This is a genomic window from Acidilobus saccharovorans 345-15 (assembly GCF_000144915.1).
GTDB lineage: Archaea > Thermoproteota > Thermoprotei_A > Sulfolobales > Acidilobaceae > Acidilobus > Acidilobus saccharovorans.
In genome coordinates this window covers 1,086,076-1,199,264 of sequence record NC_014374.1, presented here as the reverse complement: position 1 = coordinate 1,199,264, position 113,189 = coordinate 1,086,076, and the positions used below count along the sequence as shown (strand labels likewise).

General features: G+C 50.8%; 127 protein-coding genes and 8 tRNA genes (1 of these 135 running past the window's edge). 81 read left to right on the top strand and 54 right to left on the bottom strand.

The window, feature by feature from the left end; translation table 11 throughout:
* The first annotated feature begins 95 nt into the window (after window positions 1-95).
* The 4 genes from ASAC_RS06135 (at window position 96) to ASAC_RS06120 (ending at window position 6,156) form a co-directional block, all read left to right on the top strand.
* Window positions 96-2,234: an acetate--CoA ligase family protein gene (locus tag ASAC_RS06135; RefSeq protein ID WP_013267127.1), complete on the top strand. Its 2,139-nt coding sequence runs from the start codon at window positions 96-98 to the stop codon at window positions 2,232-2,234.
* A gap of 5 nt (window positions 2,235-2,239) precedes the next feature.
* On the top strand, window positions 2,240-3,328 hold the full coding sequence (locus ASAC_RS06130) for a coiled-coil protein (protein ID WP_238523601.1): 1,089 nt from the start codon (window positions 2,240-2,242) through the stop codon (window positions 3,326-3,328).
* A 285-nt stretch (window positions 3,329-3,613) separates the two neighbouring features.
* Complete coding sequence (locus ASAC_RS06125; RefSeq protein WP_238523600.1) at window positions 3,614-4,498, top strand: SIS domain-containing protein; 885 nt, start codon at window positions 3,614-3,616, stop codon at window positions 4,496-4,498.
* Between the two features lie 71 nt (window positions 4,499-4,569).
* Window positions 4,570-6,156 (top strand): HD domain-containing protein, encoded by a 1,587-nt coding sequence (locus tag ASAC_RS06120; RefSeq protein WP_013267123.1) that lies wholly within the window; start codon window positions 4,570-4,572, stop codon window positions 6,154-6,156.
* On the opposite strand, the gene ASAC_RS06115 is transcribed toward ASAC_RS06120, so the two are convergent.
* Window positions 6,146-6,433, bottom strand: coding sequence for a hypothetical protein (locus tag ASAC_RS06115; protein WP_048812863.1), 288 nt, complete (start codon window positions 6,431-6,433; stop codon window positions 6,146-6,148). The genes ASAC_RS06120 and ASAC_RS06115 overlap by 11 nt on opposite strands.
* Before the next feature lie 189 nt (window positions 6,434-6,622).
* Between ASAC_RS06115 and hemL the strand changes: the two genes are divergently transcribed.
* From hemL to ASAC_RS07975, 6 genes are read left to right on the top strand one after another with little or no spacing between them, the layout of a single operon-like run.
* Complete coding sequence (gene hemL, locus ASAC_RS06110) at window positions 6,623-7,882, top strand: glutamate-1-semialdehyde 2,1-aminomutase (RefSeq protein ID WP_048813026.1); 1,260 nt, start codon at window positions 6,623-6,625, stop codon at window positions 7,880-7,882.
* Window positions 7,879-8,775, top strand: coding sequence for a hydroxymethylbilane synthase (hemC, locus tag ASAC_RS06105; protein ID WP_013267120.1), 897 nt, complete (start codon window positions 7,879-7,881; stop codon window positions 8,773-8,775). The genes hemL and hemC overlap by 4 nt, the downstream gene beginning before the upstream one ends.
* Before the next feature lies 1 nt (window position 8,776).
* A complete protein-coding gene (gene cobA / locus ASAC_RS06100; protein ID WP_148217189.1) occupies window positions 8,777-9,562 on the top strand; it encodes a uroporphyrinogen-III C-methyltransferase in 786 nt (261 codons plus the stop codon).
* Window positions 9,535-10,209 (top strand): uroporphyrinogen-III synthase, encoded by a 675-nt coding sequence (locus ASAC_RS06095; RefSeq protein ID WP_013267118.1) that lies wholly within the window; start codon window positions 9,535-9,537, stop codon window positions 10,207-10,209. The genes cobA and ASAC_RS06095 overlap by 28 nt, the downstream gene beginning before the upstream one ends.
* A 12-nt stretch (window positions 10,210-10,221) precedes the next feature.
* Window positions 10,222-11,892 carry a molybdopterin biosynthesis protein gene (locus ASAC_RS06090; protein ID WP_274376800.1) on the top strand — a complete coding sequence of 557 codons (1,671 nt, stop codon included), beginning with the start codon at window positions 10,222-10,224 and terminating at the stop codon, window positions 11,890-11,892.
* Window positions 11,893-11,930: 38 nt separating this feature from the next.
* Entirely contained in the window at window positions 11,931-12,173 is a 243-nt protein-coding gene (locus ASAC_RS07975) for a substrate-binding domain-containing protein (RefSeq protein ID WP_083774085.1), read from the top strand.
* Window positions 12,174-12,181: 8 nt separating this feature from the next.
* On the opposite strand, the gene ASAC_RS06080 is transcribed toward ASAC_RS07975, so the two are convergent.
* From ASAC_RS06080 to ASAC_RS06040, 9 genes are all read right to left on the bottom strand, one after another.
* Window positions 12,182-12,266 (bottom strand) — tRNA-Leu (locus tag ASAC_RS06080).
* A 34-nt stretch (window positions 12,267-12,300) separates the two neighbouring features.
* The gene (locus ASAC_RS06075; protein ID WP_013267115.1) at window positions 12,301-12,534 is read right to left on the bottom strand and encodes a hypothetical protein; all 234 of its coding nucleotides are present in this window, start codon (window positions 12,532-12,534) and stop codon (window positions 12,301-12,303) included.
* A gap of 56 nt (window positions 12,535-12,590) precedes the next feature.
* The gene (locus ASAC_RS06070) at window positions 12,591-12,896 is read right to left on the bottom strand and encodes an RpoL/Rpb11 RNA polymerase subunit family protein (RefSeq protein WP_013267114.1); all 306 of its coding nucleotides are present in this window, start codon (window positions 12,894-12,896) and stop codon (window positions 12,591-12,593) included.
* The gene (locus ASAC_RS06065; protein WP_013267113.1) at window positions 12,886-13,497 is read right to left on the bottom strand and encodes a DUF2067 family protein; all 612 of its coding nucleotides are present in this window, start codon (window positions 13,495-13,497) and stop codon (window positions 12,886-12,888) included. Before ASAC_RS06065 ends, ASAC_RS06070 begins: the two co-directional genes overlap by 11 nt.
* Window positions 13,497-14,126, bottom strand: coding sequence for an exosome complex RNA-binding protein Csl4 (locus tag ASAC_RS06060; protein ID WP_148217188.1), 630 nt, complete (start codon window positions 14,124-14,126; stop codon window positions 13,497-13,499). Before ASAC_RS06060 ends, ASAC_RS06065 begins: the two co-directional genes overlap by 1 nt.
* A complete protein-coding gene (locus ASAC_RS06055; RefSeq protein ID WP_148217187.1) occupies window positions 14,107-14,694 on the bottom strand; it encodes an METTL5 family protein in 588 nt (195 codons plus the stop codon). The genes ASAC_RS06060 and ASAC_RS06055 overlap by 20 nt, the downstream gene beginning before the upstream one ends.
* A gap of 162 nt (window positions 14,695-14,856) precedes the next feature.
* Window positions 14,857-15,900, bottom strand: a complete 1,044-nt coding sequence (gene dph2, locus ASAC_RS06050; protein ID WP_013267110.1) for a diphthamide biosynthesis enzyme Dph2 — start codon at window positions 15,898-15,900, stop codon at window positions 14,857-14,859.
* Between the two features lie 80 nt (window positions 15,901-15,980).
* A complete protein-coding gene (locus tag ASAC_RS06045; RefSeq protein ID WP_013267109.1) occupies window positions 15,981-16,214 on the bottom strand; it encodes a hypothetical protein in 234 nt (77 codons plus the stop codon).
* Window positions 16,215-16,328: 114 nt separating this feature from the next.
* On the bottom strand, window positions 16,329-16,718 hold the full coding sequence (locus ASAC_RS06040; protein ID WP_048813024.1) for a PadR family transcriptional regulator: 390 nt from the start codon (window positions 16,716-16,718) through the stop codon (window positions 16,329-16,331).
* Between the two features lie 84 nt (window positions 16,719-16,802).
* Here ASAC_RS06040 and ASAC_RS06035 point away from each other — a divergent pair.
* Window positions 16,803-16,890: transfer RNA gene (locus tag ASAC_RS06035), tRNA-Leu, on the top strand.
* A 93-nt stretch (window positions 16,891-16,983) separates the two neighbouring features.
* Here ASAC_RS06035 and prpB read toward each other — a convergent pair.
* Entirely contained in the window at window positions 16,984-17,928 is a 945-nt protein-coding gene (prpB, locus tag ASAC_RS06030; protein ID WP_013267107.1) for a methylisocitrate lyase, read from the bottom strand.
* A 230-nt stretch (window positions 17,929-18,158) separates the two neighbouring features.
* Between prpB and ASAC_RS06025 the strand changes: the two genes are divergently transcribed.
* Together ASAC_RS06025 and ASAC_RS06020 are read left to right on the top strand one after the other, a co-directional pair.
* Window positions 18,159-18,992: a putative RNA uridine N3 methyltransferase gene (locus ASAC_RS06025; RefSeq protein ID WP_013267105.1), complete on the top strand. Its 834-nt coding sequence runs from the start codon at window positions 18,159-18,161 to the stop codon at window positions 18,990-18,992.
* A gap of 101 nt (window positions 18,993-19,093) precedes the next feature.
* Window positions 19,094-19,897 (top strand): SDR family NAD(P)-dependent oxidoreductase, encoded by an 804-nt coding sequence (locus ASAC_RS06020; RefSeq protein ID WP_013267104.1) that lies wholly within the window; start codon window positions 19,094-19,096, stop codon window positions 19,895-19,897.
* Here ASAC_RS06020 and ASAC_RS06015 read toward each other — a convergent pair.
* The 6 genes from ASAC_RS06015 to ASAC_RS05990 all read right to left on the bottom strand — a co-directional run bounded on the left by ASAC_RS06015 (window position 19,894) and on the right by ASAC_RS05990 (window position 24,727).
* Window positions 19,894-20,190: a ribonuclease P protein component 4 gene (locus ASAC_RS06015; RefSeq protein WP_158303797.1), complete on the bottom strand. Its 297-nt coding sequence runs from the start codon at window positions 20,188-20,190 to the stop codon at window positions 19,894-19,896. The genes ASAC_RS06020 and ASAC_RS06015 overlap by 4 nt on opposite strands.
* Window positions 20,191-20,218: 28 nt before the next feature.
* Entirely contained in the window at window positions 20,219-22,042 is a 1,824-nt protein-coding gene (locus ASAC_RS06010; protein ID WP_013267102.1) for an ATP-dependent DNA ligase, read from the bottom strand.
* Between the two features lie 82 nt (window positions 22,043-22,124).
* A tRNA-Ser gene (locus ASAC_RS06005) sits at window positions 22,125-22,210 on the bottom strand.
* A gap of 161 nt (window positions 22,211-22,371) precedes the next feature.
* On the bottom strand, window positions 22,372-22,683 hold the full coding sequence (gene rpsJ, locus ASAC_RS06000; protein ID WP_013267101.1) for a 30S ribosomal protein S10: 312 nt from the start codon (window positions 22,681-22,683) through the stop codon (window positions 22,372-22,374).
* A 27-nt stretch (window positions 22,684-22,710) separates the two neighbouring features.
* On the bottom strand, window positions 22,711-24,024 hold the full coding sequence (tuf, locus tag ASAC_RS05995) for a translation elongation factor EF-1 subunit alpha (protein ID WP_148217186.1): 1,314 nt from the start codon (window positions 24,022-24,024) through the stop codon (window positions 22,711-22,713).
* Window positions 24,025-24,115: 91 nt separating this feature from the next.
* The gene (locus ASAC_RS05990) at window positions 24,116-24,727 is read right to left on the bottom strand and encodes a 30S ribosomal protein S7 (protein ID WP_013267099.1); all 612 of its coding nucleotides are present in this window, start codon (window positions 24,725-24,727) and stop codon (window positions 24,116-24,118) included.
* Window positions 24,728-24,853: 126 nt separating this feature from the next.
* On the opposite strand from ASAC_RS05990, the gene ASAC_RS05985 reads away from it, so the two are divergent.
* Window positions 24,854-25,345, top strand: coding sequence for a bifunctional nuclease family protein (locus ASAC_RS05985; protein WP_013267098.1), 492 nt, complete (start codon window positions 24,854-24,856; stop codon window positions 25,343-25,345).
* 230 nt (window positions 25,346-25,575) lie between these two features.
* On the opposite strand, the gene ASAC_RS05980 is transcribed toward ASAC_RS05985, so the two are convergent.
* The 9 genes from ASAC_RS05980 to ASAC_RS05940 form a co-directional block, all read right to left on the bottom strand.
* On the bottom strand, window positions 25,576-26,013 hold the full coding sequence (locus tag ASAC_RS05980; protein WP_013267097.1) for a 30S ribosomal protein S12: 438 nt from the start codon (window positions 26,011-26,013) through the stop codon (window positions 25,576-25,578).
* A 52-nt stretch (window positions 26,014-26,065) separates the two neighbouring features.
* A complete protein-coding gene (locus tag ASAC_RS05975) occupies window positions 26,066-26,518 on the bottom strand; it encodes a NusA-like transcription termination signal-binding factor (protein WP_013267096.1) in 453 nt (150 codons plus the stop codon).
* A gap of 22 nt (window positions 26,519-26,540) precedes the next feature.
* The gene (locus ASAC_RS05970; protein WP_013267095.1) at window positions 26,541-26,855 is read right to left on the bottom strand and encodes a 50S ribosomal protein L30e; all 315 of its coding nucleotides are present in this window, start codon (window positions 26,853-26,855) and stop codon (window positions 26,541-26,543) included.
* Between the two features lie 10 nt (window positions 26,856-26,865).
* Complete coding sequence (gene rpoA2, locus ASAC_RS05965) at window positions 26,866-28,125, bottom strand: DNA-directed RNA polymerase subunit A'' (protein ID WP_052296733.1); 1,260 nt, start codon at window positions 28,123-28,125, stop codon at window positions 26,866-26,868.
* A 77-nt stretch (window positions 28,126-28,202) separates the two neighbouring features.
* The gene (gene rpoA1, locus ASAC_RS05960; protein ID WP_013267093.1) at window positions 28,203-30,872 is read right to left on the bottom strand and encodes a DNA-directed RNA polymerase subunit A'; all 2,670 of its coding nucleotides are present in this window, start codon (window positions 30,870-30,872) and stop codon (window positions 28,203-28,205) included.
* Window positions 30,873-30,883: 11 nt separating this feature from the next.
* A complete protein-coding gene (locus ASAC_RS05955) occupies window positions 30,884-34,414 on the bottom strand; it encodes a DNA-directed RNA polymerase subunit B (RefSeq protein ID WP_048813021.1) in 3,531 nt (1,176 codons plus the stop codon).
* A gap of 13 nt (window positions 34,415-34,427) precedes the next feature.
* Window positions 34,428-34,679 carry a DNA-directed RNA polymerase subunit H gene (locus ASAC_RS05950; RefSeq protein WP_048812859.1) on the bottom strand — a complete coding sequence of 84 codons (252 nt, stop codon included), beginning with the start codon at window positions 34,677-34,679 and terminating at the stop codon, window positions 34,428-34,430.
* 164 nt (window positions 34,680-34,843) lie between these two features.
* A tRNA-Lys gene (locus ASAC_RS05945) sits at window positions 34,844-34,947 on the bottom strand.
* Between the two features lie 166 nt (window positions 34,948-35,113).
* Window positions 35,114-35,539, bottom strand: a complete 426-nt coding sequence (locus tag ASAC_RS05940) for an AAA-associated domain-containing protein (protein WP_048812858.1) — start codon at window positions 35,537-35,539, stop codon at window positions 35,114-35,116.
* Window positions 35,540-35,691: 152 nt separating this feature from the next.
* Between ASAC_RS05940 and ASAC_RS05935 the strand changes: the two genes are divergently transcribed.
* The 8 genes from ASAC_RS05935 (at window position 35,692) to ASAC_RS05900 (ending at window position 43,207) form a co-directional block, all read left to right on the top strand.
* Complete coding sequence (locus ASAC_RS05935) at window positions 35,692-36,105, top strand: DsrE/DsrF/DrsH-like family protein (protein WP_013267089.1); 414 nt, start codon at window positions 35,692-35,694, stop codon at window positions 36,103-36,105.
* Between the two features lie 14 nt (window positions 36,106-36,119).
* Window positions 36,120-37,319: an NAD(P)/FAD-dependent oxidoreductase gene (locus ASAC_RS05930; protein WP_148217185.1), complete on the top strand. Its 1,200-nt coding sequence runs from the start codon at window positions 36,120-36,122 to the stop codon at window positions 37,317-37,319.
* An 11-nt stretch (window positions 37,320-37,330) separates the two neighbouring features.
* Window positions 37,331-37,738: a DUF1641 domain-containing protein gene (locus ASAC_RS05925; RefSeq protein WP_013267087.1), complete on the top strand. Its 408-nt coding sequence runs from the start codon at window positions 37,331-37,333 to the stop codon at window positions 37,736-37,738.
* A 101-nt stretch (window positions 37,739-37,839) separates the two neighbouring features.
* On the top strand, window positions 37,840-39,009 hold the full coding sequence (locus ASAC_RS05920) for an NAD(P)/FAD-dependent oxidoreductase (protein ID WP_013267086.1): 1,170 nt from the start codon (window positions 37,840-37,842) through the stop codon (window positions 39,007-39,009).
* Window positions 39,010-39,023: 14 nt separating this feature from the next.
* Window positions 39,024-39,485, top strand: coding sequence for a helical membrane plugin domain-containing protein (locus ASAC_RS05915; RefSeq protein WP_013267085.1), 462 nt, complete (start codon window positions 39,024-39,026; stop codon window positions 39,483-39,485).
* A 214-nt stretch (window positions 39,486-39,699) separates the two neighbouring features.
* Entirely contained in the window at window positions 39,700-41,058 is a 1,359-nt protein-coding gene (locus ASAC_RS05910; protein WP_148217184.1) for a COG1361 S-layer family protein, read from the top strand.
* 9 nt (window positions 41,059-41,067) lie between these two features.
* Complete coding sequence (locus ASAC_RS05905; protein WP_013267083.1) at window positions 41,068-42,498, top strand: MFS transporter; 1,431 nt, start codon at window positions 41,068-41,070, stop codon at window positions 42,496-42,498.
* 256 nt (window positions 42,499-42,754) lie between these two features.
* Window positions 42,755-43,207, top strand: a complete 453-nt coding sequence (locus ASAC_RS05900; RefSeq protein ID WP_013267082.1) for a hypothetical protein — start codon at window positions 42,755-42,757, stop codon at window positions 43,205-43,207.
* A 101-nt stretch (window positions 43,208-43,308) separates the two neighbouring features.
* Here ASAC_RS05900 and ASAC_RS05895 read toward each other — a convergent pair whose 3' ends face one another.
* Window positions 43,309-43,671 (bottom strand): ArsR/SmtB family transcription factor, encoded by a 363-nt coding sequence (locus ASAC_RS05895; protein WP_013267081.1) that lies wholly within the window; start codon window positions 43,669-43,671, stop codon window positions 43,309-43,311.
* Window positions 43,672-43,897: 226 nt separating this feature from the next.
* Here ASAC_RS05895 and ASAC_RS05890 point away from each other — a divergent pair, with 226 nt between their 5' ends.
* Window positions 43,898-44,845 carry an RIO1 family regulatory kinase/ATPase domain-containing protein gene (locus tag ASAC_RS05890; RefSeq protein ID WP_013267080.1) on the top strand — a complete coding sequence of 316 codons (948 nt, stop codon included), beginning with the start codon at window positions 43,898-43,900 and terminating at the stop codon, window positions 44,843-44,845.
* Between the two features lies 1 nt (window position 44,846).
* Window positions 44,847-46,859 (top strand): DUF460 domain-containing protein, encoded by a 2,013-nt coding sequence (locus tag ASAC_RS05885; RefSeq protein ID WP_013267079.1) that lies wholly within the window; start codon window positions 44,847-44,849, stop codon window positions 46,857-46,859.
* A 72-nt stretch (window positions 46,860-46,931) separates the two neighbouring features.
* On the opposite strand, the gene ASAC_RS05880 is transcribed toward ASAC_RS05885, so the two are convergent.
* The 4 genes from ASAC_RS05880 to ASAC_RS05865 all read right to left on the bottom strand — a co-directional run bounded on the left by ASAC_RS05880 (window position 46,932) and on the right by ASAC_RS05865 (window position 51,845).
* Window positions 46,932-48,152 (bottom strand): methionine adenosyltransferase, encoded by a 1,221-nt coding sequence (locus ASAC_RS05880; RefSeq protein ID WP_013267078.1) that lies wholly within the window; start codon window positions 48,150-48,152, stop codon window positions 46,932-46,934.
* Between the two features lie 99 nt (window positions 48,153-48,251).
* Window positions 48,252-49,043 carry a KaiC domain-containing protein gene (locus tag ASAC_RS05875; protein ID WP_013267077.1) on the bottom strand — a complete coding sequence of 264 codons (792 nt, stop codon included), beginning with the start codon at window positions 49,041-49,043 and terminating at the stop codon, window positions 48,252-48,254.
* A gap of 93 nt (window positions 49,044-49,136) precedes the next feature.
* Window positions 49,137-50,621 (bottom strand): hypothetical protein, encoded by a 1,485-nt coding sequence (locus ASAC_RS05870; protein ID WP_013267076.1) that lies wholly within the window; start codon window positions 50,619-50,621, stop codon window positions 49,137-49,139.
* 15 nt (window positions 50,622-50,636) lie between these two features.
* Window positions 50,637-51,845, bottom strand: coding sequence for a nicotinate phosphoribosyltransferase (locus tag ASAC_RS05865; RefSeq protein WP_013267075.1), 1,209 nt, complete (start codon window positions 51,843-51,845; stop codon window positions 50,637-50,639).
* Window positions 51,846-52,022: 177 nt separating this feature from the next.
* Here ASAC_RS05865 and ASAC_RS05860 point away from each other — a divergent pair, with 177 nt between their 5' ends.
* The 4 genes from ASAC_RS05860 to tes all read left to right on the top strand — a co-directional run bounded on the left by ASAC_RS05860 (window position 52,023) and on the right by tes (window position 56,431).
* Window positions 52,023-52,274 (top strand): hypothetical protein, encoded by a 252-nt coding sequence (locus ASAC_RS05860; RefSeq protein WP_048813020.1) that lies wholly within the window; start codon window positions 52,023-52,025, stop codon window positions 52,272-52,274.
* Window positions 52,275-52,565: 291 nt separating this feature from the next.
* Complete coding sequence (locus ASAC_RS05855; RefSeq protein ID WP_013267073.1) at window positions 52,566-53,978, top strand: phosphohexomutase domain-containing protein; 1,413 nt, start codon at window positions 52,566-52,568, stop codon at window positions 53,976-53,978.
* A gap of 51 nt (window positions 53,979-54,029) precedes the next feature.
* A complete protein-coding gene (locus ASAC_RS05850; protein WP_013267072.1) occupies window positions 54,030-54,455 on the top strand; it encodes a thioredoxin family protein in 426 nt (141 codons plus the stop codon).
* A 200-nt stretch (window positions 54,456-54,655) separates the two neighbouring features.
* Window positions 54,656-56,431: a tetraether lipid synthase Tes gene (gene tes, locus ASAC_RS05845; RefSeq protein ID WP_013267071.1), complete on the top strand. Its 1,776-nt coding sequence runs from the start codon at window positions 54,656-54,658 to the stop codon at window positions 56,429-56,431.
* 91 nt (window positions 56,432-56,522) lie between these two features.
* Here the strand turns inward: tes and ASAC_RS05840 are convergent, their stop codons facing one another.
* Complete coding sequence (locus ASAC_RS05840) at window positions 56,523-57,170, bottom strand: dihydrofolate reductase family protein (protein WP_013267070.1); 648 nt, start codon at window positions 57,168-57,170, stop codon at window positions 56,523-56,525.
* Window positions 57,171-57,241: 71 nt separating this feature from the next.
* Between ASAC_RS05840 and ASAC_RS05835 the strand changes: the two genes are divergently transcribed.
* Window positions 57,242-57,652 carry a secondary thiamine-phosphate synthase enzyme YjbQ gene (locus ASAC_RS05835; protein WP_013267069.1) on the top strand — a complete coding sequence of 137 codons (411 nt, stop codon included), beginning with the start codon at window positions 57,242-57,244 and terminating at the stop codon, window positions 57,650-57,652.
* Between the two features lie 5 nt (window positions 57,653-57,657).
* Here ASAC_RS05835 and ASAC_RS05830 read toward each other — a convergent pair whose 3' ends face one another.
* The 4 genes from ASAC_RS05830 to leuS all read right to left on the bottom strand — a co-directional run bounded on the left by ASAC_RS05830 (window position 57,658) and on the right by leuS (window position 63,002).
* Window positions 57,658-58,251 (bottom strand): metallophosphoesterase family protein, encoded by a 594-nt coding sequence (locus ASAC_RS05830; RefSeq protein ID WP_013267068.1) that lies wholly within the window; start codon window positions 58,249-58,251, stop codon window positions 57,658-57,660.
* A complete protein-coding gene (locus tag ASAC_RS05825) occupies window positions 58,248-59,378 on the bottom strand; it encodes a DUF763 domain-containing protein (protein WP_083774081.1) in 1,131 nt (376 codons plus the stop codon). The genes ASAC_RS05830 and ASAC_RS05825 overlap by 4 nt, the downstream gene beginning before the upstream one ends.
* Window positions 59,379-59,500: 122 nt before the next feature.
* Complete coding sequence (locus ASAC_RS05820) at window positions 59,501-60,034, bottom strand: HD domain-containing protein (protein ID WP_013267066.1); 534 nt, start codon at window positions 60,032-60,034, stop codon at window positions 59,501-59,503.
* A 70-nt stretch (window positions 60,035-60,104) separates the two neighbouring features.
* On the bottom strand, window positions 60,105-63,002 hold the full coding sequence (gene leuS / locus ASAC_RS05815) for a leucine--tRNA ligase (protein ID WP_420805099.1): 2,898 nt from the start codon (window positions 63,000-63,002) through the stop codon (window positions 60,105-60,107).
* A 149-nt stretch (window positions 63,003-63,151) separates the two neighbouring features.
* On the opposite strand from leuS, the gene ASAC_RS05810 reads away from it, so the two are divergent.
* Window positions 63,152-63,484: a hypothetical protein gene (locus tag ASAC_RS05810; RefSeq protein ID WP_013267064.1), complete on the top strand. Its 333-nt coding sequence runs from the start codon at window positions 63,152-63,154 to the stop codon at window positions 63,482-63,484.
* Between the two features lie 57 nt (window positions 63,485-63,541).
* Here the strand turns inward: ASAC_RS05810 and ASAC_RS05805 are convergent, their stop codons facing one another.
* Window positions 63,542-64,024, bottom strand: coding sequence for a hypothetical protein (locus ASAC_RS05805; RefSeq protein WP_013267063.1), 483 nt, complete (start codon window positions 64,022-64,024; stop codon window positions 63,542-63,544).
* A gap of 480 nt (window positions 64,025-64,504) precedes the next feature.
* Between ASAC_RS05805 and ASAC_RS05800 the strand changes: the two genes are divergently transcribed.
* The 12 genes from ASAC_RS05800 (at window position 64,505) to ASAC_RS08000 (ending at window position 73,817) form a co-directional block, all read left to right on the top strand.
* Complete coding sequence (locus ASAC_RS05800; protein ID WP_238523597.1) at window positions 64,505-66,193, top strand: cytochrome ubiquinol oxidase subunit I; 1,689 nt, start codon at window positions 64,505-64,507, stop codon at window positions 66,191-66,193.
* A gap of 8 nt (window positions 66,194-66,201) precedes the next feature.
* Window positions 66,202-67,401 carry a cytochrome ubiquinol oxidase subunit I gene (locus tag ASAC_RS05795; RefSeq protein ID WP_013267061.1) on the top strand — a complete coding sequence of 400 codons (1,200 nt, stop codon included), beginning with the start codon at window positions 66,202-66,204 and terminating at the stop codon, window positions 67,399-67,401.
* A gap of 124 nt (window positions 67,402-67,525) precedes the next feature.
* A complete protein-coding gene (locus ASAC_RS05790) occupies window positions 67,526-68,347 on the top strand; it encodes a cation diffusion facilitator family transporter (RefSeq protein WP_013267060.1) in 822 nt (273 codons plus the stop codon).
* Window positions 68,348-68,388: 41 nt separating this feature from the next.
* Window positions 68,389-68,580 carry a 50S ribosomal protein L24e gene (locus ASAC_RS07735; RefSeq protein ID WP_013267059.1) on the top strand — a complete coding sequence of 64 codons (192 nt, stop codon included), beginning with the start codon at window positions 68,389-68,391 and terminating at the stop codon, window positions 68,578-68,580.
* A 213-nt stretch (window positions 68,581-68,793) separates the two neighbouring features.
* On the top strand, window positions 68,794-69,567 hold the full coding sequence (gene psmA, locus ASAC_RS05785) for an archaeal proteasome endopeptidase complex subunit alpha (protein ID WP_013267058.1): 774 nt from the start codon (window positions 68,794-68,796) through the stop codon (window positions 69,565-69,567).
* 100 nt (window positions 69,568-69,667) lie between these two features.
* A complete protein-coding gene (locus ASAC_RS05780) occupies window positions 69,668-70,372 on the top strand; it encodes a ribosome assembly factor SBDS (protein ID WP_013267057.1) in 705 nt (234 codons plus the stop codon).
* Window positions 70,369-71,073, top strand: coding sequence for an exosome complex RNA-binding protein Rrp4 (rrp4, locus tag ASAC_RS05775; protein ID WP_013267056.1), 705 nt, complete (start codon window positions 70,369-70,371; stop codon window positions 71,071-71,073). Before ASAC_RS05780 ends, rrp4 begins: the two co-directional genes overlap by 4 nt.
* A gap of 4 nt (window positions 71,074-71,077) precedes the next feature.
* Window positions 71,078-71,806, top strand: a complete 729-nt coding sequence (gene rrp41 / locus ASAC_RS05770) for an exosome complex exonuclease Rrp41 (RefSeq protein ID WP_013267055.1) — start codon at window positions 71,078-71,080, stop codon at window positions 71,804-71,806.
* Window positions 71,803-72,645 (top strand): exosome complex protein Rrp42, encoded by an 843-nt coding sequence (rrp42, locus tag ASAC_RS05765; protein WP_013267054.1) that lies wholly within the window; start codon window positions 71,803-71,805, stop codon window positions 72,643-72,645. The genes rrp41 and rrp42 overlap by 4 nt, the downstream gene beginning before the upstream one ends.
* Window positions 72,646-72,651: 6 nt before the next feature.
* On the top strand, window positions 72,652-72,924 hold the full coding sequence (locus ASAC_RS05760; RefSeq protein WP_048812851.1) for a 50S ribosomal protein L37ae: 273 nt from the start codon (window positions 72,652-72,654) through the stop codon (window positions 72,922-72,924).
* A 7-nt stretch (window positions 72,925-72,931) separates the two neighbouring features.
* Window positions 72,932-73,519, top strand: coding sequence for a Brix domain-containing protein (locus tag ASAC_RS05755; protein WP_013267052.1), 588 nt, complete (start codon window positions 72,932-72,934; stop codon window positions 73,517-73,519).
* A 22-nt stretch (window positions 73,520-73,541) separates the two neighbouring features.
* Entirely contained in the window at window positions 73,542-73,817 is a 276-nt protein-coding gene (locus tag ASAC_RS08000) for a KEOPS complex subunit Pcc1 (protein ID WP_420805109.1), read from the top strand.
* Here ASAC_RS08000 and ASAC_RS05750 read toward each other — a convergent pair whose 3' ends face one another.
* On the bottom strand, window positions 73,818-74,108 hold the full coding sequence (locus ASAC_RS05750; protein WP_048812850.1) for a hypothetical protein: 291 nt from the start codon (window positions 74,106-74,108) through the stop codon (window positions 73,818-73,820).
* Between the two features lie 199 nt (window positions 74,109-74,307).
* Here ASAC_RS05750 and ASAC_RS05745 point away from each other — a divergent pair, with 199 nt between their 5' ends.
* The 3 genes from ASAC_RS05745 (at window position 74,308) to ASAC_RS05735 (ending at window position 76,132) form a co-directional block, all read left to right on the top strand.
* Complete coding sequence (locus tag ASAC_RS05745; RefSeq protein WP_048813019.1) at window positions 74,308-74,970, top strand: 50S ribosomal protein L15e; 663 nt, start codon at window positions 74,308-74,310, stop codon at window positions 74,968-74,970.
* Window positions 74,971-75,038: 68 nt separating this feature from the next.
* The gene (locus ASAC_RS05740; RefSeq protein WP_083774077.1) at window positions 75,039-75,467 is read left to right on the top strand and encodes an RNA-binding domain-containing protein; all 429 of its coding nucleotides are present in this window, start codon (window positions 75,039-75,041) and stop codon (window positions 75,465-75,467) included.
* A complete protein-coding gene (locus ASAC_RS05735; RefSeq protein ID WP_048812849.1) occupies window positions 75,464-76,132 on the top strand; it encodes an RNase P subunit p30 family protein in 669 nt (222 codons plus the stop codon). The genes ASAC_RS05740 and ASAC_RS05735 overlap by 4 nt, the downstream gene beginning before the upstream one ends.
* On the opposite strand, the gene thyX is transcribed toward ASAC_RS05735, so the two are convergent.
* Window positions 76,043-77,044, bottom strand: coding sequence for an FAD-dependent thymidylate synthase (gene thyX, locus ASAC_RS05730; RefSeq protein ID WP_013267048.1), 1,002 nt, complete (start codon window positions 77,042-77,044; stop codon window positions 76,043-76,045). The genes ASAC_RS05735 and thyX overlap by 90 nt on opposite strands.
* Before the next feature lie 512 nt (window positions 77,045-77,556).
* On the opposite strand from thyX, the gene priX reads away from it, so the two are divergent.
* From priX to ASAC_RS05715, 3 genes are all read left to right on the top strand, one after another.
* Window positions 77,557-78,039, top strand: a complete 483-nt coding sequence (gene priX, locus ASAC_RS05725; protein WP_013267047.1) for a DNA primase noncatalytic subunit PriX — start codon at window positions 77,557-77,559, stop codon at window positions 78,037-78,039.
* A gap of 154 nt (window positions 78,040-78,193) precedes the next feature.
* Window positions 78,194-78,304: transfer RNA gene (locus ASAC_RS05720), tRNA-Gln, on the top strand.
* Window positions 78,305-78,380: 76 nt separating this feature from the next.
* Complete coding sequence (locus ASAC_RS05715; protein WP_013267046.1) at window positions 78,381-79,061, top strand: translation initiation factor IF-6; 681 nt, start codon at window positions 78,381-78,383, stop codon at window positions 79,059-79,061.
* A gap of 59 nt (window positions 79,062-79,120) precedes the next feature.
* Here ASAC_RS05715 and ASAC_RS05710 read toward each other — a convergent pair whose 3' ends face one another.
* From ASAC_RS05710 to ASAC_RS05705, 3 genes are read right to left on the bottom strand one after another with little or no spacing between them, the layout of a single operon-like run.
* Window positions 79,121-79,441: a 50S ribosomal protein L31e gene (locus tag ASAC_RS05710; protein WP_048813018.1), complete on the bottom strand. Its 321-nt coding sequence runs from the start codon at window positions 79,439-79,441 to the stop codon at window positions 79,121-79,123.
* 11 nt (window positions 79,442-79,452) lie between these two features.
* Entirely contained in the window at window positions 79,453-79,608 is a 156-nt protein-coding gene (locus tag ASAC_RS07730) for a 50S ribosomal protein L39e (protein WP_013267044.1), read from the bottom strand.
* Between the two features lie 10 nt (window positions 79,609-79,618).
* On the bottom strand, window positions 79,619-79,993 hold the full coding sequence (locus ASAC_RS05705; RefSeq protein ID WP_013267043.1) for a DNA-binding protein: 375 nt from the start codon (window positions 79,991-79,993) through the stop codon (window positions 79,619-79,621).
* 56 nt (window positions 79,994-80,049) lie between these two features.
* Here ASAC_RS05705 and thpR point away from each other — a divergent pair, with 56 nt between their 5' ends.
* From thpR to ASAC_RS05690, 3 genes are read left to right on the top strand one after another with little or no spacing between them, the layout of a single operon-like run.
* Window positions 80,050-80,631: an RNA 2',3'-cyclic phosphodiesterase gene (thpR, locus tag ASAC_RS05700; RefSeq protein WP_202965444.1), complete on the top strand. Its 582-nt coding sequence runs from the start codon at window positions 80,050-80,052 to the stop codon at window positions 80,629-80,631.
* A complete protein-coding gene (gene cca / locus ASAC_RS05695) occupies window positions 80,628-82,001 on the top strand; it encodes a CCA tRNA nucleotidyltransferase (protein WP_013267041.1) in 1,374 nt (457 codons plus the stop codon). Before thpR ends, cca begins: the two co-directional genes overlap by 4 nt.
* Before the next feature lie 47 nt (window positions 82,002-82,048).
* On the top strand, window positions 82,049-82,753 hold the full coding sequence (locus tag ASAC_RS05690) for a serine/threonine protein kinase (RefSeq protein ID WP_013267040.1): 705 nt from the start codon (window positions 82,049-82,051) through the stop codon (window positions 82,751-82,753).
* A 13-nt stretch (window positions 82,754-82,766) separates the two neighbouring features.
* On the opposite strand, the gene ASAC_RS07810 is transcribed toward ASAC_RS05690, so the two are convergent.
* The gene (locus ASAC_RS07810; protein WP_013267039.1) at window positions 82,767-83,108 is read right to left on the bottom strand and encodes a hypothetical protein; all 342 of its coding nucleotides are present in this window, start codon (window positions 83,106-83,108) and stop codon (window positions 82,767-82,769) included.
* 377 nt (window positions 83,109-83,485) lie between these two features.
* On the opposite strand from ASAC_RS07810, the gene ASAC_RS05685 reads away from it, so the two are divergent.
* Together ASAC_RS05685 and ASAC_RS05680 are read left to right on the top strand one after the other, a co-directional pair.
* Window positions 83,486-83,591: transfer RNA gene (locus tag ASAC_RS05685), tRNA-Pro, on the top strand.
* A gap of 218 nt (window positions 83,592-83,809) precedes the next feature.
* On the top strand, window positions 83,810-84,007 hold the full coding sequence (locus ASAC_RS05680; protein ID WP_048813017.1) for a hypothetical protein: 198 nt from the start codon (window positions 83,810-83,812) through the stop codon (window positions 84,005-84,007).
* 53 nt (window positions 84,008-84,060) lie between these two features.
* Here ASAC_RS05680 and ASAC_RS05675 read toward each other — a convergent pair whose 3' ends face one another.
* Both ASAC_RS05675 and spt4 read right to left on the bottom strand, forming a co-directional pair.
* The gene (locus tag ASAC_RS05675) at window positions 84,061-84,531 is read right to left on the bottom strand and encodes a GTP-dependent dephospho-CoA kinase family protein (protein WP_013267037.1); all 471 of its coding nucleotides are present in this window, start codon (window positions 84,529-84,531) and stop codon (window positions 84,061-84,063) included.
* A 79-nt stretch (window positions 84,532-84,610) separates the two neighbouring features.
* Window positions 84,611-84,841: a transcription elongation factor subunit Spt4 gene (gene spt4 / locus ASAC_RS05670; protein WP_202965443.1), complete on the bottom strand. Its 231-nt coding sequence runs from the start codon at window positions 84,839-84,841 to the stop codon at window positions 84,611-84,613.
* Between the two features lie 216 nt (window positions 84,842-85,057).
* On the opposite strand from spt4, the gene ASAC_RS07865 reads away from it, so the two are divergent.
* The 5 genes from ASAC_RS07865 (at window position 85,058) to ASAC_RS05645 (ending at window position 89,033) form a co-directional block, all read left to right on the top strand.
* A complete protein-coding gene (locus tag ASAC_RS07865) occupies window positions 85,058-85,258 on the top strand; it encodes a hypothetical protein (protein WP_158303796.1) in 201 nt (66 codons plus the stop codon).
* 80 nt (window positions 85,259-85,338) lie between these two features.
* Complete coding sequence (locus ASAC_RS05660; RefSeq protein WP_013267034.1) at window positions 85,339-86,184, top strand: hypothetical protein; 846 nt, start codon at window positions 85,339-85,341, stop codon at window positions 86,182-86,184.
* A gap of 143 nt (window positions 86,185-86,327) precedes the next feature.
* Entirely contained in the window at window positions 86,328-87,176 is an 849-nt protein-coding gene (locus tag ASAC_RS05655) for a CBS domain-containing protein (protein ID WP_013267033.1), read from the top strand.
* Between the two features lie 7 nt (window positions 87,177-87,183).
* Window positions 87,184-88,164 carry a CBS domain-containing protein gene (locus tag ASAC_RS05650; RefSeq protein WP_238523595.1) on the top strand — a complete coding sequence of 327 codons (981 nt, stop codon included), beginning with the start codon at window positions 87,184-87,186 and terminating at the stop codon, window positions 88,162-88,164.
* A 29-nt stretch (window positions 88,165-88,193) separates the two neighbouring features.
* Window positions 88,194-89,033 carry a CBS domain-containing protein gene (locus ASAC_RS05645; RefSeq protein ID WP_048812847.1) on the top strand — a complete coding sequence of 280 codons (840 nt, stop codon included), beginning with the start codon at window positions 88,194-88,196 and terminating at the stop codon, window positions 89,031-89,033.
* Here the strand turns inward: ASAC_RS05645 and ftsY are convergent.
* The 3 genes from ftsY to rpl18a are packed head-to-tail and all read right to left on the bottom strand — an operon-like array spanning window position 89,030 to window position 90,676.
* Window positions 89,030-89,944, bottom strand: a complete 915-nt coding sequence (ftsY, locus tag ASAC_RS05640; protein ID WP_013267030.1) for a signal recognition particle-docking protein FtsY — start codon at window positions 89,942-89,944, stop codon at window positions 89,030-89,032. The genes ASAC_RS05645 and ftsY overlap by 4 nt on opposite strands.
* A gap of 6 nt (window positions 89,945-89,950) precedes the next feature.
* Window positions 89,951-90,406 carry a prefoldin subunit alpha gene (gene pfdA / locus ASAC_RS05635; RefSeq protein ID WP_083774072.1) on the bottom strand — a complete coding sequence of 152 codons (456 nt, stop codon included), beginning with the start codon at window positions 90,404-90,406 and terminating at the stop codon, window positions 89,951-89,953.
* A gap of 3 nt (window positions 90,407-90,409) precedes the next feature.
* Window positions 90,410-90,676: a 50S ribosomal protein L18Ae gene (gene rpl18a / locus ASAC_RS05630; RefSeq protein ID WP_013267028.1), complete on the bottom strand. Its 267-nt coding sequence runs from the start codon at window positions 90,674-90,676 to the stop codon at window positions 90,410-90,412.
* 232 nt (window positions 90,677-90,908) lie between these two features.
* Here rpl18a and ASAC_RS05625 point away from each other — a divergent pair, with 232 nt between their 5' ends.
* Window positions 90,909-91,196, top strand: a complete 288-nt coding sequence (locus ASAC_RS05625) for a 30S ribosomal protein S26e (RefSeq protein ID WP_013267027.1) — start codon at window positions 90,909-90,911, stop codon at window positions 91,194-91,196.
* A 177-nt stretch (window positions 91,197-91,373) separates the two neighbouring features.
* On the opposite strand, the gene ASAC_RS05620 is transcribed toward ASAC_RS05625, so the two are convergent.
* Complete coding sequence (locus ASAC_RS05620; protein WP_013267026.1) at window positions 91,374-91,547, bottom strand: 50S ribosomal protein L40e; 174 nt, start codon at window positions 91,545-91,547, stop codon at window positions 91,374-91,376.
* A gap of 119 nt (window positions 91,548-91,666) precedes the next feature.
* Between ASAC_RS05620 and ASAC_RS05615 the strand changes: the two genes are divergently transcribed.
* The 6 genes from ASAC_RS05615 to ASAC_RS05590 all read left to right on the top strand — a co-directional run bounded on the left by ASAC_RS05615 (window position 91,667) and on the right by ASAC_RS05590 (window position 95,617).
* The gene (locus ASAC_RS05615) at window positions 91,667-92,287 is read left to right on the top strand and encodes a hypothetical protein (protein ID WP_013267025.1); all 621 of its coding nucleotides are present in this window, start codon (window positions 91,667-91,669) and stop codon (window positions 92,285-92,287) included.
* 44 nt (window positions 92,288-92,331) lie between these two features.
* Window positions 92,332-92,424 (top strand) — tRNA-Ile (locus tag ASAC_RS05610).
* Between the two features lie 33 nt (window positions 92,425-92,457).
* Window positions 92,458-93,099 carry a translin family protein gene (locus tag ASAC_RS05605; RefSeq protein WP_238523647.1) on the top strand — a complete coding sequence of 214 codons (642 nt, stop codon included), beginning with the start codon at window positions 92,458-92,460 and terminating at the stop codon, window positions 93,097-93,099.
* A 231-nt stretch (window positions 93,100-93,330) separates the two neighbouring features.
* Window positions 93,331-94,122, top strand: coding sequence for a hypothetical protein (locus ASAC_RS05600; protein WP_148217181.1), 792 nt, complete (start codon window positions 93,331-93,333; stop codon window positions 94,120-94,122).
* Window positions 94,122-95,210: an AmmeMemoRadiSam system radical SAM enzyme gene (gene amrS, locus ASAC_RS05595; RefSeq protein ID WP_013267022.1), complete on the top strand. Its 1,089-nt coding sequence runs from the start codon at window positions 94,122-94,124 to the stop codon at window positions 95,208-95,210. Before ASAC_RS05600 ends, amrS begins: the two co-directional genes overlap by 1 nt.
* A 116-nt stretch (window positions 95,211-95,326) precedes the next feature.
* The gene (locus tag ASAC_RS05590; RefSeq protein ID WP_013267021.1) at window positions 95,327-95,617 is read left to right on the top strand and encodes a transcription elongation factor, S-II like-protein; all 291 of its coding nucleotides are present in this window, start codon (window positions 95,327-95,329) and stop codon (window positions 95,615-95,617) included.
* A 91-nt stretch (window positions 95,618-95,708) separates the two neighbouring features.
* Here ASAC_RS05590 and ASAC_RS05585 read toward each other — a convergent pair whose 3' ends face one another.
* Complete coding sequence (locus ASAC_RS05585; RefSeq protein ID WP_013267020.1) at window positions 95,709-96,380, bottom strand: 30S ribosomal protein S3ae; 672 nt, start codon at window positions 96,378-96,380, stop codon at window positions 95,709-95,711.
* Between the two features lie 115 nt (window positions 96,381-96,495).
* Here ASAC_RS05585 and ASAC_RS05580 point away from each other — a divergent pair, with 115 nt between their 5' ends.
* The 10 genes from ASAC_RS05580 to infB all read left to right on the top strand — a co-directional run bounded on the left by ASAC_RS05580 (window position 96,496) and on the right by infB (window position 105,452).
* Window positions 96,496-96,954, top strand: a complete 459-nt coding sequence (locus tag ASAC_RS05580) for a 30S ribosomal protein S15 (RefSeq protein ID WP_013267019.1) — start codon at window positions 96,496-96,498, stop codon at window positions 96,952-96,954.
* A 120-nt stretch (window positions 96,955-97,074) separates the two neighbouring features.
* The gene (locus tag ASAC_RS05575) at window positions 97,075-98,328 is read left to right on the top strand and encodes a hypothetical protein (RefSeq protein ID WP_148217180.1); all 1,254 of its coding nucleotides are present in this window, start codon (window positions 97,075-97,077) and stop codon (window positions 98,326-98,328) included.
* Window positions 98,304-98,591, top strand: a complete 288-nt coding sequence (locus tag ASAC_RS05570; protein WP_083774070.1) for a KEOPS complex subunit Pcc1 — start codon at window positions 98,304-98,306, stop codon at window positions 98,589-98,591. Before ASAC_RS05575 ends, ASAC_RS05570 begins: the two co-directional genes overlap by 25 nt.
* 105 nt (window positions 98,592-98,696) lie before the next feature.
* Window positions 98,697-99,980 (top strand): BPG-independent phosphoglycerate mutase family protein, encoded by a 1,284-nt coding sequence (locus tag ASAC_RS05565; protein WP_013267016.1) that lies wholly within the window; start codon window positions 98,697-98,699, stop codon window positions 99,978-99,980.
* 80 nt (window positions 99,981-100,060) lie between these two features.
* Entirely contained in the window at window positions 100,061-100,792 is a 732-nt protein-coding gene (locus ASAC_RS05560) for a 30S ribosomal protein S6e (RefSeq protein WP_148217179.1), read from the top strand.
* 107 nt (window positions 100,793-100,899) lie between these two features.
* On the top strand, window positions 100,900-102,174 hold the full coding sequence (locus ASAC_RS05555; protein ID WP_013267014.1) for a translation initiation factor IF-2 subunit gamma: 1,275 nt from the start codon (window positions 100,900-100,902) through the stop codon (window positions 102,172-102,174).
* Window positions 102,171-102,587, top strand: coding sequence for a PIN domain-containing protein (locus ASAC_RS05550; protein WP_013267013.1), 417 nt, complete (start codon window positions 102,171-102,173; stop codon window positions 102,585-102,587). The genes ASAC_RS05555 and ASAC_RS05550 overlap by 4 nt, the downstream gene beginning before the upstream one ends.
* 93 nt (window positions 102,588-102,680) lie before the next feature.
* Window positions 102,681-102,752: transfer RNA gene (locus ASAC_RS05545), tRNA-Phe, on the top strand.
* Between the two features lie 31 nt (window positions 102,753-102,783).
* Window positions 102,784-103,494, top strand: coding sequence for a nucleotidyltransferase family protein (locus ASAC_RS05540; RefSeq protein WP_013267012.1), 711 nt, complete (start codon window positions 102,784-102,786; stop codon window positions 103,492-103,494).
* Between the two features lie 128 nt (window positions 103,495-103,622).
* Entirely contained in the window at window positions 103,623-105,452 is a 1,830-nt protein-coding gene (infB, locus tag ASAC_RS05535; RefSeq protein WP_013267011.1) for a translation initiation factor IF-2, read from the top strand.
* Between the two features lie 127 nt (window positions 105,453-105,579).
* Here the strand turns inward: infB and ndk are convergent, their stop codons facing one another.
* Window positions 105,580-106,005, bottom strand: coding sequence for a nucleoside-diphosphate kinase (gene ndk, locus ASAC_RS05530; protein WP_013267010.1), 426 nt, complete (start codon window positions 106,003-106,005; stop codon window positions 105,580-105,582).
* Window positions 106,006-106,153: 148 nt separating this feature from the next.
* On the opposite strand from ndk, the gene ASAC_RS05525 reads away from it, so the two are divergent.
* Genes ASAC_RS05525 through ASAC_RS05510 form a run of 4 tightly spaced genes read left to right on the top strand, consistent with a single transcriptional unit; the run spans window position 106,154 to window position 108,854 of the window.
* Window positions 106,154-107,050 carry an MBL fold metallo-hydrolase gene (locus tag ASAC_RS05525; protein ID WP_013267009.1) on the top strand — a complete coding sequence of 299 codons (897 nt, stop codon included), beginning with the start codon at window positions 106,154-106,156 and terminating at the stop codon, window positions 107,048-107,050.
* Window positions 107,051-107,056: 6 nt separating this feature from the next.
* On the top strand, window positions 107,057-108,295 hold the full coding sequence (gene glmU / locus ASAC_RS05520; protein ID WP_013267008.1) for a bifunctional sugar-1-phosphate nucleotidylyltransferase/acetyltransferase: 1,239 nt from the start codon (window positions 107,057-107,059) through the stop codon (window positions 108,293-108,295).
* Window positions 108,296-108,325: 30 nt separating this feature from the next.
* Window positions 108,326-108,550, top strand: coding sequence for a hypothetical protein (locus tag ASAC_RS05515; RefSeq protein WP_013267007.1), 225 nt, complete (start codon window positions 108,326-108,328; stop codon window positions 108,548-108,550).
* Window positions 108,516-108,854, top strand: coding sequence for a hypothetical protein (locus tag ASAC_RS05510; protein WP_148217178.1), 339 nt, complete (start codon window positions 108,516-108,518; stop codon window positions 108,852-108,854). The genes ASAC_RS05515 and ASAC_RS05510 overlap by 35 nt, the downstream gene beginning before the upstream one ends.
* Here the strand turns inward: ASAC_RS05510 and ASAC_RS05505 are convergent.
* The 3 genes from ASAC_RS05505 to ASAC_RS05495 all read right to left on the bottom strand — a co-directional run bounded on the left by ASAC_RS05505 (window position 108,840) and on the right by ASAC_RS05495 (window position 111,748).
* A complete protein-coding gene (locus tag ASAC_RS05505; RefSeq protein ID WP_013267005.1) occupies window positions 108,840-109,373 on the bottom strand; it encodes a hypothetical protein in 534 nt (177 codons plus the stop codon). The genes ASAC_RS05510 and ASAC_RS05505 overlap by 15 nt on opposite strands.
* Before the next feature lie 703 nt (window positions 109,374-110,076).
* Window positions 110,077-110,493, bottom strand: a complete 417-nt coding sequence (locus tag ASAC_RS05500) for a hypothetical protein (protein ID WP_048812843.1) — start codon at window positions 110,491-110,493, stop codon at window positions 110,077-110,079.
* A 73-nt stretch (window positions 110,494-110,566) separates the two neighbouring features.
* Window positions 110,567-111,748 carry a glycosyltransferase family 39 protein gene (locus ASAC_RS05495; RefSeq protein ID WP_013267002.1) on the bottom strand — a complete coding sequence of 394 codons (1,182 nt, stop codon included), beginning with the start codon at window positions 111,746-111,748 and terminating at the stop codon, window positions 110,567-110,569.
* 227 nt (window positions 111,749-111,975) lie between these two features.
* Here ASAC_RS05495 and ASAC_RS05490 point away from each other — a divergent pair, with 227 nt between their 5' ends.
* Together ASAC_RS05490 and ASAC_RS05485 are read left to right on the top strand one after the other, a co-directional pair.
* Window positions 111,976-112,458, top strand: a complete 483-nt coding sequence (locus ASAC_RS05490; protein WP_013267001.1) for a hypothetical protein — start codon at window positions 111,976-111,978, stop codon at window positions 112,456-112,458.
* A gap of 126 nt (window positions 112,459-112,584) precedes the next feature.
* Window positions 112,585-113,189, top strand: partial view of a redox-regulated ATPase YchF gene (locus ASAC_RS05485; protein WP_013267000.1) — the 5' portion only. Its footprint extends 619 nt past the window's final position; the window shows 605 of its 1,224 coding nt (coding positions 1-605); it begins with the start codon at window positions 112,585-112,587; its stop codon lies beyond the right edge, outside the window.

Here is a 113,189-nt window from a genome sequence, read left to right as displayed (position 1 = left end):
ACTCTTATTTAAACGTGTAGGGCCTCGGCTTCCTTGACCTTCAAATCTTAAGCCTTATTAAACTCGATATGCAGGGTAGCAAGTGATGGTGTAAAATGTATACAGCTGACGCCAAAGTATTCTTCGAGCCAAAGAGCATAGCTATAGTAGGCGCCTCGCCGAGAGCTGACAACATGGGCCGAGTAATACTTTCTAACCTGAAGTCCAAATATAAGGGCGAGCTATTCGTAGTAAACCCTAAATATGATTATATTGAAGGCCTGAGGAGCTATCGCTCCCTTAACGAGATAGATAAAGATGTGGACCTGGTTGTAGTTGCAGTTAACGCTGCACTGACGCCTTCAGTGCTAGAGGACGCTGGCAAGAAGGGCGTCAGGGGGGCCATAATATTTAGCGGGGGCTTCGCCGAGACGGGCACCGAGGAGGGCATAAGGCTTCAGGAGGAGGTAGTCTCGATAGCCAAGAGGTACTCCATGAGAATCCTTGGGCCCAACTGCATAGGGGTCTATAACTCTGCAAACGGCGTTGACACCTTCTTCCTGCCAGAGGAGAGAATGAGGAGACCCAGGCCTGGACCCATAGCAATAATAAGTCAGAGCGGGGCTCTGCTGGCAACTCTCATGGACTGGGCAGCCGCTAACAACGTAGGTATATCTAAAGCCATAAACTTTGGCAACAAGGTAGATATTGACGAGATTGACAGCCTAAACTACCTTGCCGGCGCGTCTGACGTGAAGGTCATACTAATGTATCTGGAAGGGGTCACAAAAGGCAGGGAGCTGGTTGACGCTATTAGGAAGGTAACCTACGGCAGCAGGAAGCCAGTGCTCGTGCTCAAGGGGGGCAGGACTGCCGAAGGCTCCAGGGCCACGCTTAGCCACACGGCATCAATAGCGGGCTCCTACGACGTTTTCAAGGAGGCTATGAGCGAGGCTAACGCAATAGTCGTTGAGGACCTCCAGGAGATGTTCGACGCTGCGAAGGTCCTCAGCTCAGGCGCCCTGCCAAGGAGCCCCAGGGTGGCAGTTATAACCAACTCGGGGGGCCACGGCGTTATAGCCACCGATAACCTGGTATCCAGGGGACTGCAAGTACCTCAGCCATCGCAGGCCACGTTGGATGCGCTCAAGGGCCTCTTCCCTCAGCGGGTGTCGCTGCGCAACCCATTTGACCTGACGGGCGACGCGAGGCCTGAGCAGGTAGAACTTGTAGCAGAAACGCTCCTCTCCAATAACGACGCTGACGCCCTTCTGCTTGTGGCTCTCGTACAGCCGCCAACCATGGACCTTAACAAGACCTTTGACACCATAATAAACGTCAGGAAGCGTCACCCTGACCTGCCCCTAGCTGTAGTTACAATAGGCGCCAGCTATGGCGAGAAGCTGGCGGAGATGCTCGAGGCCGCGGGGATACCAACGTTCGAGTTCCCTGACCGCGCTGCCAGGGCCCTGTCCGACCTATGGAAGTGCAGGCTCTGCGTCGAGGCTGAAAGTAATAGTAATGACACTATGCCGACCGTTAATAGCAGCGCTGCCGAGCTGGTAAATAATATAATAGCCCGCGCCATCAAGGAGGGCCGTAACAAGCTGCTTGAAGATGAGTCGCTGGAGGTCCTGAGGGCCTATGGGATCCCTGTTGCCGATTATTGCACTGCCGTTGATGAGGATGATGTAAAGTCGTGCGCGCAGGGGCTTGGCTTTCCCCTTGTAATGAAAGTCATAAGCCCTGACATCATCCACAAGAGCGACGTGGGGGGCGTTGTGCTTAACATAAATAGCGTTGATGAGGCGACCTCTGCCTACATGTCAATACTTTCCAACGTTAGGCTTCGCGCGCCTCACGCCGATGTCAGGGGAGTTCTACTTCAGAAAATGGTCAGGGATGGATATGAGGTTATGGTAGGAGGTGCGCGCGACCCCCAGTTTGGTCCCATAGTTACCTTCGGCTTAGGAGGCCTCCTGGTGGAGCTCGTCTCTGACATTGCCATGAGGCTGGCTCCTGTTGGCCTGAAGCAAGCCTTACAGATGATCTCAACCACTAGGGCGTACACGCTGCTCAAGGGCTACAGAGGCATGCAGCGGGCCAACCTAGAAAGCGTGGCAGAGATAATCTCTAGGTTAAGTATCCTACTTTACAACCACTTACCTATAAAAGAGGTAGATATAAATCCCGTTCTGGCACGCATAGAACAAGCGACAGCTGTTGACGCACGCATAATAGTTGGAGGTGGATAAAAAGCTTGGAGGGAAGTGACCGCCTGGCTGCTGAGAAGGCCCAGAACGTTGACACAAACAGCAACGAGCCTAAGAACACTCAACCTCAAACTCCCCCTGAGGCTGCGCAGGCTCAGCAGACAGGAAGTCAACAAGAAGTCAGGAGGCCTAGGAGAGCTCCCGAGCCTCTGCCGCCAGAGGCCCTCCCTGAAGATATAAGGCAGTTGGTAACTACGGACACGTCTAACATGAAAGAGGAGGACCTTTACAAGCTTGTAGATGCGATAAGGGATAAGATTATTGAGGTCAAAAACAACAGAATGCAGCTCATTAATGAGGTTAAGGGGCTGCGTGACCAGAGGGTCAAGTTAATTGAGCAAAAGAAGGAGCTTGTGAGCCAACTGCTTAAGCTGAGGTCCGACCGTAAGGAAGTACTTGACCAGCTGGCCAAACTTAACCAGGACAGGAGTTCAACACTCAATGACCTTAAGGCTAAGATAGAGCAGCTTAGGGAGGCCAGACAGCTGCTTGATAAGGAGGGCAACGTAGCTAAGCTCAGCCTCAAGAGGGTCCAGAAGAGGATAGAGGAACTCGAGTGGAGGCAGCAGACCTCCGTCCTGCCTCCGCAGGAGGAAAGGAGACTTGTAGAGGAAATTGAAAGACTTGAGGAGCTTGCAGAGAGGATAAGGAAGGCGCGCCAGGAGGAGATCTCAATAATGGAGATAGAGGCTGAGGTTAAGGCGCTCAAGATGAAGCTTAATGACTTCAATACGAAGATAAATGAGCTCAGGCAGAAGGCGGGGAACCTCAAGGCCCAGATAGCATCATTAACGCCTAAGATTGACGAGCTTAACAAGCAGATAAACTCGCTCAAGCAGACCATCGATGAGAAGAGCAAGAACATAGATATCCTGTCCGGGGAGCTTGACGCGCTCTACAACAAGTACAGGGAGCTGATGGTGAAGTTAAAGGAGCTTAAGGTATCAAGGCAGCGCGGCATCGAGCTCAAAGCCCTTGAGGAGAGGCGCAAGGAGATAGAGGAGAAGGCCAAGAGAGGAGAGGCCCTAAGCCTTGATGAAATGAGGATACTGTATGGAGAGTTCGACCTAACGTAAGAGCTCGCTGACCCAGAGATTAAGGACTACCGTTAAGGCCCCACAGGACTTTTAATTAATTCGTGCTGCGCTTCAGGCACAAATGGGCCAAGCCTTTTACTATTTCTGCAACGTTGTAAGTCCTTATTAATTGGTTTTTGAACTCAGGTTACTCGCGTGAAAGGCTTGAGCGCACAGGCGGCTGCTGAGGAAATGTTGAAGCTTTACGATACGTGGCCTTCTCAGCTCCTCTCGTCATACAACAGCGCAGTTACGATTAAATCGCCTCAGGTGAGCCCCCGTGCGTTGTTGTTATGCGGCATGGGGGGCAGCGGGGTCACAGGGGACTACATCTGGGCACTTGCCGCAGCCAAGGCCCTAAGGTTCCCAGTCATAGTTCACAAGGCCGAGGGCGTTCCCTCTTGGGTAACGGCAGAGGACCTGGTTGTTGCAATAAGCTACAGCGGGAACACCTATGAGACCGTGAGCTGCGCAAGGGAAGCTAAGGCCAGAGGGGCCACAGTACTGTCTGTAACAAGCGGCGGCAAGCTGGCATCATGGGCTAAAGAGAACGGGCTCCCGCTCGCGCTTATAGAGCCGGGCTACTACCCAAGGACAGCGCTCGGAATGCTGGCTGGGGCTACTATAGGTATCATCAACTCCTCCGGAATTAAGATAGCCGCTGATAAGGAGGTTGAGGATGCAGCTGACGCCCTTAGGTCAACCTCAAGGGGTGAGGGCGAAACCATAGCGAGGGCCCTCGCCGGCAAGGACATATACATAGTCGCGGGGTGCGGCCTCTTTGACATAGTGGCCCACAGGTGGAGGCAGGAGTTCAGCGAGAACGCTAAGGCTATAACTAAGACTGAGTTCTACCCTGAGTCAGCCCATAATGATATGGTTGTGTGGCAGCTGCTGCACAACGTGAGGAAGGGCTTTGTGCTCATAGAGGGTGATGGCAGGGTATGCGCGGTCCTTGAAGACCTCCTAAGGCAGATCTATAACGACCAGAGGGACACTGTTGTTAGAGTGACGCCCAGAGGCAACGGAGTTTTGGCCCAGCTGCTCCAGGGCTCTCTGCTTGGAGGCTACACCTCAACCTATCTAGCTATGTTTAATGGCGTGGACCCGCGCGACACCTCAATAACGGGAAGGTATAAGGAGGCCCTCGAGAAGGCAGGACTTTCCTAACTAAGAATTTAGCAATGCATTTTAAGGTTCCGTAAGGTACCGGCAAGCGGAAGAGCGTTTAGGTGCAGTTAATGCAGGGCGAGCTGGTAGGCGCATATCAGCAGAAGGGCGTAGTGCAGGACTCCGTGCACGGCTTTATACCGATAAATGAAGCCGAATACTGGCTCCTTCAGACGGCGTTCATGAGGAGGCTTCACAACATAAAGCAGCTCGGCATGGCGTTCCTGGTGTTCCCATCGGCCCGCCACAGCAGGCTTGAGCACTCGCTGGGGGTCATGCATATAGCTTCACGTATGGCCCAGAGGATAGCCGGCTCGCTGTCGCGTAACGATAAGCTTTGCTCTGAAGTTCTCTACGATTGCGACTATGAACATCTTAACAACTTCGTGCAAACAGCTAGGTTCAGCGGTCTACTTCATGACGTAGGGCACCTGGCCTATAGCCACATGAGCGAGGAGGCCATAGAGTACATGGCCAAGTATATCGAAGATCAGCATTCGCAGGGACTATTCAAGGAGTTAACCGAGCTCTCAGGCAGTACACTTAAAGTACACGAAGCTTATGGAGTCTCCTTCCTCTCGAAGCTAAAGGGCCTCTCGTCCTCATTTGAAGGACCCTTGCTTGAGGTCTACCTGTCCGCCGTTGCAGAGCTCCTAAAGCCTGGAGGGCCTACTGTGAGGGAGCCCCTGGAGGAGCTCGGCATAAGGCCTGAGGCCTACGACATTATTCACGATATCATATCCAATGAAATAGCGGACGCTGACAGGCTCGACTATCTCCAGAGGGACGCACAGGCCACAGGGATAGTATATGGCAACATAGACCTGGACAGGCTGGTGGAGGGAATAGGCGTCTCGCTACTCGACGATGGAAGGCCGTCCCTATCGCTTGACATAAAGAGCCTTCAACCTCTCGAGGACGTCTTTGACGCAAGGTACAAGATGTACCGCTCGGTATATTATCACCATAAGGTCATAGCTATATCTAAATCAGTCTCCAGATTCATAAGGGAGCTACCCCAGTCACACATACAGCTGCCCGAGGCCTACGGCGGGAACCTAAGAGAAGCTATAAAGCCCAGCTCCCTGGCTAAAGCCATAGCTGATGACCTCTATTACTTTGACGACTCGGAGCTGGACGTTATAGCCAGAACGGCGGCGCACGGCGAGGAGAGGCTGATCAAGCGGTGGGCGCTGAGCCTCCTAGAGAGGCGCGACCTCCTTCCGCTTTCGTTAATAAAGAGGAGCGAAGAAGTAATGGTATTGGCCACGGAGATCCTAAGGAAGCGCGGTTTAGAGCCGTCGCCTTCTAATCTATCCCACTTACTAAACTACGTTAGTAACAGAGTTTCTGCCATTCAGGACGACCTTAGGAAGGCCATAGGTAACTCCAATATAATGGTAGACTGCTTTTCCAGTTCCATAATAAATTTGGACAGGCTACGGAGGGGCTCCAACATGTTCAACTGGAGCGAGTCTTCCTACCTAAGAGCTATCGTAGATCAGAGCTCCATCCCCGTGCTTCTGCTCTACGCATACTCCGACTACATGGATGACCATCTAAGCCTAATCAGGGCAAGAGCTAAAGACGTAAGGGAAACCGCCAAGAAGATCTTACAGGACGTGTTAAATGAAGGCGTTAAAGATATCAGATCTTAGGCTTAGTGACCCCTTTAACCTTGCCGAGGACCTCCCTTACGAGCTCCTCCCTAGGCCTAAGACCATGCTTCATGTCCTTTACTAGAGCGCTCAGCTCCTGCACATTACTGGAAAGCTCGGCCGCCACTCTCGAAACCCAAGAGTCCCCCGAGTCGGCCATTGATTTGAGCACAGTCACCAAGTTTGGCAAATCATCGGATCCCGCTATTCTCATCGCTGCCTCAATGACGGCCGCCGGGGCCTCCTTCGAGAGCTCCCAGTCAGTTCGACTCAACATAAGGGTTGCACCCTCTTACATTTACTACCTAACTTCCCCACAAGGTGTAGGCTGGCCTGTAATACCACTAGAGACCTCATGAACACGAAGGCTATGGTCAATTACAAGGGCTGAAATAGGCTTCATACAAGGCGCCTTTTAGGTTCCTCCTATTAAAGCCCTAGAAGCGCATTCCCTGGGGTGCTGGGGATGAGTAAGGAGCTCTACGAAGAGGCCTCAAAGTTCCTCGTAGGTGGCGTTGATAGCCCAGTGCGCGCCGCCGTCAGGCCCTACCCCTTTTTCGTCAAGGAGGGCGTTGGGCCCTACATAATTACCGAGGACAACGAGAAGCTTGTAGATTATGTTCTGGGATACGGGCCCCTCATACTTGGCCATGCAAATGAGGCCGTCAAGAGGAGAGTCATAGAGCAGATAGAGAGGGGCTGGCTTTATGGAACGCCAACTAGAGTTGAGCTTGAGCTGGCTAAGAAGGTCGTCAGCTATGTGATGCCTGGAGGCAAGGTAAGGTTTGTAAACTCTGGCACGGAGGCCACAATGACGGCCATAAGGCTTGCCAGGGGGTTCACTGGAAGGAACAAGATAATGAAGTTTGACGGCTGCTATCACGGCGCGCATGATTATGTTCTAGTTCAGGCCGGCAGCGCGGCCAGCGAGTATGGGGTGCCCAACAGCAGAGGGGTGCCCCCTCAGGTGGCAGCGCTTACTGTGGTGGCCAAGTATAACGACCTCGAGTCCGCGGATAGGGCCGCCAAGGCGGCGGGCGACGACCTGGCCGCTATCATAGTGGAGCCCGTAATAGGTAACATGGGCGTCATACCTCCAGATAGGGAGTTCCTCAGAGGTCTCAGGGAGATAGCTGACAGGTATGGCTCGTTGTTAATATTTGACGAAGTTATTACCGGGTTCAGGCTTTCCATGGGGGGCGCCCAGCAGTACTTTGGTGTCAAGGCTGACATAGTGACGCTAGGCAAGATCATAGGCGGCGGCTTCCCCATAGGCGCTGTAACTGCCAGGTCTGAAATTATGGACCTCCTGTCACCCAGAGGGCCGGTGTTCAACGCCGGCACCTTCAACGCTAACCCAGTAACTATGAGCGCAGGATTAGCAACAATAGAGACCATTGAGGCAACGGACGCCCTCTCAAAGGCCTCAAAGGCTGCAAAGGAGATCGCTGAGTATGCGGAAGCTGCCTTCAACGGCGCTGCTAGCGTTAACAGGGTAGAGAGCATGTTCCAACTGTTCTTCACGCAGCGCAGTGTTGTAAGCCCCGATGATGCCAGGGCAAGCGACCGCGAAAAGTACGCCAAGTTCCATGAACTTATGAGAAAATACGGGGTGTTTGTCCCTCCAAGCCAATTTGAGTCCCAGTTCACCAGCGCAGTTCACGATGATGAGGTCATTTTGACCACGGAGGAGGCCCTCAGGAAGGCAGCGAGTGAACTGAAATGATAAAGCTCAAGGTGGCCACTAGGGGCAGCAAGCTAAGCCTTGAACAGGTAGTCATAGCTATGAGGTTCCTTGAGCAGAGGCTCGGAGAACGAGTAGAATATGAGCCGGTGATAGTTAAGACCAGGGGCGACGTGATGCAGGATAGGCCCCTTTTTAGCATAGGCGTTAAGGGCGTCTTTGAGAAGGAGGTCAACAGGGCGGTTCTTAACGGTGAGGCCGACGTAGCGGTCCACAGCATGAAGGACCTGCCCTCGCAACTTGAGGAGGACCTAGAGATAGCAATGGTGCCTCCCCGGGAGGTCCCTAACGACTCCTTAGTAATAGGCGCAGGATCCCCTGAGGTCACCGGCGTGGAGGACGTGCCCTCAGGCCTCAGCGTCGGCACATCAAGCGTGAGGAGAATAGCGTTTCTGAGACATTATAACAGAAACGTCATTACGAAGGTCGTGAGGGGCAACGTAGATACACGGATAGCTAAACTTAACAGGGGGGAAGTTAACTACTTACTAATGGCCGAGGCAGGCCTGAGGAGGCTCAACATACCCCAGAAAAGGGTTATGCTGCCCCTCGACAAGTTCCCGCCCGAGCCAGGCCAGGGGATAATAGCGGTCGTGGCCCCTTCCTCATCACCGCTTTTCGATCTTTTACGCAGGGCCTCGGACGAGGTGACCTACGCCATGGCTATGGCCGAGAGGAAATTCGTGGAGCTCATAGGTGCTGGGTGCCACACGCCCATAGGAGCCGTCTCCATACTGGAAGGCGGCAGGCTAGCGATGATAGCGGCCGCGGCCTCGCCTGACGGCGAAGTTATGAACTTTGCCCGGGCCTCCGGCAGCCTAGGGGAACCTGAAAGGATAGCCAGGGAGCTGGTCGAGAACCTGAAGGTGCCATGACTTGCGTGGTAAGGTTGTGATAGTGGGGGCCGGCCCGGGCGACCCAACCCTGATCACTGTTAAGGCCCTTGAGACCATCAAGGCTGCTGACGTGATAGTGTATGACAGGCTAATTCCGACCGAGCTCCTGAGTCATGCAAAACCTGGGGCAATCAAGATCTATGTTGGCAAGGAACCTCAGAGACATGAAATGAGCCAGGAGGAGATAAACGAGCTCCTAATGAGGCTGGCCAGGGAGGATAAACTTGTAGTGAGACTGAAGGGAGGGGACCCCTACACTTTTGGGAGGGGCGAGGAGGAGTGCGAGTTCTTACTCTCAAATAATGTGGAGTGCGAGGTGGTGCCAGGGATACCAAGCTTTGTAGGAGCTTCAGCGTATGCAGGCATTCCTCTGGCCGGCAGGAGCTTTGCCTCGTCGTTTGCAGTGATAACTGGCCACCTGGCCGAAGGCAAGGACATGAAGGAGTACCTGGGGAGGGTAAGAAGCCTAGCGCAGGCCGCAGACATGCTAGTAATACTTATGGGAGTTAAGAACCTTGACCTAATACTCAGCGAAATCGCTAAGGTGAGAGGCTGGGACGAACCAGCAGCTGCCGTGATGTGGGCCACCACAGAGAGACAGCTAACCGTTGCCGGCACTATGTCCTCATTGCTGGACGCCTGGAGAAGGGGAGTAATAATTAATCCGGCGGTCATATATGTTGGCAGGGGCGTCAACAAGAGGGTAAAACTTTGGAGAAGAGGTGCAGAGTACTCTACTTGGGGCCAGAGCTCCCAACAGCGCTGAGCGGCTTCAGCTGCATCAAGTGGATAAAGTCTGTTGAGATATTGCCTCTTCCCGAGGCCCTGAGGGCTGCAGCTGAATATGTAGTCAGAGGTGATTATGATTGTGTTGCCTTCCTGAGCCCAAGGTCCCCGAGGTTTCTAAGGCAATTTATGAGCTCCTGGCCGCCTAATGTCAGGGCGTTCGCAGTTGGCGCTTCCACGGCGGCGTCCGTCAGGGAAGCTTTTGGCATAGATGCCCCGTACCCTGAGACCTACAGCAGCGGCGGACTTGCTGAGCTCATTAAGTTGTCCCACTGCAGGAGGGTCCTGAGCCTAAGGTCCGAGGCCGGGGACCACGAGCTTGAGGAAAAGCTTAGGGAGGCGGGGATTGAGGTAAACAGGGTTGATGTATATCGTGAGGTTCCAGCAGACATAGACATAAATGAGCTGGCCTCTCGCTTTGACCTAATAATAGTGTCCTCTGCCGAGATAGCCAGAATTTCATGTAATCATGTAAGACCTTACCTGGGCGATGCCATAGTTATAGCGATGGGACCTAAGGCGGCCTCGGCTGTTAGCTCCATGTGCCCTGAGGCCAGGCTTCTTGTCCCGTCCCGGTATACGTTTAATGCCATTGGAGAGCTACTGAAAGCGCTCGGGTGCAGGTGAACCTTGGCGCTAGTGTTTCATAAGCTGGTCTCTGTAAACGAGGCCCTCAAGCTGCTCGAAGAGAAACTAGGAGGCATAAGACCTCTTGGAGTTATTGAGGTTCCCCTGCTAGAGTCGCTCAACAAGGTTTTAGCTGAGGATATACGGGCCCCCATAGACTACCCGCCCTTTGACCGCTCTATGGTGGACGGCTACGCTATAAGGAGCTTCGATGTGGCCGGCGCGAGCGACGTGACGCCTGTTCAGCTTAAAATAGTAGGCAAGGCGTCCATAGGCTCTGTTCCAGAGAGCCATGTAGGTCCTGGCGAGGCTGTTGAGATAGCGACAGGGGCCATGATACCTAGAGGAGCGGACTCCGTTGTTATGGAGGAGTACGTAGTTAGAAAGGGTGACACGCTAACAGTCTACAGGCCAACGGCCCCTGGCGAGAACATAAACCAGGCCGGGTCGGACATCTCGGCTGGTGACTATGTCCTCAGAGCTGGCACCTTAATAACTTCAAGGGAGATAGCGGTCCTGGCGGGCCTAGGGATAAGCAGAGTCAAAGTGTATAGGCCCCCTAAGGTCACCGTGTTCTCAACTGGCGTGGAGCTAGTTCCGCCCGGGGAGCTGTTGGCCACGGCCAAACTTTATGACGTGGATGGATACGTTATAACTTCCATGCTTAACGAGCTGGGAGCGGAGGCCACGTTCAAAGGCATACTGCCAGACAGCTATGACGCGATGAAGTCCGCCATAGCTGACGCCCTTGAAAAGTCTGACATTGTTATCACGACGGGGAGCACCTCAGCAGGCTACGGCGACATGATATATAAGGTGTTTAGGGACCTAGGCGCGGAGCTGATAGTACATGGCCTTAAGGCCAGGCCGGGGAAGCCCACAGCTATAGCTGTGAAGGACCGTAAGATACTCTTTGGCCTTCCTGGGTTCCCACTGTCAGCCATGATGAACATGTATACCATAGTCGCCCCTGTTATAATGATTATGAGGGGCCTAGAGCCTAACGTTGAGCTGCCTAAGGTTAAGGCCAGGTTACCTTTCAGGTTCCCAGCCGGGAGGGGCTTCATGGAGCTGATACCTGTCCAGCTGGTGCAAAACGTCGACGGCAGCCTCTCCGCTTACCCGCTGATGACAGGCTCTGGATCAGTCGCAGGTATAGGCCTCTCCGACGGCTTCATCGCAGCAGAGGAGAACAGGGAGTACTTCGATGAAAATGAGGAGGTAACAGTCAATCTGTTCTCGCCCAGCCTCAGGATACCTGAGCTTAACATAATAGGCAGCAACTGCCCTGGCATTGAGGTAGTTCTTAGGGTTGCCGGCCTGACAAAGAGCTCCAGAGTAATAAGCGTTGGCTCCATGGGTGGGTGGATAGCGATCAAGAGAGGGGATGCAGACATAGCCGGAACCCACATACTTGATGAGAACACCATGCAGTATAACGTGCACATGCCTAAGATAATGGGCCTCGAGAACGAAGTTTACATATACAGAGGTTATGCCAGGAGGATAGGTCTCCTGGTGAAGAAGGGTAACCCAAAGAACATCAAGGGCTTTGAGGACCTCCTGAGGCCTGACGTAGTCATAGTGAACAGGAACAAGGGCTCAGGCACGAGGGTACTTCTTGACATGAAGCTCAGGCCTCTGCTCAAGGGCGAGAGGCCAGAGAAGGCGATAAATGGGTAACCTACGAGGTCAAGACCCACACGGCCGTCGCAACAGCTATAGTACAGGGAAGGGCTGACGTAGGCCTCTCACTTGAGGCCGTGGCGAGAATGTTTAACCTTGACTTCATACCTGTGGGTGAGGAGATATATGACTTCGTGGTAAGGAAAGACAGAATTAATAAGCCAAGCGTGAGGGCGTTTCTAGAGACCCTAAAGAGTCCTGAGTTCTCAGAGGCCTTGAGTAGGGCGCTTCCAGGATATAGGACCCTACCAGAAAGCGGCAAAGCCATTTATCCTTAATAGGGCGGTGCGGGGGGTGGGCTTCGAACCCACGCAGGCCTACGCCAACGGGTCTTAGGCCCGTCCCCTTTGGCCAGGCTCGGGCACCCCCGCACCAGGCTTACAAAATATTTTGGCTCCCTTTAAATTATTCGCCTAGAAGGTCCCTCGCCCTAGCTAAGGAGTTGACTATATCTTCTGCAAAGGCAATTGCCCAGCCAAGCTTCTCCTGAGGGCCTGGCATTAACGCTAAGCCACAGTTACAATCACCAATGTAATACCTTATCTCATCGAGGAACCCCTTATGGCCAAGCCTCCTGCAGAGCCCCTCACAGCTCTCAAATGAGATAGCTAAACCGTCTACTGAGTTTAGCCTGACCACTATACCGACACATAACTGCCCACGGCATTTGCTCACTAGAACTCTGGCCTCACGCTTCAAGAGAGGTCCTCTACGCCCAGGGACTTCGCCTGCTCGATGAACTCCTTCCTAAAGGCTTCGTTCATATCCTTTATCCTGTTTAATGCCTCCCTCAAAACCTCCTTTATGTCATAACCGTCCTCTAACCTTACGTAGACCTTGATTCTCCTGAACAGGGGGTGCTCCAACTCGTAGTACGCATCTACTACCCCCTTAACTCCAGCCAAAGTAGAGGAGAGCAAGTTGCCCAAAGTATGATCTTCGTTTTCTATCTCTATTACGTAGCTGTTGCCCGATCTGTAGATCTTAAGGTCATCCGTCAACTCCTAACGACCCCCTTATCAGGTCAGCCGCTTCCCTCCACTCAGTTACCGAGAGTATTTTATTATTTCTATCCCTGGCCAGGACGCCCTTTGATAAACCTACAGAAATAACCCTTTCCACATCTGTTGAGGCCCCAGAAAGGGCTAGCACGGCCATCACAGCTTTCCTGGCGGACTCGCTGAGATTGAGGCCGCTTACCAGTTTCAGCGCATCAGAAAGTTTCTGAGCCACCTGTCTTATGACACTTACCTGTGCATTGCTTCTGAGCACCGGAGGTTCCCACTCAGTGTCAAACCCCATCTTCTTTAGTGTAAAGGAAAGCACATCCATGGGCCCCTTATACCCCATATCTCTAATTCTGTCTTCCGTGATTACAGACCTAAAGCTCCTAGATGTTTGATCCCTTAATATATCGTGAACCGTCCTCTTAATATCCTTGGAGGCCCTTACGGAGCCCTGTATTTCAATTACAAGTCTATTGTTCCTGATCTCGGTTGAAATTATGCTGGCCGACGCCTTCTCGCTTATCTTCTCCAGTAAGGCCTCAATATCAGCGGTGTTACGCGGCAACTTAATTATGATCCTCTGCCCGGAGGCCACTACTGGAACCTCCTGAGAATTAACCGCCTTATGTCAAGCCTTATTAGCTTTGAGCCGGCGAAGGTTGAGAGCTTCCTATTCTCCACGTTTCCGCAGGCCGGGCACTTGAGGCTACCACCTTCTAAGGTTAGAACTTCGCCACACCTTGAACATAGGGCATAAATTACGCCGAGCTGGGGGCCTTTTAAGCTAAGTAGGTAGGGACTTATAGTGCTCATTACTCTCGCCAATATGATGTCATTAGGCCTTACAAAGTTCATAACATCATCTACCCTGTCAGCGCCTACGCTGTCTGGAGTTATAACACCGTCTAGAACGCCAGAATACTCTATGAAGCGGCCTGGCCTAGGTTCAAGTGCAACCTCGCCGTAGATATCAACGAAGGCCAGGTTCTCCCTTACCTGTGTCACCAAGCCAAGGACTGTGGCCCCTTTCTTTGGGCTCTTGAGCCTCCTTGCAGGTATGACCTCGGCTACCTTGTTAATGTTATCAAGCTTAAGCTTTCCTACTGATGCCACTCTGAGAACGCCTGTGTCGTAATCAACGTACACATTCTGGCCCTCGGAGTACTCCTCTTCAACGGCAACCACGTCGCCTGGGACCACGTAGCTAACTCCTTGAGAGCTCAACCAGGTCCACCTTTATTCTCCTTATTCTGCTTCTGTGGTGCGGCATAGCCGCAGGTATAGGGAACTCGTGAGTACCTAAAAAGTTGAATGAGTACCCTCTAGCCTTAGCTAACCTGGCGTGAAACTCGAGGTTTCCTGATTTCACGAGGGCCACTATCTCCCTAGCATTAAGGCTCATGGCATACTCAAGGAATTCCCTGTCGGCCCCCTTTCTCCATACCCCGAAGGGTGGGTTCATTATCACGATGTCTATAAGGCCCTGCCTGAGGGGGCCGGAGCGCTCCGTTATCCATGCAGATATGAAAGCCAACCCTTCGCTGACACCTAATTTCTCTGCCGAAAGCTTACAGATGCTGCCGAACCTATAATCGTAGTCAACGGCTATGGCCCTTCTCGCCCCTAAAAGAAGGGATGCTATAGCTATCCTGCAAGTGCCTGAGCCAAGATCAGCCACCGTAGCGCCATCAATAAGACCCCTAAACAGGGGGACCTTTAACATAGCGAGCACTAGCTCTGCAGGCGTTGTATACTGCTCCAATTTGACCGAGGGGAACTCTATTTTTGGCACATACTTCTCAAGCACTACCTTAAGTCTGCTTAGCTGCGCTGGCAGCCAGCGCCCTTGTTCCTTAAATACGACTCGAAGTTAAGAATACATGCGTTCCCGCTTCTAAATCAGGGCTAAGTCTAATGGGGTCTAGTTATCGTGCTCTAACGGTTAGGCCTCTTATCACCATGGAAACCTGTAAGGACTCAGCTTCCCCTCTATTGCCATAAAGGCTTCACCTGGGGTCAGCACAGGTTTAGGGTACTCGTTAAAGTCATCTATTGGAAGCCTGGGGCAACTAGTTATAACAAAGGCCTGATACCAGTCGCTGTCGAAGTTCGCAAGGATTTGAGGAGTTAGCATACCAACATAAAGCTCCTTATAATGCAGACCGCGCCTGGATAGCATGGCCTCCAACGCTGAGACCACCCAAGGTCTATGCTGGCCTGTCTTAGTACCCACTATTATCCCCCACCTGCTCGAATTCATCGCCATGGACACTTTGAAAAGCCTCGAGGCGTAAAGTTTTTCCCCAGCCCCAGTCATATCATAAGCCTTGTCCTTATACACGTCCAACTGCATCACAGGCCTAAAGGTTGCCAAGTAAAGGCCTAAAGCGTGAAACTCGCCCCCACTTATGATTACATAACCCTCCACTCCTCTTGGGACAAAGCTGTAGTCACAACCTATAACTTGGCCCTCTTCGTAGTAGCTGGCTGGGCCACGAAATGTAACAACCTCAAGACCCCTTTCTCTGAGGTAGTTCACGGCAAATTTGTAAGCGTACAGATACTGGGTTGTAGTAGCAACCGCTATCCTTCTAAGTGACCTAGCCCTCAATAAACTTAGCAGGGACTCCATGGCCTGCTCGCTCGGGAGCCCTACATACCTTGCAGCTATGAAGAACACTCTAACTCTGCCCTTAGGGTTCACATTAACCCTATCGCCTAGATAATCAGGATATGGCGTGTGGCCCACGTGAAGTATTGCGTCCACATAGCCCAGCGATGAGACCTCTCCATAATGTAGATCACAGGCGCCGAAAACGCTGTCCCCCTGTATGAGGATCCTGGCCTTTATAGCATCGGAGAGGCAGTCAGCTATTTCTCTGGAGTACTGCTTTAAACCGTCAGGCAGCTGAAGCATGGCGGTGGCACCAGCTAGCCCTTTATCTAGGTCGTCAGGCAGCTCTAACACGTATGGTATCTCTCGGCACTTCAGCTTCACTGTTTTCACGCTACACGTCGCTGCTGCAGAGGGAAGTTTAATTTGAAGGTAAATGTCTCCAAAGCTTCATAAAGGCCTTGTCACTCCTCAGAAGAGCTCTCAGAAGTAACGTGGGCCCTCTGGGGAGGCTCCCTCCTCTTATCGAGGCTCTTCATCGCATGAGCTAGTATGTGAGCTACTAGGTCTTCTGGCGATGTTACTCTGGTCCTCCTGCAGATGGGGCACACCAGGAGGCCTGAGCTGGTATCTATAAATGCCCTGAACCTGGAGCCCGAAAACTCTACCGTGACCTCCTTCAAGTTACCCTGCTCCATGTCAGGTCCCAGACCAGTTTGCACCAATGGACTTTTTAGCGCTCCTAGCCTTAAATAACTGGGCCGATGATTAGGCTGACCTGCACTGACTGCTCGGTATGAGGAGCACCGATCTCACTGAGGCCTTCTAATTTCCTCGGAGCTTTCCGTAGTCCTCTCTACAATGGCAGGGCTCTCCACGCTGCTTATCTTTTGAGCTATCTCCATGAGTAGTTTAGATGCCTCGCTAAGGGCCTTTAGACCGTCGCCAGTTATCTTATACATGCCGTCTGGAGTCTTCTCTATCAAACCATCCCTCTCTAACTTGTAGACGACCGTGTAGAGAGTTACCGTGGGTGGGTTAAATGAAAACTTCTCTCTTATTATCTTCTTTAGCTGGTATGGATACGTGGGGCTCTCCTTTAAGGTTGCCAACACGTATATCCAAAGAGTTCTAACGGTTATGTTTACCAGAAGCCTGTTTATTGCCTTATTGAAACCGTCATTCGTCTTCTCCCTTTCCATGCTTACCACGCTTTACTTGTTTCCCTGAGAAGTTAAAATAAGCAAACTACTTAAATAGCCTTCCGTACGCCAGAGAACATTGGTGCGGGGGTGCCCGAGCCTGGTCAAAGGGGTCGGGCTGAGGGCCCGATGGCGTAGGCCTGCGTGGGTTCGAAGCCCACCCCCCGCACCACGGGTATACTAATTGTTACTTTCCTTACTATTAATTGTGTTTCCAAGAATTTACCAAAAACTGATCATATGATGAATCGAGATAAATAGAACCTCATTTTTGTGTCGATCCCTGGGTCCTGCGCTTTAGCTCACTCATCAGAGCTTCAGCCTTTTCTGCTATCTGTGAATCCCTCTTTTCGTACTCATAATAACCTATGAGCTCATAGAACTCCTGCCTTGTCATTAGTTTGTCTAGTATGTACTTCTGCGTGCCCTTCTCCTTAAGTTCTAACAGGACGTCTTTCATGGCCTTCATGGCTGCCCTAAATGTGGTCACTGGGAAAATTACGAACTTATAGCCTGCCTCCTCGAACTCCTTAGCTGTTATATAGGGGGTCTTACCAAACTCTGTCATGTTAGCCAAAAGCGGCGCTTTCACCTTACGTGAGAACTCCTTAAACTCCTCTAGATTATGGAGGGCCTCTGGGAATATAACGTCCGCCCCGGCCTCCACATACATCTGAGCTCTCTCTATGGCAGCGTCCAGGCCCTCCACTTCGCGCGCATCGGTCCTGGCAACTATAACCATGTCATTACGTCTGGCCTCGACGGCGCTCATTATCTTCTTAACCATCTCGTCAGCCGGAACTACATGTTTACCAGAGAGGTGACCGCACTTTTTAGGAAGCACCTGGTCCTCTATCTGAACAGCAGCCGCCCCTGCCTCCTCGAGCTCTTTAACGGTCCTGTAGACATTTATCGCCTCACCGAAGCCCGTGTCTGTGTCAACTATCATAGGCAGGTCAACCACTTCCATTATTCTTCTCGTGGCGTCAAGGACCTCAGAGAAGGTTATTATGCTGAGGTCGGGCATCGCAAGGCTTCCAGTTAGTGCGGCGCCTGATAAGTAAATTGCCTTGAAGCCAACGCTCTCTGCCAGGAGGGCTGATGCTGGATCAAAGACCCCTGGAACTATAATTATGCCGCTGCCCTTCATGAGCTCCCTTAGCCTGACCGCTGGATGAACATCGCCTTTTCTCCTGTAAAGGTATGCCAACTTCCCAGCCCGTCAGCTATGTGCTTGTGAAATTAATTAGATTTCACGTAATCCTTGCATGTGCAGCTGAGGGCGCAACGCCCTGAAATAACGGCTTTAAGCCTCAAGTTCAGAGATACTGCGCAGGTGAACCACATGGGAGGAAGGCAGAGGACGACCCTCTTCATGACTAAAGAGCAGAGGGGCTCGGAAAGGAAAGGCGGTAAGAGCAAGGAGGAAGGCAGTTCAGCTTGATAAGTCCCCCGTGGCCATCGCCTAGAAGGCAGCACAAGCTCATAGTTTTGTTGCCTGCTAGCGTGCTTAGCGTTGAACAGGACCTAAGGGACAAAACTTACAAGGCCGGGCTAATATCTAGGGCCCTGGCCATATTCAGGGTTGACGAGGTCAGAATATTCCTGGATGAGGACTCAACACATGATGATCAGGAGACGCTCTCAGAGCTACTTAATTATCAGGTGGTTCCGCCGCATCTTAAGAAGCGAGTTGTTGGCTTAAGCGAAAAGCTTAAGTACGCTGGCATTATGCCGCCGTTAAACCTCCCCAACCATTTACCTCCAAGAGACCTCAATGAGGGGGACCTTATAGACGTCTTAATAATTACAAGGAAGGGCTCTCAGTGCAGCGTCTACATGGGAGAGGCTGGCGAGGGCCTGTTAAAGCCCTGCCACTTCGATGTCAACGACATAGTCACTGCGCGCGTTATAAGGAGGTCTGGGAGGCAGTTTGAACTAGAGCCCTCCTCATGGGGCAATATATACACTGGGTACAAGGTCTTACGCTCTGGTAAGCTCCTAACGGAACTTCAAGAGCTTAAGGAACAGGGAGTGGCTCTGGTCGGCACTAGCAAGTATGGATCTACCGACTACTGGCTCCTCAGAGGGCTCCTAGGAAGACCCATAGCCTTGGTATTAGGTGGCCCGAAGAGCGGCCTACTTCAGTACACCTCACGTAAGGCCTTTGACCTGTTGATTAACGCTGCGCCCTTACAGGGCACCGAGACCTTAAGGAGCGAGGAGGCCCTCCTGGCATCCTTAACGCTGCTTAACACATTCCTTACCGACTGAGAGCGCTCGGGCTAGCAGCGTTTATAATCTCAAAGGCGCTCCCTTGGATTAGGGATGATCTGGAACTCGGGAACAGACCCCTAACGGGGGATGGTGAGTGCATGGCTTCTGACCGCCCTGCTCAGCTCAAAGGCAAGGTAGCCCTTGTCACTGGAGGCGATAGGGGCATAGGAAAGGCCATAGCTATTAGGCTGGCCTCCATGGGCGCCAGCGTGGCTATAACTTACAGGAAGGCCGCCGATGAAGCTGAGAAGACGCTGGAAGAGATTAGGCAGATGGGCGTTCCCTCCATTGCAATAAGGATGAACCTGGGCTCTCCGGATGACATAAAATCTGCTGTGGAGCAGGCGAGAAGGGAGCTTGGCGGCATAGACATCCTGGTTAATAACGCAGGCGTAGGGTATGCCTCTGAATTCCTTGACATGAACCCCGAGTCATGGCATGCACAGATAAACTACGACTTAACAGGCCCATACCTTATAACTAGGGAGGTCCTGAAAGATATGATATCTAAGGAATGGGGGAGGGTCGTCTTCATATCAAGCGTGGCCGGCATTTATGGCCTGGACTTTTTAACAGCCTACTCGGCTGCCAAGGCAGGGCTCATAGGGTTAGCCAAGTCCCTCGCAATAGAGCTCATAAAGTATAACATAACTGTCAACGTAGTCGCTCCAGGCTTTGTGAACACTAGGCTGGGACTTAGTTACTTCGAGTGGCTGGACAAGAAAACCGGGAGGGCCGGAAGCCTAGACAGATACCTGAGCAGGATACCCCCTCACAGGCTGGTGACTCCTGAAGAAGTGGCCTCCGTAGTGGCCTTCTTAGCAAGCCCTGAGGCCAGCGGGGTCACGGGCCAAGTTATAGTAGTTGACGCAGGGGCGTCCCTCGGCGTTGGGATGACTTAGGCCGCAGGCTCCTTGCCGCCGCTCTGGCGGCCCAGGGGCATCCTATGTATATAGCCGCACACCAGGCACCTTCTTACTACATACTTTTGCCTTCCCTGCGACCTTACTCTCACTGAGAGGGTCACGCCCGGTATGAGCGACACCTTACACCTCTTGCAGTAGGTCCTCTTTATCTCAGGCGGCAGCCTAACCCTTGTCATCTGGGATATCCTAATTATGAGCTCATTAACTCTCGACGATAGATCGAAGTCACCTTCTTGGGCGGCGCTAAAGGAGAACTGAGACAGCCTCATAATATCCTCTAACACCAGCTCAGCCCTATTAGGCCTCGCCCTCCGGCTGTGGCTTCTCTTCAATTTTCTTCAACTGCCTCTTGTACATCTCCAATAGCTCTTGCTCGGTCGTGGCGTCCTCTGGACCTTTGTCGTCCCTCCACCTTATAAACCTTGGGAACCTTATTGAGATGCCAGCTCCTTTCCTCACGGCGTCCATACAGCACGTGTGAGCTGGGGAGAGGGTGAGCTCAGCGCCTATTACCTCTGCAACCTTAACCGGCTCGAACCAGACGTCAGCGTCAAGGTTTGACACTACCCTGGGATGCCTGTGGTCTATTATATATGGCTTGAACAGGTCGTACATGTTATTTATATCCTCATCGGTAAAGCCGCTTCCTACCTTGCACACTGTCTTAAAGACGTCATTGTTAGGATCATAAGCGGCTAACAGCAGCGTGCCAAGCTTGCCGCCGCGCTTGCCCTTACCATAGAAGGCTCCAACAGCGACTAGGTCCACAGTGTCCGACATCTCGCTCCTGTAGTCGCGCTTCAGCTTAACCCAAAGCCAGCCTCTCACGCCCGCCCTGTAGACGCTCTCATCATGTATAGCCTTTATCATAACTCCCTCAGCGCCGTCAGCTATTGCCTGAAGGAAGAAGTTCATTATCTCGTCAGGGTCGGAGCTCGCTATGTAATTGCTCATGACAACCCGGTCGTTCGGTTCAAGTATTGACTCGAGGACCTTCCTCCTGTAGGGCAGGGGCCTGGTAGTTAGATCCTCATCGTCCTTCATTATTATGTCAAAGAGGAACAACCTAGTCGGTATTTCTTTCATCATCTTCTCTATATCATACTTTCTTCTCCTCTGCATCAGCTCCTGGAATGGCCTGAGCTCACCCGTGTCTGGATCTATGGCTACTATCTCTCCTTCAACTATCGCCTTCTTGGCCTTGATGGCCTCCCTCACGCCATCAGCTATATCAGGGTACATAGGAGTTATGTCCTCAAGCCTTCTGGAGAATATCTTTATCTTATCACCATCCTTATGTATCTGGCCCCTTTCACCATCGTATTTATACTCAACATAGGCCTTACCGCCTACCTTAGCCAGTATCTCCTTAACATCGTTAGCCCTCTCAGCCAACATAGGCCTTATAGGCGTGCCAACCTCTGGCTTGAGGCCCTTGAGGGCCTCAACGCCCTGCGTCGCCACTATCTTGGCTATTTCCCCCAGGTCAGCCCTTAGGTTGTACGCCCTTTCTATTAAGTCCCTCACGGCCGAGGAGCCTCCGTATGCCACTGCAAGGGCGTCCAGTATTGTCGCGTCACCTATGCCAAGCCTTAGCCTGCCCTCAACGAACCTGACTATATATCTTGCCTCTATCGGTTTGGCGTCCTTCAGGAGACCCGCCAGCGTCTTCAGTTTAAGGTCTCTGCTGCTCTCCCCCGTAGCGTAGGCTATTTTCATGAATGAGTCGAAGACTCTGCTGACGGTCAGCTGCGAGGAGCCGCCCCCCATAAAGGTCAGCAGGTTGCTCTTCAGGTGACCGCCGGTCTGGGCCAGCTGCTCGGCCACCTTCCCTGGGTCCCCAAGCTTGTCCACAAGCTTCTGGACGTCGCCCTCGCTCTTGCCATAAGCCAAAGCTATGGCCTGCACCAGGAGCTTATCGCCTACCCCTAGCTCGGGTATGCCCTTCCAGTCAGGGCCCAGTTTGCTCTGTATCATGTAAACGACCTTATCTATAACGTCAGCGGGAGTTCTCTTCAGCAGGCCTGCCAAGAGCTGGGTGAGCTGAATCCTTGAAGTTATGCCCTCCATTGAGCTGAACGTGTTAGCTATGTCCTCGAACATCATGTCTGAGGGCAACATTTATCCCAATATAGTATAAGCCGCTCGGAGTTAAAACGCAGAGAAGCGAGCACCTAAACGTGTCATGTAATAACTAAGGGAACGCCGGGGGTGGGATTTGAACCCACGCGCCCCTTGTGGAGCAACGGGTCTCAAGCCCGTCCCCTTGGGCCGCTCGGGCACCCCGGCGCCAGATAGCTTAATGAAGAAGGGGTTCTAAAAAGCTATTTGCATCCGGGCAGAGGCTCGCGACGCAAAATCGCGCACAGCTAATGAAATGGCTTATGGAGCTCCGAATGCCTTAACTCTAAAAAGGAACTTCATATATCACTACTTGAAAAGATAATAAATCATCTGCCGGACTTTATCTCTATGTAGACGTCACTCGGTACCTGTATCCTCATGAGCTTCTTTAAGACCCTCTCGTCAGCTTCTATGTCAATGAGTCTCTTGTGTATTCTCATCTCCCAGTGCTCCCAGTGCTTGCTGCCCTCGCCGTGTGGGAGCCTGAAGATAGGAACCTCTAGTCTCTTAGTAGGCAGCGGTATGGGTCCTCTCATGGGAACTCCTGTCTTCTGAGCTATGTCCTTTATTTGCGCCACTACTTGCTCTAGGCTCTTTGCATTAGTGCTCCATAGCCATATTCTGACGTTAAATGCCATTGTGAGGCACCGCTTGAGCCGTTAGCTTCACTTCTTAACCTCTATCTTGGCAGGCTTTATATCTGTAACTATTCCGATGCCTATGGTCCTACCCATATCTCTCATAGCGAAGCGGCCGAGCTGTGGGAATTCACCGAACTTCTCGATGACCAGCGGCTTTATTGGCTTGAACTTAACTATGGCGGTGTCACCAGCCTTTATGAACTGTGGGTTCTGCTCTATCGGGTTTCCAGTCCTTGGGTCTAGCTTAGCGACTATCTCGGTTATCCTGCAGGCCACCGAAGCCGTGTGGACGTGAATCACTGGAGTGTAGCCAACTGCTATAGCGCTTGGGTGCCAGACCACCACTACCCTTGCCGTGAACTCCTCAGCCACGGTGGGTGGGTTGTCAGTCTTGCCTATCACGTCACCTCTCTTGACCTGGTTCTTCTCAACGCCCCTCAGCGCAACTCCCACGTTGTCTCCAGGCTCCGCCTGCTGCAGGTCCTGGTAGTGCATCTGTATGCTCTTGACGTCGGCCACTACGCCCTCAGGCATCACTATTACCTTGTCTCCTGGCTTGAGCACGCCCGTCTCAACCCTGCCCGTCACTACGGTGCCTGCGCCGGGGATGCTTAGCACGCTCTGCACTGGCAGCCTCAGAGGCTTGTCAACGGGCTTTGGTGGAACCTTTAAGTTATCGAGGGCCTCCACGAGCGTTGGTCCCTTGTACCACGGCATGTTGGGGCTTCTCTCTATTAGGTTCTCGCCAGTCCACGCACTGACAGGCACGAACGGTATGGCGTCAACGTTGTAGCCAAGCCCCTTCAGGAACTTCTTCATGGTATTTACTATCTCCTCGTACCTCTGCTGGCTGTAGTTGACGTCAGGGGCATCCATCTTGTTTACGACTACTATCAGCTGTTCGATGCCCAAGGTCTTGGCCAGGAGGGCGTGCTCCCTGGTCTGGCCCTCTGCGCTCATTCCCGCCTCAAACTCTCCCTTTCTAGATGAGATCACCAGCAGCGCTGCGTCCGCCTGGCTGGCGCCGGTTATCATGTTCTTCACGAAGTCCCTGTGGCCTGGGGCGTCGATAATTGTGAAGTAGTACTTCTTAGTCTCGAACTTCATGAAGGAGAGGTCTATTGTTATACCCCTCTCCCTCTCCTCCTTCATCTTATCCAGCAGCCAGGCAAACTTGAACGACTCCTTTCCAGCGGCCTTGGCCTGCTCCTCAAGCTGCTGCATTATCTTGGGGTCTATGACCCCAAGCCTGTAAAGCAGGCTACCGGTGAGCGTGCTCTTACCGTGATCTATGTGCCCTATCACGACTAGGTTAAGGTGTGGCTTCTCGGGCACTATGGTTCACCTCTTCATTCCGCCTGCAATTAGTGAAGTGTGAGGGATTTAAAAATGCAGCTGAAGGTCTTGATGTGGAACGAAGGAGAGGAGTTTACCTTGAGCTGAGGGCTATCCTCTCTATCTCCTCCTTCTGCTTTATGGCGTAGCTTGAGGGGTCTCCCTTCGACGCAGCTATTATTTCAGCGGCTAGGCACTCCTCTATAGTCTTGGAGGACCCAAAGGCGCAAAGCCTGGCCCCCTCAGCCATGAACCTGAGGGCCAGGTCCACCCTCCTCTGGGCTGAGACGTCCACTGAGACCCTATAGACTATTCCACCGTACATTATCCTCGTGGTCTCCTCCCTCGGCGCGGCATTCTCTATAGCACGGACAAGCACCTGAATGGGGTTCTCCCCCGTCTCCAGGTTTATGATTTCAAAGGCAGCCTTAACTATGTTGTAGGCCAGAGCCTTCTTGCCGCCGTTCCTGCCCGGCTGCATCAGCCTGTTTATGAGCCTTTCTACTATGGGCACCTCAGCCTTGCCAAACCTCCTGTGCTCGTGCCTCCCTCCTGTGTGGGGGAGCACGACGGGCCTTAGGCTTATGTACTTTTTGAGGCTTGGATCCCTTACCTCAACTCCCTCCCAGCTCCACTTGCCGAAGAGCCTTATTGCACCTAGATTGCCCACCTCAGAGAGCTCTGGGAGCTTCACCTGCTCTGCCATGGCTGCACCCCTTACACCTTTACGGCTGTAGTTTTTAAGCGAACTTCAAGACTATAAATGCTTGTCAAGTCAGTGAAGATGGACTTAAGAGCCTTAGAGGCTAGTAGTGTAAGGGGCGCTTAAGCATTGCCAGAGGACGAGCTGCTAAAAGTCAAGTACGTCCAACCATTCTACAAGCTTCTGCGGGACGTCAACAGCGGAGCCGGGGCCTACGTGGTGGGACTCTCGTTGCTGCTTGAGAATGACGAGGAGTTTACGATGGTTAACATACCCATGGATGTAGCTGAAGCTATAAAGCTCATAAATGACAGTGACGTGCCGCCCAGGAGACAGAGTATATACACTTTCCTATCGTCCCACGAGGACTTTAAGGAGATGCTGAGAAAGACCTTAAAGAGAGTCGTAATAGATGAATTTGAGGTTGACACCGGAGTTTACACAGCAACAGTGGAATTCGAGGACGGAGGCATAAGCATAAGCGTTAAAATGATACCCAGCCATGCAGTATATCTAGCACTTATAAGTGATAAACCCATATTTGTTAGTAAAAAGCTTGTCGATATGGAAAAGTGGTGGAGCAGCGAGAGTGGTGAGGGCGAGGAAGGGGATCAGCCTTAGCTGTCTGCGCGTTAGCCCTTAGTGCGGCGCTCTCCTTCTATACGAGTGAAAACCGTAAACATAGGCTAATAAGAGCTCTAGCCAAGGGGACTAGGTTAACGCGTGAACTAAAGAGTGCCAGGCCACATTATATAAAAGGCCATGAACTTAGATGGCGACCATATAATTAACTTATATCATAGATAATCTTAGAACCATAAACCATAAGGCAGTTAAGAAGCGGCGACTGCTCATCTCTTAACCTTCTGCTTCTTACCTTTCCACAGAGCGTCCAGGGAAACTCCGTTAACAGCTATTACCTTATACTTCACTCCAGGTATGTCGCCCATAGCCCTGCCCTTAGGGCCTCCTATACCCTCAATTATAACTTCGTCATGCTCGTCTATATATAGTATGCCTCCGTCCTTAGGCACGAATGCCGTCACTACCTTCTTGTTCTTGACCAGCTGAACCCTAACGCACTTACGCAGCGCGGCGTTGGGCTGCCTTGAGGGTATACCTACCTTCTCAAGCACTATTCCTCTAGCCATGGGTGAGCCCTCGAGCGGATCATACTTTTCCTTGAGCTTCAGCATCCTTATCTTGAACTCGCTCTTGGCCCACTTGAACTTGAGCCTGCTCTTCCTGAGCTTGCGCGCCGCGAACAGCCCATTCGGCCCCTCTGGCATTCCGTTAATCCCCTCACTCTGCTCCAGGCATGAATTTAAAAACTTCCATCAGTTACCTGATGACCACCTTGTCCACATTAAAGAGCTTGGTCAGAATTATCCTTGCTCTCTTGACGTTTCTGCCGTCCCTTCCGATGGCCTTGCCTTTCTCGTCATCCTTAACCTTAACGTAAACAACCTTGCCATCGTTCTTATCAACTACGTCCACCTTAAGTACCGTTACACCGGGAAAGAGGTTTCTAACCATTGATTCGAGATCCGCAGAATACTCGACAACTTCAACGTTCTTGTTCAATATTCTAGACAAGGTCTTCACGTTTCTTCCATCCTTTCCTATGGCTTTCCCTATGTCATTCTTATCGACTAAATAGAATATCCTGTTGCCCTCGGCGTCCTCTATCGCCCTGTAAACCATGGCCCCTGTGATATCCTGAAAGAGCGATATGAAGCGCAGTTCCTCAAGTCCTATCCTGTCTCCCTTAGAGTTAGCGTCGGACTGCGCCACCCCAACCTCCCCTTACCTGCCTTTACCTGCCCTCTGAGAGAACGTCAAGGATCCTCGAGTCGCCAGGGTTTAGAACTGCTATTACTGAGACCTTGAATGGCTTTCCTATGAGTGAGCCCAGGTCCGCTGACGTTCCCTTGTAGACGTACAATGGAACACCATTTATATTGGCCAAGGACTCTATATTCTTTCTGACGTCTGGCGGAGCGTTATCAGCAACTATGATGCCTTTAGCCTGATTCTTAAGAAGCAGCTTCAGCGCCCTGCGAGCTCCTAAGCTTAGCTTCCCGCTCTTGGCCGCCGCCTTAAGTTCCCTCTCAAACAGCGCCTCTGACACCTAGGTCACCTCACTCCTGCCCTGTCTTACTTGGCTCTTCCTGCTGGCTTACCTTAGGTTGCAGAGATTTAAGAGCGTTGATGCCTACCGATAACATCACTATGCCGGTGCCAACCCTGGGAGGTAGCCCTGCCACTATGCTCTCCGTGACGCCGCTGAACTTCTCCTCCTCGCCTTTGACCGCCGCGTTATAAAGCTGGTTAACCGTCACTTCAAATGCTGCGCGAGCTATGACGCTGGGCTTCTCACCTACAACTCCCAACCTGCCTATCTGCCTTATCTTGCCTGTCCACGTCATTATGTCGGCCACTAGCATGACGTGCCTGATGTCAACGTCTAGGCCTGAGCTCTGCAGCACGTCCATTATTTCTTTTATTATAGAGTTCCTGGCGGCCTCAATGCCTAAAACATCCGCTATTTCGTATATGTTGTTAGTCTCCACTCTTGTGGCGTCCACTCCGTCCACCCTCATGACTTCGGCTAAGTTGCTGCCCTCGGCTATTATGACGTACTCATGCTTACCAGTCTTTTCATCTGTATGCTCCTGTATTATTGTCCTTTTGATGCCTTTTATCCCTCTCACGTAGCCCTTCTTTATCTTTGATACTATCTCAGAGTAACTACGAAGGTCATAAAGCGCGTCGTCAGGTAACACGCTCTCGCTGACATTAAGCACTACTGTATACTCATCTTCGCCCTTGCCCACGTCGCCCAGTTTAAGCCGCTCGAAGGCCTCCATTATCTCGTCTTCGGTGAGCCCCCTGTCGGTTACCATGTCTGGATCTAACTTAACTATGAAGGTCCTGTCGCCCAATGTGTAGCTTATTTCATCAACTATGTTGCCTATCGTGGTATACTCTATCTCCCTCGCTATCTTACGCGCCATCTCCAGGTTGTCAGCATACTTTTCTTCAAGGTAAATCTTCATCATAGGTGTCGAGGGCTCGTGCCTGGCGTCAACTATCTCTATGAGCCTTGGAAGTCCTAAGGTAACGTCGAACTCCATGAGGCCCGCATAGTGGAAGGTTCTCAGCGTCATCTGAGTTCCTGGCTCCCCTATGGACTGGGCTGTTACCACGCCGACAGCTTCACCTGGCTGAACCATTGACGAGATATAGGCTCTCACGGCATCCTCTATAACCTTAATCTTTTGTTCGGCGCTCAGCTCCTGGCTCTCGACCACTTTGCTGTAGAGCTCATCATATAAGCTTGGAGGCAGCAGCGACTTAGCAGCGTCAAGCTTTCTCTTAAGCGTCTCTCCAAGCTCCATCTCGGAGGCCTCCGCTTCCTTCTTGGTCTTCCTAGACCTCACCCTTCTCCCCTCGTCCGATGTTCTCTTGGCCACCTTCATGCACCCCCTTGCTTAACCTTTTCAATAAGCCTGTCCACATTTACTGCCTTGCCATGATAGGTCTTCTGTGGATCCACGCCGTCCTCGCCGTATCTGAACTGAATTATATTATCCTGCGAGTCCCTCACGGTGCCGTCATATGCAACGTGGAGGTCCTGCAGGGCGTTTATCAGCCTCCTCTGCATATAGCCGCTCTGTGAGGTCTTCAGCGCTGTGTCCACCAGGCCCTCCCTGCCGCCTGCCGCGTGGAAGAACACCTCGTGTGGTTTCAGCCCGTCCCTGAAGTTGCTAACAACGAAGCCCCTCGCCTCTGGCGAGAGGTCGCCTGGCCTGAAGTGCGGCAGCGTGCGGGTCCTGAAGCCCCTTACTATTCTTCTCCCTCTCACCGTCTGCTGGCCCAGCATAGCGGCCATCTGTGTTATGTTAATGTCACTTCCCCTGGCCCCTGTCCTGGCCATTATGAAGGCGTTGTTGAATGGGTTCATATAGCCTATAGCTGTCTTACCAGCGTCGTCCCTCAGCTTCTGGAGCCTCTGGATTATCTTGAGCTCCAGGCTCTCCTCGAGGGTCCTGCCAGGTATTATCTCAAGAGTTCCGTTCCTATACTGCTCTATTAACTTCATGACGTCCTCCTTAGCCTCCTCGGTCATCTTAGCTATCTTGTCTCTGGCCTCCTTAGGTATCTCTATGTCGCTTATCGATATGCTGAAGCCCCTGAGCTCCAGCATTCTTATGAACATCCTATACATGGTGTCAAGCAACTGCCTTGCGGCTGCGTTGCCATACTCCAACGCTATGTAGTGGAGCACGCTCTCCGGCTGCTCAGCACCTATGGTGTTCTTGTCGAACACGCCCTCCAGGAGCCTCCCTCTCCTTATCACTACATATGAGTCGAAGAAGCAGTCTTCTCCGTCACACTTGAGGTCCCCAGCGTTTATCTTCGCCCGGCCGCTGAAGTTGAAGTCGCTTGGCAGGAAGAGGCTGACCAGCTGCTTGCCAGTCCACAGAGGCCTTGGCTTAAGTATTGCTGGCTCCGGCAGCTCGCCGCTGTAACTCGCCGCTGCTAACAGCCTGCCCACGGCTTCTCTATCAAACAATGTAGTTTTAACGGTGAGCAGATACGCGCCGCTTATGTAGTCCTGCCTTCCGCCTATTATAGGCCCGCCGTATCTCGGGGTCAGTATGTGGTTCTCCACCAGCAGCAGGTTCAAGGCCTCCGCGCGGGCCTCCTCGAGCCTTGGCACGTGCAGGTTCATCTCGTCACCGTCAAAGTCGGCGTTGTAAGGCGCGCACACCAGTAGGTTGAGCCTAAACGTCCTACCGGGCATAACCCTTACCTTATGACCCATTATTGACATCCTGTGAAGGCTGGGCTGCCTGTTGAAGAGCACTATGTCGCCATCTATCAGGTGCCTTTCAACAATATCACCTACCTCGAGGCTCTCCGCTAACTGCCTCAGGTTGCGCTGGTACCTCAGGTCCAGCTTAACCCCCTCCCTCTTCTTGTACACTATGGTGGCGCCTGGCCACTGGTAGGGGCCGTTCAGGACGTACTTCCTGGCCTCCTCTATGTTGAACTTCGTAACTACCATAGGCACTGTCAGTATCTTTGCTACCTCTATTGGGACGCCTACCTCGTTAATACTTATCAGTGGGTCTGGAGATATCACAGTCCTTGAAGAGAAGTTAACCCTCTTGCCGTTTAAGTTGCCCCTCAGCCTGCCCTCCTTGCCCTTGAGCCTCTGTGCCAACGTCTTGAGCTGTTTTCTGCCCCTGTGCGAGAGCTGGTAGATGTTCGGCAGTTCGTTGTCTATATATGCCGCTATCACGTTCTGAAGCGCCTGCCAGGCCTCCTCTATCATCGACTCCGGAGCGCTGGATGAGATGAAGTTCTTGAGCCTCTCGTTCTGTCTAACTATCTCCGCAAGCGCGTGAGTCAGGTCGTCCTCAGCCCTTGAACCGCTCTCCATAGTTATTGAGGGCCTCACCGAGAGCGGTGGCACGGGCAGCACAGTGAGGACGGCCCACTCGGGCCTGGCCGACTTGGGGTCCCAGCCCAACAGCTCCACATCATCATCTGGTATTTTCTCCAGCCTCTCCCTGACGTCGCTTGGCGTTAGCCTTACCTCGCCCTCAGGTCTAACCTCATAGAAGTTATACGGTTTGATGAACTTTATCTTGTACTGCTTGGCGCCGCAGTGCGGGCACTCGGTGGCAGAGGACGCCTCCTTTATCACCTCCTCTACAAATATGTCAGCGAGCAGTGGCCACTTCTCCCTGAGCCTCCTATATATGCCTAGCATGTACGCCGCCTTCTGGGGCGGGATAAGTATCCTTCCGCAGCTCCTGCACGTTGACTGCAGCAGCTGGTAGATCTTGTCTCCAAGGTGCGGGAGCACCACAGGCCTGGCAAGGTCTATTTTACCGAAGTGCCCAGGGCAGTCCTGCCTAGTGTTGCCGCAGACGGGGCACCTCTCACCAGGCTCTATAGCGCCGAAGTGCGGGTCCCTGAGCCCTCCCATTACTGGGGAGCCGTCAACCTCGTATATCTCTGGTCTTATCACAGTTACCTTGGCCATCTCCCTGATCTCGCGAGGGCTCAGGAGGCTGAACCTTATGCCGCTAATTGTGTACCTCTCGCGCTCCTCGCCCGGGCTGTACGACATGGCCTGTCACCTCACGAAGAGCTTCCATTGCCGTTACTCTTGTCATTGTTACCCTGGTTTCCATTAGTGGCGGCGCTTAGCTTAGACATGCCAGCCTGCGAGATCCTGTCCAGGAGCGAGATCCTGTCAGAGACTTCAATCCTGGGCTTAATTCCCATGCTCATGATCTCCTGCAGGAACAGCTTAAACGCGTAAGGCACCTTCACGGGCTTTATGTCACCGTTCTCACCGTGTATCGGGCACTCATATACGTTCTTCCTGCTGTTGTACCAAGCTACGTGACCGCACAGCGTGCAGACATACATTGTGTAGGCGTCGCTGCCGTCGAGCATCCTGTCCCTTAGCAGCATGGTTGCTCCGTGACCTACGAGGCAGTCCCTCTCCATCTCTCCGAACCTTAGACCTCCCTGCCTGGCCTTGCCCTCTGTAGGCTGCCTTGTGAGGAGCTGCACCTTACCTGTAGCCCTGGCGTGCATCTTGTCGGCTACCATGTGGTACAGCCTCTGATAGAAGACTACACCTATGGAAATCGGCGTCTCAAGCAGCTGGCCTGTACGGCCGTCATACATAACTTCTGTTCCGTCAGGGCTGTAACCATGTTTAATTAGTATGATCTTATACTGATCAACGTCATCCTTATAGAACGGTGTGCCATCAACATACCTAGCTTCCATGGCTGCAGCCTTACCCGTTATGAGCTCAAGTATCTGTCCCACGGTCATACGTGAAGGTATTCCGTGCGGGTTAATTATAATGTCAGGGACTATGCCGTCTTCGGTGTAAGGCATGTCGTACTTGGGGTAAAGCATGCCAACGACTCCCTTCTGTCCATGTCTGCTTGCGAACTTATCGCCAAGTTCAGGTATCCTCAGGTCCCTGACCTTTACCTTCACCAGCAGGTTCCTGTCGGTGGTCTGAGTTATGAGCACTGTATCTACTACGCCGTGCTCCCCATACCTCAGCTGCACGCTCGTGTCCCTCTTGGTTAAGGTTCCTAGGCTCATAACGCGCTCCTCGCCGAGGAACCTTGGCGGGCTCTCCCTGCCTACAAGCACGTCTCCGCCATCAACCTCAACCTCAGGCTCTATGATTCCATCTGGACCTAGCTTGGTGTAATACTGATCTCCCTTATGATCATAAAGCTTTGGTGAGGGGACAGTTATGGTGTCCTTAAGGCCACCAGCATAGGTGTTTTCCATGACTGTATATACCCTAAAGAAGTGAGCCCTTCCAAGGCCATAATCGACGCTTGTCTTATTCATTATTATTGCGTCCTCCATGTTGTAGCCCATGTAGGGCATTATTGCAACAATGAAGTTCTGCCCCGAGGGCCTATCATTATAGCCTATCTCCTCAAGCGACCTCGTCTGAACTATAGGCTTCTGCGGGTAGTGAAGCAGGTAGGCGTGGCTGTCCATGCGGTACTGGTAGTTCAGCGCATAAAGGCCTAGGGCCTGCTTTGCCATGGCCGCCTGGTAGGTGTTCCTCGGGCTCTGGTTGTGCTCCAAGAACGGGGTTATTGACGTGACCACGCTGAATATGCCTGGCGTCCACATCTCCAGGTGGGTGTGCTCAGGGGTCACCTCCTCGGGGGACTCGGCAACATAGGCGTTCTCCTCCTCGTCAGGGTCCAGGAACTCTATAACGCCGTTTCTCACCAGGTCCCAGAAGGACATCTCGCCGCGCTTAACCTTCTCGACCATCTCTTTCGTCAGCTTTGGCTTGCCGTTCTCGACAACTATGACGGGCCTCATCAACCTACCTTCATCGGTGTTTATGTAAACCTCCTTGATGCCGCCCTGCTCTATGTAGGCGACGCTCACCTCATAGCTTAAGCTTCCTGACCTCCTCATAGCTATAAGCTTTCTGCGCAGCTCCGCGCCGTCCTGAACGTAGCCTATGGGCTTACCGTTGAGGAACACCTTGGCCATGTTAGTGTACTTCTCTATGGCTTCAGGCTCACCGCTTGCTATCTCCTTAATTGCATCGTCCAGAGGTATCAAGTCCATGCTCATTAGTATGTTCTTCACATGCTGCTCGTTAACGCCAACCGATATATAGGCCGTCATGGCCAAATTCTTGACCAGGCCACAGTTTATGCCCTCCGGCGTCTCGAACGGGCAAAGCCTTCCCCAGTGAGTTCCATGCAGGTCCCTGGCCTCAAAGTTCGACTCCCCTCTGCTCAGCGGTGATATGACCCTCCTCAGGTGGCTGAGCAGGCTCATCCAGTTGGTCCTGTCAAGCGCCTGGCTCACTCCAGTCCTGTTGCCGGTCCAGTTGCCTGTCGCCAGGGCAGCCCTCACCCTCTCAGTTATGATATCAGGCCTCACCAGGCTTCTCAGGTCCCTCACCTTCCTGTGCTGGCTTATGTACTCCTCGAGCTCGCTTGCTATCAGGGTCGCAAGCTGTTGGAATGCGTCCCTAAAGATCTCTGCTATGAGATCACCCGCGAGCCTTAGGCGCTTGTTAGCCAGGTGATCCTTGTCATCCTCCTGCCTCTTGCCTAAGTAAAGCTGCAGGACCCTGTTCGCCATCTCACCGAGGAAGTATGCCTTAGCGAGCCTGTCGGCGGGCGTCAGACCTATGTGGGGTAAGAACTGGGTGTCTATGAACTCCTCCGCGCGCTGTATCCTTATCTCCCTGGGCTGCCCAGTCGCTATCCTGTTGCCAAGGAACTCCAGGGCATCCTCCTTAGTCCTTATGGCAGCGCTAACCTTCTCAAAGCTCGGCAGCAGCTCCCTCTGCACGTCGGGGTCTGGCGAAACTGCGGCCGCTATCTCCGCGTCCTTCTCAAGCCCGAGGGCCTTCATCATCACTATGAATGGTATTCTATAGTTAAGCCTGCTCATGCTTACCTCAAGGGATCCGTCGCTCATCCTGTCTACTATAACTTGCCTTCTCAGGCCAAGTATTGTTGAAACGGTCTTAGCGCTGTGCGTTATCTTTGCGGTGTTAGCCGTTGAGACCCCCACTATTATCCTGTTTACTGCCAGGTCCTCCTGAGCCACCACTACCCTCTCGCTGCCATTTATAATGAAGTAGCCTCCGGGATCGTTAGGGTCCTCGCCGGCCTCCAGGAGCTCCCTGTAGCTGGCCTTAGAGAGCGGGTCGATGACAGACTTAACCATTATGGGGAAGTCTCCCACCTTTACCTCGTCGCTGTAGACCTCGGTGCCATTTTCTACAAGCTTCATCTGAAGGAAGAGAGGAGCAGAGTACGTGAAGTTCCTGAGCCTTGCCTCTAGGGGCGTTACGTCCTTGCGTCTCAGGTTGCCGTCAGCTTCCTTTACCTGGGGCTCGCCTATGCGTATTTTCCCAAGCACTATCTTTATATCAGGACCTTCCTCTGGGGCTGCCTCCCTCCTCCTGCTGACCTGCTTATAAAGAGGCCTTATTTCCCCAAAGGAATCAACTATCTCTTGCATGCGCTCCGTCACAAAGGCATTATACGAGTCCAGGTGCTGTCTGGCAAGCCCTGTCTCGCGTATGTACTGCCTGAATACGATCCATAGGTCATCCTTGGTTAGTTGCTCAGACGTCATTAAGCTCACCCACTCAATAGGACACGACTACCCTATAAACTACGTGTTTCCCTGCGGTGGGCGAGTTGCGCTCTATTTCAACAATATCTCCTGGCTTGCCTCCCAGCAGCTTAATAATGGGGTCGTTGGCGCTGATCCTCGGAAGCTGCCACGGCTTAACGCCAAGCTTATTAAGCACTTCAACCGCCTCCTCTATGCTCAGTATACGATGCTTTGGCACAAGTACGTGATTAAGTATCCTTTCATCTGGTCTAGCAGATGGCAAACTACCTAGCACCCCTCCTACAGCCTCTGGTTGGACCCCGAGGTTATCTAGTTAACTGAAGCGCTAACGTCTCTCAGGAGATTTGCGCCTAACTATGGATCGTCCAATGAGGATAAGCCCTCGGACCGCTGCACAGTAGAACATGGAGGAGCCCTTCAGGGCTGTGGCGGGCCCGCCGGGATTCGAACCCGGGACTTCCGCCCGCGGCTAGGCGTCGCGGCCTACGGGTTAAAAGCCCGCCGCTCTATCCTGGCTGAGCTACGGGCCCACCAAAGCCCGTAGTCCCTAAGAAGTTTTTTAAATCTGATCAATTTCGTCAGCGATTCTAATGATGATGTTGATGCTATACCTGATCATAGTAGAGTAGATAAATGCACGGCCTATGCATTGCAATTAGATCCTCCTAACAGGACTAGAACAACATTAATAACGCCTTAATCCTCTATGGTCGTTATCCCCATGTAGGCCAGCCACTCCACAAATACTGGGAGTGCGGCCTCTATGTCTGTATAGCCTGAGTGCCTTAGGATGCTCTCTAACTGGGACCTCCTTATCGAATCAGAATCCCCTATTACATCAAATATATCCTTAAATGGTTCTACATCATCGCTCAGTGACTTTATCAGCAGCCTGAGTTCCCTGCCCTGCAGTTCCACAGCCCTCTTGCCCTCGCTGGTTATTACAAGGTTTCCCTTGTCCTCCCTCAGGAGGCCCAAGGAGACCGCTGCGTCGACGACGTGAGGCAATAAGTCCATATCAACGTTAAGGAGCTCGTCTAACCTGGACGAGTCAACGACTCCTCCTGAGGTGGCTATATACCTCACTAGCCCTAGCACCTGGTCAAGAGTTACGGGGGGCAAAGTTTTCACTTCATGATTCACCAATTCCTAATGTGTAAGTTACTGAGCGCAAACTTATAGCCTTTTAGCAGTAGGAAGGCCACGTTTTCCTATGTATAGATCTTCGTCCTGCATAACTTTTTAAATCTCAGGGACCCTTTCTCTATATAGAGGTGAACAGGTTGAGTAAGCTCTCGATTATTGTGTTCTCGGGAACGGAGGATAAGCTTATACCCCTTGGGGTCATATCACAGGGGGCCGCTGCCCTAGGTTATGAAGTCAGGGTTTTTGTGACGGGCTGGGCGCTGCTGAGGTTCCTCAAGAAGCCAGCTCAGCCCACCTGGCCCAAGGAGTTCGAAGCTATGGTGCCAGAGTTGGCTAAAGGCATGCAGATGAATAACGTGCCAAGCTGGCTTGACATGCTTAAGGAGGCCAAGAACATGGGCGCCAAGATCTATGCATGCAGCATGATGTCGCAAGTGATGGGCCTTAAGAAGGAGGACTTTGACCCAAGCCTTATTGATGACGTGGTTGGCGTGGCAACCTTCCTGCAGGAGGCCGAGGGCGGGCAGGTTATCTTCATATGAGCTGGTGGGGCCTTATGCAGCCCCAGAAAAGGCAAAAGGTTGTAATAGTGGGCGGCGGCGCTGGAGGCCTAATACTTGCAAACTCGCTTGCAAGGAGGGAGGGGTTTTCCGTAACCCTAATAAATGACACCCCGTACCATTACTACCTGCCCCAGCTGCTTCAGATAGCCTTCAGGGGCGATGACTCGCAGCTGAAAAGGGAGCTTGTAGGGCTAGTAAAGAAAAATGTGGACCTTCTCATAGATTCCGTTGAAACCGTGGACCTTAATAACAGGACAGTCCTTACAAGGTCAGGCAGGTCCATCAACTACGATATAGTTGTCTTAGCTCCAGGACTATCCATAGATCACACGGCAATTAAAGGAAATGACAAGTTGGTCTCCCTCTATGGCGACTTCCACTCCACGCCCGACAACGCCTGGAGGACGTTTAACGTGATAAACAGCCTTAAGAAGGGCAAGCTTGTAATAGCGGTGGCCGACCCTGGCCACAGGTGCCCTCCGTCCCCTTACGAGGGCGCCCTGCTGGCTGATGAGGCCTTGAGGGCCAGGGGCGTGAGAGGCCAGGTCGAGATAACCTTAGCGGTCCCATACCCAAGGGCTTACCCTGCCGAGACGTTTAACGAAGTCTTAGAGCCCATACTTAAGGAGAGGGGAATTAATATAGAGACTTTCTTTACAGTTGATACTGTGGACGTTGATAACAGGAAGATGACCTCGCTTGAGGGAGGGGAGCTCTCATTTGATGCAGCTATAGTTGTCCCTATTCACAGGGGTCCAAAGGTAAAGGTGGTCCCGGAAGACCTAAAAACGGAAGACGGATTCGTAAAGGCGGACAAGCTGACCAACCGCATAGGGGACTTTGACGACGCGTTTGCAATAGGCGACTCCTCCACGTCAACCACTGTTAGAACTGGGGTGACAGCGCACCTGGAGGCCAAGGTCGTCGAGAAGAGGCTGCTTGGCCTCAGCGCCCAGAACACTGGAAGAACCAACTGCCCCACAGAGATAGGGTTTGAAATGGGCACCTTCGTCATAAGCGACTTCAATCACCCCTCCGTCAAGCTGCCGCCTAAGGGGGTGTTCTTCATAATGAAGAGGCTTTTCGCGGACACCTACTGGGACGTCCTAAAGCACCCAGAGTTCTGGGACCCCATATTTGACGTCTATTTTGAGGCCACGTCGCCTGAGAAGCTATGGAAGATGTTCCCGTGAGGTGAGGCCCCATGGCGCAGGTCGACAGGCAGGCGGAGGCCCTTGAGAGGCTTCTTGACATAGCCTCCACGCTGAACGAGCTGCTCTCAGACGAGGAGCTGCTGAGGGCCGTTGCTAGGTTGTTGGTGACGCCTGAGACCCTGCTCATAATAGATAGGTTACCTCAGATAATGCAGCTCCTTGAGAGGCTTACTAGACCTGAAACCCTGGAGAAGCTCAACGCTGTAGCCGACGCTATAGATAGCCTTGACGTGGGCGTTCTAAGGTCATTAGCTTCGTCCCTGTCCGCTGAGGCTCAGGCTAACAACTTAAGTGACCTAATGAGGCTGCTGGGCGACAGGGACGTCATAAAGGGACTGGCCATAGTGCTTAACGTTGCAAAGGCGATTGGGGCGGCACGCCCAGCGAACCCGAAGTAGCCTCTCCGCGTTTACTTAAAACGTCAAGAAAGTCCGTGATGTATTATTTTTATACGCCTTTGTACGCCTGTTTCCTGGCCACCTAAAAGAAAGGTGGGATTTTGACCAAGAGGATAGTAATAGCTGGAGGAGGCATTGGTGGTTACGTCGCCGCAAAGAGGATTGTTGACGGCATTAAGCAGAGCGGCGCTGATGCAGAAGTCACCGTTATAAATAAGGACCCATATCACTTTATGCCACCACTCTTCTTCGATGTGGCGCTCGGCTACGCTACTTCTGACGATACAAGGGCGCCTATACAGAACATGGAAAAGTATGGAATTAAGGCTGCTGTAGATGAAATACAGTCCATAGACGCCGCTAATAGGACCGTCGTGGGCGCTAGAGGCAAGTACCAGTACGACTATCTAGTGGTAGCCTTAGGCATAGATTACGGGTGGAGTGCCTACCCAGGCTTAGACAAGGATGGCGTTCACAACTACGACCTTGATGGTGCCATTAAGATGAAGGAGGCCCTGAACCAAGTTAAAGACGGCCAGAACATAACTATATTGATACCAGAGCTGCCATTCAGGTGTGGCATCTATCCATACGAGGCTGCCACCGCGCTTTCAGCCTTCTTTAGGGCAAGAAACAAGAAGGTCAGCATAAGGCTAATAGATCCGATGCCAGCTCCCATAGCGCCGCTGGGACCCTCCATATCTAGGTTCCTTGCTGACCAGCTGGAGCAGTACGGAGTGGAATATGTGCCTAACTCGAAGCTCAGGGAGGTGGACCCGAGCAAGAAGGAAGTAATAACTGCCAGCGGCGAGTTCAAGTATGACCTGCTTGTTAAAGTGCCCCCGCCTAGGCTCCCAAAGGCCCTTGCCAACAGCGGCGAGGACTTCGTCTTTAAGCAGGACCCAAGGTGGGCCCCTGCCCTGCCTAACGCAAGGCATCCCAAGTATGACGACATTTATATGGTCAGCGAGCACTCGCTGCCCCCCATGGGCATAGGGCTGGCCGGCGTCTTTGTAGAGTCAGTGGCGATAACCGCCGCAACCAATATAGTCAGCGACCTCATTGGAGGCTTCGGACCATCGTTTGTCCCAAGCCCAGTGTCGTGCGTTGGCTACGCCGGCGACAAGGGCTGGGCTGGCACCTGCGAGCTGCCATTCGACCCCAACAAGGGAACGTACGCCTTCAAGTGCTACTTCACCGGCGTCTACTCGATTGGAAGGCTGCTCAAGCAGTCCTTCTACCACGGCTGGATAGACGGGCTTAAGTTCTGAGGAGGTGAGAGGATATGGCAGAGGCCAAGAAGCAGGAGACCCCTGCAGAGTCCGTCCCGCCTGAGGTTCAGGCCCAAGCCCTTGCCGAGCTCCTCGACGCCATAGTAAATCTGAAGAGGAGCGGCCTGCTGGGCATGATCTCCTACCTCGCGGACAAGGCGGAGGACTCGTTCCTCTCGGCAGCCACCGACCCAGCCCTGATGAGGCTCATGGCCCTACTGGCCTCAGTAAGCAACGGCATAACCAAGGTTGACGCCATGGACCTGGCAAACGCCCAGAACACCCTGACAGACCTGACGTCATGTACCATAGAGTCCCTGGCGAAGCTCGACCTAAGTCATCCAAGGAAGGTCGGCCTCCTAGGCTTGATGAGCGCGCTGAGCGACCCAGACATATCCCAGGGCCTTGGGATACTGCTAGATATAGCAAAACAGCTAGGTGCCTGCGCAAGAAGTAAAGGTCAATCTAAATCGTAGACGCTCATAGCAAGCTGTAACCCCAACCAGAGCTTTTTGATAAGCTAGGATGCCATGTTGACAACCATTTTCTTAATAGCATGGTAATTATTAGCGCGGATGACGTTAGATAGGACTCTTATGATGTCCTCACGCCCTAAGTTTAACAACAGCGACCACTATCTAAGAGTAATACTTTTATATATTGAGCTTCGTAATATTAGCGGTGAACGCAGTGCCGAGAAATTTAAGGGTGATCCTCATAGCAATCATGTTTTTCTTAGCGATGTCGACGCTGATGATGGTCAGCGGCGGCCAGCTTAATGCCTCTGCACAGAGCCTAAAGCCTACTTTTACAGCTATAAGTTACTGGGGTCTTAACTCTTCACAGCCTCTTCAGGCATCCCCTGGAAGCTCGTTCCTGCCGCTCACCGTCATGATCTACTACCTGGGTCCGGTGGAGCTGTTTAACGTCACTGCCTACGTGAAGTACTCTTACCCATTAACTTTGGTGAAGGGCGAGCCTGCCCCTGAGGCATTTGTGCCGCTGCTTGAACCTGGGGGCAGCCTGAGGCTGGTGTCCCTCTACAACGTCTCAAGTAATGCCACGCCGGGGGTTTACAATGTAACCGTTAACCTGACTTACTACGTTGAGGAACGGCTGCCTACGGGCGAAACAGTGACTGTGAAGGGGACGAGCTCGCTTCCTGTTGAGGTGGCAATAACTGGGTACTCGAAGGTTGTAGTGGTGAGCTACAGCACCTACCCAGAGGTCCTCTACGCCGGCGAAAGCGCTGCTGTCCTCAAGATATATCTTGAAAATGAGGGCAATAGCTTGGCCTCCAACGTAACGGTTAAAGTGGAGCCTCAGAGCCCCCTGAGCATGCTGTACCCTAACATGTCAACAATAAAGCTGGGCTACCTGCCGCCAGGCCACATAGTTAACCTTAGCGTGCCGCTGGCTATAGCTAACGTTACACAGGTAACAAGTTACCCCTTCGGCTACTTTAGTGCACCAAAGCCTCTCAACACCACAGTTTACATTAATGTAACTTACTCCGGGGGATACTACCTAGTGCCAATAAGCCTATATCTAAGACCTTCGGCATACTTTGCAGCCATAAATGCATACCACAGCCCAATATCCGTTGGCGCCTCAAACGCCTATGTAACTGTGGAGCTGGCCAACGTAGGTTATGGTAAGGCTGAGTACGTCACCGCAACACTGCTGCCCAACCCTATCTTCACGCCATACGTGCCCTCCAGCGAGAACCCCCTGTTGGCAGTTGACTTCATGAATGAAAGCGTTGGAGATCTCAGCAGTGGCGAGGCCCAAAACGTTACATTCGTCATCTCCGTGAGCTCTGGTATAAGGCCTGGGACTTATTACTTGCCGTTGATGATAACCTGGTATCAGCCTCCAACTATGCAGGTGATGCATCAAATTATACTGGTCCCGGTAAAGGTTGGCGCTGGCTTCCAGCTTAGCATGTCGTCGCTTAGCGGCTCGTCTAACACTATACTATATGTAATAGCAGCTGTCGTAATCATAATATTGGTGGCCATGGCTGTGGTGGGCGCAAGAAGAAGGTGATGCCGCTTAATGGAAAGGGCCTCTAGAAGCCCCTATGTCATACTGGCTGACCTGACGCTAGTAACTATGCTAACGATGTACGTTGAAGCCATGGTCATACCGTCATTGCCTCACATTCAGTCAGCGCTTGCAGCAACCAATGAGGAGGCCGCGTGGGTCGTCTCAGCGTACCTGGTGGTTGGCGCTGCGGTGGCGCCCCTCTTTGGAAAGATGGGCGACGTTTATGGCAAGAAGAAGCTCTACATGATTGCCTTGTCTTTCTACTCTATAGCAGTTCTCACCGCTGGCTTCGCGCCTAACATATTCGCGCTCATAGCCGCCAGAGCCGTTCAGGGATTCGGCTTCACGCTGTTCCCGCTGGGGCTTTCCATAATAACCGACACGTTCCCGCGTCGCTTAGTTGCCGTGGCGCAGGGAATACTGAGCGCTATGGTTGCCATAGGCATGACCATAGGCATGATAGCAGGCGCCTACATAGAGGAGTACCTGGGGTGGCGTGCCATGTTTCACATAGCTTTTGGGCTTTCAATAGTGATGCTCATGGCTTCATTGATAGTGTTGGAGTCCTACCCCCCTGTAAGCCATGAACGCATAGACTATGTCAGCACGGTGCTCCTTTCCTTGGGCACAGCGCTAATCCTTCTGTACCTAACCGAGGCTCCCTACAGAGGATGGACTACGATAGCCCAGCTGCCGCTTTTAATTACGGGAGCAGCGCTTTACTTCAGCTTCTTTATATATGAGACCAGGTCTACAAGGACGTTGATAAGGCTTGACCTACTTAGACAGAGAAATGTGATGGTAGCTAACATAGCAGGCCTCATATCAGGCGTTGCCATGTTTATGCTTTACCTTGGAGTTATATACTTCGCGGAGGAGTCTCCGCCTTATGGTCTGGGCCTTTCGGTCATCGATGCTGCCATGTCCTTGCTCCCAGCGACGCTCGCAATGATAGTCATTTCTCCCCTTGTTGGCCACGCCACCTCAACGCTGGGACCCAAGCCGGTCCTCATATATGGCTCACTGGTCTCAACAGTTGGTTTCATGCTCTTCGTTATAAACAGGTCAGGGCCCCTTCAGCTTGCCATAGACTCCTTCGTGACGGGGGTAGGCATAGTGTCCATAATGGTGCCCATAGTTAACATGATAGCTGTCTCAGTGCCCGCTGACAGCGTGACTGTGAGCCTAGGGTTCAACACCATGGTTAGGTTCCTGGGCTCTTCAGTTGGCCCTGTCCTAGCTGCTACGCTATTGACAACCTACAGGGCTTACCTGCCCTTCGAGTTCTCTGGAAGGCTTTTCATGTTTTCAGAGGGCAGCAGCACTGCCTTTAACTACATCTTCTATATTGGAGCTTTAGCGTCACTTGCTACACTAGTGGTTTCACTCTTCACTAAGAACTATGTCCTCAGACAGAAGCGTCACGTTACAGCTTTTTAGAGCTTAGCCTGCAACGGCCATCTTGGTCATTCCATGTTAATTAAATTTTTGAGATGTAGGTATTCTCAATTGCGTCGTGGCCATAATAACGGTATGAGTGGCGACTTTAGCATTTACATTGTTCTGATGCAATTTATAGAAGTTGTAATGTAAAGCTTTAGCTATCTTTCTAAGAGACGGGGGCGCCTCGAGGCAAAGGACCTCTGAGGTCATCGAAAGAGAGAGGCTCTCTAAGGTTTCAAGGTTTCACGCTACCGTGCAGCTGATAGTCGCTGAGAAGCTAAGGGAGCTGGGGTTTGACGTGTCAATCGAACACCAGATAGACGATGTCCATATTGCTGATGTTTATGCTCAGGGCTATGATAGAAGTCTAATTGTAGAGGTTGAGACCGGCTACCTGCCTCCCATATTCATTGACAGAGCAGAAGAATACATGGAAGCCAAGATAGCAGTGAAGGCTCTTAAATACTCCTGCGCGGCCGACGAATTCTACGTGGCAACCCCCTCTTATTTGAGGCTCCCCATACCCCGAGCGCTCTTAACTGGCGCGACTAATTTAAACGAGCTTAAGGTACTTGGCTCCAAGGTAAGGGATTTCTTCGGCGATAAGTGGGAAGCCTTGCTACTAAATAAAGGTTCCGACTGCAAGATCTCAGGAGCCATGTATGTTAACATATCAAAGAGAGACATTTACATTGTAAAATTCTAATGGCCAAACTAACATGTGGACCTCATGCTATGACGTGCGCGTAACGGAAGAAACTCCATCTGCGAGGTCCTAATTAACTTCGGCCCTTGAACCTATCCCTTTCAGCTCTTGGGGCCTGTCTGGCTCATACCGTGCTCCTGCTCAGGCGTTATCATAAATACTATCTTGTTTATCATAAGTTCCACTACCTTCTTGATACCCCTCTGTCCCGGCACGTAATGAGACCTGACTATGCCTGCCTCCTCAAGCTTCCTTATCTGGCTGCTCACGTTGGCCTTGCTTTGGTTTATAAGCGTGGCTATGTCCTCAAGGTCTGTAGGCCCTTTCTGGAGTATGGCCAGAATTTTTGCCCTGCTCTCGCTTGCCAGTGCAGATGAGACCTTTGCTATTGCGCGTGAGCCAACAACGTAAAGGGTACCATCTCTCGGATAAATTCCCTCTTTTGTTGGTATGCTCTCCTCCATATGCCCCCTCACCTTTTCTTTAGCAGTCATATGTTACTATATTTGTACTGAGTTAATATTTTTTTGTATTCAAGCTTAGTATGTGCGGTACACATACTTAAACAGGCTTCATGCATACATATAAAACCTCATCATGAGGTAGTAAAGAACATCCTTGTAACCTTATGATAAAAGCTCTACTTAATAAAATCCAAATTAAAAGGACGTAGGGGTTTAAAAAGCCCATGTGCTTAAGCTTTTTCGCCTCCCAATTAAAGCTGAGGCGGTGCTCCCAACGCTGACATTAAACGATAGAATACGGGCTATTGATGATGTCTCACGCGAGCTACTCATATCCATCTATAGGATGCACAGGAAGTTTTCGTTTGTACCGATTAGCGTTATAGAGGCCGTATCCAAGGTACCTCACGAGTTGACTGTCAAGGCCCTTTCCGGGTTAACGGACTCGGGCCTCCTGAGATCAAAAATAGTGTCTGGGGAGCACGCCTATCAGCTCACCTTCGCTGGCCTTGACGTCCTCTCAGTAGTTAGACTTATCAGAAGGGGCGTTATTGAAAGAGTTGGCGATAAAGTAGGTGTCGGCAAGGAAAGCGATGTGTACTTGGCCTGGACCCCTTCGGGCAGCCCTGTCTCGCTGAAGTTCCACAAGGAGGGGGCCAGATCTTTCAGAACGCTAGCCAAGAAAAGAAGCTATGGAAGGGTCCTCGAGAGAGCGCAATGGATAGACGTAGCTATAGAAAGCGCTGGGAGAGAGCTGAGAGCCCTAGTTATGGTAAGCAGGATGGGAGGCCTGGTGCCTAAACCTATAACCTCTGAGCTACACTGTGTTGTTACAGAATATTTAGATGGAACCGAACTTATATCGTATAGGGCTCTCAGCAGGGAGCAGGCTCTCAAGGTGCTCGATGACGTCATAAACACCGTCACTATAGCGTTCAAGGAAGTAGGCATTGTGCACGGCGATTTAAGCCCTTATAACATAATGGTTGTGCAGAAAAATGATGATATAAACGGTTACATAATAGACTGGCCTCAATACATAGATGCCTCAGACCCGCGAGCTAGGGAGGCCCTCATGGAGGATCTAAGAAGGCTTGCCTCATATTTTAATAAAAGCTTTGGCCTGGAACTTTCAGCTGAGGACCTAATCAGGAGAGTTGTGGGGAACGGCTGACATGTCCTCAGAGGGGGCACCCCAGGAACTTTACATGGGCGTAGACATAGAGTCCGGGAGCCCTCTCTCGTCTACCAATAGAGCTAAGTACTCGGTAGTTATCATAGACCAGTCCCTTAAGCTTATTGCAAAGCATCAGTCCGTGCCCCTAGCAACAATTATAAGGCTAGCGTGGGAATATAGGCCCAGATCCATAGCTTCAGATAATGTCATGGAGCTCTCCCTTGACGGTTCGACAGAGAGCATAGCCAGGCTTCTTTCCCTGCTGCCACCTGGCACTAAGCTCGTTCAGGCGACCGCCACTGAGGATGGCCTAGTTGACGTTCTGGAAGCTGCTAGGAGGGCTGGCATTGACGTCGCTTCCTCCAAGCTTTCGCCAATGAGGACGGCGTTCATAGTGGCTGCCGTAGTGGCTAAAGGAGGAGGCCAAAGTGTAGGCTTCAGCAGGGAGAAGACGTACATAGTAGTAAGCAGGGGACGAAACACTAAAAGTGGGGGATGGAGCCAGGCAAGATATCAGAGAAGGATAAGGGCCTCTGTCAAAATAGCGGCAGACAAAGTGAAGGAGGCCCTAGATAATGCCAACATAGACTATGACGTCTTCTACAAGACGAGCGAAGGAGGGCTTGATTCAGCCATATTCATTGTATACGCGCCTCGCGAGAAGCTGATAGGAATAGTCAGGCCGCACCGCGGCATAGATTATTCCATAAGGATAGAGACCAAATACGAAGGCGAGCTTGTTTTTGGCGGCGCGACGTCGAAGCCGTCAAGGCCCCTTATAGTTGGCGTCGACGCTGGCATGACTACAGGCCTTGCCGTGCTTGACCTTGAAGGCAGGGTACTGCACCTGGGCAGCTATAAAGAGCTTGACAGAGGTAAGATAGTCAGCATAGTCTCAAGCCTTGGAAAGCCCGTTATTGTGACTACAGATGTCGCAGACCCGCCTGAGCTCATTAGAAAGCTCGCCGCCCAGTTAGGCGCTCAGCTTTACCTGCCTAATTATAACATGTCCGTGGCTGAGAAGGAGTACCTCGCTTCAAGAGCCACCGCGAATTCAGAGCTTAAACCAAAGACCCCACATGAAAGGGATTCCCTTGCAGCAGCATATAGGGCGTTCATAGAATATCACAACAAGCTCTCACAGGTGGAGGCCTACGCTTCAAAGCTAGAGTTTGACATAGATATAGATGAGCTTAAAGCCGATGTGGTGAAGGGGGCCACCCTGGCTGAGGCTGTAGAGAAACAGATAGCAAAGCTTTTAGGCAATATTGATGAGAAATACGAAAGCATGAACGTTATTAATAGGCAACAAGTGCAACAGCCATGCGCAGATAGTTCAAAGGTTGAACTCCTCGAAGCTCAGAAGATGTCGCTCGAGAAGCAGCTTGAAGACCTGCGCCAGAGGCTGTTCTATGAGGAAAGGGAGCTCTATCTTGCCAAGAAGCAGCTCAAAGCCGAACTACTTAAGGATGATGAGATAAGGGCTCTCAAGGGAAGGGTCTCAGAGCTTGAATCCTCGCTTGCTAAGCTTCAGGGAGAGCAGGAACACCTTCAAGAGGAAATTCAGAGCCTCAGAAGGGTACTCGTTGATGTGGCCTCGGGAAGACTGGTTGTCGCCCGGAGAGTAAGTGAGCTGAGAAGCTCGCAGCTCAAAAGGTCTGAGGAGCAACTCGGCCCCATAAGCGCTAACGAAGTAGTTATAGTAGACAATGTTACAGCATTTGACAGTAACGCAGTAGAGTACCTTTCTAAAGCTGGAGTGAAGGCCATACTTGTCAACGATGCTGACTCGCCGCTGGCTAACGCGGCCAAGAATCGCAGAATAGCCCCCCTCAGAGTTAACGAATACGCTATAATACAGGTAGCAGGGCTATACTTCGTTAGCTCTAAAGTAATAAGTGATGCCATGGAATTCATAGCAAAACTCAAGTCCCAGGAAAGCTCTGACGCCGCTCTGTTAAGCCTGCTTAACGAGTACAGAGCCATGAGAGGCAAAGGCTCCACGCCTTAAAGATCTTAGTTGCGGATATGCGGCCCTAATAGAACTCCGTGCGGGCTGGCAAAGAAAATGAACGCGCTAACTCTAATAGAGCTGTACCTCCCCCTTAAGGAACCTGTCCGAGAGCGTTAGCAGTCTGGACATGTACTCGTCGATGAGGCTGGCGATTTCTTGCCTGGAGTCAGAGGTGAGCTGAGCGCCCTTGTCCGGTATTACAGACACGTCGGCTATTAGCGGGTCGTCTATGGGCCTCCCTATCTGTCCGAGGAGCCTTACATAGACCTCCCTTATGTTGGGCACCTTAGCGTATATCAGCTGTGCGATCTCCATAGCTGCCACATTGTAAATCTTGCCTACGTGGGTTACAGGGTTCTTGCCAGCCGCTGCCTCGAGGCTCATAGGTCTCATGGGAGTTATCAGCCCGTTAACTCTGTTGCCTCTTCCTGTGGCTCCGTCGTCCCCATGCTCAGCGCTGGTTCCCGTGACTGTAAGGTAGAAGACCTCCTCTTCAGGTATATCGCCGCTGTTTATGTAAACCTTCACGTCATAGCCCGGTGCCAGCTTGCTTGCTAGATTAAGCACGGCGTCCTTTATCTCCTCCTTCACGCTCATGTACTCTTCCGGACCATTCACAAAACGGCTGACTATGGCATCAGCTACTGTCAGCTCTATGCTCTTGCCCCTCCTGAGACCCATTACTTTGACGTCCTCGCCTGAGGCTGGAACCCTTGACTTGAACTCCTTGCTGTTGAGCAATCTCTCGGTCTCAAAGACCAGCCTCTCAAGCGTGCTGAGGGGCGCGAAGCCCGCTCCGAAGCTGGTATCGTTCGCCCTGTAAGATGCGGTTCTCGACTCGAATATTCCCCTGAGGTCCGCGCTGCCTTTCCCTACCTTATAATCAACCACTACATGGACCTCGGGGTCAAGGAACCTGAGATTTCTTGATATCCAGTCCTTCACTGCCTTTATTATAATCCTTCCCACTGGAACCTCCTCTATTCCCGACGAAGTTCTGACCTCCGTCGTGGCTCTTCCGGACACTATGATGTATATAGGAGTTATAACATCACCTCCTCCCCACTTGGGTGAGGCCTGACCTCCTACCAGCAGCACCTTGTCCAGATTATGATGCATTATGGTGCCGAAGTGCTCCTTATAGTAAGCGCTAAGCTGCCTGCTGGCCTCTTCAGCCACAGCGTCACTTATATAATCGGGATGACCAAGGCCTTTCCTCTCAACTAGCTCTACTTCTGTGTCCTCTATGGGCTGTTGACTTAACTGCCTAACCACTATGTTCCTTGTCACTTATACGCTCACCTGCGGGGTTTCAGACCCCCCACAAATTTAAATTATACCCTAATTCAACGGGACGCTCAAGGAAGTTAACCTGATGTCGACATTTGTTCATGGGCCTAAATCTTTGTTTGCAGACCTTATCCTTCTCTTGACATCCTCAGGTAGCGCCAGATCCTCCTTACTGAAGTTGGCGGGCCCTAGTATTACAAGCCCTTCGCCATCCTTTATGTCAATATAATTAACCCTAAGATCGTGAGGGGTCTGCCTCATCTTTTCAACTAAGATGTACCTTTTAAGCTCCCCACCTACAACTTTCCTTCCAAACCTTATTATGCCATCGGCCACATGTTCAAGCCCCCACCCAAAGGCGCTGGACGTTGTTATAGCGTACTGGCTTGTCATGAGCACGGTAAAATCCCACCTGTAGAGGACCCTCTTTACGGCATAGCTGTACTTCCTCGCCATAGCAGGCTTGTCAAGCCAGAACGTGCTCATACTGTCAATTATCAGCCTTGATCTGCCATACCCCAGCTTCCTCTTAGCCTCTATTACTTTGTTTACAAGAGCCTCAACGTCAACCTCTTCCAGGGACCACTCGTCGTTCTGGGACTTAAGGAGGGCGTCAATTATTATAGCCTTGCCTTCGTCAACAGCCTTATCCAGATCCATGTTAAACATTTTGGCCTGCTTTATTATGCTTTCCCGGCTCTCCTCCGTGGTTACATAAATCACCTTGTCGTTATCCTTTATACCCTGCCATGCATAATGAAGCGCAAAAACGGTCTTCCCTGTGCCTGGCTCTCCAACAACTGCTACAAAGAAGCCCCTAGGTATACCGCCTGCCAACATCCTGTCTATACCAAGAACCCCTGTTGAAAGCCTCTCTATGTGCACGGTCATCCTCCGCGCTTCCTAGTACTTTGTAGGGCTCAAAGCTAATATTTTGACTTTAGGCCTAAGATCTCTTTCTTGCTTCTTGAAAACCTTCCTGCGTCAGCTGGACGCCGCCTCCCACTGCCTTAAGCTAGACCTAAGAAGCCTGACAGCCGTGGCCCTTAGGCTCTTGTCTATCAATATTATAACCCCATAATAAGCTGCAAGGTATGGCACGCCCATCTCCGCAAGAACATATATTGATTTCAAGAGACTCTTGCTGGGGGGTTCCAGCGGCTTAAAGAGGAGCGAAAACAGAACGGCTAAAGCCGCATAAGCTAGAAGTCTCCCAGCGTAACTTCTTATAACCGACTTCCCGTAGTCGGGGACAAATTTGGAGTAGTAAATTGCAACTGATATCATAAACCTGGCCATGTATATCAGGGACCATGCCGTTATCAGCACGGTCGCGGCCTCTCCTTTAAGCACAGCTAGCGCGGCTGTCAGCACAACAACATAAATTAGAGAGGGCACCGAAGCCATAATGTTAAGCCTCTCAAACTTGGGTAAGCTTTCCTCTCCAACCTCACTTATTGATCCCATAACAATGTTAGACAGTCCAGCGTTGACTATTTCAATGATGGCCGTTATCATAAAAATAGCTAAGGCCATGGAGGCCCACGAATACTTATAGTTAAACACGTAAATGATGTATAGAGGGTGAACAGCAGCATATATCAAGAGCGGAGCTGCGAGCATGGTAACCAAGAATGCCATTCTCAGGCCGCCGGCCACATCACTAGTTGTAAGTACGTATGCATGAAGATACCTTAGTCCGGTGTTTGACGACTCTCTCACCAAAGTGGCCACTGCAGCCGCTATGAAGAAGGCTGCAACCACGTTGGGGCCCGCAAGTGGATATGCTATTGTTGCATCTAATGATGCCACAAACCCTGTGACGTAGGCTATTATCAGAGGCCTTGAGGTCCTAGCCCATTCATTTAAAGTGTTCCAAGGTGATTCAAGGGCCTCCCTTCCCAGAGCCTCGTAAAGCCACCTGAACCCAAGAGCCGTAGCTATCGATATCGATATTGATGTGGCTATAAAGACTTGAAGAAGCGAGGGAACCTCAACGTAGAGGGCCAAAATTATCAGCAACGAGTAAAGCAATCTATAGATCAGCAGGAGGAGGCCCAGCCTGAGGGGCCTCACCGCATCCATCATGGTAGTTATACCGCCCATCACAGATTGCATCATTACAGCGACTCCGGCAGCCACAGCTACTAGAAAGCCCACCTTTGCCTCTACATACTCTAACGCGAAGCCCAGAACTATGCCCATGAGGCCGCTCAGAAGAGAGAGCGCAAGTCCTGCCGCAAAGGACCCCCTTCTCCTGGTAACCAGGTACCTATACATCCAAACTCCAAAGAGGCCTATAGGTATCGTTGCATAGGTTATTATTCTCTTCGTCGCATATTGATATGCGGCGTAGTCTACGTCGCTTAACCTTCTGGCCAGCAGTATGCTTACAGCGATATTTAGAACAAGGGCTGCGCCATAAAGTACTATCCTTCCAAATATCAGCCTTGTTGGAGTGCGGCTCAAGGCGTTAAAGCACCGTCATTGGAGCAGCTTAAGCTCCTTAAGCTGAGATATAACGTAAGACCTTATTTCGTCAAGTGATGGCAGATCGCGCACGAGCTTTCCATTGTCTAAGTACTTAACCAGCAGGGGAGCCGCCCTCCTGCTATCATCGCATGTAGGGGGCTCTGCACTCCACGGTACCACGTGGTGTTTCAATGCGCCGCAGGAGTAAACCATCTTAGCCCCTGGCATCTTGCCCCTCTTCGAAATAGGCTCCCATCCGTTACCCCTGTCAACCTCAACGATATCCATACTAAGGTCGACGCTCTTAGGCATGGCTACGCTTGTTCCTACTCCAAAGCCGTCTGCCACGTCGCGGAGTCCCGTTATCTCTTGCTCATCAAGCCCCCCACTGACAATAACCTTAACATTGTCGTAGCCGTGCAGCCTAAGCGTCCACTTGACCTCCTCTACAATGTCATGCATGTTACCCCTCCTGCTGGAGGGCGTGTCTAGCCTTACGCCCCACAGCTTTTCCTTAAGCAGCTCGGCCGCCGTGAGGGCCTCCATTCTCTCGTCATCAAAGGTGTCTGCCAGCGCCACTATGTTTATCTTATCGCCGTAAAGCTCTGCAAAGAGCTGCCACGCCTTCTTCTGGTCCCCCACAGTTATTATTAAGGCGTGAGGCATGGTGCCCTGGGGCGTGAGCCCTAGGTACTTCTCTGAGAGTATGCCGCTCACCGAATCTGCCCCGCCTATGAAGGCGGCCCTGTCGGCAGCCGGAAACACCGCAGGGTGTAAGGCTCTTAACCCAAAGAACAGGTATAGCTTGTCGCCGGCCGCAACGCGTATTCTGGCTGACTTAGTAGCTATGCTGCTCTCAAATCTTAGAACCCCAAGGACTGGCGCCTCAAAGGGGGCAAAGGCCTCATATGGAGCCTCTATGAGCATAAGCGGCGTCTTTCTCCTGAAAACTGTTCCCTCGGGAACGGAGTAAACAGTGAAAGGCTTGCCCTTAAGTATTGCTAGAGCCTCCTCCAACCCCGCGTAAACCGCCCAGTCACCCTCAGGAGGGTTGCTATACAAGTGAACCTCCATTCTGACCTTCACATCGCTCAGGTTAGCGAATCTTAGGACTTCCTGAGTGCGCTTGAAATATATGTCGCTTGCCTCACCGCTTGTTATCTCCTCCTTGGTGGCAACAAATATGCTTGGCTCCCTGGGCACTACGCTTCGCCCCCTCATTTAGATCATGTTAGCGATTTTAAAGTTCCCTAGGACAATGCTTAAGGAATCTTTGACCAGCTCAAAACTTAATCGCCATAATCCATTAAAATAGCAAGGCCAAGGCTAGCTACTGCGCGTTTTAACAAAAGCTTATCTAGGTCAGTTCTCCTAATGAAGAAAATAGAGGCGAGCAAAATGAAGGTTAGGGCTGTTGAAGCGAGAAAGATAAAAGGCAAGAAAGAGGTTGACGGTAAAGTCTATGAGTACGAGTACTACACACTGCCCCTGAACCTTTACATTAAGAAGTACGTTATTGAGAGGTGGGGCAGGGATTTTGTTGTAGAAGTTGATGAGGATACCGGAGTAGTGTGCATTAAGCCTAAGCAGATAGGTGACCTCCTAGGCCTTGCCAAGTGCCCTGCCATACCTCTCAGGGGAGGAAGCTGAGTTCATGGCCTGATTATTAAAGAATATCATTAGTAAAGATGTCGTTAGAAGAACTTTTGTGCCAAGGCTCTGGCAGCTAAGAGACCCTGGCATCACGTTGGCTTGCGCCTGTATTAAGGCATAAGCGATCCAGGACAGCTATTATTGTGATTGCTCAATGAGTCTCCTCTTCTGACAGAACGCGCCACATCACAGCACCAGTGTTGCGTAATAGGGGCTTCCCCGTGAAGCACCTTGTTATAAAATATTAATATTAACCATCGTAGCAGTAGAGCGCTGAAGGTGAACTAGTTGCCGCTGTTCGGGACAGCTGGAGCCAGGGGGCCGTTCCCAGAGAAGGTGAATCCTAGGCTCATATACGACATCTCGCTGACCGCCGCTAAAATAATAGCCGGCTCTAAGGGAAGCGCTGTGGTTGGCCATGACTCAAGACTGACGAGCCCTTTGCTCTCGCTGGCTGCCGCCTCAGGCTTTATGGCTGGGGGGCTTGATACCATCCTTATAGGCATAGCGCCATTACCAGTAATAGCCCATGAGGTCAAGCGCTCCCGATCCTCCCTTGGCGCGTCAATATCTGCTAGCCATAATCCTCCCATTGATAACGGTATAAAGCTGCTGAAAAAGGATGGCATGGAGCTCTTTAGGAGTGAGGAGGAGTCCATTGAAAATAACCTTGGATCCGTTCACGAGATCTCTTGGGACAAGGTAGGATCCTTTACCATGGAAACCTACGCCGTCGATTCGTACATAAACGATGCCTTAGAATTTATAGATGCTAATAGCTGGAAAAGGCTTGAGAAGCCCAAGGTGCTAGTCGACTGCGCCAACGGGGCTGCAAGCATAGTGACCCCAAAGCTGTTGAGGGAAGCTGGCATTGAAAAGATTGTAAGCATAAACTGTAACCTGGATGGGACGTTTCCTGGCAGGCTTCCAGAGCCCAGGCCTGACGTGATGGCTTCTATCCAGCCAATGCTTGAAAGCTCAGGGGCCGAGATGCTGCTTGCCCATGATGGTGATGCTGACAGGCTGGCGCTGCTGGTGAGGGGGCTCGGCTTTGTCAAACAGGACCTCGTAATTGCCATGCTAGCCCGCCGTAAGTTAATGGATAAGAAGGGCGACATAGTCGTCTCAGTAGATGTTGGTTACGAGGTTCAGCAGGTGGTGGAAAAAATGGGAGGCAGAATCGTCAGGGCCCCGCTCGGGAGGTTGCACGAGTATATGACAAGCAACACCCTGATGGCCGCCGAACCTTGGAAGCTTATAGATCCGGCCTGGGGGCCCTGGCCTGATGGCATCTACCAGGCGCTCCTGATAGTTGACGAAACGATGAGAAGCGGCGCCTCAATAAATGAACTGGTGTTATCCCTGCCCTCATACCCTAGTGCGAGGCTCTCCTTTGTAGTGAGGGAGGAACGCGACAAAGATCTCCTATACACGGGCCTCTCGCACCACATAGAAGAGGCCATTGGAGCCAAGGTAGTTAACCTGCTCACGCTGGACGGCGTTAGAGTTGAGGGTGAGGACGGAAGCTGGATACTTGTTAGAAAAAGCGGCACTGAGAGCAAGGTAAGAGTTTATGCCCAGGCGACGAGGCCTGCAAGACTTAAAGAAATAGTTGACAAAATTAAATCCATAGCTTTAAGTTCAGCGCAAGAGCTTAACATAGGTTTAGCCAACATCGAGGAGGCAATAAGCATGATATAGCTGCTTTCACTTTTAAAGGGGCCCTGCTCAGCAGACGACTAGGTGCAAGCGTTGAACGGCGAAGAAAAGGAGGCTAACCCCTGGATTGACCTCTCAGAAAAGCTGGAGGAAAGGGCCCTTTACCTGGAGAAGGTATTGAAGGAGTTCATAATAGATGTCAGCTCCACAAACCTTGACTCGCTACTTAAGGAGAACAGGATAGTGTTCCTTTATTTTACAGCTGAGTGGTGCGGCCCCTGCATAAACTTTTATAAGACCTTCAAGGACGTGGCGACAGAGCTGCTGGTGCCCGGAGTCGCCTTCGGCAAAGTTGACGTGGACGCCGCTTATTCCGTTGCAGATAAGTACCAGGTAAGGCACATACCTTCAATACTAATAATAGCTGACGGCAAAGTAGTTGATACCATAGTAGGCCAGGTAGGTAAAGACGAGCTCAAGAGAAGGATGAGCACGTACGTTGGAAGAGCCTCCAAATAGTTCCTGAGGACTGGTCTTAACTGTCCCTGAAACGGGTCTCGCAAAGCCGCTGTCGCTGCGCGTTAGCCATCGATTTGAGAGATTGCCAACTATACTCCAACTATACCGATACTTAGGCTACATTAGGCGTGGCCCTACGGATACTTATACAGGCTTAAATAACTGACGTCCCCGTAAAATAATCTCAGGAGGTAACATAATTGGCTGTAACTGAAGTATCAAGAGCCCGCGTAGAGGGGCCGCCTACCCTGCCTGCCCCTGGCAGGCTTGTTAAGGAAGGTAATGAAGTATTTGTAGAAATAGCTGATAAGAGGATTCCGATAGGTGGGCCTCTCCCTGAGTTGAGGGAAGGTGAAAAGCATGTAAACTACACTACGAGCCTCTGCCCAGTCTGCATGAGGCTCCTGCCAGCAAGGGTCATAGAGAGGGGCGGCAAGATCTACATAAGGAAGGTCTGTCCAGAGCACGGCGAGTTTGAGGAGCTTTACTACGGAGATGCCAAGATCTACTACAAAATGATGAAGTACGAGGAGAGCGGCAAAGGAGCGGGCCATGTGAAGGCTTATGTTGCCCTTACGTCGCCATGCCCGTATAACTGTGGCCTGTGTTCAATGCACGAGAACCACTCAGCACTCGTAAACCTGGTAGTGACGAACAGGTGCAACCTGAGCTGCTACTACTGCTTTTTCTATGCAGAGAAGGCAGGTTATGTTTACGAGCCATCCATAGAGCTGCTGAGGTACCAGGTTAGGCAGATAAAGAAGCAGGGCTTCACCATGGCAATCCAGATAACTGGCGGCGAGCCAACCCTGAGGGAGGATTTACCAGAAATCATAAAGATGCTGAGGGAGGAGGGGGTAAGGCACATACAGCTTAACACAGCAGGAATTAAGTTCGCCGAGATGTACTTCAACGACCCAGAGGCGGCCATAAACTACGCGAGGACGCTCAGGGAGGCGGGCGTAAACACCGTCTACATGAGCTTTGACGGCGTAACCCCGAAGGCTAACCCCAAGAACCACTGGGAGGTGCCCTTCATATTTGAGGTCTTCAGGAAGTCAGGCATGACAAGCGTGGTCCTAGTCCCGACGCTTATCAAGAACGCCAACTTTAACGAGATGGGCCTCATACTTAAGTTTGCAGGCAAGCACATGGACATCGTAAGGGCCGTCAACTTCCAGCCCGTGAGCCTAAGCGGGCAGCTAAAGAGAAGCGAAAGGGAAAGGATGAGGGTAACCATAGCTGACGCCATAAATGGCATAGAGGAGCAGACCGACGGCCAGATACCCGCAGATACCTGGTACCCAATACCCGTGGCCGCCAAGTTTGCTAAGTTCGTAGAGGCATCAGTTGGCAGCGAGCAGTTCTGCATGGCCAATCACCCCATGTGCGGCGCCGCTAACTACGTCTTCGTTGAGAGAGGACCTGATGGCGTGCCAACCAAGTTCGTTCCGCTAGGGAACTTCTTCGACATAGAGGGCTTCATAGAGTTCCTTGATGAGGAGAGGTTTAACATAGAGGACTCGAAGTTCAAGAAGTTGGCGTTGCTTAAGGGAGTCATAGATCTCAGGAAGTTCACCGACAAGGAGAGGATGCCGAAGGAGCTCAGCTTCTCCAAGCTGCTTACTAGTGTCCTGATAAGGAGGAACTATGACGCCCTGGGAGAGCTGCACTACAGGATGCTGTTCATAGGCATGATGCACTTCATGGACCTCTACAACTACGATGTGGAGAGGGTCAGGAGGTGCAACATACACTACACCATGCCTGACGGCAGGGTGGTGCCCTTCTGCACTTTCAATGTGATGGAGAGCCTCTACAGGGACTATATACAGGCTAAGTACAAGAAGATGGACCTACAGGTAAACAAGATGGAGGGCTTCAACCCAGGAGAGAAGTACAACAGATCCAAATACATACTAAGGATAAAGAAGGACCCGCTCTACTATGAAACATATAAAGGCCTAATTTATTAAAACCTACCCAAAGGCCTCTCATGATAAAGTTTACTCTTTTGGCTACCTACGTTGGCGCGGCCGTCACGTGCTTCGTTTATTTATACCTGGCCTAGACCTCTTTCTCCCTTTTAATGACCTTGTACCTTAAGTGAACCCAGCCACCACATAGTACCTTGAGTTCCCTCAAGTAGAGGTCCTGAAGCAGGCTCCTCTCGCCATTAATTATACTTGTGCCAGAGCCGAACACTATAGGTGAAAGCGTGATCCAGAGCTCGTCTACAAGGCCCTCCTTCAGAAACCTGTAACTAGTAGTTCCTCCGCCCTCTATCATTAACCTTCTTACGCCCATTTCAAACAGGGCGCGCACAGCGGTTCTCAGATCAACCTCAGGCCCTACGCCAGCCCTTATTATTACTATGCCTCTCTCCTTATACTTAGCCAGCTCCTCACCATTGTGATCTTCCGTGGTTATTATAACGCCTTTTCCAGGAATCGAAAACATGTCAAGAGTGGGGGGCACCTTAAGTGATGCGTCCACCACGACCCTTAATGGGTTTTTACCAACGGCCTTCCTGACCGTCAGGGAAGGATTGTCCTTTATCGCCGTATTGGCGCCCACTAAAACTGCGTCTGACCATGCCCTTAGTTCATGTTGAATTTTGAAATCTTCGTCACAACTAAGCCTTGAAAAGCCTTCCTCTGTGGCTATACGCCCGTCAACGCTCATAGTTGAAAATATTATGGTATAGGGCCTCACCTGATCCCCTAACGGTTCATGTGCCCTAGCTTTTAATAAAATCGAAGGCCATATATGGTACGGGGTGAGCATTGAAATTCATTAACGAGACGCTGGATGTTAGAACCAGAGACAGGTTTGATGTAATAGACGTAACTGATAGGGTCAGGGAATTTCTTTATAGGAACAACGTAACAAACGGCCTTCTCATGATATCGGTGCCTCACACGACGGCAGCCGTCACTATAAATGAGGCCGAGACGGGACTCATGGATGATATACTTACCGCCGTAAAGAGGCTCTTTGAACCAGGAGGGCCATGGAAGCATAACCTAATAGATAACAACGCTCATGCGCACATAGCAGCCTCATTCATAGGCAACTCCAGGTGCCTCGCTGTAATAAATGGCAGCCCTAAGCTAGGTCGTTGGCAAAGGGTGCTCCTCGTCGAAATGGATGGCCCAAGGACGAGGCATCTAGAGCTGACGTTTATCGGGGAGTGACGCGACTAAAGAGCCTTCAGCTCAACCCGTGGTGGTCCTTCACCTAGAGTGATGATTGCGTATTTACCCATGCTCAGAGGCCCTGGATTTACTGAGAGCGTTGCATCGTTAAACTCTGCTCCCGGGGACTCATGCACATGACCGAAGAGGTGTATCTTCGGCTTCAGCTCCTTTACCAGAAGTCCTATCTCCGGCAGTCCTATATGAGCCCCTATATATGCCAGGTCCAGTACGCCCTTAGGTGGGTAATGAGTTACTAGCACGTCTATAGCCTCGCCCTCGCTTACTGTCCTCCTCAGCTTCATTATATCGCTCCTAAAGTCTATGCCTCCTACTCCCGCTATATTGAGGCCCTGCACCCTAACGAGCCTGCCGTCCACTAGAACGCCCCCTCTGTCCAAAGTTCTCCTTATGGAGGGGTCGTCCAGGTTACCAGTCACAGCCAGCGCCTTCCCTGGACAGCAGGACGCCAGGAGCTCGGCGGTCTCCACGCACTCGAAGTCCCCAGAGGCCACCAGGAGGTCAAACTTCTCAGAGGACAAAAAATTCTTAAAGATCTCATGGTTGCAATGTATGTCGGAGACATGAGCAATTATCATAGTACCACACCGTATCTGGCCAGGTACTGCCTTAGCCTAGCCATGGCCCTTAGCCTTTGCGCGTTCCCCAACGCTGACTCCTCTATGGCCCTTGCCAGGTACTCTATGGCTTCCTCGGCAACTTTCCTGTCAAATGGGTATGGAACCCCATCCTTGCCTCCAATTGCATAAGCGTAAGCGAAGGGGTCCATTGACAAAGTGACTGGGTCCCTCTCCGAGGTTGGCACAGAATATATTATATCAGCTATGAGGGCCAAGGCCCTCACCATGGTGGGCCCAAGGCCTTCCACGGTAGCTAAGTCTTCCTCGTTCTGAGGCGGGTTCCTATAGATTATGTCAAGTGATCTAAGCAGCTGCCTTGAGGGCACGACTGGCTTATAATAGGCCTTTGGTTCCGGTGCCTTGACTTCCCCCTCAATGTACCTTAGGAGGTTAGGCGCTCCCAGAGCAGCGTTGCTCTGGGCCAGTAGCCTTAGAAGTCTCTCTTTGCCCTCGGCAATTATATCAAGGTAAGCTTTCCTAGCGGCTCTGCTCTCCTTTGCAGTCGCGTTGAGCGTTATATTGCTGCGATATCCTGCGACGCCAGAGAAAGGCTCCTCTACAGAAGCCCTATCTATATGATACCGCCTTGCCATCCGTGTCCTTAAGTTCATACCCTGTTGAATTACAAGCTGAGGCCCCTTGCCTGTGAGCACCAGCGCATGCACGTATGTTTCATAGCCGTCCTGCAAGAACGTCGAGGCTGCGCGGGCGGCTACCTTACTAAACGTAAAGGCCTCCTCAGAGTTTACTCCCAGCAACCTCTCAGCCTTTTCAGCCTCTTCCTTCACCTGCAGCATCCTCTTGCCCTTACCGCCAAGTACTAGAAAACCCAGCTCGTTGGACCAACTGATCTCCTTAAGCAGCGTTACAACCACGGTTGTGCTCCCACTGCTATCCCAGTCCATTCCAATGACGTTGTTAAATGCCTGAAACCAGAAGGGGTCAGCCAAGGCTCTCACTAGACCATCAGGTCCTCTTTCATCAACGATAACCTTAACTATGTTCTCTGTAAGGGACTTCATAACCTTTAGCATCCAAGGGGGTACGTGCCCATCATGTAATGGAAGGTCGGCGGCGCCTGTCAACCGTTGGCCCCGTAAAAGGTTGTCCAGAGAACCTTAATTGTTTTGGACTTCGGATTAGTTTTGCGCCATATAATACAAAACCATGTAATACAAAACATAGCCGTCAGGCTCAATTTGCGCAGTCAGCAGTTTAGCTCAATGCCGTTGCGGCTAAGGGTTTCCAAGATCTTCGAACCGTTAGACAGCTTAGCTATTGCGTCTTTAGCTTCTTTACATGAAGAAGTAACTATGTCGGATACCTTAAAGCCAAGGGCTTCATAGTAGCGACCCTGAAGCATAGTTGAGACCAGGTCCCCCACCTTAGCCGCCTGGGCCTCAGGGGTCTTTCCTTCCGAGTATTCTATGGCAGAGGCTTTTATAAGGCTGCTGATCTCTAGGCCTTCTATGGCTCTCCTTTCGGCTGCCTCCTTTTCCTCCTTAATGTCTGCACTCCTTGATATATCGCCTATAACCGATTCGCCTATGTCATGAACTAACGCTATGAACGCCGCCTTAAAGGGGTCGAGGCCCGCTGAAGAGGCCACTTCCGCCGCTATGAGCGCTGAGGCGAACGAGTGCTGAGAGACGCTTTCAGCCAATGAAGATGGGACCCCCCTTAACATCCAGCCGGTCCTTGAGAGCGAGTTCAGGGCTACTATTACATCGGGCAGTCTCATCCTGGGTCACGCATATGTTCGTTGATCACGAATTTATTTTGAGTTAAGCCTGTGCGACTAGGCAAGTTTATCACTTAGAAACATATATGGCTGGCTTACCTGGCAGGGCGTTGCTTTTCCTCGGTGAGGTGCCCTCTTCCTCCTTCTCAATTCTTATTTCAATCCCCCCTAGCTCCCTTGAAAGGAAGTCCCTGGCCTCGGCCAGGGCTTTAAGCTCCACGTCCCTTGAGACCAGCAACTCTAGCACCTCTGGGCTTCTGAGCACGCTCTGCAACACTTTTGACAGCTCCTGGCGGGGCACGCCATAATCTTTCCCCATGACATCTTTAACGGCTTCCTTTAATGGTTTGCCAGCGTCCACTGCCCTCTTGAGGTCGCTGAGAACTGCGTACTTCCACTCCGTCGCCACGGTAACTGTGACGCTCTTGGCTGCACCTAGGAGGCCTACGATGTCCCTTATATCATTTAACAGAACCTCTACTATCCTCTCCGCTGTTTCAACGTCATCCCTTATCAGCCTCTCATCGTATTCAGGCCACTTTTCCGTGACGACAAATGTGGTGTGGCCTGTAACATGCCAAGCCTCCTCAGCTGTGTGAGGGGCGAATGGGGCCAGCATCAAGGTAACGTATTCGATGTACTTCTTCAGCAGGTCCCTGTTAGGCGTCCCAGCCCTCTTAAGGTACCACCTGAACTTGTTCTGCAGCTCGTAGAAGGCCAAAGTAAAGGCGGTCTTGAACTTCAGCTGCTCCATGCTCTCAGTTACCCTCTTAACGGTCGAGTTCAGCGTGCTCTCAAACCAGTCGTCTATAGCTAACCTCTCATCCCTGCCCTTCCCGTAGTTATCCTTGACGAAGTCAAGCCAATCAACTAGGTCTGAGAGCGCGGTGTCCACGTCACGCAAGGTGAAGTTAGCGTCATCCAGTCCGCCGTCCGCGCCAGCTAACACCTCTGCAATGCGCGTGGCGTCAGCCCCAGCCTCATTGAGCATTTGACGTAGTGTTATAAAATTCCCAGTTGACTTGCTCATCTTGGCGCCGTTTATCAGAACCCAGCCGTTTATTCCTATGCCGCGGGGCCAGAGGCTCTCATCAAATATTGCTGCATGATGGTACATGAAGAACAGCAGATGGTTCTGCATCAGGTCCTTGCCGCTTATCCTAAGGTCTACCGGGTACCAGTAGGTGAACTCCCTCCTCGCTGCCTCTATGAGCTCCAGGGGCAGCCCCGTGGACTTTGATACTTCCTCGGCTGATCCCTTGCCAAGGAATACGTAGTCGAAGAACTCAGGCTTAAGCTGTTCAGGGTTTACCTTGCCCTGCAGCAAATAGTCTATGGTGTAGTAGGCCATGTATATTGTAGAGTCGCTGAGGCTCTCTATGACCCAGTCCTTATCCCAAGGCAGCGGCGTGCCCAGCTCGTTCTGATGAGTGCACGCCCAGTCCTTGAGCCAGTCGACGAGCTGCATGAAGTCTGACTTAAGGTGCGGAGGGTAGATGTTCATGTTAGAGAGCAGCTTCTTAGTCCTCAGCTTCCACCCCTCGTCACTGTAGGTGAGGAACCACTGGTTCTCGACGAACTTAACGTGGGTCCTGGCGCCGCACCTGCAGTAGACCTTAGAGGGAAGGGTGTAGACCTTGATCGCGTGGCCTAGTTTAACGAGCTCGCTCTCTATGGCTGGCCTGGCCTCTATAACTTTAAGTCCCTCGTAGCTTCCCACCTCGCCTTTCATTACACCCATGTAGTACTCCCTTGAGTAGAGGTCCTTAGTTGCCTTCTCGAGAAGGTCCCTGTCCTCTTGGCTCTTAGCGCCAAGCTTAGATACTATGCTCTCTGCTGGTATCCCCTTAAGCCCAGGCGTCTCTATTATCTTCTTGACCCTTATTGAGCGAACTTCTGATGGGTCTATGCCATACTCTCTTAACGCGTCCTCGTTCATCTTCTTTAGGTCCATCAGTGCGACGTAGTCATAGGGGGCGTGTGCCGGAACGCTCATGACGAGTCCAGTGCCCTCGTCTGGCACGACAAATGTGGCCGGCAGGACAGGCACCACTGCGTTTGTCAAGGGCACTATGACTTTGACTCCTATGAGCTCGCGGGCGGAAACCCTACCTATAATCTTAACCTCGTGCCTCTGATCCGCCAGCTCCTCAGCCATATACTCGTTGAGTATAACTCTCCTTCCGTCGACCTCTGCCAGCGCATATTCAGAGGCAGGATTAACCCACAGGTTAGTCACGCCAAATATGGTCTCAGGCCTGTATGTTAGGGTGGCTAAGTAGGCGTCGCCGTCCACCTGCTTGAACAGCACTATGGTAGCCTCAACAGGACCTATGCCTACATACTCATCAGGCCTATCGTGGTCGCCTACGACTTTCTTCTCGTGGGGACACCAGACTACGGGGTGCTCCCCCTTCCTTATATAGCCCAGGTCTCGCAGCTTAAGGTACTGCCACTCGACGAACTTGCTGAAGTAAGGGTTAAGACTTGTAGTGAAGAACTCCCTCCTCCAATCTATGCTAAGACCATACCTCATGAGGTCCTTCTTCCACTCCTGAGTGAAGTACCTGACCCACGTTGCGGGGTCCTTAAACTGCGGTATCATGGATTCGGACACTCCCATGGACTTAAGCTCATTCAGTATCTTCGCGTCGCCTTCGCTGAGCCTGCGAGCGGCGGCTACTATTGGACCTCCCGTGGCATGCCAGCCCTGAGGAAAGAGGACGTTGTAGCCCCTCATCCTCTTATACCTTGCCGTTATGTCAACCCTGAGTATAGTGAACGCGCTGCCCAGGTGAGGTAAGCCATTCATGTACGGAAACGGAAATGTGACGAAGAACTTAGGCTTTGATGGATTGACATTAGCTTCATAGACCTTAGCTCTGCTCCACTCGGCCTGCCACTTATCCTCTATAGACTTTAATCTTTCAGCCGCTCTTACGTTTGTTATTAGCGTCAACCGCTCCACCTTCTCTGGGCATTACCTAAGACCCTAACTTAAAAGCTGTTGCCCGCTTGCGGCTTAAACCAGGCTATAACTCAAGAGAACCTTAAGGTTTTCAACGAGCTTAACACATATAATAAGCCCAGCTGTGACAGCCCCAGTGGTAGTAAGAGATGAGCGGGGAGGAGAGAGCTGAGATAGTAAGGCATGTGCAGGCCGAGGCAAAAGTAGGCAAGGCGCTTAAAAACATTGCCATGATAAGCCTTAAGCCTGACGACCTGGCGAGCCCCGCATCCTTCCAGATGGCTATATCAAGGCTTTACGAGTCCATAATGAAGATGATGGAGTCGGGAGGGCCTGAGCAGACCTACATAGCCGAGGTGAGGTTCACTGACGACCTGGGCAACCCAGTCAGTATCGCAATCGATTTAGGCAAGGAGACGCCGCCCTTCTCGTCACAGAAGGTTAAAGCTGAAATAACCATTAGGCTCTACGAGGAAGAATGATGAAGACCATGGCCCTTTAGATTAGTCCATAATATTAGCCCTGTCCACACCATATTCCTAAGATGAGGCCAGCTCCTCAAGCCACTTGTTTATAGCCGCAGCAAACGACACTAACACGGCTGCCCCCCTCTGCTCGTCGCTGAGCATTTTCTGCGGCGACACTAGCCAGCCCATACAGTCGGCGAAGAGCTCCAGGTCTCTTCTGTAGGCTTCCAGGCTTTCACCCTCCAAGGCCTTAGATGCAGCTACGAGGAGCGATGCTACAGCCCTATAGCCCATGCAGTCAACGACGTCGGCGGCACTGGAGAGGGGCTCGCCAGTGAGGTTAATTATTCCATCGACGTGATCCCTCAGGTTAACCTTAGCTATCAGCTCATCATAAAGAAGTGAGGCATAAACGGACAGCTGGGCCGCGGCGCTACCTCTAGTAGACCCCGCTATGAAGAGAAGCCTGGCGACCTCATCAGCTATCCCCTTTATATCCTCCAGATAAAGTTCCGCGGCAGCAGGCTGCGAGTTAGTCTCTACGTCGCTAGACATAGCACGCACCTCTGGAGAAAGAGTAAGGTAAAGGCCTCCCTTTTTGGAAGGAGGCTGATACACCAACCTTGACGCCTAATATACCCGTGGCCTCAGCTTAAAAGGCGCGTCCACTGGAAGTTAAGAACTTGCCTGGCTCTGGCCAATTTAACTTAAAGGTTACTGCTGTAGGCTCGTTCCAGCTTAAGGACCATGTGAGTTCCTACGAGAAGAAGTTTAAGCCCTCCACCTGCGCCTAAACAATAGGATGAAGAGTAGAACCCGGACAGCGGAGGGCGCCCCCAATGATGAATCCTAGTCCATCGGACCTCTGGCAGTTCCTCCCTTAGGTTACACCTAAAGCGGCGTTAGTCTCTCAACGTTTTTGATAATTGATCATATATTTATCAAAATAAATAACATTATATACGTTATAACGTACTAGGTGAAACATTTTTATAAAGGACGCATATACTTAGAATTTAAAACTGGCGGTGCGAGGTGTCCGGCATCAACGTATGGCAACAGCTCGTGGACTACGGCTCGTGGAGCACCAGGGGCATGTCGATCGTCGGCATAGGTATACACTGGGGAATCCTCCAGTATGTCCTAGGTCTCCCGTTCATGGCCTTCATAGCGGAGCTCATATACTTTAAGACAAAGGACCCTGACTGGATGAGGATAGCTAAGGTCCTCGTTAAGGGCACAGCGCTAGTCTTCGCCGTAGGGGCTGCCACGGGCACCCTGGTGGAGTTCGGCCTCATAACCGTGTGGCCCAGGGTCCTCACAGCCGTTGGAAAGTGGCTCTACTTCCCGATGTACGCCGAGGTCTTCGCGTTTATCATGGAGGTCCTGGTCATTTACATGCTGTGGTATGGCTGGGACAAGCTGTCGCCTAAGGCCAGGCTAGTCCTAACCTTCTTCGCGTTTGTGGGTCCATGGTACTCAGGCGCCATGATAGTCGCTGCAAACGCCTACATGCAGATACCCACTGGCTTAATACCTGACTATAATGCAACTACCGGCCAGTGGCTTTACGCCGAGGGCTATCCAAAGCTGACCCTTGTGATACCTAACAGCATAGCGTCGCTGCTGAACGTAACGACTCTCCAGTCACTTCACGTCCAGATAATGGGCACCACCAGCGATGGCGTTATAGCTGCCGTGCCGGTTACTATAGTAGACAGGCTCGTCTACGAGTCGTTTGCGGGCTACACATTAAACCAGAGCATACTAAAGCTTGTGCTGAAGCCGAGCGCCTTAAATGACCCAGGGCTGGCTGCTGTACCGGTGCTCAACGTAGTCAACTCAATAATGGACTCCACTGTAAGGTACTACAACATATACCTGTACCTGTTTGAGAGCCCCGACTTTGCCCCTTCAGTGATGCACTCCATAGGTGCCGGCCTAACGGTATCAGGCTTCACTGCAATGGCCGGCTTCGGGACCAGGCTGCTGAGCGTCAAGGATAAGAGGTATAAGGAGTACCTGCTCAAGGCGTTCAAGTTCTCAGTGGTCTTCTCACTCATAGTGATCATATACCAGGGCCTCATAGCTGGTCACGAGATGGGCGTAGCTGTGGCACATTACCAGCCTGAGAAGTTCGCCGCCTTTGAAGGTCTAGGCGTCCCAGGCTTCACCTCTATAGCTGAGCTGCTCCACACGGGACCCATAGAGAAGCTCCTGGCCTATGGCACCTTAAGCGCGCACCTGCCAAACTATGGCTACCTTATGACGCACTACAGCGGCTGGGGCAACCTCTCGCCAACATTAGGAGTGCCCGGCACTTCGACTTACCTGCCGCCGCTAATAGTAGACTACGCATACTACGCCATGGTAGTTTTTGGCATAGCATTAGGCGTCTACGCTCTGATACTAACTGGTTACATAGCATTCCACAGGGCTGACAGGATACCCAGGTTCTGGCTCTACCTCCTTGTTCCAGCTGCCGTGCTAGCACAGCTCTCAAGCTACATGGGCTGGGCCGCCAGGGAGATGGGAAGACTGCCATGGGTGGTCTACGGCATGATGACGCTGAGCGACACGATTACGGTTAACGTCCCACCGGCCTGGGGCGAGGCCCTCTTCAGCGTATTCTACATAGTTATAGGCGCCGCGCTGGTCTACGCTGTTTACAGGTTCCTCTGGGTGCCCTCCAAGAGGGAGGTCCTTGATGAGGTGACGTATTAAGGGGTGAGATGATGTTCTACAGCTCCATATTCTGGCTGGCCTTCAACTTCGGCATACATATAGTTATGGTAAACCTGGTCATAGGCCTTGCTGTCCTGATACCGCTCCTTAATTACCTTGGCATGAAACATGGCGACCAGCTCACGGTAAGCATGGCAAGAAGGCTCATGAAGTACTATGCGGCAACGTACGGCATAGCCGGCGTCTTCGGGACAGCATTTACCGTGTTCCTCTTCTCCTATTACCCGTTCGCCACCTTAGTAATAGGAACCGTGGCCATAGTTCCGTTTGCAATAGCCATAGCTATGGTAGCGCTGAACTTCTTCTCACTCATAACGTACTGGTACGGCTGGGACAGGTGGTCGCCAAGGACTCACAACTTCATAGGCTTCCTAATGGCCGCGTCCGCACTCCTCATACCGTTCGGCTTCAGGGGGGTATTTGCGTTCCTTAACAAGCCGGTGGGCCTTTACTTCACTCAGTCGGGGCCCTCGCTCAACGTCGCTGAGGCCTACTCCAACCCGACGTTCTGGCCGCTTTACCTCTCAAGCATAGTGGGCGCACTGACGGCGACGATGATAGCAATAATGGCTGGCTTTGCTATAGCTTATTTGAAGCACCCGGACAACGAGAAAGCCTATTTTGAGGCCGCGCTGAGAAAGTTCTTCATACCATCGTTGGTAGGCCTCCTGCTTATGGTTCCGCTCATGTTCGCCTACCTTATGTCGCTCACGGGCGTTCCCTACAAGTTCAACAACATAATGGTAGGATTTGGAGTTACTATCGGAGGCGACGCCGCTTATAACTTCACTTGGATATTTGTTTTGCACCTAGCCCTGGTTGCCCTGCAGTTCATAGCTCTCGTATACATAGCTTATGCCGCGTTTAGAGGCAACCTGCTCTCCAGGCATGTGGCCTTCTGGTCCGTCATTGGAGGGGCCGCAGCCCTAGGAACTATAGAGGCCGGCGAGATGCTCAACGCGTTCTCTCAGTTCCCAAGATTTATAGCGTCGCTTAACGCTACACAGGCCGCGTCCCTCCCGAAGCCGTGGGGCACGTTTATAGCGGCTTACAATAACCTTACTAATTATAACACTCTGGCCGCAGCGTCGTTTGGCCAGTTCTTCACAAGCTTTATGATGGCCATAATGATAGTGGTCATAATAGTGTTCATTTATGTAGTCTTCTTTAAGGGTTCTTCTAAATAACCTTAATCAATTAGCTGCGACTAAAAACAACTCGGCTTTTTTCCGCTGGCTGTTTTATGGCAGTGAACGAAGGCAGGCTTAAAACTGCCTCTCGAATATCCGATACAAGGAGCTGGTGAGCGTGATGGACGAGGCCAAGAGAATATTGATGATATCTATAACAGCTGCCGCTTTAGCTTCCGTGCTTAACACAGTAGGAGGAGTGGCCTTTCACAGCCGGCTGCTTGTTATCAACGGTCTCACCTGCATAGCCAATCTAGTGGTAATCATATCTAATGCCTACTTTTACAGGAAAGAGCTCGAGCCCGAGGACTTAGATCACCCGTTTGGCCACGCTGGTTACTCGCTGAGCGCCTCAGTGCTGACGCTTCTCGTGTACGCCTTCATACTTGGGCTTGGAGTTGACGAGGTGCTTAACCCCTCCCGTTACTCAGTGGCTGGCATGGCCTGGCTGGTGCCGCTAATAGTGGCCGGGCTCTACACGGTCAGCGTTATAACAGTAAGAAGGCTTGGCGAGCAGTTCGTAACATACTCTAATGTGACTACCAGTGAGATAGCTGAGAGCCTTGTGGCTCTGGCTGTCCTGCCGCTGGCCCATTATGTGTCATTTGAAATAGACAGGCTCGGGGCTGCGGCTATGCTAATTTACCTGGCCTACCAGGTAATAACTAACTCAAAAGCCATACTTTACAAGGTTACCGGGCCAGCTCCTCCCAGGAGCGTATCTGAAGGACTTACCAAGGATATAAGCTCCATGGGAGTTAAGGTCAAGGATCTTAAGCTCAGGAGCGTCGGGGACAACTACGTAGCTGGCTATGTGATAATAGAGGCCCCTCCCACGGAAAGCGTGGAAGCAGCACATGAGCTTGCTGATAAGATAGAGATTATGGCCCTGGAAAAATATAACGTCAAACTGGTGGTCCACATTGAGCCTGAGCGGGCCTAAACTTTTAAAGGGACCTTTCCTCAGTCAGTGCGGGTGCGGCTATGCCTAAGGAAATGACTTGCGCATTCTGCGGTAGGCCCATAGAGCCAGGCACAGGTAAAATGTATGTCAGTGAAAGAGGGGAAATACTCTGGTATTGCAGCAGTAAGTGCTTTAAGAGCGCCATTAAACTAAAGCGTAACCCGAGAAAGCTCAAGTGGGCCAGGCCCTGGGTTCTTAAGTCATTAGCCTAAGATCCCCATTAATGAAGCTATCGCGACTCCCTTGCTTATGAACTTAAAACGCGGACAACCAGGGTTATTGCTTAAATGATGTAACCTATTATGCCATAGTGATGCCGCACCGCTAAATAATAGCCAAGGAGCCTTTAACTGAAGCGATATCTAGAGGAAGTTACCAATAGATACTTAAAAATGCGTGCCTACCGGACTGCTGGGGTATAGAGAATGGCTATGGCCGCGCCTCCGTCTGCCTACGATCGTGCAATCACCATATTTTCTCCCGACGGGGAGCTCTATCAGGTAAGATATGCCTTTGAGGCTGTTAGGAAAGGCTGGACAAGCCTAGGCGTGCTAACAGACAGCGGTGTAATTTTAGCTGCTGAGAAGAGAAAGATAACGCCGCTCCTGGACCTTAATGGTATAGAGAAGATCTATAAGGTCGACGACCACATAGGCGTAACCTTCGCTGGCATGGGCAGTGATGGAAGGGTCCTGATAGACTATGCCAGGCTCGTAGCAGTCAGGCACAGGTTGACGTATGGAGAAGCGCCGAGCACCGAGTACGTAGTTAAGTCCGTGGCCGACCTAAAGCAGCTTTACACACAACATGGCGGCGTTAGGCCCTTCGGCGTTGCGCTAGTATTTGGCGGCGTGGACTCCGACGGAACTCCGAGGCTTTTTAGGACGGAACCGGGAGGTCAGTACTTCAGTTACTACGCTATAGCTATAGGCCTTGGAGGTGACGCCGCCAACAGCTACCTGGAGAAGAACTACAAGAAGGATCTCAGCCTTGACGATGCCATAAAACTGGCTATCATAGCGCTGTTCAAGGGAAGGGTCGCCTCCTCCGACGAGAAGAAGGAGGACTTGGCGAACGCCTTTGATGAATATGTAGAGGTAGCTTATATTGATACTAAGGAAAGGACTTTTAACAAGGTAGGTCGCGACGTTATCAAGGAGATAGTGAAGTCCAGCAGGGGCGAGATGTTATCCTCATAAGCATAATATGGATGCCCGTTGCCATTAGGTTCTTGCTTAAGCCTTTTATAGCTATTAAAGCTTCTTGCACTTATGGATCGAAAGCTGCTGGGGCGAGATTTTGCCTAAAAAGCAGGACTACGTAATTGCCTGGATTGATATAAAGGGGCAGCACTTTGAGATCCTGGTGAAGCCCGACGAGGCCTTTAAGTTCAAGGAAGGAGAAAAGGTATCTATATCAGATGTGCTCTGGTCCGACACTGTCTACAAGGATGTTAGAAAGGGGTTGAAGGCCAGCCCAGAGGCCATCAAGAAGGCCTTCGGTACGGATGATATTAACTCCATTGCTGAGCGCATACTCAAGGAAGGGCAAATTCAAATAACTGAGGAGGAGAGGAGGAAGATCATTGAGATGAAGAGGAGGCAGATAATAACATATATCGCCAGGAACGCCGTTGACCCTAAGAGCGGCTCTCCAATACCTGAGCAGAGGATAGAGAACCTCTTCGAGGAGTTAAGGATAGGGGTAGACCCCTTCAGGCCTGTGGAGCAGCAGGCGCTGGAAGCCATTAAGAAAATGGCCACGGTTATTCCCATAAAGATTGCAAGGGCCTTAGTTGAGGTTACTATACCCCCTGAGTTTGCCGGGAGAGCTATAGGTGAGGTTAAGAGGCTAGGTGACGTGAAGAAAACCACGTGGCTTGATGACGGCAGCCTCAAGGTGGAGCTCGAGATACCAGCGGGCATGCAGCTTGAAGTTATAGATAAGATCCAGGGCCTCACGAGAGGACAGGCGCAGATTAACGTGAAGGTGAGCTCGCAGTGAGCCAAGAGGAGAAGGTTAAAAAGGTGTTAGTGCTGCCGGGGGATAAGGTAGAGGGAATCAAGCAGGCCCAGAACATTTACCTCTTTGATTATAACGGAGAGAAGAGAGCTGCAGTCGCCGGACTATTAGATATAAAGGATGAGGGCGCTTCCTTCGTGCCGCTGAAGGGCTTTTACTTCCCCAATGAGGGCGATATAGTAATTGGCCTAGTGACTTCTCACGCTGCCGCCAACTGGTTCCTCGACATAAACTCGCCTTACCAGGCCACGCTCAGCATCCAGGACTTCTTCGGGGTCAAGCAGGGAGGCCAAGTTCCCGACGATCCGTTTACATACCTAAAAATAGGTGACTACGTTAAGGCAAGAATCGTTGCCTTTGATAGAGTGAGGAGCCCTGCCCTTACGGTTCAGGACAAGGGCTTGGGGAGGATTACAGAGGGCACTGTGGTTACCGTGAGGCCAGTTAAGGTGCCAAGGATAATAGGCAAAAAGGGCTCAATGATAGAGACTATAAAGAGCGCCAGCGGCTGCGATGTCTTTGTCGCGGTAAACGGAAGAGTGCATATAACTTGCCAGAACGAGATCCTTCAGGAAATAGTGGCCGAGGCCATAAAGATGATTGAGACTCAGTCCCACACGACAGGTCTCACGGCCAGGGTGAAGCAGTTTATAGAGGAGGAGAGAAGGGTTAGGGGGGTCTGAGAGGATGCACGTAAGGCCAGCTAAGTTCTTCGACGAAAACGGCAGAAGGCTTGACGGAAGGTTACCTGACGAGATGAGGCCCGTAGATATGAAAGTTGGCGTCTTAAGCAACGCCGACGGATCGGCCATAGTTTCCTATGGTAAAACTAAAGTCTTAGCAGCTGTTTATGGACCCAGGGAGCCTTTACAAAAATACACTGTATTGCCTGACAGGGCGTCATTGTTCGTCAGATATCACATGGCTCCCTTCTCTACGGAGGAGCGCAAGAGCCCTGTACCGACCAGAAGAGAAGTGGAGATCTCTAAGGTTCTAAGGGAGGCCTTAGAGCCCGTCGTAATAACGGAACTCTTCCCACGCACTGTAATAGAGGTCTATGTAGAAGTGCTCCAATCCGACGGAGGCACCAGGACGGCCAGCGCGACCGCAGCCTCGTTAGCCCTCGCTGACGCCGGCATACCTATGAGGGCCTTGGTAGCCGGAGTTGCCATCGGCAAGGTAGACAACGTTGTAGTGCTAGATCTTAACGAGCCTGAGGATAACTTTGGTGAGGCCGATATGCCTGTAGTGGCTGCGCCTGACCTGGGTCTGATAACGCTGTTCCAGCTCAACGGCGTTATGACTGTGGAGGAGACACAAAAGGGCCTTGATATGGCACTTAAAGCTATAAGCGAGCTAGTTGAAAAGGAAAAGCAGACCCTAAGGAGCTCCATAGAGGAGGTCGATGTGGAGTGAGCTACACGCCATACAGGGTACCTATAGTGTCAAAGATCAGGAGTAAGAGCCTAATTAGCCTTTACAAGAAGGGCGTGAGGAGCGACCAGCGTGATTTCGCTACGCCTAGGAACCTCTCAATACAGGTAGGCGTAATAGATAAGGCTGACGGATCGGCGTGGGTCAAACTTGGCAACACGCAGGTGCTTGTCGGTGTCAAATTAGAGGTAGGAATCCCGTATAGGGATACGCCAAATGAGGGGGTCCTTCAGGTTAACTCTGAGCTGACCCCAGTGGCTTCGCCTACGTTTGAGCCAGGACCTCCTGATGAAAACGCTGTCGAGCTGTCGAGGGTTATAGATAGAAGCTTAAGAGATCCCAAGGCGATAGACCTGAGCTCCCTTGTGATAAGGCCTGGTGAGAAGGCCTGGGTCCTTTGGATAGACATCTACGTGCTCGACTATGATGGCAACTACTTCGACGCTAGCATGTTGGGAGTTATGGCTGCGCTAATGAACACTAAGGTCCCTGAGTACGAGGAAACGGAATCAGGGGAAATAATAATAAACAGGGAGAAGGGGACCCCGCTTAAGCTAAATAGGCGCGTCGCGCTAGTCACGAGCGTGAAGGTGGGCGACTACATACTAATAGACCCCAACATAGATGAAGAGTTGCTAGCAGACAGCAGAATGGTTATAGCATTTGACGAGCAGGGGACTATAGTAGGCATGCAGAAGAGCGGCATGGGGGGTTACACCAGGGACGAGCTGCTCAAGGTCATCGATATTTCAAGAAATGCCTCACAAGTTTACTTTAAATTGCTAGACCAGGCGCTTCAGAGCGGCGGCAGCCAAGGGTGAGGCCCTGTGGTCTATAGCCACACCAAGTCAGTGGGGATAACGGGAAGATATGGTGCTAGGTATGGCTCTACGCTGAGGAAGAGGGTCAAAGCGGTTCTCGAGAAGAGGTACGCGGACCACACGTGCCCATTCTGTGGAAGTGTAGGCACCCTCAAGAGGATTTCGACAGGGGTATGGAAGTGCGCCAAGTGTGGCAGGGTGTGGGCAGGAGGGGCTTATGTGCCGCGCACTGAGGTAGCCACCTACCTGCCTCCATACTACTCAACGTCAGGGATGTGAGGGGTTTTTGAGCGAGAGGCCCCTAAGGCTCGTAAGGAGACTGTCGGGGAGGGCCTCTGAATTTACAACACTGCTCACCAGCAGCAGAAGGCCCAGCAGGAGGACTCGCGCCCTCATAAAGGATCTGGAGTCCGCCATATATGGAGTTGTTAGGTTTACAAGGGGCCATGAGTCATTAAGAGACCTCAACAGCATAGCCGTCGCCAATGGATTTAAACGCGTTGTTATAATAAATGAGTGGAGGGGTAACCCGGGCCTGATAGTGGTATATTCTCCCTCTGAGGAGAACCTTGTTGAGATTGGAAGACTAAAGATAGCTGGGGTTAAGCTGAGGAGGGAGCTGGGCCGGAGGGACGCTGGGCAGTGCAGAGAGGTGGTAAGTTCCAGTAAAGATGAGACCACGATTTACATAACAAAGCTGCTGGCCGACGCCTTTCAGCTCAGAGCTACTGAAAGGCCTGACACAGACTACCTCGAAGTTTCCTTAGATGGGGATCAAGTAACCATAGCGCCACGGAAGCTTAAAACTAACGCCATCTTTGGGCCCCTGTTAAGGGTGGTGGTTCCAGACGGGTCTCGCAAAGGCCAAGCTTGAGCTCTGCGGGGAACTTAATGGCATAACTGCAATATATAGGGCCTTAATTGCAGAGGCCTCTCAGCCGGGCACTCCAAGAAAGGGCAGCATTAATGTAGAAGTTAAGGATAACTGCCTTAAAATATCTGTGACTTCTGATGATTTGGGTGACTTGAGGGCTATTGTGAACTCATACCTTTATTTAGTCCATGCCTCCTACTCCGTTGTAAGAAGCTTATCGCCAGGCGGGCATGAGAGACCTTGGACATCCAGGGCTTCGACCCCTCATCAGAAAGATATTAAAGGCCATATAAAGTGATTAGCCTGTCAAGGCTTCTAAAACTTCGAGCCACCACTTTACTTCGTCAATTGAGAGGGGCCTTCTCCTATCGCCCTCCTCGACATAAGCTTCTATTGGTATCACTTCGTTATCCTGGTTCACTTTAAACATTATGATCATGCGTCGAGACTCCGCGGGCTGCGACTCAGTATCGGAGGCTGCCTCACCAATACTCGGGGTGGTTGCTATAAGCTCTACGGCGCCCTCCATTAAGTTAACCTTATACATAGGATTTCCTGAAACAAACTGCAAAAGCTTATCTAGCTTCATCTCTCAGGCCGCCTTTCTATGTAGAAAAGCTAAGACTAAAATCTCCATATATAAGACTCCTGGGAAGATGTTAACTGGACTAACCTTAGCAAACGGTTATCCTGAGTTTCATGATTTCCCTCATGTCAAAGCGTGTTGCCGGGGATGCTGTCAGCTTAAAAACCCAAGCCTGCAGCAAGTGAGTAGGAGGCTGCAGGCTGTGGCCTATGGACTATACCACTACATAGCTGAAGCGTGGAAGAGACCCTATGACGGCGATCACGGCAAACTGATGAGGGAGAGGCTAATAGAGTGGAGGGATGAGCCTACAATAGTCCGCGTTGATAAACCCCTGAGGCTCGACAGGGCCCGTGCCATAGGATATAAGGCAAAGCAGGGCTTTGTAGTAGTCAGGGTAAGGGTCAGAAAGGGAGGGCAGAGGAAGGTAAGGCCTGACTCTGGCAGAAGGCCGAAGAGAATGGGCGTAGAGGGCTATACCTTAGCTAAGAGCCTACAGCAAGTCGCGGAGGAGAAGGCGCAGAGAGCTTACCCCAACCTAGTGGTCCTTGGAAGCTACTACCTGGCCGAGGACGGCCAACATAAGTGGTTTGAGGTAATAATGGTAGACCCCAATGCGCCTACCATAAAGTCTGACCCCCAGCTTAAGTGGGTTGCTATCAGTGCCAGCGCTAGGGGAAGGCCCTTCAGAGGACTTACAGCGGCTGGGAAGAAGGCCAGGGGCCTGCTGAGCAGCAGAGGGCTTGGAGGAACCCATATACAGAAGTGGAAGAAGAAAGCTAGGGAGAGGGCCAGAAAGGCTAAGCATGAGGCTAGCAGGGGGGCAAGGCTAATAGTGCCCCACACTAAGAGTGATAACAAATAAGCCAAAGAATTATTAAACTCCCGAACTAAGCCCTGTCATAATTTAACCTTAGAGCGCGGTGAAGTTAATTGCGCGTCAGATCGTTAGAAGCCAGAGTTTATGTCCATGCCACTGAGAATGAAGAAAAGGTTATTCGTGCACTGCACAACTTGATAGGCTCCTCTAACATAGTTGTAGAGGAGCTCAGAGGATACTTTGGCAATCCTATAACGGTAGTCTCGACCTCGAAGGAAAAGGAGGAAGCTGAAGAGGCTTTTAACAGGATGATCTCGATGCTGACGGAGCCCGACAGAAGGTTCCTGTTATCATCATTGGAGGAGAGAGTGGACAAGGAGGGCTCACTGCACCTGAGATTTGATAAGCAGAAGGCCTACCTAGGCAAGGTTGTGCTCTCCGACTCCGATGATGTAATAAAGGTTAGAGTTAGATTTTTCAGAGAATCAAGAGAGCAGCTGATTGAGGAGCTCAGGAGTGAAATAGAGGGCCTAAAGAAGTGACGCACAGCATATTTGCGGATCTTTCCATTAAGTTAGCTAAGGAGCCGGAGGAGCTTGTAGAGAGAGCCTCTAACCTTGGCTTTAAGGTTATTGGAGTCGAAGAGCGCGCAGAATATAGTCATGGCAGTTTAGAGGGCCTCTCTAAGGTAACAATGGTGAGGAGGGTGACCTTCGAGGTTGATAGCAACACCGACCTTGACAGCCTGCTGAGAAAAGTTGATAGTAAAACCCTAGTGTCGGTAGTTCCGCTAGACTTTCGCAAATATAGGGAGGCAGCTAAGAACGAGAGAGTCGACATGATAAGATTTGCGCCAGGGACTCCAGTTCGCCCTGATAAAGAAACGCTTAACTTACTGCTTCAGAGGGGCGGCGGCGCCGTTGAGATACCGCTCAGACCGCTAATTAGCGATGAAAGATGGCTGAGCTTCCTCTACGAAGTACTGATAAGATGCTATAGGGTTGGGCTAAGGTCTGTAGTAGTCAGCGACGCCGAAAGCCCTTATGAGCTCTGGCACCCCCTTGAGATCATTGGCCTGCTCTCAAGCCTTGGAATTCCTAGGGAGTATGCATTTTCTTCACTCACTAGCTCCCCCGGTTTCGTCCTCTCCCGCAGAGGACTCAGGCTCGAGGGGGTTCCCGCTCAGGGAACGGGAGGCAAACAGTAAGCAGCTTGGTATGTTCTTGTTCGGCACAAGCTCAGGGCATTTAGCTATGACGAACCTTGTCTTACCTGATAGGTAGTCCTCAAGGCCTGCTGGATCCTCCAGTTGGCCATTGTTAAGCAGCACGCAGCTAGGCCCAGCGTACTTGAAGAGCTGAGGGTGAACCTTCATGAGCTCGGACCAAGTCAGCCAGGCCACATGCCTTATCTCCCACTGGGCATGGGTGCACATCCTGAGGGGCAGGAATGAGGCCACGAGCTCCCTCCCATTCATTGTGAACGTCAGCTTAGTCCTCACAGCCATGGGTATGATAAACCTTGAGTCCTCCTTCGGGGCGCCTGTTGAAAGCAGCCTATAGTAGGTGGAGGTCGCCAGCAGCAGGCCTCTCGCGTAAGCCTCAAGCCTCTTCTCATCGCTTAGCGAGGGAGGTATGACGTAGGCTGTTGAGGCCAGCCTTACCATCTCCTCCAGAGACAGTCCCTCCGCCGCCCGCCTGAGGGACTCTGAGTAGCAGGCGTAGACTTCCCTTGCCCTCTCGCCCTTGGGCCTCTGGGGACATTCGAGACCAAGCTTTGAGGCTGCCGTCAGGGCCATCTCCCTTAGTGAGGCCTCGGTGTACCTCATGCTCTGCTGCGTAAAGCTTGCTATCCTGTGCCTCACAAGCTGATGAGAGCAGACCCTGGAGCAGCCCTCAACTATGAACGTGTAGCTTGAGTGCTCCCAGGGGCTCAGGTGGCCCCTCTTTAGAGTCTCCCTTATCCATGTCTCGACCTCGCTCTCGTCTATCTTCAGGAGTTCAGGGGAACCCTTCCTTGACGTGCTCATCTTTGAGGCCGCGGCAACTATCCTAGGCGCGTCAGGGGTGTACTGAACCAGTCTCACTGTTATGCCAAGGCTTATTTGTAGGGCCTCCAAAGCGCCCCAAATAACTCGTTGAGTGGCTACAGTTTTAAACCAACAGGCCTCTTGACATGTCTGCTCCTGAAGTTGTTTTAAAAGGCCTTAAAGGCGCCTTTTACATAGGCTTAGCCTATAGCGTATTTACGTAACTGCCCGTTATTTTAACTACCTCTAATCCCCTTAATGCAATCAAGTAGGCCGGTGCCGTGTGCCGTCGTCAGCGGCTTCTGATAAACCGTGAATTTTACGTGCTCTGCTGTTGCCTCTAATGATGTAGAAGGGGGCGCCGCCGTGAAGTCTACGAGCAGTCGCGAGATGGAGGAAGGCGCCCAGTGAAACTCCTCGCCTCGTGGCTGAGAGGCAGGCTCCTAACCTAGGCGCGGGGAGGGAAGAGGGATGATGAGGCCGAGCGACTAACAGTCATTAAAGGTGACCGTTAGTCACGATGAAGGTCGAACCCTGACGCTAGGGTCTACACTACTTAAGGCGGGACTCTTCATAGATTCGACGGTGAAAGGGCCATCTCTGTGTTTGCCGAAGCCGCTCAGAGGTGCGAAGAGTCGCCGGCGGAATGCCCTCAAATAGCTGAGAGCATTCTCAGGACCATGTGCCCAAATGTAAACATGTGCAGCGTCACCGCTGTTAAGAGCAGGGGCGACTTTTCATGGATAGAAAGCGTGCTGAGCACAGGAGTTCCAGATGGGAGACATAGGCTCATACTTTACGTTCTTTCAAGATATTTAGCCAATGTAAAAGGCCTAAACGAGGCAGATGCTGTAAACGAGATAAGAGGTTTCCTTGAGAGAAGCTGCAAAAATTTTGGCAACTGCAGCAAGGTATACGATTCCTGGATTAGGAATGTTGTAAGTAAAGTTAAGTCCGGAGGCTGGAAACCGTGGAGCCTCGAAAAGCTAAAGGAAAAGGACCCAGATCTCTATAATACAGTGCTTAAACTGATCAGCGAGAGCGGCAAAGGGCAAGTTGACACCCTAAGTGCTACTAGGTCGTAGACTTTGCGCTATCAAATGAAGGGGCTACACTGTCGTAGGTTGCTTTAGCCTTACTGGTATCATGGCTCTACAGTCACAATTATATCAAGGGCCATCCTTACAACCCTAGGCCTACAATCCTTTTAAACCCAAAACGAAGGATCTCTGTATGGGTAGCCGGGTCGTCTAGCGGCCAAGGATGCGGGGCTCTGGACGCGCTGGCCGCTAGATTGCGGAGGCCGGGAGAGCCCCCGTGACCGGGGTTCGAATCCCCGCCCGGCTACCACATAGTTGCTCATATGACGCTTTGATTAACCTTTTAACCATGAAACCTTCTGTTAGAAAAATGAAGAGGGAGAGCTTTGACTTTCAATGTAGCCAAGATGCAGGTGTTTGGTAACAGTAACGTAGGAGTATACATATTCGCCAATGACAAGATAGCCCTCGTACCCCCAGACATGGAACAGAAGGATAAACAGCTAATAGAGGATGTACTTGGCGTCGACGTTTATGAAGTGACAATTATGGGAACCAGGCTAATAGGAGTTCTTGTGGCTGGCAATAACAACGGTCTCCTGGTGCCGAGCACTATAACTGAAGGAGAGCTCCAAACGCTCAAGGAAGCTTTAGGGAACTCCATGAACATAGGTGTCGTTCCTTCGTCTAACAACGCAATAGGTAACTTAGTGGCAGCCAACAGCCATGGAGCGCTAGTGTACCCTGGCCTTGATAACAGTACGACTAAGCTTATCTCGGATGTACTTGGCGTGGAAGTGGCAAAGAGAGCTATATCAGGCATAAGCACAGTTGGCGCAGTCATAGCGGTGACTGACATAGGAGGGCTCTCCCACCCTGACACCGGCGATGACGAGCTTGAGTTCCTGAAGGATTTATTTAAGGTGCCATTCAAGACAGGCACTATAAACTTTGGGGTGTCTTTTATTAAGACAGGCCTAGTTGTTAACAACAGAGGGGCAATAGTAGGTGCCAACACCAGCGGCCCTGAGATAGCGAGGATACAGATGGTCTTTTCAGGGCTTTAACCAAAATCCTGTATATCCAAGATTATTTAGCCCCAGTTTAGAAAAGGTTTATCTAGGTCTTACTGGCTCTTCTCCTTGAGTTCGATCTTGCCCGGCCTTAGCTTCTTATTGGCAATCTCAACTAGGGCCTTCACGTTCCCTTCCTCGTCTTTGATAACCCTTACTAATACCTTGACTCTTCTTGGTGGCCTTTGTATGCCCCGGCTCCAAATGTAATTATTAACATCATCAAGTATCTTTACTGACTCCGGTGAGACCTTGGCATGTCTGGCCACCAGAGACCTCAACAGGTCCACTGCTCTCTTGGCCCTGTTTGATCTGCGACCATAGTAGACTCTGCTTAGATTGAAACTGTATACGAAGGCCTCTCCAGGCTCCATGACCACTCACCTCACACCTTCAGCTTTGATACCCTCCAGTGTCTTCTTCTAGGATTTAATGTAAACTTCCTTAAAGTTTTTACTATTACCCACGCAGGCACTGGCTGGTTGCTCTTGAACGCCTTGGCCAAGCGCAACTTCCTGGCGAGAGGCTTATGCCTTGACATGGAACCTCCCTCACTTCCACTTGAACTTTATCTCGTATTCCCTACGAGACCTGCTATCTAGCTGTATTAAAATGTTTTTCACGGTATCATCGTTTACCGGAGGTACGAGCCTTCCTGCCTGCACTAGTGATATTATAGTCTGAACGGCGGCATCTGCGAGCTCGGGCTTCACGAGCTTGAGGTTGTTTATCCTATTTAAAGCTTCGGGATCAAGTATAGCTCTTAAGATCGCCATTAGCTCTGCCTCGCGTTTAGCTGCCTCCTCCTGCTGCCTCCTCTGGGCCTCCGCCTGCCTCCTTAGCTCCTCGAGCTTCCTCCTCTTGATCTCCTCAAGCTCCTCATCATCATACTCGTCTGAGTCGTCGTAGTCTCCGTACCCGCTCACTGCCGATCCCAAAAAACTTTGGCCCAGAGACCTAATAAAACATCTTAAGGGGGCAAGTGCCACAGCCCAAGGGAGCGGCGTTGAGGGCCTTCATAGCAGTTGACATAGATAGGCCAGAGCTAGTCAGCAAGCTTAAGGAGCTGGAGCAGGAGCTGGAGTCAACGAGGGTCAGGATGAAGCTCGTGGAGCCAGAGAACTTTCACATAACTCTTAGGTTCCTCGGGGAAATACCGGACTCTGCGGTCAGCGACATAAGGTCTGGCGTGCTGCCTAAGCTGAGGTTTAAGCCTTTTACTTTGAAGCTCTCCGGAGTAGGCGCCTTCCCCTCGCCAAACTTAGCGAGGGTGATCTGGGTCGGCATAGTCCAGGGCTTCGATGAGCTTAAGTCAATAAGGGATCAGCTGGATAAACTACTTAAGGATACTGGCATTAAATACGAGAGTGGCGAGGAGTTTACACCGCATATAACTATAGCAAGACTCAAGGAGCGCTCGAACCCAGAAGTCGCTAAGTTCGTACTAGAACACTCCTCATACGAGGTTGGCGAGATGGTGGTTAACGCCGTTAGACTTAAGAAGAGCATTTTGACGCCAAGAGGCCCCATCTATGAGACCATAGCGGAGGCCCACGTTGAATGAGCCCTAATGCTCATCGGCAGCTTGAAGAGGAGGTCCTGGAGAGGCTAAGGCCCACGCCACTTCAGTTAAGGACCCTCTCTAGTTTCTATGAAGTGATTAGGTCACACTTACAGGCCAAGCTTAGTGAGAGAGGCCTTGACTTTATTATAGAGCCAGAGGGCAGTTTCGCAAAGGGTACGCTGCTTGCAGACCACTGGGAGCTGGATATTTTTGTCCTACTTAAGGGTGCCAGCGACGAGTGGATAAAGAGCAAAGGAAGAGAGCTGCTCGAGGACTCCCTGAAGGGCCTTCCAACCATAGTAAAGTATAGCGAGCACCCCTACGTTACCGTATCCTTAATGGGAATTGAGGCAGACGTCGTGCCAGCGGTTTACAGGGAGAAGCCTACGGGAAACCTGATGGGGGTCAGCAGAACCCCATTTCATACTCGGTATGTGATATCTAGACTTGACAAGGGCGGCGCCGATGAAGTGAGGCTGCTCAAGTCCTTCTTTAAGGGCGTGGGGGTCTACGGAGCTGAGGCGCACATAGGTGGCTTCTCAGGCTACCTCACGGAGCTTCTGATAATAACCTATGGCAGCTTTGAGGGAGCCCTTCAGGCCATCTCTAGCTGGAAACCTCCTGTCTATGTGGACCCTGAGAATGTTGGCAATAAGAACCTGCTTTCTAGGCGCTACCCTGACTCGCCATTAATAGTCGTAGACCCTGTTGACCCCGCAAGGAATGCCGCCGCCGCAGTAACCCTGGAGAAGCTCTCAACTGCGGTGGTCGCAGCCAAGCTTTACCTTAAGAGGCCCCGGAAGGAGTTCTTCCACATTTTCACCAAATATGCTAGCATAAAGTATGGTATTCCAGTGGCAATGGTGATCTGCGAGGGCGACTATGCAAACTACCCCCCAGGCGATGTGTGGGGAAGGCTTGCAAGAGCGTCAAGGTCCATAGCTACTTTGCTGACCAAGTATGGGTTTAAGTTAATTAAACACTCGTTTTTCACCGACGAGCAGTCTAAAGCTGCAGTAGGTTTCCTAGTTAACACGCTACGGCTAAACAGTTTAGATGTTATAGAAGGCCCTAAGCCGTTCATTAACGTAGACTATATAGAGGACTTCATAGCTAACAGAATTAATGATGGCATCTGGATAGGCGAGGGGGAGTTAATGAGCGTAAAAAGGCTTAACCGCCCAGACATAGAGTTTTTCCTAGATCTCGCTATCAAGCAGGCGCCCCTTCCCGAGGGCACCAGGGACTGTAAAGTTATGGTATCTGATGATGTAAGGGACGTCAGGCTGACTGACTGGGGGCTTAAGGAATGGATTCGCAAGGAACTGGCATCGATGCCTGCATGGTTAGTGTCCCCCTCTGCTCCTTAGCAGCAAGACTCCTGTTTTGCTATCCTAATGCAACTGCGGACTGTGAGGTGAACAGGCTCATATCTGAGGCTTCCTCGCTGGGAGTTGACAGGATATGCCTAGAGGGCCCCACAAGGCTTGACTTTATCTTAAAGGGACTTAGGGTATTAGGTAAAGGTCATGCCGGGATAGTGGTGAAAGTTTTAGCGGATGGCGCTCCAAGAGCGCTTAAGATCAAAAGGACTGACAGCAAGAGGACAAGTTTGTCTGATGAGGCCAGAAAGCTTATTCTGAGCTCCCGCTATGGAGCGACTCCCATGGTTTATGGGTACACCGACAACATGATACTAATGGATTACGTAGGTTCAACTACATTAAAGCAGGTGATAAACCTATACTTTGCACACATATACAACATAGATAACTTAGCTGCCGCTGTCAGGGGGGCCCTAAGGGCTGCGAGAGCGCTAGATTTGGCCGGCCTACTTCATGCAGAGCTAAACAGGCCCTTGAGTAACGTAATGTACCCTGATCCGTTGAATCTAAACAATGCCTTAATAGTGGATCTTGAATCCACCTCCCATGGCTGTGGTAACGTAAACAAGGTAGCAAGTTTCTTTCTCATAAGGTTCCACGGCAGCGTTTCTAAACATATACGTGAACTGCTCAGAGCATATGAGGCTGATTGTAGCTTTCGGGAGTATACCGAGGTAGAAGACTTCATCATAAATTCAGTGAAAAATAACATAAAAAATAGTAAGAGTTTACAATAAACCCTTTCAAAACTCACTCATCCTCTATATCAACAGTGCTGCCTGCAGGGTGCTGTGCGGGAAGCAGGCCGCCGGGCAAGGAGCTTCTCAGCAGAAGCTTATATTCATCCTCTATATATAGATTTCCAAATTCTTCCATTGAATGAAACCTGATGCTTACAGGCTTTGGCGATAGCCTAGCCCCGCATACGGGGCACGTCATGCCATCGAAGCCGCTAAGGGCCTTCTTAGGAAGTGGCGGTCCATTAAATTTGTTTCTATCGCTCTTATCTCCTATAGCGTACCTGTAAAGGATGGTGCCGCAATTATGACATCTTATAATTATTCTACCAACCCCTCCTCTGAGGCTCTCCATAAGTCCCCACCGGGCTTCCTAAGTAATACCTGCCCTGAAGTTACATTAATAGAAATCGAGGTCTCTCAGCGTCGGCTTTTTCCAAAGGATCGTGATAGAGCATGCGACTAGTAAGTTGAAAGCCATTAAATGCTATTACATAAAACACCTCTGAAATAATATTATGACAAGGTATACTTTTACACAGCTTTTATGAAATCTTAAGAAGTTGAAATCCTATGTTATTGATATAGCTATGTCTATTCCAATTTCAGTAAATATTTTAAAGGTAATGCGCTATCATACTCATAAGTCCTGTTATCTACCAAGAGCTTGCACTTCAGGCAAAGACCTGGTTAACAGTTTTAAACCCATAGAGCTTCAGTGTGAGGTATGGTGGGGCCGTCGTCTAGCCTGGTAGGATGCCAGCCTGGGGAGCGGACCCCCATGCCAGGCCGCCTAGATCGCTGGTGGTCCGGGGTTCAAATCCCCGCGGCCCCACCACTCTCTTCAAAGACTCTATAAGCGCTCTTATTGAATTGGCATGAAAGTTGTCTTATAATTAATAATTGAGCTATGAGGTTAAATGAAGCCGTCCGGTAATATCTGTACCTCAACATTAAGCCTCAATAAGAGGTATATCACTGCAAAACCTTTGCCGGCTCAGCCTGAAGCGCTCAATACTTTTAAACCTAACAACCTGAAGGATGCTGGGAGGCTATATGGAGAGGCCCAAAGTTAAGATTGATGATAAGGAGATAGAGCTTACTGACGAAGTGATAAAGCTGCTTAGAAAATACGTCAAGACTAATATGACGCTAGAGCAGCTGGCCAGCGAGCTGTCACTAAACGGTTGGGAAGAGGCCTATGAGCTCGTTAAAAACGTCCCTTCGTGGCTTCTGAGAAACTACACCGGCTAGCCGATGGTTTTAGTGCAGACCCCACGAGCTTCAACTAAAGGTTATCGTCTAGCCTAAGCTTGGACCATAATGCTTGAGGGGACGAGTCTAAGCAATCTGGTCTGCACCTCATGCGATATTATGGTATTTGTCACTACAACTGCGGCACCTCTATTTGGTATCCCATAAATTATAAGACTGTTGGCAGGCGCGCAGGAAAGCGCTGCGAGAGTGAGCATGTCCTCCTCACCGTTTACTTTAATGGCGATTCTGCCGTTGTAACTGTTTATGGCGTCGCATAAGGTCTCCATAGCTTCAACGCTGAGGCCGCCTGGGGGATTGCTTACTTCAACTAAGCCGAAGCCCATGCCCCTGAGCAGGTCTTCCTTGACAAATTTACTCTCAGCGCGCTGGGTCTTGCCATCAAAGACTATCACGTCGGGAAGCCTGGCGCTTTCCATGCAGTAGGCCGACACCACGTCACCAAGGCATATTACTTTAACCCAGTCTTGCATCTCTACAATACGCCTAAGCTGCCCGCTCACGAGAACCCCTCTTGGGCTAGAGAAGTCGATCCTTGCAGGAGTTGGTATGACGTAACTTATTAGCGCGCCGGCAGTTCTCCTACTTGAACACATAGGAGCCTGACACCTTGAGCGCAAACATGCCCTTCTTTGCGAACTTTAGTCTCGCGGCAAGCTCTGAATTATCTAATACCACTACTACTCCGTCCCAGTCATCAACGAAGGCTGTCCCACCACACACAGGGCATACGTCTGAGTCCCTAGGGACCAGCGCGCCGCAGTTTTTGCATGCCTTGTAAGGCATTCTCTTTGTTGGCGCCCTAACAGGCACTTTGCTCTCCTTGTTAAGTGAGGTTATAGTAGCTGCTTAAAAGGCTAGTTACCTTCAAAAACACCTTATAAATTCTCCTGACAAGTCCGCTCACTACACATTATCATGTATTGCTATTATTTTATGTTTAGAGTTACCCATACCGTAGTATCTCACAAGTAGACACTTATATAATTTCACACAAAGAGCAATCAAAAAGTGCCGAGGTGAATGCACGTGCCCAAGGATATAGAATTCGAAGACGAGGAGGGAGAGGAAGAGACTGAAGAGCCTGAGGAAAGCGAAGAGGAGGAAGGGTGGGACGAAGAATACGTAGGCGACGAGGAGGGAGAGGAAGAGGAGGACTGGGGAGAGGAAGAGGGCGGCGAAGAGAGCGAGGAGGGAGAGGAAGAGGGAGAAGAGGAAGAGGAGTTCTAAGATTATATATCTCAAGTTTTTCAGAAGCGCCAGCCTTTTAAACATAACAGGCGTAAAGCTTAACGAGAGTTAGAGAGCCTATGGAGGGCGGCAGGGAAAGCGGCTCTAAGGATACTGCAGGACCCTTGCATGACGCCAGCACCCCGCAGCAGGAGTATACACAGATGGTAAATGGCGACAGTAACCTCAAGTTCCTCCTGTTCAAGGTGCTAAGCGCCCTTAAGCACTTCTATTCCTTTAAGGAACTCGAAAGCAGACTCGGGGTCTCAGCGCAAATACTTTGGCGTTATGTCTCTCTCAGGAGCGTCCCAGAGAGGGTGACGGCGGAGAAGCTACTCCAAAAGATAGAGAGGGAGGGGCTCATAGATGAAGCCATAAAGAAGTCCCTACAAGACAGCGATGAACCGTGGCAGATACTCAGCAACCCTGGTATAATGACGCTGGCTGAGCTTAAGGCCATGGAACTGTTCAAGGGTGAAAAGGTAAGCGCTATAGTGACCGGCAAGGACGGGTATTCAACAGCCTTTGGGGCCATGCTCTCTGACGCGTTTCACTGCAGGTTATGCGCCCCTTCAAGCACCCCCTACTCACGCCATATAATAGTCAAAAACTATAAAGTTGCGCAGGATTACTACGACTCGCTGATCTTCCCTAAGGAATGCGTCCCACGCAAAGGCAGGGTAGTCATAGTTCTCGTAGATGGAAATAAGCTCTTCCAGCTCTCATCGCTCATAGATGTCGTCAGAGTTAGGCAAGCCTCTCTGGCCGGGGTCGTTGTAGTGATGGGGTCTGAGAACAAACTTAAAGAGTTCTTAAAGAACAAACTTGGCATCGAAGTAAAAGTTGTTTCTCTCATGGATTTTTGCGACCGTAATCCTCAAGAGTGCAGGAAAGTCTCACCGAGCGAGACTGTAACAGAGTTCTGAGTTATTGGGCCAAGACTAGAGGTCCCGAAAGTGGCGCAAAACCTAAACTAACACTTTATGACTTATTGTTAATTGGCGCGCCGTGCAACTCTAGTTATTACAATTTAAATCCTTTAAAAGCCACAAAATATTGGGGACAGCTTGTGCTATCAGACGCAAAGAAAAAAAGTTCCTCATTAGGCAAGATAGGCGAACTTAAGATATTGAACGTTATTGATTTAGGCCGTTCCTCCAAGATTTCAGTAAACCCACAGACGAAGCTCTCAGAAGTAAGAAGGATCGTGCGGGAGGAAGCCGTTAGGAGCGTTGCTGTAGTCGACAATGATGGCAGATTGCTTGGCATCATAACTAGGGGCACCATACTCACTGTGGCGTCCTCCAAAACTGAGGCCGTGGCTGGTTCCCTGGCCGAGCAACCCCTAGTTACTTTAAGGCCCGACCAGTCTGTTAAGGAGGCAGTGTCCCTTATGATAAAGGCTGATGAGTGGGCATCACCAATAGTTGGCCTTGATGGCCGCTTCCTTGGCTTCTTTACATTTGATGACCTGATCTCGCTGGCAGCCAACTATTGTAAGGATGACCTTAAAGATCTTGTGATTGAGAATTACATGACTAAGGGACCCGTCGCCGCTGAAGAGGATGAATTCATCTCTAAGATATGGAATAAGATGCGGGAGCTTAGGTATGCGGGTCTCCCAGTAGTTGATTCCAATGGGAGGCTCGTAGGTATGATAACGCAGTATGACCTAATTAGCAAAGGTTACAGCAGAATACACCTTGAGAGCGAGGCTGGAGCATCACGGGGGCCTCGCGTTAAGGACGTTATGACGCGGGGACCCATTTATCTGTTCCCTTGGTCCACAGTCTACGAAGTCGTGAGCCTAATGTCAAGGCACGGCTACGGAAGGATCCCCATAGTTAATTCCAGTAAGGAACTTAAACTAGTAGGCATCATTGATAGAGAAGACATAGCCAGGCTGGTGACGAGGTGAGATAAAAGTGAACAGACAGAACAATCTCAGACTATCGAGGAGCGCCAAGGTAGTGTCTACAGTGGGAGTTCGCAGGTGGGAAGGCACTAAATATCTTAGAGCTGACTCCGAGCCTAACTGGAGCCAGAGGGTCAAGGAAAAGGAGGGCGACATCATTTCGATAGCGTCAAAGCCCGCCATATCTATAACCTTCACTAGCACAATACTAGAGGCCCTGGAGCTTATGTATTCAAAGAGAGTGAGGGGGCTAGTGGTCGTCGATTCAAGTAACAAGCTGAGGGGCACCATTATGGCAACTGACATCGTGAATTACCTGGGAGGAGGGAAGCTTTACTCTATAGTAGAGCAACGTCATAAGAGGGACGTATTTAGCGCATTGAGGTCCGAGAGCGTTGAAAGCCTTATGAACCCGACACCTCTTTATGCTACCACCTCGTCAAAGCTCTCAGAGGTCCTTAGGATAATGGTGCTCAATGGTATAGGCCTCGTACCTATAATTTTAAGCGATGGCACGCCTTACGGAGTAGTTACAGAACATGACCTAGTAAGATACCTTGTAAACAAAGATGTCAATGTCAAAGTAAAGGACGTTATGACAACCAGCTTAGTTGCGGCATTTGAAACTGACTCTCTTAAGAGGGCTGCGCAGCTGATGTCTTTATATGGATTCAGGAGGATACCTGTGCTCTCCTCGGACGGCTCCTACCTGGTTGGCGTTGTAAGCGCTATGGACTTTATCTCATACTTTGGATCTCACGAGGCTTTTGAGAAGCTATCTAGCTATGACATAGAAGACGTGCTCTCCACCAGGGTTTCAGAAATTATGAGCAAGGACGTCGCCACTATTAACGAAGACGCTGATATTGCAGAGGCGGCTTCACTGATGAATGCCCGTAACACCAACAGCCTCATAGTTGTAGATCAGAATAACGAAGTTAAGGGTATAGTTACAGAGAGGGATGTACTTATCTCAATTGCCTTGAGGTGAGGCATGTGGCTCCGAGAGTCTCCACTTATATGAGCAGTCCAGTCTATGTCGTAAAACCTAACGATACGCTTGCTCATGCCAGAAATCTGATGCTCAAGAAAGACATAGGGAGGCTTGTCGTTGTAAATGAGTCAGAGAAGCCTGTTGGAGTTATAACCATGACCGATATCATAGACTCGCTCTACGGCTCGAATTATTATAGACCCCTCGATGACATAAAGGTCTCCGAGGCTATGAGCAAGAATATAATAACCATAGATCAAAACAAGAGCCTTAGAACTGCGGCCTCGCTCATGATGAGACACAAAGTAGGTGGGCTTCCAGTAGTTGATAAGGATGGAAAGCTTGCGGGTATAATCACCCGCACAGATGTAGTAAGAGCCTATGGAGATAGGTACGAGGGCAAACTAAAGGTCCTGGACATCATGAGAACGGACTTCCCTAAGGCCAGCCCTACCCATAGCATATATTACTTAGCAAAGCTGATAGAGTCGAGCCCAGTGCGCAAAGTAGTAATTGTGGACAGCGACGGAAGGCCCATAGGCGTGGTCTCTAAGAAGGACCTAGCCTTTGCCTATATGCCGTCGGCCCTCTTCATGGCCAGGGGCAAGGACAGGTATATAAAAAACAAGGTCGTAGACCCACTCAAGGATAAGATAGTGAGCCTTAGGAGTTACTTAGTGCCAGTAGCCGAGGATATAATGTCAAAGGAGCTTATAACGGCCAAGGGCGATGAGGATTCCGCAGCAGTTGCAAGGTCTATGTCAGCTGAAAGAATAGGCTGCGTACCCGTGATCGACGATGCAGGAAAGTTAATTGGAATAGTTACCAAGCAAGACATAGTGCAACTGGCAGCCAGAGTTCTTTAATTACCAAATATCGCACTAATTATATAATTTGGGCTGAAAGGCCTTAGGTCGCTGTAGTTTTGCCCTACACCTACGTAAATCACGGGTTTCTTGGTGGTTGCTGCAACAGATATGGCTACGCCCCCCTTTAGGTCCGCGTCCAACTTGGTGAGTATTATAGCGTCGATGCCCACGTTCTCGTTAAAGCTCTTTGCCTGTTCAACAGCGTCGTTACCTGTAAGGGAATCGACCACCAGTACTCTCAGGTCAGGATTAGCTACCCTGACTATCTTCTTAAGTTCGGACATTAGATCGGCATCTACGTGCATCCTGCCGGCCGTGTCGATTAGAACAGCGCACACCCTTCTATTCTTAGCATAATTTATGGCGTTGTAGGCCACGCTTGCAGGATCAGCGCCGTAGCTGCCACCTATAAATGCAACCCCTAGCCTCTCAGCATGCGTTCTCAGCTGTTCCTGGGCCCCTGCCCTGAAGGTATCAGCGGCAGCTATAACTGGAGTCAGCCCCGAGCTTTTTAGCATGTAGGCTACCTTTGCAATAGTTGTCGTTTTTCCAACTCCATTTACTCCGAAGAACGTTATCACGTAGGGCAGCCCTGAGCTGCACTTCCTCTTAGCCTCGGACACTAGGTCGATGCCGTTGCTGAATAACGTAGCTATGTAGCTCTTAAGAGAATTTAAGACGTAATCCTCTACATTGATGCCTCTTGGTACCTTACTTCCAATAAGCTTAGTCCTAAGCTCCATGACTATGGATTCTGCAACATCATAGGCTACGTCCGCTTCGACGAGGTTAATCATAAGCTCCTCCAAGGGGGTTTCCAGGTCTTTCTCGCTCAGTTCTTTCTTCTCAACAGCCTCCTTTATAGATGCCGCGAAGCCCTTCAACGCGCTTCTCAGCTTATCGAACACAACGGCTCAACCCTGCCTGGTCCTGCCCTGCTGGGCTGAGGCCACGGCCTGCTGGATCACGCTTTCATATTGGGCCTCCAGGGACTCCAGCTGGGCGAGCCTCTGGCTCACCTCATTTATTAACTTGTTAAGCTCGCCCTCCCGCTCGCTCAGAACCTTAAGGCCCTCGGTTACATCAAGCTTTGCGTATATGTCCGCCCCAAGATGAATTATCACCTTATTTCTGTCGCTTGGCGTTGCCTCTACCAGGGCCTCGTAGCCGCTGCTCAACGGGAAGAGCACTGGGGAGCCCTCAGGGGACCTGGCTATCGCGTCAAGGCCTTCCTTGGTCCTGGTGACTGAGTCCCTCTGAGCTACCAGCTGAGTGAGGAGGTCCCTTAAGTTTGAAACTTCGGCCCTTATTGCGTCTAGCTGAGCCACTAGGTCGTCAAGTGTCACGACGCGCTTTTGCTGCTCAGCCAAACTTTACTTCACCCTGGTAGCCTCTGCTAGGGAGAGTATATGTGCATCTGTCACCTGTTCTAAGGGAATTTCCTTCACACTGAGAATCCTTATATGATACCTCTTCAGCTTATGCCTGCTCCCTAGCTCTGAGTAGACTCTTTCGAGAGCATCCCTTTCCTTGACTGATCTTACAAATACCTTAAATTTATGCCATTCCGGGAACTTATCATGAGATAGCATCATCTGGCCCTCTACCAGGTATACCTTCGGCCTCGTGTCGCTGCTCATGAGTAAGCCCCTCTCAGCCAGTTAGAACTTACCTGAAATAAAAGCGTACTGCCGCCTCAAATGCATTGGCAATGGGATGTGATAGCATGGTCTCTTATCGGCACTGTCGGGTTGAGCCAGTGAACTCACAAACAGCAGTGCTAAGAGGCGCACAACTTCTTCGAGAAGGTCTTGCTCCGCTTCAAAATAACTTAATAACGCAGGGTCGCAGCAGATATGAGGTGCTTAACTTATGCCAAAGAAAAGGGAGAGCAGAGGAAGAAGAAAAGGCGATAAGGGCAAATCTAAGATGATTCAGTGCGACAACTGCGGAAGGCTTGTTCCTGAGGATAAGGCTATCTGCGTCACAAGGAATTACTCTCCCGTCGACCCACAGCTTGCCGCAGAACTTGAAAAGAAGGGAGCTATAATACCTAGGTACCCGGTCACCAAGTGCTACTGCATAAGTTGTGCCATACACTATGGCCTAGTTAAGATAAGGCCTGAAGACGAAAGAAAGCCAAGACTGAACTTAATCTAAACCTGGCCTAAAATAAACTACCTAAAGAGGGCTGCGCAAGGATATCTTTCAGTACTTGCTAAAGCCCCTTTCTTCACTCAAGTAATTTTAACGTAATGTAGCAGGAGCCGACGCTATAGAATAACAATCATAAAGCCGAGGCGACTAACTATTTTATCTTTACCTCTAATAAGGGCGTTAGGCGGCCTTTACCTTAGCCAGCTCCTTCCTCTTAGGCCTCAGATCCTTACTATGGCACCTCCTGCACTTAGTGGCGCCCGGAGGGTTATGAGCACCGCACTTCCTGCATATAAGTACATTGAACACCCTATCCTGGACGATCTTAACCAGCTCTGGGTCAGTTACTGGCATGCTCAGTACCTCCTGCAGATCTTACCTTTCATCCAATAGGTTTTTAAGCGTTATAGAGCCTTAATTAACCTAAAAATTTTTATAGCAGAAAATGCATTCTAATTAGTGGCGCAATACATATGTACGCAAGTTCGGGCAAACTTTCCATAGGTGAGGAGGCGTATTTAAGGGCCCTCACGGGCAGGTTAGTGGGCATAGGGCTCTTCAAGGGCTTCAACAGAATTGCAGTTATACCTTACCCTGACAGAATATGCGAGTCCATAGCTGCGGCGGCCGCAACTGCGTACCTAGACACCTATGGCTACGGCCCCGGCAAGGTCGCCTTCTTTGACTATACAGACAACATGGATGACGTTGCCAAGAGGATAGTTGCATGGGGCGCGGAGGCCGTCTACATAGCCTTTGGCGGGGAGCAGAGGATGAGCGACGTTGCTAAGATGGTCCTGCAGACGCTAAAGTCGCTCAGGTCAGCCAATTATAGAGGGTCGCTCCTAATACACGTCAGGGCATGGCTGGCTACCAAGCAGTTCTCGACCATAACGTCTGACCCAGACCTGAGGGAGTACCTGAGGTCGCTGAAGGAGATCAGGCTATTCACTGCAGACGCGAACTCAAAGAAGTTCTTCTTCCACACAGTTAATGTAGCCCCTGATGGCGGCGTGTCGCTAGCCAAGTACATGGAAATGGACATAACAGATGAGCATGCAAACCTGCTGAAGCTTTCCTTGCCGCCCCAGTGACGCTACTAATCTTTTTAAAACTCAATAGCCACCTGGTCTCCGAAGGGCCCGTAGCTCAGCTCGGTGGAGCGCCCGGCTGATATCAGCCAGGTATGTCAGAGACCGGGCGGTCGGGGGTTCAAATCCCCCCGGGCCCATCACATAAAAGGCCTGAGGCCTCCTGCTTGGGGGTGCTCGCAATGGATGTGAAGGATATGATACCTTCGGTTGTTGAAAGCGCCGACAGGTTCCTTAAATCGTTAGACTCGGACAGAGAAGAGATAGTCAAAACGTCAAGAGATGTCATAAGGTACAGCGGCTGGAGCATTACCTACCTACATCAGGGTGATATAGCCAAAGCTAAGGAAAATCTGGACAAGTGCGAGGATCTCACCAGAAGAATGCTTGACCTTTCCTCCGCCCATCCTGAGCTTGCGTACTCTGGACTAGTATATAATGCAGTAAGTGAGTACGTGGAGGCCAAACTCTTTTACTCTATAGTAGTCGAAGGTAAAGTTCCCAGCTTTGAGGAACTCAAAGTACATCCAGTGCCTTATCTGCAGGGGCTAGGTGATGTGGTTGGAGAACTTAGAAGGCTCGCGCTTGAAAAGTTAAGACAAGGCGACATTGATCTTGCATGGAAGCTCTTAGAAATCATGGAGGCCATATATACTTCGATGAGATCTCTCGACTATCCTGATTCCGTGCTTCCCGGAGTTAGACATAAGGTCGACGTTGCAAGAAGCCTTATAGACGACACTAAAGCGATTCTGGTTGACATCCAGTCTAGAGAAGAACTTAAAAGAGCATTAGCTGAGGCTAGAAGGGTCTAACTTACAAAACCAAGACTCCTTCTTCTGATGACAAAAAGAACGACAAGTCCCGCCCCCGGAAGGGGCGGGGAGAAGGTTCAGTTTCCTTATGACCCTCTTTTAAGAGCCGATTTAAGTCCCCTTAGCCTAAGTTTTTCATGAAGGCACATGACTAGACTAGAAGTGGCTAGCCTAGGATATGCGGCTGCTGAGGCAATACCCCTTTTCCATATATTAAGCGGCGGGTCCGTTATGAGGGTGGTAGTTTTCTCCAAGACTTCATATTCCGCGGAAAACTGCGACAATTTTAGCGATCTCGGTGAAGTCTACAGGCTCTCTGCAGAAGGCCCTTCCCTGAAGAGCCTTAACAGCCAAGACATCTTAAAGGTTGCAGAGAGGTGGAAGGTATCAGGGCTTGTCTTCGATGTAATTAAGCCCATGAAGGAACTTGGCGAGTTGACTAAAGATATAAGAAGTCGTGAACTTAAGGTCGGCATTAAGACGCCATCACTGGAAACTCTGGAAGGCTTGGACTTTCTTGCAATAGATTACCTGAAGCACTGCCACAGCGGTTATACCTACAGCGGGCTCGACCTTGATAGAACCCTCAGGCTCGCAAAGGAGCTCGGTCAATGGGTTGAGGTAAACACGTACCTGGAAAGGCCTAGGGTTGAGGACGTGCTCGGGGAGGCGGAGGTAACCGCAAGCTACGGCTTTCCACTTCACGTACATTTGCTCGAGCATGAAGGCGGTGGCGCTGTTAGATACCTCTATAACAGCCTGCTTAGGGTTAATCCCTACACATATGTCCACGTAGATCTCTATGAGCAGCTAAACACCTATTGCCCAAGATGTGGGAGCCCTGTGGCCTATAGGGAGGGCAGCGCGCTCAGGTCGCTTGAGCTAAAGGATGGAACCAGGTGCTGGAAATGTGGCTTTGAACTTCCGTTTCATTATGTAATATCAAAGAAAACCTCCGCCCAGCTACTAGCTCTAAGCGGTGGAGGAACTAGGTGGTACGACCCTAGAGCGGTGATCATATAATGAACAACGAGCAGAAGCCTAACCTGAGGGAAGCTAAGTTCTGGGAGCCCCTTGCAGACAGGAAGGGCTGGGTCAAGTGCAACCTCTGCCACAGGCGCTGCCTAATAGCGCCAGGGAGGTGGGGCGCCTGTGGCGTTAGGAGGAACCTAGATGGAAGGCTTTACACCTACGTGTACGGGCTCCTCACGGCTTATAATCTGGATCCCATAGAGAAGAAGCCTCTGAGCCACTTTAACCCAGGGAGTGAGGTGCTAAGCATATCCACCGTTGGCTGCGACTTCTACTGCCAGTTCTGCCAGAACTGGGAGATAAGCCAGAGCAGGCTTGAGAAGGGCCTTTACGGCGAGTACCGCTCCCCTGATGATGTTGTCAGAGATGCCATCAATGTTGGCGCTGACGGTATCTCATACACCTATAATGAGCCAACAATAATGTATGAGTACATGTATGACGTGGCTGTCCGCGCCAAAAAGTTTGGCCTCTTCAACACTATGGTCACCAATGGCTACATGACGCCTGAGGCTGTGGATGAGATCGGAAGTTACATGGATGCCGCCACAGTGGACTTCAAGGGCGGCGGCAACAAAGAGTTCTATAGGAAGTTCATGGGAGTGCCGGACCCTGAGCCGATATTTGAGACCCTTAAGGCCATGAAAGAGAAAGGTATATGGATTGAGATCACGAACCTTGTGGTCCCAAAGTACGGTGATAACGAGGACGACATAAGGAAGCTTGCGAGATGGATAGTCGATAACCTAGGCGACCGGGTGCCCTTCCACTTACTAAAGTTTTACCCTGAGTATAAGATGATAGACCTTGAAAGCACTCCTGTCAAGACGCTTGAGAGGTTGGCCAAGGCAGCCAAAGAGGAGGGCCTCAAGTATGTCTATATAGGCAACGTACCCGGTCATCCACTGGAACATACTTATTGCCCCAGCTGCGGCTACCCCGTGATAGAAAGGTATGGCTTTTATGTAACCGCGTGGCGTCTTACCAAGGACAACAGATGTCCCAGGTGTGGGGCCAAGATTGATATAGTTGGCGCCTTTAGAAATAAAGCTGGAGCAGCCTCTATACCACTAATGTGAGCCTTAATATGCCATCTCCCTGGTGTTTTCCTGATCCGACCCGAAAGTCCGCAGAAAACAATATTAGCTCTACAGGGTTCTTTTCTTAGGCCTGTGAGAGCCTAGGAGTGAGAAGTATGAAGTTCTGTCCCAGATGTGGAGGCGTCATGGTTCCAGTTAAGAAGGGGGATAAGACCATACTTAAGTGCACCAGGTGCGGTTATGAAATGGCGCTTGACAAGTCAAGCGAGAGGGATTACAAGGGTGCCTCCAAGGCTGACGAGAAGAAGGTGCTGACGACTACCGTCGTTAGTAAGGAGGTTCAGCAGAACAAAGAGGAGAGCAAAGAGGAGCTAGAGCAGGCCAAAGAAGATTATTACGAGCTTGTGCTCGATGAAATGGGCGAATATGGGGATCAGACCTCGTGAATGAGAAATATACAGACGTTAGCCACATTCTTCTAGGCCTGTCCACTTTTTCATAGCTCTATGACCAGAAGAGCGCTGATATTGCTTAGGCTTAAGAAACTACGGCGCTTTGCTGGCCTGCCTTCACGGCCTGCTGAGCCGTTGGCACAGCTGCTATCGAGGTAGCGTAAGAGGGTGGTGTGAGAACCTTTACCTTAGCTATCTCGACTTTCCTTATAGAGCATATCTTTCTCACTCTCGCCGTTATTTCTTGCGCCAGGCTGCCCTCCTGGTCGCTGAACACGGCGGCCTTGACGAAGTCGTCAAATGTCATCTGAGGTACCTTGCTTTCAAGCACTTCCTTCATGAGAAGCCTTATAGAGCGCTTCTGACTGCTTTTGCACCTAAACTGGGTCCACGTTACTGCAGTTACTCTCACCGTTACACCGTCTTTGGTTGTAAGCTTATGTATGAGAGCTATCTTACTGCTCTTCCTCCTTGTAAGGCTTCTTAGGTAATCTCTCATAAGTTCTACGCCCTTAACGAAAGTCTTTGCGGTAGTCCCATCAACGCCGTATATTTGGAACTTTAGCTTGGTGTTAACATGCGTGAAATCGCCAGTTATGTCGTAAAGTGTTATCTCTACCGTTCTTCCCGGCAGGTAAGAGGGGTCCAGTGCTGGAACAGAGGCTATTACCATGCCTCCGAGGGACTCGGGTGCCACTACATCATACCACTTCTTTATCCTCCAGCTCTCCCTTGTAGCCACTTTTGGCCTTGGCATTACCGCTCCTCCCAGAACCTCTCACCGTTAGGGATTATAAAATGTTCATGTCAGCTGCAGGGTGCCGAATAAAGGTTTAAATCCAGTATGGGTTCCAGGAGGCTGGGATGAGCGAATGCACAAGAAGAGCAGGAAGGGTCAATCACACTCCACAAGGCCCGCTCACCCGAGGCCTCCGTCATGGCTGTCTCTCACGCCTGACGAGATAGAGACCATAATTGAGCAGCTGGCGCAGAAGGGGTACACGCCAAGTCAGATAGGCTTAATACTTAGGGATCAGTTTGGAGTCCCGCTAGTGAAGCCCATACTTGGCAAGAACATAACTGACGTGCTAAAGGAGAGAGGCCTTGAGCCCAAGATACCTGAGGACCTCTTCAACCTCATGAAGAGGGCGGTAAACCTAAGGAGGCACCTCCAGGAGCATCCCAAGGACTTTGACAGCAAGCGTGGCTTGATACTCGTAGAGTCAAGGATAAGGAGGCTTGTGAGGTACTATAAGGAGGTAGGCAAGCTGCCGTCTGACTGGGAGTATGACCCAGAGAGGGCCAGACTCTTGGTCGCAGGCTCCTCGTAGCCTAAGCTCTTTGTAACCACAGTGTAGGCTCTCTGGCTATATTTAACGCCTTTGCTAATAATATAGCGACCAAGCGGTGATTGAAGGGTGCTAGCAATAAAGATAGAGCCAGGGCAAAACTTGGATAAGTCGTTAGCCTCTGCCGGTTCCGCGCTTAAAAATCTCATTAAGGCGGCCTCTGAGGAGGGCTTCTTAAGGATAGTCTCGGCAACAAGCTCGGAATCTATAGTGGCTCTACTGATAGCCTTCTCTGTTCTCAACAAGAAGAGCTTCACGGTCTCCGCGTCAGTGTCGCCTAAGCCTCCTACGGCTATTTACGAGCCTACTCTTCTGCTTGGATTTCAGTCACCCTTAGGCTACACCAACGAGACCACGAGGGATTCCGTGGTAGCTATTTCCTCGGGCATCAATGAGCCTCCACCGCTCAACGCCTCATATATATCCTGCGAGGGCAGCGTCGGCGCATGCACCTATATGGCCTTAAAGAGCGCCAATGAGACCGCTATTGAGCCCGAATACGCTGTCCTCTCAATTTCATCTACATATGCCAGCAGGTACATAGATGTCGCAGGGCACATGGCAGGTCTAGATAAAATATTAGCCTCAGCTCTGGCGAACGATGATAAGGTCTCCCTCTTTATGCTAACCTCTGTAAAGAGTTACAGGGCTCACCTGCTTGATGTCTGCGACTCGCTTCAAGTTACTTTAGATCCGTTCTACAAGGGGCTCACAGGTAACAAGGAACAATGCATGGTTCTGTTCGAGTCAAGTGGCCTCGGAGGCCTAGCAAGAAAGAGGGCCTCTATGATGGATGTAGATGAGCTTAACGCGCTCGCAAAAACCATCTTAACATACCTTAAAGATGTTGTAAAAAGGCCTTTTGACGTCACAGAGTTCGTTGGAGGCAATTATCTTGCATCGGAGAAGCTAATTATAAACGACCCAAGAGAAGCGCTTAACCTAGTAGAGCTCTCTAGTGAGACCTGGGGACTTCAAGCAGCCGCGTCTTTGGCTTCCAACTATGATGAGGAATACCCCCAGGCGTCTTCCCAACTAAACCTTGTGGCTAACACGATAACCGATATAGTCGATAATGTTAAACTTGTTGACGAAGGTTACATATCGGGCTTCAAGGTCTACTCCATTAAGGACGTCAGCCCTTCTGCGCCTCTTCAGTTACTCTGGAGAGCCTTGAAGCTGCTTGGGTATATAGATCCACGCTCGCTCCTTGCAGTTGAGAGCGACGATGGGCTTCTCATCTCATTGCCGCAGGTTTATGAGGCCTTTGGTTATATAGGAGTTAGTAAGCTGACCTCGCTGGAGGGGGCAGAGCCCAGGGGCGTAAGGATATGGATTCCTCGCCAGCATCAGTAAGTTTGCAAATTATAGTGTCGCGCAATGATGTTGATATGGTCGCCGTGGCCAGAGCCTTACAGCCCGATAACATAAGGGCTCCGAAGGATCTTAAGATAGCCTGCGAGCCTGTTGATGATGAGACTCTCGTCTGCAACATAGAGGTTTCACCGGCTGAGGACCCCGCAAAGATACTGACGCTAAGAAACACCTTTGATGACCTCATTATTAACATGAAGGCAGCCATAGATTCCCTGGCGAAGGCTTCTAAATTTACAAGGTAGCGATCTACTTGTCGCCGCGTGCAACCATTATACACTTCATGAGTCTTTAGCGCATAAGGAAAGGTTTTAGCTACCTCCACCTCAGTGAAAGGGGGACCTAGGTTGGTGAAGAAGCTAATTTATGTGGTCCTTGACGGAGCCGCTGATGGCCTTAACGCGCCCAAGAGCTCTCTTGGAACGGCATTTAAGCCAAACATAGACAGGCTGGCATCAAATGCCGTCTGCGGGCTCGTCTACACTGTAGGCAAGGGCATTGCGCCGGAGAGCGATGAAGCGGTTATAAGCATACTTGGCTATGACCCGCACAAGTACTACACGGGCCGTGGCCCCCTCGAGGCCGTGGGTGCTGGAATAGCATTCAAGGAAGGCGAAGTCGCACTGAGATCTGATCTAGCAACTGTAGATCCAACCACGATGAGAATAATAGACCGCAGGGCTGGCCGCAACGTATCTGACGCCGAGGGCAAGGAATTAGCTAAAGCCATAGATGGCATGAGGCTAGATTATGGACATGGAGTAGCGCACTTCGTCCACACTGTAGCGCATCGTGGAGTTCTCGTGCTAAGCCATGATGAAATAAAGCTCAGCGCCAACATAAGCAACACTGACCCTGCTTACGAGAGGGAGGGGCTCATAAGTAAAGCCAGGCAGAGCTTTGAGCCTTATGTCCTTAAGAGCAAGGCCCTTGACCCCTCCGACAAAGGCGCCGTTAAGGCGGCCGAGCTGCTTAATGAGTTCACGGAGAAGGCCATAAACACGCTAGACAAGCACCCAGTCAATGAGGCCAGAAGGAGGGCAGGCAAGCTGCCCGCTAACGCCGTGCTTTCAAGGGACGCCGGGGACAGCCTGCCAAAGGCGCCTAGGATAAGCGACCTTCACGGCCTCAACTTTGCCAGCGTAACTGAGATGCCAGTGGAGAGGGGTATTGCAATAACCTTCGGCTTACATGACCTGCACTACGAGACTGAAGGCAAAAGCAAGGAGCAGATACTTAGGGAGGAGGCGGACCTGGTTATAAACAACTTAGATAAGTTTGACGCGTTCTACATTCATTTAAAGGGCCCAGATGAGCCAGGTCATGATGGTAACTATGAGGCTAAGAGGGCCTCTATAGAGCTTATAGACAAACACTTCTTCTCGCGCCTCCTCAGCTCTATAAACCTTGATGACGCCCTAATTATAGTGACCTCTGATCACTCAACCCCCTGGTACCTTAAGAGTCATAGCGACGATCCAGTACCAATAATGTTCTCCAACCCATCTATAAAGGAAGGTCATAGCAAATTTGACGAGGTCACCTGTTCCAGGGGATCGCTCGGGGTGCTCAGCAGCGGAACGCTCATAGTGCCCACTGCCTTAAAAATTATGAAGTCCATTGGGATGCCTTAAGGTCCTCTGCGGCGACTCATTATTGCTTAAAATTTGCAGTGAGGTCGTTTTAGTTCGAACAAAGCTGGGGTGTGCTAAGGGTGCCAGGAAGAGAGGAGCGGCCCCCACTAAGGATAGTGATTTCGGATCCCTCTGCAAAGGGGCTCGAACTCAAGGTTAAGGTTAAGGGAATAGACGATGAAAGCATAGCTTACACGGACTCTATGAAGAAGACTAAGGAAGTTGAGAGAACGGAGCTTCCGAAGGTTAAAATGAGCTCCAAGCTGGCGCAGAAGCTTGGCCTCGATGAGGTCGGCGTGGTAACCTTATCTTTCAGGTCCGAGGGCAGTAAAACTAACGTGCCAGCTAAGGTCATAATTGATGACTCGGTGCCCGAGAATGAGGTGTGGGCCCACAAGGCCCTAGTCAGTGAGGCGGCCGGGAGCGACGAAGCTGAGGCCTACGTCTTTAAGGCTAAGGCCTGGCAGATAGCAGTCCCTGACGATGTGGCCATAAGGCTTGCAGGCCTTAAGATAGGCGATGAGTTTGATGGCGTGCTTATAGGCATGCCTGGCATAACGATGAGAATAACCGGCGGCACTGACGCCTCAGGATTTCCTATGCACCCAGGACTTCCAGGGTCTGTAAGAAGAAAGATAGTGCTCAGCGGCCCTCCAGGGTTCCATCCCCAGAAGGAGGGTGAGAGGAGAAAGAAGACCGTTCGCGGCAACAGGGTTCCAGACCCTAGAGCCGAGAGAAGAAAGACCTCGCTGGCGCAGCTTAATATAATAATAGTCAGACGTGCAGAGCAGAAGGCGGCCGTGCAACAGTGAGAGGCCTTTTAAGAGCTGCTATGTCGTAAGCTGTTTTGTGCGACCTTTAACAAAGGCACCTTAGCTTAAAAGGGAGTGCAAAGATAGATAAGGTGGTGCTATAAAGCTTGTCGGAGGAGAGCGCCACCGAAGTCAAGCGTGAAGATGAGGAGAGGCCACAACCAGAAATTAACGTGGGGGTTGTGGGTCACGTAGATCATGGTAAGACCACGTTAGTCCAGGCCCTGACAGGAGTTTGGACTATGAGGCACAGCGAGGAGATAAAGAGAGGTATGACTATAAAGCTTGGCTATGCTGATGGCGAGATCTGGGAGTGCGAGGGCTGCGAGTTCCCAGAGAAGTTCTCTACAGAGCCCGTGTGCGAGTGCAACCCAGGCGCCAAGCCCAAGCTGCTCAGGAGGGTGTCATTTGTAGACGCCCCTGGCCATGAGATACTTATGGCCACTATGCTTTCAGGAGCAGCTCTCATGGATGGAGCTATACTTGTGGTTGCCGCCAACGAGCCAGCACCTCAGCCTCAGACAAAGGAGCACTTCCTTGCGCTCTCAATACTTGGGATCAAAAATCTCATAGTGGTCCAAAACAAAGTAGACGTAGTCTCACCCGAGAGGGCGCACGAGAGCTACAAGGAGATCAAGAAGTTCCTTGAAGGCACCTGGGCCGAGGATGCCCCAATTATCCCCGTGAGCGCCCTGAAGAGGGTCAACATAGATGCGCTTCTGGCGGCAATACAGGCGTACATACCTACGCCTGAGAGGGACCTCTCCAGCCCTCCACTGATGTATGTAATCAGGAGCTTTGACGTAAATAGACCAGGCACCCCCCCAAGTGAGCTAGTGGGCGGTGTCCTAGGAGGATCGCTGGTAACGGGTACCCTAAAGGTGGGTGACGAGATAGAGATTCGCCCAGGACTACAGGTGAAGGAAGGCGCCAAGATAAGATATGAGCCCATACAGACCGAGGTCACAAGCCTCTACTTTGGTAAGTACCCAGTCAAAGAAGCTAAACCAGGGGGCCTAGTAGCGGTGGGCACCAAGCTGGACCCATCCGTTACAAAGGCGGACAACCTGGCTGGCAATGTAGTTGGCAGGGCTGATAATATGCCTGAGGTATTTGATACGCTCAGCATAGAGCACCACCTCTTTGAGACCGTCGTAGGTATGAAGGAGAGCGTCAGGGTAGAACCAATAACCAAGGGTGAACCCCTTCTATTGGCCGTAGGCCCGGCCCTCACGCTGGGGGACGTTATATCATCTACAAAGGACGTCGTAACGGTTAGGCTTAGGAGGCCTGTGGCTGCGTGGAAGAACGTTAGAATTGCCATAAGCAGGCGCGTGGCAGGCAGATGGCGCCTTATAGGCTGGGGGCTAGCCAAAGTTTGAGGGAAGTCAAGGTCATACTTGACACCAACTTTATAATTGAGATTTCTAAGGGAACGGTTGCTCCCTCCATGATAGATGAGGTCTTGAACGCGAAGTATTCTTTAATAACAACTAACTCAATAATAGAAGAGCTTAACGAGATGTCTAAGCATAACGATGAACTTTCAAGAATAGCCAGAGCCTCGCTCGAAATAATTAGAAGGCTTAAAATCAAAGTAGTTCCTACAGACATTGCAGATGGTGATGAGTCCATCGTAAGCCTTGCAAAGAGTCTTAAGAGTGAGGATGAGCTTGTGGTGGTTGCAACCCTCGACAAGGAGCTTCAAAGGAAGTTAAGAGAAGCCGCTATACCTTACATGTCCTTGAGAAATCGTGGGAAAAGGCTAGGCTTATCATGGGATTTACTTCTCTAATTGAACCTAGAATAGCCTTGACTCAAGCCGTCACCAACTGAACGTGAACCATGTAAGAGCTTAAAAGTCGCCACTACAGGCACAAATTGCGGTGCCGCCGTAGCTCAGCGGGAGAGCGCCCGGCTGAAGACCGGGTGGTCGCGGGTTCAAGTCCCGCCGGCGGCACCTTTAATGTTAATAATTAAGGTGTAAGCTGATGACGGTTGCACTGATATTAGCAGGGGGTTATGGAAAGAGGCTTCGCCCTCTCACTGATGACAAGCCAAAACCGCTGGTCGAAGTCGCCGGAAAGCCTATAATTGTGTGGCAGATAGAGTGGCTCAAAAAACACGGTATAACCGACTTCGTGGTATTAGCCGGCTACCGCAAGGAGAAGATAATAGAGTCCCTGGGCAGCGGATCAAAGCTTGGAGTATCGGTATCATATGTCATAGAAGACGAGCCTCTTGGTACAGGAGGCGCTATAAAGAACGCAAGGCTGATTTACTCGTCACAGGAGTTTTTCATTGTAGTGAATGGGGACATCATAACCAATATAGATGTGGAGCCCCTCTTTGATAGTCTTAAAGGAGACCCTCAGGCCGTAGCAGCCATGGCGCTAGTGCAGCTTAGAAGCCCCTATGGGATTGTTGAGACGGACAACTTTAACCACGTTATCAGCTTCAAGGAGAAACCAATCATAGGCAACTACTGGATAAATGCAGGAGTTTACGTAATGAGATCCTCTATAGTTGAGTACCTGCCGGACAGGGGTGATATAGAGAGAACCGCGTTCCCTAGGCTTGCTGCTGAGAGCAAGCTCATAGCTGTTAAGTATGAGTTGACGAAAAACTACTGGAAGAGCATTGACACCTACAAGGATCTTGAGGAAGCCTCTGTAGACTTACAGGCAACGCCTTTGATTTAAGCGGAGTTACGGCCTCTTTTATACGACTAAGCGAGCGCGTGACCTTTAAGGGTAACCGCTCTCATTTTAGGTTTAGCTACTAACAGTTCTTAACGGCAGGACCTAGCTAACCTAACTAGGGAAGAGACATGTCAACGCAGTCGCAGCAGCCTAAGCTAAGACAGCCCATAGTGGTGGTCCTGGGCCACGTTGACCATGGTAAGACCAGCCTTCTCGATAAAATCAGGAGCACGGCCGTTGCTGCCAAGGAGGCGGGAGGCATAACTCAGCACATAGGAGCAAGCATAGTTCCAGCCGACGTCATAGAGAAGCTGGCGGAGCCTCTCAGGAAACTTATACCAATCAAGCTGTCGATACCGGGCCTCCTCTTCATAGATACCCCCGGGCACGAGCTGTTCTCAAACTTAAGAAAAAGAGGGGGCAGCGTAGCTGATTTTGCGATTCTAGTAGTCGACGTTACCAAGGGCTTTCAGAATCAGACCTACGAAAGCCTCGACCTGCTGCGGTCTCGCAAAGTGCCCTTCCTAGTCGCTGCTAACAAAATTGACAGAATACCTGGTTGGACCTCATACCCAGACGAGCCATTTATAATATCATACGAGAGGCAGAGCGAGGAAGCCAAGAGAAACCTCGAGGAAGTCATATATGGTAAAATAGTCCTAAGCCTATCAGAACAGGGCTTCAGCGCCGACCTCTTTACTAGGATCAAGGATTTCACCAAGACCGTGGCTGTAGTGCCCGTCTCCGCCAAGACAGGAGAGGGCATACCGGACCTTTTGGCCGTGCTTGCGGGCCTCACGCAGCAGTACCTTAAGAAGAGGCTACAGTACGCTGAGGGGCCTGCTAAGGGCTCAATACTTGAAGTAAAGGAAATACCTGGCCTTGGAACAGTGGTAGATGCCATTATTTACGATGGAGTCATTAAGGAGGGCGACACCATAGTCCTTAATGGTAAAAACGGACCAATAATAACGACTGTAAGGTCGCTCCTGATGCCAGCGCCGCTGAGTGACATGAGAGCGAAGGGCGTTAAGTTTGTGTCAGTCCCGGAGGTTCAGGCTGCCGCAGGCGTAAGGATAGCGGCCTCGGGACTTGACGACGCTTTGGCCGGATCTTCACTTTACGTAGCTACGAGCCCTGACGAAGCCAAAGAGATAGCAGAGAAGCTTAGGGGCGAGGTTAAGGAGCTCATATTTAAGGGTGACAACGTTGGAGTAATAGTTAAGGCTGACACGCTGGGAACCTTGGAGGCTTTACTGGAAGCCCTTAGAAGGCTCAACGTGCCAGTCAAGTCAGCTGATGTGGGCAACGTGAGCAAGAATGACGTGCTAGAGGCCAGCCTAACCGCCAAGGCTGACAAAAGCCTTGGAGTCATACTTGCATTTAACGTGAAGGTTTTACCTGAGGCGGAGCAGGAGGCCGCCAGAAGCGGGGTTAAGATATTCTCTGATAATATAATATATCACCTGTTGGACCAGTACACCGAGTGGCGCGAAAGGCTAAAGGAAGAAGAGATAAATGCGCAGCTAAACCAGCTGGTCAGACCTGGTAAATTCATGATACTGCCCGGCTTTGTCTTCAGAAGGAGTGACCCTGTGATAGTAGGGATAGAGGTACTAGGCGGTGTCGTAAGGCCAGGATATCCCTTGATCAGCTCCAAGGGAAGGGAGGTGGGCAGAGTCCTTGCCATAAAAGATAATGACAAAAGCCTCGATGTAGTTAGGACGGGCGCGAGGGTAGCGATCTCAATAGAGGGCAAGGTAATGGTGGGCAGACAAATAGATGAGGGCGACATAGTCTACACTGACGTGCCTGTTGACCACGCAATTAAGTTATTGACTGATTTCAGGAAATTCATAAGTGACGATGAAGTTATAGTCCTAAAGGAGATAGCAGAACTAAAGAAAAAGCTAGGTCAAAAGGAGTATGTAGTAGTCCTAAACAGGCTAGGATCCTAGGCTTTAACTGATGAGCAGCCCCTTAACATCCCTTGGCAATCATTTAGGTCCTTTCTCTCATAGATTTTGTAATTAACCTTTGGCCCAAAACCTATGGATTACCTAAAATGACTAAATTATGAAGCTGTTAGTAGTTAACATAATCCTCATCGCTAAATATAACCTTGGACTCCCTTTCGAAGCTTTCTGGTGAGTCACTGGCATGCACTACGTTCTCCTGCACTGACAGAGCGAAGTCACCCCTTATGGTGCCCGGCTGCGCCTTTCTGCCATCAGTAGAACCTATCATCTGCCTGACCACAGAGATCACAGAGTCCCCTTCCAGTATCATTGCCACTATTGGGCCGCTAGTCATAAAGTCCACCAAGTCTTTGAAGAAGGGCTTATCCTTATGTACAGAGTAAAACTCCATGGCCTTCTCACGGGACAGCCGTAGCATCTTCATAGCTACGATCTTAAGGCCCTTTCGCTCAAAGCGTGAGATAACCTCGCCTATTAGGCCTCTCCTGACGCCATCAGGTTTAACTAGCACTAGGGTCCTCTCAACGGTCATTTCGCACCCCTACACGGGGTCGTAAATGAGACGGATTAAAACGCTAAACTGGCTTCAAAGCGTAAAAACGATCTAAGATCCCTCGCATTAAGCATCCCCCAGACCTAACCTATTAATGCGCCTTCGTTGCCAATATACGAGAGGAGTGATGGAAGAGGTAAAAGAGCTGATAAAGTTTGAGACGTGGAGCGCCCCACTTGATAGACCTGCTAACAGTTACCTTGTGATAACTAATAAGTATAGTTTGCTCATAGACGGTGGATCGTCACCTATACCGGACTTAAAGTCGTATGACATAGACTACGTTCTGTTGACGCACTGGCACTGGGATCATGTGCTGGGCCTAGTAAGATCGGACCTTGACGCCGTTATCTGCGCCTCCTCAAGAACCATCAATTATATATCCAAGGAGCCTCCCATGTATGAAGGCTTCCGGGCGCTGAAAAGCGCTTTTGGCGCGGTGCCTGCGGAATTCGAAGCGGTCGCTCAGAGATCCCTGGGCAACACCGTTACCGTGCTCGAGCACTTCTCTAAAAGAAGGGACCAGCTGGTTGACATAAAATCGTGCGACCCAGTGAGATTAGGCTATGTTAGTGCTGTAGAATGCCCCGGCCATTCTGACGACCACGTATGTTATATAGTAGGAGGACACGCCTTCGTTGGCGACTCTATAAATCCTGGCGAAGGCCTCACATTGCTCAGCGTGCCAGATTACATGAGCTCTATGCTAAAGCTTCTTGCCATCGATAACTGGCGCGTGGCTCACCCAGGTCATGGCCCAGAAGTTACCAGGGAGCAGGCAGCCCAATGGCTCTCGGAGCTCTTCAGGAGCAAAGTTGAGAAGATGGCCAAACTGGCCTCTTCCCTTGACGGGCAGTGGAGGCCCCTGAAGGATTACTTAGACGTGCTTTACCCTGAGGCTAGTCCTGTGATTAGATGGATAGGCGCTAGGAGTCTTCTAGGTTACGCCATTTCGCTGCAGCAGCTCGGCGTGGCAGAATTAAAAACCGACAGCTCGCCCTGGCTTATAAGGGCCAAAGGGTAGCGAGCCGTGAAGCTAGTGATCTTAGCCGCTGGCAAAGGAACTAGGCTCCAACCGCTTACCGAGACCAGGCCCAAGCCTCTGCTACCCATACTAGGTGAACCGCTGCTCTGTCGGCACCTAAGGCTTTTTGCCAACCACATTAGCCCAGACGAGGTTATTATTGTAACCTCATACATGAAGGACGTAATATCTAATGCCATAACTAAGTGCGCAGGGAACCTAAACTTTAAGATTAGTTTTGTAGACCAAGGTGAAGAGCGTGGCACAGGGGACGCCATAAGGGTTGCCATGGAGTTTGGAGGCCCAGGCAAATACCTTATAGTTTATGGAGACCTTTTCCTCTCGGAGAGGGCTTATGATGTAATATCTTCTATGAGGCCCTACACGGTGCTGACAGCAAAAGCCAAAGAACCCTGGAACTATGGCGTTGTAAAAATAAGCGAGGGCAAGCTAACGGGCGTCGTTGAGAAGCCCCCCAAGGAGGAGGTTAAAAGCGACTTAGTTTACTCGGGGGCCCTTTCCGTGGACTACGACTTCATTGAATATCTGCGTAGAATAAGGCCTTCGCCCAGGGGGGAATTTGAAGTCACAGATGCCATAAACGTGCTCGCCAGCAAGAATGATGTTAACACGGTTTCCATAGATGTAGATGATTGGCTTGATGTAGGCAGGCCATGGGATTACCTGCTAGCTAACAGAAGGGCCCTCAGAGAACTAAAGGGGCAGATCGTGAAGGGCGAAATTCATAGCACAGCCGTTATAGAGGGCCCGGTTTACATCGGGGAAGGATCTGAGGTGGCCCCCTATACCGTTATAGAGGGCCCGGTTTACATCGGGAACAACGTCAAGGTGGGGCCCTCCACCCACATCAGGCCGGAGACCGTGCTGTTGGACGGCTCCAAGGCAGGATATGCTGTTGAGCTCAAGGGCTCTGTACTCATGGAGTATGCCAGGGCGCCTCACTTTAATTACGTTGGAGACAGTGTAATAGGTGAAGATGTCAACCTAGGCGCCGGCACCATAACGGCTAACCTGCGATTTGATCATAATTCCATCAAAATGTCAGTTAAAGATCAACTAGTTGACACGGGCCTCCAGAAGCTCGGCGCGATAATGGGTGGCCACTCCCAGACAGGGATTAATGTGTCGCTTATGCCTGGAGTTAAGGTAGGCTCCTATGCAATAATATATCCTGGCTGCGTCGTCAGAAGAGACGTGAAGAGTAGAGAGGTCTTTAGGTGCTAGAGATTAAAGTACTGCTAGGGCAGGAGAAGCTTGAAGGCCAGGGTGACCAAGAGAGGTAACCTTGCATTCATTGAAACGGAGTTGGGCCAGAAGGCTGTAATTCCATGGGACACCCTCTGCTCATTTATAGCAAGATACAATCTTGACGTCACAGTTGAGGGCGGACAGATGCCTAAGTGCGTTGAGTACACGCCTCACAGCCAAGAGGAGGTGGAAATAGATGTCGAGGGAGAAGATGAAGAAGATAGCAGCTGAGGCGCGGGAGGTTGTTAAGGAGATCAGGGATCTAGGCTACAGGTGTTCTGAGCCCGAAGATGTGGGCGACTGCCTTGAAAGTTACGTCGAACTAGATGATAACGTAGTGAGGCTCGTGTTCTTACAACCGAGGTATACCGACCTTATATTGGTAAAGCTCACTGATGAGGTAAGCGGCTGTGAGGAAGCCATATACTCACCGCGAGGCCTCTACGTGTTAGCCAATAATCCTAGGGAGGCTGCAGATGCCATAATAAGTAAGGCCAAGATGCTTATCGCAAAGCCCAGGTCAGGCCCTTCCTGACGCCCTCTGAACCTGCAGCTGCTTGGACCCACCAACGCTGCTGTCCTCAAGCTCGCTGGTTATCCTAACCTCGTCGCCTGCAGTGATCTTTATCTTGCCATCATTGGAAAGGGTTATCGCGCCCACGACGAAGGGACTCACTATCAGGTTGATTGACACGTTACCACCGACGTCAAGTAAGAGCTTTGAAGCCTTAAGTATACCTACCCTGGGCACCTTTATGCTTACCTTCCCAGTGGTCTCATCAACGTCGAACTTTATGGTAACCTTGCTGAACTCTATTATATACCCATCTTCAAGCTCGTTTAAGCTGATGACCCCTGAGCCTGAGACATCTGACTCAAAGGTTCCGCCTGAGGAGACCTCAACCACGTCCTCTGAGGAGCTGGCCTGAGGAAGCGCGTCAAACTCGCCATCAATCTTAACTATGCCGAAGGATATCTCACCGGTGAGCTTCTTAAGGCCGACAACTATCATGTGAGGGTTTTCGTAAACCCTACCATCGAGGTTAAGCCTCATGCTCTCTATATGTAAAGAGGTTCTAGGTTCCTGTGACATTAACTTATGGCCCCCAATAGGTCTTCTTTGCGGTGAGAGGCTTTAACTATATCTCTTACCTCTCTAACGGCTCTTTCGGGCCTCTCATGGGTAAACGCCCAGTTACGATAACTCTATAATCCTTCTGGCTAACTTGAGAGCGCCGCCGACATAAGTCATGTTAATCTTGGACCCACTGAAGTAAGAGCCTACAAGCCCCTTAGCATAGCATTCCTTACAAACTCTCCTTACTTCATCAATCTGAACACTATCTTCATAACACACCAGTCTTCCACATACGGGGCAGAACGTTATTGATGGCCTCTGACGGCACAGCTCGCAGAGAGAGCCCTCACATACCGCACAGATCCCTCTCTCTTTATCAAAATGCTTCTCACAGGCCTCTCTGCCGCAGATCTTACATCTGTATCGCGCCTCGGAGGCTCCGCAAATCTCGCAAAGCTTATGTTCGAGGTCCGTGCCTCGCACCCAGCCTCCATAACACGTTAAAACCTTTTTAGCTTAGAAAGCGGGCTAAAAGAACTTTCTCTCTTTACATTAACCAAAAGCATCGCTTTTTATGCGCCCTGTCCATGAGATGTTCCTCCACGGCTAGAAGCTTCGCTGGCCCAAAGTTCGGCCTAGGCCATTACCACGTTAAGCCCGTAATAGCAAAATAAAGTTCTTAGTTGCTATTGTCCTCATATAAATTCTCTTGATCCTCGTTGGCATTCCTAAACACTAGCGGGTTCTTTACCTTATTCATCTCAAGTTCCGGCACATAATTTGGAAGACTGTATCTGGTGTGCGTCAGCTCTGCAACTACGTTTCTAGCCTTAAGGCTTCCCAGTATCCTTCTCAGCCTGTCCTCCCCTACTATGCCCTGGAAAATAGCCTTCAGCTCCCTCCAGCTTACAGGTGACTTTGCCTCCTCCAGCGCTAGTAGCACCAGCTTCTCAACGTCAGAGTCGTCCAATGCCGTGGTCACTAGCAGACCTCCTTCATTGACGAGCTGCATTCTCATGTTATCGTATTCGCTCAGCACCTTAGCTCTCACTCTTTGTATCAGCGGCTCGCGTTTGATAGCGCTAGGATTTACCATTGGCCGGTCGCCTCTTATCTTCTTATAGTCTCCGAGAGTATATAAACAGTAACACATACCATATATAGAATTTTTATTTAAATATTTTTACTTTACTAGATAATATGTCCAGGACCTCGGCCAAAGTGACCGCCATTGCAGGGGTAAAGACTACGGAGTAAAAGCTGTAAAGCGTATGGTTACCGGCTATATAGACGGCCCAGAGGCCCACGAACTCTGCGACGAAGAACGTGCTACCAGCCCTTATGAGGGCCCTTTCCCTTAAGACGCCTACCACGAACAGCGCTATGGCCGCCACGAGCGCCACAAGCTCCAGCTGTATAGTCATCGACGCTGCAAGTAATGGAGAATAGGAGAGCACGAAGGGATCAACATTGAAGAACCAGCCGCTTGGCGTACTGGTAGGCGGCCCTGGAGGGCGGCTTACCAGATCCCATTTATAGCCTCCTAATGTCTCTTGAATTACATATATAACTCCGAAGTGAATGAATAGAGGAATATAGGTAATTATAAATATCCCAATAACTATAGCGAATATCTTTAGGAACTTCAAGACGCCCGATCTGTTAGGGCTGCGGGAGATTACTAAAATAAGCAGGGCCAGAAGCCCTGGCAGCGCCGTCTCTTTAGAAGCCCATGCAAGGCCCTCAAATACTGCCGATAGATAATAATGCTCCCTGAAGGCGCTCACAACAGCCAAAGATAAGAAAAACGCCGCGTATATGTCAAGCATAGCAACAGAGCCCATAGCAATTAGTATGTGATCTGCAGACGCTGCAAGCCCAGCTATAGCGCCTATAGCTATCCACCTGAGGTCCTTGCCCCACGCTAACCCAATGTATATTATCAGCGGAATAAGGGATGCCATGATTATACTTGGCACCCGCCAATTAAATGGCTTATCTCCTAGAAGCGCCATAGAGAGCGCTATTATGTACTTGCCCAGCGGGGGATGCTCAAAGTTATAGTAATTAGACGCGGTTTCACCGCTATATGGAAAGAGCCTTCCATGATATCCAAATACGTTTACAAGAATTCTCCTTGCAGCATCGACGTAATATATTTCATCGCTGACATATGCGTTATCATAACCTCCTCCTTGGACATGGGAGGCGTACCAAGAGGTTTTCATGGCGATACGATAAGAAGCCAGAGCTATTATTATCAGACCACCCAAGAATATTGCCAGCGTGAGCTTCTTACTGGGCCTCCTGCTAAGGAAGGCTTCATCTGCAGCAGATTTGCCTGAGCTCAAACTGTGTCCCGCTCATTTCTCTCTTCAAGAGCTTTTAGTCTTTCATAGGAGTCGTCACTTCATAATCTCCAAAAGCTTATCCTCGCGCGAAAATCAATAAGCCTTAAGCGAAACACCTAACTTGTTCATAATAAACAAAAAGTAGTTATCTCATATCTCATGAGTTTAACGGTTAGTTAGCGTAGGCTATAAAGTTACGACTACCAAGCATTAGAAGGGTAGAGGCCGTGAGTGAGTGCAAGGTTAACATAGACTTCCTTAGGCATATAGCTAATCCAGCCTTAGCGCTGGCCATGGTCAATATAAGCAATGGCAGGGCGGAGCTACAGGCTAAAAATCAAGAAGAGAGCAAACAGGTTCTCCAAAAGATAACATCGGCTCTGCTAGATATAAAGAAGGGCCTGAGCAATGGCGAGATAAAATATAATTTCAGCATATATGGAGGGGACCCTCGTAATATCGCCAAGTATCTGACTAGTCCTGAGTGGAGAGGCCTTGTGGAGCTTACCTTTGGCGAGCTTAAAGACACCCCTGGTGCCTGGGAGTTCGTCCGGGGCGTGCTCATGGAGCTTCTTACAAAGGCCGCAAATACCTATGGCTCCCAGTGCCCTGAGGTGTCAGAGGCCTGCAAGAATGCTATTGAGGACTTGTCTAAGATGAAGCCAAGCCTCCCTAAGAATCCCGAAGGAACGGAGCTTTCTAAGGCCTGATGCCCTGTTAGCGTTAAAATGATATCTCTTAGTAAATTCCTAGTTTTGATGAAATCAAATGAAGCCTTTCATTCTAAAAACGTTTAAGTGCCTTATATATATTAACAACGTGGCAGATGACGGTATATGGAGCCAACTAACACGCTAATCGGCATAGTCGGCAAAACCAACGTAGGCAAGTCGTCGTTCTTCTCAGCCGCCACTGGAATAGAAGTCCCCATTGAGAACAGGCCCTTTGTTACCATAGAGCCAAACGTAGGAATAGGCTACGCAAGGAAGAAGTGCGTTCACGTGGAGCTTGGCCTGCCTAAGTGCGACGCCTCCAACAGCGCATGTATTATGGGGTATCGCTACATACCTGTTAAGCTAATGGACGTTGCAGGGCTCATACCTGGAGCCCATGAAGGCAAGGGACTTGGCAATAAGTTCCTGGACGACTTACGCAGGTCCGACGTCTTTCTTTTAGTTGTTGATGCTAGCGGCTCAACTACTGCGGAGGGCGTTCAGGTGGGACCTGGCGCCTACGACCCTGTGGAGGAAGTCAAGTTCGTTATGTTCGAGCTGGATGAGTGGATGTATGAGTCCATTAAAAGTGATTGGGATAAATTTACAAAACTGGCCTCAGTAGGAGCCCTGAGGGATCCCGTTGGTGCCTTCTCCCAGCGAGTATCGGGCTTTGGGATAACTAAAGCTCAGGTAGAGGCGGCCCTGGAGGCGTTAAAGATAAGCGA

Bases quoted from the DNA above. Each gene is read 5' to 3' on its own strand.
- ASAC_RS06135 (WP_013267127.1), top strand. From the start codon at position 96: ATGTATACAGCTGACGCCAAAGTATTCTTCGAGCCAAAGAGCATAGCT.
- ASAC_RS06120 (WP_013267123.1), top strand. From the start codon at position 4,570: ATGCAGGGCGAGCTGGTAGGCGCATATCAGCAGAAGGGCGTAGTGCAG.
- ASAC_RS06115 (WP_048812863.1), bottom strand. From the start codon at position 6,433: ATGTTGAGTCGAACTGACTGGGAGCTCTCGAAGGAGGCCCCGGCGGCC.
- hemL (WP_048813026.1), top strand. From the start codon at position 6,623: ATGAGTAAGGAGCTCTACGAAGAGGCCTCAAAGTTCCTCGTAGGTGGC.
- hemC (WP_013267120.1), top strand. From the start codon at position 7,879: ATGATAAAGCTCAAGGTGGCCACTAGGGGCAGCAAGCTAAGCCTTGAA.
- ASAC_RS06045 (WP_013267109.1), bottom strand. From the start codon at position 16,214: ATGGAGCAGGGTAACTTGAAGGAGGTCACGGTAGAGTTTTCGGGCTCC.
- ASAC_RS06040 (WP_048813024.1), bottom strand. From the start codon at position 16,718: ATGGAAAGGGAGAAGACGAATGACGGTTTCAATAAGGCAATAAACAGG.
- ASAC_RS06020 (WP_013267104.1), top strand. From the start codon at position 19,094: ATGGCTTCTGACCGCCCTGCTCAGCTCAAAGGCAAGGTAGCCCTTGTC.
- ASAC_RS06015 (WP_158303797.1), bottom strand. From the start codon at position 20,190: ATGAGGCTGTCTCAGTTCTCCTTTAGCGCCGCCCAAGAAGGTGACTTC.
- ASAC_RS06010 (WP_013267102.1), bottom strand. From the start codon at position 22,042: ATGTTGCCCTCAGACATGATGTTCGAGGACATAGCTAACACGTTCAGC.
- rpsJ (WP_013267101.1), bottom strand. From the start codon at position 22,683: ATGGCATTTAACGTCAGAATATGGCTATGGAGCACTAATGCAAAGAGC.
- ASAC_RS05990 (WP_013267099.1), bottom strand. From the start codon at position 24,727: ATGGCAGAGCAGGTGAAGCTCCCAGAGCTCTCTGAGGTGGGCAATCTA.
- ASAC_RS05980 (WP_013267097.1), bottom strand. From the start codon at position 26,013: ATGCCAGAGGGGCCGAATGGGCTGTTCGCGGCGCGCAAGCTCAGGAAG.
- rpoA2 (WP_052296733.1), bottom strand. From the start codon at position 28,125: ATGGAGCTTGGAGAGACGCTTAAGAGAAAGCTTGACGCTGCTAAGTCG.
- rpoA1 (WP_013267093.1), bottom strand. From the start codon at position 30,872: ATGTCGTACAGCCCGGGCGAGGAGCGCGAGAGGTACACAATTAGCGGC.
- ASAC_RS05955 (WP_048813021.1), bottom strand. From the start codon at position 34,414: ATGACGTCTGAGCAACTAACCAAGGATGACCTATGGATCGTATTCAGG.
- ASAC_RS05930 (WP_148217185.1), top strand. From the start codon at position 36,120: ATGCAGCCCCAGAAAAGGCAAAAGGTTGTAATAGTGGGCGGCGGCGCT.
- ASAC_RS05925 (WP_013267087.1), top strand. From the start codon at position 37,331: ATGGCGCAGGTCGACAGGCAGGCGGAGGCCCTTGAGAGGCTTCTTGAC.
- ASAC_RS05915 (WP_013267085.1), top strand. From the start codon at position 39,024: ATGGCAGAGGCCAAGAAGCAGGAGACCCCTGCAGAGTCCGTCCCGCCT.
- ASAC_RS05905 (WP_013267083.1), top strand. From the start codon at position 41,068: ATGGAAAGGGCCTCTAGAAGCCCCTATGTCATACTGGCTGACCTGACG.
- ASAC_RS05895 (WP_013267081.1), bottom strand. From the start codon at position 43,671: ATGGAGGAGAGCATACCAACAAAAGAGGGAATTTATCCGAGAGATGGT.
- ASAC_RS05885 (WP_013267079.1), top strand. From the start codon at position 44,847: ATGTCCTCAGAGGGGGCACCCCAGGAACTTTACATGGGCGTAGACATA.
- ASAC_RS05875 (WP_013267077.1), bottom strand. From the start codon at position 49,043: ATGACCGTGCACATAGAGAGGCTTTCAACAGGGGTTCTTGGTATAGAC.
- ASAC_RS05865 (WP_013267075.1), bottom strand. From the start codon at position 51,845: ATGAGGGGGCGAAGCGTAGTGCCCAGGGAGCCAAGCATATTTGTTGCC.
- ASAC_RS05860 (WP_048813020.1), top strand. From the start codon at position 52,023: ATGAAGGTTAGGGCTGTTGAAGCGAGAAAGATAAAAGGCAAGAAAGAG.
- ASAC_RS05830 (WP_013267068.1), bottom strand. From the start codon at position 58,251: ATGATAATTGCTCATGTCTCCGACATACATTGCAACCATGAGATCTTT.
- ASAC_RS05820 (WP_013267066.1), bottom strand. From the start codon at position 60,034: ATGAGACTGCCCGATGTAATAGTAGCCCTGAACTCGCTCTCAAGGACC.
- ASAC_RS05810 (WP_013267064.1), top strand. From the start codon at position 63,152: ATGAGCGGGGAGGAGAGAGCTGAGATAGTAAGGCATGTGCAGGCCGAG.
- ASAC_RS05805 (WP_013267063.1), bottom strand. From the start codon at position 64,024: ATGTCTAGCGACGTAGAGACTAACTCGCAGCCTGCTGCCGCGGAACTT.
- ASAC_RS05795 (WP_013267061.1), top strand. From the start codon at position 66,202: ATGATGTTCTACAGCTCCATATTCTGGCTGGCCTTCAACTTCGGCATA.
- ASAC_RS05790 (WP_013267060.1), top strand. From the start codon at position 67,526: ATGGACGAGGCCAAGAGAATATTGATGATATCTATAACAGCTGCCGCT.
- ASAC_RS07735 (WP_013267059.1), top strand. From the start codon at position 68,389: ATGCCTAAGGAAATGACTTGCGCATTCTGCGGTAGGCCCATAGAGCCA.
- psmA (WP_013267058.1), top strand. From the start codon at position 68,794: ATGGCTATGGCCGCGCCTCCGTCTGCCTACGATCGTGCAATCACCATA.
- rrp41 (WP_013267055.1), top strand. From the start codon at position 71,078: ATGCACGTAAGGCCAGCTAAGTTCTTCGACGAAAACGGCAGAAGGCTT.
- ASAC_RS05750 (WP_048812850.1), bottom strand. From the start codon at position 74,108: ATGAAGCTAGATAAGCTTTTGCAGTTTGTTTCAGGAAATCCTATGTAT.
- ASAC_RS05710 (WP_048813018.1), bottom strand. From the start codon at position 79,441: ATGGAGCCTGGAGAGGCCTTCGTATACAGTTTCAATCTAAGCAGAGTC.
- ASAC_RS07730 (WP_013267044.1), bottom strand. From the start codon at position 79,608: ATGTCAAGGCATAAGCCTCTCGCCAGGAAGTTGCGCTTGGCCAAGGCG.
- cca (WP_013267041.1), top strand. From the start codon at position 80,628: ATGAGCCCTAATGCTCATCGGCAGCTTGAAGAGGAGGTCCTGGAGAGG.
- ASAC_RS07810 (WP_013267039.1), bottom strand. From the start codon at position 83,108: ATGGAGAGCCTCAGAGGAGGGGTTGGTAGAATAATTATAAGATGTCAT.
- ASAC_RS05680 (WP_048813017.1), top strand. From the start codon at position 83,810: ATGGAGAGGCCCAAAGTTAAGATTGATGATAAGGAGATAGAGCTTACT.
- ASAC_RS05660 (WP_013267034.1), top strand. From the start codon at position 85,339: ATGGAGGGCGGCAGGGAAAGCGGCTCTAAGGATACTGCAGGACCCTTG.
- ASAC_RS05645 (WP_048812847.1), top strand. From the start codon at position 88,194: ATGAGCAGTCCAGTCTATGTCGTAAAACCTAACGATACGCTTGCTCAT.
- rpl18a (WP_013267028.1), bottom strand. From the start codon at position 90,676: ATGAGCAGCGACACGAGGCCGAAGGTATACCTGGTAGAGGGCCAGATG.
- ASAC_RS05625 (WP_013267027.1), top strand. From the start codon at position 90,909: ATGCCAAAGAAAAGGGAGAGCAGAGGAAGAAGAAAAGGCGATAAGGGC.
- ASAC_RS05620 (WP_013267026.1), bottom strand. From the start codon at position 91,547: ATGCCAGTAACTGACCCAGAGCTGGTTAAGATCGTCCAGGATAGGGTG.
- ASAC_RS05615 (WP_013267025.1), top strand. From the start codon at position 91,667: ATGTACGCAAGTTCGGGCAAACTTTCCATAGGTGAGGAGGCGTATTTA.
- ASAC_RS05600 (WP_148217181.1), top strand. From the start codon at position 93,331: ATGAGGGTGGTAGTTTTCTCCAAGACTTCATATTCCGCGGAAAACTGC.
- amrS (WP_013267022.1), top strand. From the start codon at position 94,122: ATGAACAACGAGCAGAAGCCTAACCTGAGGGAAGCTAAGTTCTGGGAG.
- ASAC_RS05590 (WP_013267021.1), top strand. From the start codon at position 95,327: ATGAAGTTCTGTCCCAGATGTGGAGGCGTCATGGTTCCAGTTAAGAAG.
- ASAC_RS05585 (WP_013267020.1), bottom strand. From the start codon at position 96,380: ATGCCAAGGCCAAAAGTGGCTACAAGGGAGAGCTGGAGGATAAAGAAG.
- ASAC_RS05580 (WP_013267019.1), top strand. From the start codon at position 96,496: ATGCACAAGAAGAGCAGGAAGGGTCAATCACACTCCACAAGGCCCGCT.
- ASAC_RS05570 (WP_083774070.1), top strand. From the start codon at position 98,304: ATGGATTCCTCGCCAGCATCAGTAAGTTTGCAAATTATAGTGTCGCGC.
- ASAC_RS05540 (WP_013267012.1), top strand. From the start codon at position 102,784: ATGACGGTTGCACTGATATTAGCAGGGGGTTATGGAAAGAGGCTTCGC.
- infB (WP_013267011.1), top strand. From the start codon at position 103,623: ATGTCAACGCAGTCGCAGCAGCCTAAGCTAAGACAGCCCATAGTGGTG.
- ndk (WP_013267010.1), bottom strand. From the start codon at position 106,005: ATGACCGTTGAGAGGACCCTAGTGCTAGTTAAACCTGATGGCGTCAGG.
- ASAC_RS05525 (WP_013267009.1), top strand. From the start codon at position 106,154: ATGGAAGAGGTAAAAGAGCTGATAAAGTTTGAGACGTGGAGCGCCCCA.
- ASAC_RS05510 (WP_148217178.1), top strand. From the start codon at position 108,516: ATGTCGAGGGAGAAGATGAAGAAGATAGCAGCTGAGGCGCGGGAGGTT.
- ASAC_RS05505 (WP_013267005.1), bottom strand. From the start codon at position 109,373: ATGAGGCTTAACCTCGATGGTAGGGTTTACGAAAACCCTCACATGATA.
- ASAC_RS05500 (WP_048812843.1), bottom strand. From the start codon at position 110,493: ATGGTAAATCCTAGCGCTATCAAACGCGAGCCGCTGATACAAAGAGTG.